This window comes from Pseudomonas fluorescens, from assembly GCF_018614655.1.
Taxonomy (GTDB): domain Bacteria; phylum Pseudomonadota; class Gammaproteobacteria; order Pseudomonadales; family Pseudomonadaceae; genus Aquipseudomonas; species Aquipseudomonas fluorescens_BX.
Window position 1 is genome coordinate 394,432 of the sequence record NZ_JAGGOG010000004.1, and the last position, 112,407, is coordinate 506,838.

Annotated in this window: 110 protein-coding genes and 1 other RNA gene (1 of these 111 only partly in view); 67 read left to right on the forward strand and 44 right to left on the reverse strand. The window is 60.0% G+C overall.

All coding sequences use genetic code 11. The annotated features are described in order from the left end of the window. On the reverse strand, positions 1-970 hold a 970-nt coding region (locus tag J7E41_RS06670; RefSeq protein WP_214991057.1), incomplete at its 3' end, for an NADPH:quinone oxidoreductase family protein. A gap of 149 nt (positions 971-1,119) precedes the next feature. Here J7E41_RS06670 and J7E41_RS06675 point away from each other — a divergent pair. After that, a complete protein-coding gene (locus tag J7E41_RS06675) occupies positions 1,120-1,527 on the forward strand; it encodes a flagellar basal body-associated protein FliL (RefSeq protein WP_214991059.1) in 408 nt (135 codons plus the stop codon). Positions 1,528-1,558: 31 nt separating this feature from the next. On the opposite strand, the gene J7E41_RS06680 is transcribed toward J7E41_RS06675, so the two are convergent. Continuing rightward, entirely contained in the window at positions 1,559-2,008 is a 450-nt protein-coding gene (locus J7E41_RS06680; protein WP_214991061.1) for an EVE domain-containing protein, read from the reverse strand. A 21-nt stretch (positions 2,009-2,029) separates the two neighbouring features. On the opposite strand from J7E41_RS06680, the gene J7E41_RS06685 reads away from it, so the two are divergent. Beyond that, positions 2,030-2,353, forward strand: a complete 324-nt coding sequence (locus tag J7E41_RS06685; protein ID WP_214991408.1) for a hypothetical protein — start codon at positions 2,030-2,032, stop codon at positions 2,351-2,353. Positions 2,354-2,370: 17 nt separating this feature from the next. Here the strand turns inward: J7E41_RS06685 and J7E41_RS06690 are convergent, their stop codons facing one another. The 4 genes from J7E41_RS06690 to J7E41_RS06705 form a co-directional block, all read right to left on the reverse strand. Continuing rightward, positions 2,371-2,991, reverse strand: coding sequence for a 5-formyltetrahydrofolate cyclo-ligase (locus tag J7E41_RS06690; protein WP_214991063.1), 621 nt, complete (start codon positions 2,989-2,991; stop codon positions 2,371-2,373). Positions 2,992-3,047: 56 nt separating this feature from the next. Beyond that, positions 3,048-3,226: non-coding RNA, 6S RNA (gene ssrS / locus J7E41_RS06695), on the reverse strand. A 30-nt stretch (positions 3,227-3,256) separates the two neighbouring features. Further along, the gene (locus J7E41_RS06700; protein ID WP_003213956.1) at positions 3,257-3,574 is read right to left on the reverse strand and encodes a cell division protein ZapA; all 318 of its coding nucleotides are present in this window, start codon (positions 3,572-3,574) and stop codon (positions 3,257-3,259) included. Continuing rightward, positions 3,571-3,780 carry a TIGR02449 family protein gene (locus J7E41_RS06705; RefSeq protein WP_003213954.1) on the reverse strand — a complete coding sequence of 70 codons (210 nt, stop codon included), beginning with the start codon at positions 3,778-3,780 and terminating at the stop codon, positions 3,571-3,573. The genes J7E41_RS06700 and J7E41_RS06705 overlap by 4 nt, the downstream gene beginning before the upstream one ends. 138 nt (positions 3,781-3,918) lie before the next feature. Between J7E41_RS06705 and J7E41_RS06710 the strand changes: the two genes are divergently transcribed. From J7E41_RS06710 to gcvH, 8 genes are all read left to right on the forward strand, one after another. Beyond that, entirely contained in the window at positions 3,919-4,476 is a 558-nt protein-coding gene (locus J7E41_RS06710) for a YecA family protein (protein WP_034129010.1), read from the forward strand. A 37-nt stretch (positions 4,477-4,513) separates the two neighbouring features. Further along, positions 4,514-5,836: a Xaa-Pro aminopeptidase gene (pepP, locus tag J7E41_RS06715; RefSeq protein WP_214991065.1), complete on the forward strand. Its 1,323-nt coding sequence runs from the start codon at positions 4,514-4,516 to the stop codon at positions 5,834-5,836. Then, positions 5,833-7,020 (forward strand): 2-octaprenyl-6-methoxyphenyl hydroxylase, encoded by a 1,188-nt coding sequence (ubiH, locus tag J7E41_RS06720; RefSeq protein ID WP_214991067.1) that lies wholly within the window; start codon positions 5,833-5,835, stop codon positions 7,018-7,020. The genes pepP and ubiH overlap by 4 nt, the downstream gene beginning before the upstream one ends. A 73-nt stretch (positions 7,021-7,093) precedes the next feature. After that, on the forward strand, positions 7,094-8,311 hold the full coding sequence (locus J7E41_RS06725; RefSeq protein ID WP_214991386.1) for a 2-octaprenyl-3-methyl-6-methoxy-1,4-benzoquinol hydroxylase: 1,218 nt from the start codon (positions 7,094-7,096) through the stop codon (positions 8,309-8,311). Between the two features lie 104 nt (positions 8,312-8,415). Beyond that, entirely contained in the window at positions 8,416-9,420 is a 1,005-nt protein-coding gene (locus tag J7E41_RS06730) for an extracellular solute-binding protein (RefSeq protein WP_214991069.1), read from the forward strand. A 62-nt stretch (positions 9,421-9,482) separates the two neighbouring features. Next, entirely contained in the window at positions 9,483-11,099 is a 1,617-nt protein-coding gene (locus J7E41_RS06735) for an ABC transporter permease (RefSeq protein ID WP_214991071.1), read from the forward strand. A gap of 156 nt (positions 11,100-11,255) precedes the next feature. Next, the gene (gene gcvT / locus J7E41_RS06740; RefSeq protein ID WP_214991073.1) at positions 11,256-12,338 is read left to right on the forward strand and encodes a glycine cleavage system aminomethyltransferase GcvT; all 1,083 of its coding nucleotides are present in this window, start codon (positions 11,256-11,258) and stop codon (positions 12,336-12,338) included. Positions 12,339-12,389: 51 nt separating this feature from the next. After that, positions 12,390-12,773: a glycine cleavage system protein GcvH gene (gcvH, locus tag J7E41_RS06745; protein WP_214991075.1), complete on the forward strand. Its 384-nt coding sequence runs from the start codon at positions 12,390-12,392 to the stop codon at positions 12,771-12,773. A gap of 42 nt (positions 12,774-12,815) precedes the next feature. Here gcvH and J7E41_RS06750 read toward each other — a convergent pair whose 3' ends face one another. From J7E41_RS06750 to J7E41_RS06775, 6 genes are all read right to left on the reverse strand, one after another. Beyond that, on the reverse strand, positions 12,816-13,955 hold the full coding sequence (locus J7E41_RS06750; RefSeq protein ID WP_214991077.1) for a DegT/DnrJ/EryC1/StrS family aminotransferase: 1,140 nt from the start codon (positions 13,953-13,955) through the stop codon (positions 12,816-12,818). Between the two features lie 165 nt (positions 13,956-14,120). After that, the gene (locus tag J7E41_RS06755; RefSeq protein ID WP_041161049.1) at positions 14,121-14,438 is read right to left on the reverse strand and encodes a DUF2388 domain-containing protein; all 318 of its coding nucleotides are present in this window, start codon (positions 14,436-14,438) and stop codon (positions 14,121-14,123) included. A gap of 69 nt (positions 14,439-14,507) precedes the next feature. Continuing rightward, complete coding sequence (locus J7E41_RS06760; protein ID WP_214991079.1) at positions 14,508-14,954, reverse strand: NfeD family protein; 447 nt, start codon at positions 14,952-14,954, stop codon at positions 14,508-14,510. Positions 14,955-14,964: 10 nt separating this feature from the next. Further along, on the reverse strand, positions 14,965-15,885 hold the full coding sequence (locus J7E41_RS06765) for an SPFH domain-containing protein (protein ID WP_214991081.1): 921 nt from the start codon (positions 15,883-15,885) through the stop codon (positions 14,965-14,967). 215 nt (positions 15,886-16,100) lie between these two features. Further along, positions 16,101-17,840, reverse strand: a complete 1,740-nt coding sequence (locus J7E41_RS06770; protein ID WP_214991083.1) for a GspE/PulE family protein — start codon at positions 17,838-17,840, stop codon at positions 16,101-16,103. A gap of 85 nt (positions 17,841-17,925) precedes the next feature. Next, positions 17,926-18,264 carry a hypothetical protein gene (locus J7E41_RS06775; protein ID WP_214991085.1) on the reverse strand — a complete coding sequence of 113 codons (339 nt, stop codon included), beginning with the start codon at positions 18,262-18,264 and terminating at the stop codon, positions 17,926-17,928. A gap of 127 nt (positions 18,265-18,391) precedes the next feature. On the opposite strand from J7E41_RS06775, the gene J7E41_RS06780 reads away from it, so the two are divergent. Next, a complete protein-coding gene (locus J7E41_RS06780) occupies positions 18,392-18,856 on the forward strand; it encodes an Lrp/AsnC family transcriptional regulator (RefSeq protein WP_214991087.1) in 465 nt (154 codons plus the stop codon). A 111-nt stretch (positions 18,857-18,967) separates the two neighbouring features. On the opposite strand, the gene J7E41_RS06785 is transcribed toward J7E41_RS06780, so the two are convergent. After that, complete coding sequence (locus tag J7E41_RS06785; RefSeq protein WP_214991089.1) at positions 18,968-20,335, reverse strand: inorganic triphosphatase; 1,368 nt, start codon at positions 20,333-20,335, stop codon at positions 18,968-18,970. 159 nt (positions 20,336-20,494) lie between these two features. Here J7E41_RS06785 and argE point away from each other — a divergent pair, with 159 nt between their 5' ends. Together argE and argA are read left to right on the forward strand one after the other, a co-directional pair. After that, positions 20,495-21,643: an acetylornithine deacetylase gene (gene argE, locus J7E41_RS06790; RefSeq protein WP_214991091.1), complete on the forward strand. Its 1,149-nt coding sequence runs from the start codon at positions 20,495-20,497 to the stop codon at positions 21,641-21,643. Between the two features lie 134 nt (positions 21,644-21,777). After that, a complete protein-coding gene (gene argA, locus J7E41_RS06795; RefSeq protein ID WP_214991093.1) occupies positions 21,778-23,076 on the forward strand; it encodes an amino-acid N-acetyltransferase in 1,299 nt (432 codons plus the stop codon). Between the two features lie 36 nt (positions 23,077-23,112). Here the strand turns inward: argA and tauA are convergent, their stop codons facing one another. Continuing rightward, on the reverse strand, positions 23,113-24,099 hold the full coding sequence (gene tauA / locus J7E41_RS06800) for a taurine ABC transporter substrate-binding protein (protein ID WP_214991095.1): 987 nt from the start codon (positions 24,097-24,099) through the stop codon (positions 23,113-23,115). A 369-nt stretch (positions 24,100-24,468) separates the two neighbouring features. Here tauA and J7E41_RS06805 point away from each other — a divergent pair, with 369 nt between their 5' ends. The 8 genes from J7E41_RS06805 (at position 24,469) to J7E41_RS06840 (ending at position 31,737) form a co-directional block, all read left to right on the forward strand. Beyond that, the gene (locus J7E41_RS06805) at positions 24,469-25,812 is read left to right on the forward strand and encodes an OprD family porin (RefSeq protein ID WP_214991097.1); all 1,344 of its coding nucleotides are present in this window, start codon (positions 24,469-24,471) and stop codon (positions 25,810-25,812) included. A gap of 277 nt (positions 25,813-26,089) precedes the next feature. Beyond that, positions 26,090-26,728: a peroxiredoxin gene (locus tag J7E41_RS06810; protein WP_155583640.1), complete on the forward strand. Its 639-nt coding sequence runs from the start codon at positions 26,090-26,092 to the stop codon at positions 26,726-26,728. Positions 26,729-27,063: 335 nt separating this feature from the next. Beyond that, entirely contained in the window at positions 27,064-27,657 is a 594-nt protein-coding gene (gene ssuE / locus J7E41_RS06815) for an NADPH-dependent FMN reductase (protein WP_214991099.1), read from the forward strand. A gap of 92 nt (positions 27,658-27,749) precedes the next feature. Continuing rightward, positions 27,750-28,718 (forward strand): sulfonate ABC transporter substrate-binding protein, encoded by a 969-nt coding sequence (locus tag J7E41_RS06820; RefSeq protein WP_214991101.1) that lies wholly within the window; start codon positions 27,750-27,752, stop codon positions 28,716-28,718. Positions 28,719-28,743: 25 nt separating this feature from the next. Beyond that, positions 28,744-29,892, forward strand: coding sequence for an FMNH2-dependent alkanesulfonate monooxygenase (gene ssuD, locus J7E41_RS06825; protein WP_214991103.1), 1,149 nt, complete (start codon positions 28,744-28,746; stop codon positions 29,890-29,892). Between the two features lie 9 nt (positions 29,893-29,901). Beyond that, the gene (gene ssuC / locus J7E41_RS06830; RefSeq protein ID WP_214991105.1) at positions 29,902-30,690 is read left to right on the forward strand and encodes an aliphatic sulfonate ABC transporter permease SsuC; all 789 of its coding nucleotides are present in this window, start codon (positions 29,902-29,904) and stop codon (positions 30,688-30,690) included. Continuing rightward, positions 30,687-31,493 carry an aliphatic sulfonates ABC transporter ATP-binding protein gene (ssuB, locus tag J7E41_RS06835; RefSeq protein WP_214991107.1) on the forward strand — a complete coding sequence of 269 codons (807 nt, stop codon included), beginning with the start codon at positions 30,687-30,689 and terminating at the stop codon, positions 31,491-31,493. The genes ssuC and ssuB overlap by 4 nt, the downstream gene beginning before the upstream one ends. Positions 31,494-31,521: 28 nt before the next feature. After that, positions 31,522-31,737: a TOBE domain-containing protein gene (locus J7E41_RS06840; protein WP_003213899.1), complete on the forward strand. Its 216-nt coding sequence runs from the start codon at positions 31,522-31,524 to the stop codon at positions 31,735-31,737. 163 nt (positions 31,738-31,900) lie between these two features. Here the strand turns inward: J7E41_RS06840 and J7E41_RS06845 are convergent, their stop codons facing one another. Both J7E41_RS06845 and J7E41_RS06850 read right to left on the reverse strand, forming a co-directional pair. Next, on the reverse strand, positions 31,901-32,542 hold the full coding sequence (locus J7E41_RS06845) for a TetR/AcrR family transcriptional regulator (RefSeq protein WP_214991109.1): 642 nt from the start codon (positions 32,540-32,542) through the stop codon (positions 31,901-31,903). Between the two features lie 240 nt (positions 32,543-32,782). After that, positions 32,783-34,159, reverse strand: a complete 1,377-nt coding sequence (locus tag J7E41_RS06850; RefSeq protein ID WP_003213894.1) for a glutamine synthetase family protein — start codon at positions 34,157-34,159, stop codon at positions 32,783-32,785. Positions 34,160-34,437: 278 nt separating this feature from the next. Between J7E41_RS06850 and J7E41_RS06855 the strand changes: the two genes are divergently transcribed. The 8 genes from J7E41_RS06855 (at position 34,438) to J7E41_RS06890 (ending at position 43,690) form a co-directional block, all read left to right on the forward strand. After that, positions 34,438-35,217 carry a gamma-glutamyl-gamma-aminobutyrate hydrolase family protein gene (locus J7E41_RS06855; RefSeq protein ID WP_214991110.1) on the forward strand — a complete coding sequence of 260 codons (780 nt, stop codon included), beginning with the start codon at positions 34,438-34,440 and terminating at the stop codon, positions 35,215-35,217. Between the two features lie 39 nt (positions 35,218-35,256). Further along, complete coding sequence (locus J7E41_RS06860) at positions 35,257-36,615, forward strand: glutamine synthetase family protein (RefSeq protein ID WP_214991112.1); 1,359 nt, start codon at positions 35,257-35,259, stop codon at positions 36,613-36,615. Between the two features lie 57 nt (positions 36,616-36,672). Next, positions 36,673-38,037 carry an aspartate aminotransferase family protein gene (locus J7E41_RS06865; RefSeq protein ID WP_214991114.1) on the forward strand — a complete coding sequence of 455 codons (1,365 nt, stop codon included), beginning with the start codon at positions 36,673-36,675 and terminating at the stop codon, positions 38,035-38,037. Positions 38,038-38,245: 208 nt separating this feature from the next. After that, complete coding sequence (locus J7E41_RS06870; protein WP_214991388.1) at positions 38,246-39,340, forward strand: polyamine ABC transporter substrate-binding protein; 1,095 nt, start codon at positions 38,246-38,248, stop codon at positions 39,338-39,340. A 241-nt stretch (positions 39,341-39,581) separates the two neighbouring features. After that, positions 39,582-40,676, forward strand: a complete 1,095-nt coding sequence (locus J7E41_RS06875) for a polyamine ABC transporter substrate-binding protein (RefSeq protein WP_214991116.1) — start codon at positions 39,582-39,584, stop codon at positions 40,674-40,676. Between the two features lie 73 nt (positions 40,677-40,749). Then, positions 40,750-41,892 (forward strand): ABC transporter ATP-binding protein, encoded by a 1,143-nt coding sequence (locus J7E41_RS06880; protein WP_214991118.1) that lies wholly within the window; start codon positions 40,750-40,752, stop codon positions 41,890-41,892. Beyond that, positions 41,889-42,809, forward strand: a complete 921-nt coding sequence (locus tag J7E41_RS06885) for an ABC transporter permease subunit (RefSeq protein WP_169356887.1) — start codon at positions 41,889-41,891, stop codon at positions 42,807-42,809. Before J7E41_RS06880 ends, J7E41_RS06885 begins: the two co-directional genes overlap by 4 nt. Continuing rightward, positions 42,806-43,690 carry an ABC transporter permease subunit gene (locus J7E41_RS06890; RefSeq protein WP_214991120.1) on the forward strand — a complete coding sequence of 295 codons (885 nt, stop codon included), beginning with the start codon at positions 42,806-42,808 and terminating at the stop codon, positions 43,688-43,690. Before J7E41_RS06885 ends, J7E41_RS06890 begins: the two co-directional genes overlap by 4 nt. A 79-nt stretch (positions 43,691-43,769) precedes the next feature. Here J7E41_RS06890 and J7E41_RS06895 read toward each other — a convergent pair whose 3' ends face one another. Continuing rightward, positions 43,770-44,411, reverse strand: coding sequence for an HD domain-containing protein (locus J7E41_RS06895; protein WP_214991122.1), 642 nt, complete (start codon positions 44,409-44,411; stop codon positions 43,770-43,772). A gap of 290 nt (positions 44,412-44,701) precedes the next feature. Between J7E41_RS06895 and J7E41_RS06900 the strand changes: the two genes are divergently transcribed. Then, positions 44,702-45,667, forward strand: coding sequence for a GlxA family transcriptional regulator (locus tag J7E41_RS06900; protein ID WP_214991124.1), 966 nt, complete (start codon positions 44,702-44,704; stop codon positions 45,665-45,667). Between the two features lie 128 nt (positions 45,668-45,795). Here J7E41_RS06900 and J7E41_RS06905 read toward each other — a convergent pair whose 3' ends face one another. Together J7E41_RS06905 and J7E41_RS06910 are read right to left on the reverse strand one after the other, a co-directional pair. Beyond that, positions 45,796-48,159 (reverse strand): penicillin acylase family protein, encoded by a 2,364-nt coding sequence (locus tag J7E41_RS06905; RefSeq protein ID WP_214991126.1) that lies wholly within the window; start codon positions 48,157-48,159, stop codon positions 45,796-45,798. A 31-nt stretch (positions 48,160-48,190) separates the two neighbouring features. Next, entirely contained in the window at positions 48,191-48,766 is a 576-nt protein-coding gene (locus J7E41_RS06910; protein WP_214991128.1) for a DUF6436 domain-containing protein, read from the reverse strand. A gap of 109 nt (positions 48,767-48,875) precedes the next feature. Between J7E41_RS06910 and J7E41_RS06915 the strand changes: the two genes are divergently transcribed. Then, positions 48,876-49,817 carry an alpha/beta hydrolase gene (locus J7E41_RS06915; RefSeq protein WP_214991130.1) on the forward strand — a complete coding sequence of 314 codons (942 nt, stop codon included), beginning with the start codon at positions 48,876-48,878 and terminating at the stop codon, positions 49,815-49,817. Positions 49,818-49,963: 146 nt separating this feature from the next. Here the strand turns inward: J7E41_RS06915 and J7E41_RS06920 are convergent, their stop codons facing one another. Next, the gene (locus J7E41_RS06920; protein ID WP_169356880.1) at positions 49,964-50,716 is read right to left on the reverse strand and encodes a DUF2059 domain-containing protein; all 753 of its coding nucleotides are present in this window, start codon (positions 50,714-50,716) and stop codon (positions 49,964-49,966) included. A gap of 131 nt (positions 50,717-50,847) precedes the next feature. On the opposite strand from J7E41_RS06920, the gene J7E41_RS06925 reads away from it, so the two are divergent. Together J7E41_RS06925 and J7E41_RS06930 are read left to right on the forward strand one after the other, a co-directional pair. After that, complete coding sequence (locus J7E41_RS06925; protein WP_214991390.1) at positions 50,848-51,480, forward strand: 2OG-Fe(II) oxygenase; 633 nt, start codon at positions 50,848-50,850, stop codon at positions 51,478-51,480. A gap of 2 nt (positions 51,481-51,482) precedes the next feature. Next, positions 51,483-51,983, forward strand: a complete 501-nt coding sequence (locus J7E41_RS06930; protein WP_214991392.1) for a DUF523 domain-containing protein — start codon at positions 51,483-51,485, stop codon at positions 51,981-51,983. A 174-nt stretch (positions 51,984-52,157) separates the two neighbouring features. On the opposite strand, the gene J7E41_RS06935 is transcribed toward J7E41_RS06930, so the two are convergent. Further along, a complete protein-coding gene (locus J7E41_RS06935; protein WP_214991132.1) occupies positions 52,158-52,937 on the reverse strand; it encodes a transporter substrate-binding domain-containing protein in 780 nt (259 codons plus the stop codon). Positions 52,938-53,071: 134 nt separating this feature from the next. Here J7E41_RS06935 and J7E41_RS06940 point away from each other — a divergent pair, with 134 nt between their 5' ends. After that, positions 53,072-53,527, forward strand: coding sequence for a DUF4399 domain-containing protein (locus tag J7E41_RS06940; protein ID WP_214991134.1), 456 nt, complete (start codon positions 53,072-53,074; stop codon positions 53,525-53,527). A gap of 142 nt (positions 53,528-53,669) precedes the next feature. On the opposite strand, the gene serA is transcribed toward J7E41_RS06940, so the two are convergent. Next, positions 53,670-54,899: a phosphoglycerate dehydrogenase gene (gene serA / locus J7E41_RS06945; protein WP_155583663.1), complete on the reverse strand. Its 1,230-nt coding sequence runs from the start codon at positions 54,897-54,899 to the stop codon at positions 53,670-53,672. A gap of 225 nt (positions 54,900-55,124) precedes the next feature. On the opposite strand from serA, the gene J7E41_RS06950 reads away from it, so the two are divergent. From J7E41_RS06950 to J7E41_RS06965, 4 genes are all read left to right on the forward strand, one after another. Then, a complete protein-coding gene (locus tag J7E41_RS06950) occupies positions 55,125-56,519 on the forward strand; it encodes an FAD-binding oxidoreductase (RefSeq protein ID WP_214991136.1) in 1,395 nt (464 codons plus the stop codon). 24 nt (positions 56,520-56,543) lie between these two features. Continuing rightward, positions 56,544-57,209 (forward strand): fumarylacetoacetate hydrolase family protein, encoded by a 666-nt coding sequence (locus J7E41_RS06955; RefSeq protein ID WP_214991138.1) that lies wholly within the window; start codon positions 56,544-56,546, stop codon positions 57,207-57,209. A gap of 251 nt (positions 57,210-57,460) precedes the next feature. Beyond that, a complete protein-coding gene (locus J7E41_RS06960; RefSeq protein WP_214991140.1) occupies positions 57,461-58,387 on the forward strand; it encodes an SdiA-regulated domain-containing protein in 927 nt (308 codons plus the stop codon). Between the two features lie 121 nt (positions 58,388-58,508). Then, entirely contained in the window at positions 58,509-59,417 is a 909-nt protein-coding gene (locus tag J7E41_RS06965; RefSeq protein ID WP_214991142.1) for an SdiA-regulated domain-containing protein, read from the forward strand. Between the two features lie 52 nt (positions 59,418-59,469). Here J7E41_RS06965 and rpiA read toward each other — a convergent pair whose 3' ends face one another. Beyond that, on the reverse strand, positions 59,470-60,141 hold the full coding sequence (gene rpiA / locus J7E41_RS06970; RefSeq protein ID WP_133100903.1) for a ribose-5-phosphate isomerase RpiA: 672 nt from the start codon (positions 60,139-60,141) through the stop codon (positions 59,470-59,472). Positions 60,142-60,277: 136 nt separating this feature from the next. Here rpiA and ilvA point away from each other — a divergent pair, with 136 nt between their 5' ends. Continuing rightward, positions 60,278-61,792: a threonine ammonia-lyase, biosynthetic gene (gene ilvA, locus J7E41_RS06975; RefSeq protein WP_214991144.1), complete on the forward strand. Its 1,515-nt coding sequence runs from the start codon at positions 60,278-60,280 to the stop codon at positions 61,790-61,792. Between the two features lie 40 nt (positions 61,793-61,832). Further along, complete coding sequence (locus J7E41_RS06980) at positions 61,833-62,246, forward strand: DUF2269 family protein (RefSeq protein ID WP_214991146.1); 414 nt, start codon at positions 61,833-61,835, stop codon at positions 62,244-62,246. 152 nt (positions 62,247-62,398) lie between these two features. On the opposite strand, the gene J7E41_RS06985 is transcribed toward J7E41_RS06980, so the two are convergent. Next, positions 62,399-63,055: an HAD family hydrolase gene (locus J7E41_RS06985; RefSeq protein ID WP_214991148.1), complete on the reverse strand. Its 657-nt coding sequence runs from the start codon at positions 63,053-63,055 to the stop codon at positions 62,399-62,401. Between the two features lie 143 nt (positions 63,056-63,198). On the opposite strand from J7E41_RS06985, the gene J7E41_RS06990 reads away from it, so the two are divergent. Both J7E41_RS06990 and ptsP read left to right on the forward strand, forming a co-directional pair. Then, positions 63,199-63,678, forward strand: a complete 480-nt coding sequence (locus J7E41_RS06990; RefSeq protein ID WP_053128161.1) for an RNA pyrophosphohydrolase — start codon at positions 63,199-63,201, stop codon at positions 63,676-63,678. A 22-nt stretch (positions 63,679-63,700) separates the two neighbouring features. Beyond that, positions 63,701-65,980 (forward strand): phosphoenolpyruvate--protein phosphotransferase, encoded by a 2,280-nt coding sequence (gene ptsP, locus J7E41_RS06995; protein ID WP_214991150.1) that lies wholly within the window; start codon positions 63,701-63,703, stop codon positions 65,978-65,980. A 218-nt stretch (positions 65,981-66,198) separates the two neighbouring features. Here ptsP and J7E41_RS07000 read toward each other — a convergent pair whose 3' ends face one another. Next, positions 66,199-66,945 carry an NRDE family protein gene (locus tag J7E41_RS07000; RefSeq protein WP_214991152.1) on the reverse strand — a complete coding sequence of 249 codons (747 nt, stop codon included), beginning with the start codon at positions 66,943-66,945 and terminating at the stop codon, positions 66,199-66,201. Positions 66,946-67,192: 247 nt separating this feature from the next. Here J7E41_RS07000 and lgt point away from each other — a divergent pair, with 247 nt between their 5' ends. Beyond that, positions 67,193-68,005 carry a prolipoprotein diacylglyceryl transferase gene (gene lgt / locus J7E41_RS07005; RefSeq protein WP_214991154.1) on the forward strand — a complete coding sequence of 271 codons (813 nt, stop codon included), beginning with the start codon at positions 67,193-67,195 and terminating at the stop codon, positions 68,003-68,005. Positions 68,006-68,056: 51 nt separating this feature from the next. After that, a complete protein-coding gene (locus J7E41_RS07010) occupies positions 68,057-69,028 on the forward strand; it encodes a thymidylate synthase (protein WP_169356863.1) in 972 nt (323 codons plus the stop codon). Between the two features lie 156 nt (positions 69,029-69,184). On the opposite strand, the gene cadR is transcribed toward J7E41_RS07010, so the two are convergent. Then, positions 69,185-69,634 carry a Cd(II)/Pb(II)-responsive transcriptional regulator gene (gene cadR / locus J7E41_RS07015; RefSeq protein ID WP_155583679.1) on the reverse strand — a complete coding sequence of 150 codons (450 nt, stop codon included), beginning with the start codon at positions 69,632-69,634 and terminating at the stop codon, positions 69,185-69,187. Between the two features lie 84 nt (positions 69,635-69,718). On the opposite strand from cadR, the gene J7E41_RS07020 reads away from it, so the two are divergent. From J7E41_RS07020 to J7E41_RS07050, 7 genes are all read left to right on the forward strand, one after another. After that, entirely contained in the window at positions 69,719-72,037 is a 2,319-nt protein-coding gene (locus J7E41_RS07020; protein WP_214991156.1) for a heavy metal translocating P-type ATPase, read from the forward strand. Between the two features lie 16 nt (positions 72,038-72,053). Further along, positions 72,054-72,917 carry a LysR family transcriptional regulator gene (locus J7E41_RS07025; RefSeq protein ID WP_214991158.1) on the forward strand — a complete coding sequence of 288 codons (864 nt, stop codon included), beginning with the start codon at positions 72,054-72,056 and terminating at the stop codon, positions 72,915-72,917. A 241-nt stretch (positions 72,918-73,158) separates the two neighbouring features. Beyond that, positions 73,159-74,223, forward strand: coding sequence for a putative 2-aminoethylphosphonate ABC transporter ATP-binding protein (locus J7E41_RS07030; RefSeq protein WP_214991160.1), 1,065 nt, complete (start codon positions 73,159-73,161; stop codon positions 74,221-74,223). Position 74,224: 1 nt separating this feature from the next. Beyond that, on the forward strand, positions 74,225-75,949 hold the full coding sequence (locus J7E41_RS07035) for a putative 2-aminoethylphosphonate ABC transporter permease subunit (protein WP_214991162.1): 1,725 nt from the start codon (positions 74,225-74,227) through the stop codon (positions 75,947-75,949). Between the two features lie 23 nt (positions 75,950-75,972). Continuing rightward, a complete protein-coding gene (locus J7E41_RS07040; protein ID WP_214991165.1) occupies positions 75,973-76,998 on the forward strand; it encodes a putative 2-aminoethylphosphonate ABC transporter substrate-binding protein in 1,026 nt (341 codons plus the stop codon). Between the two features lie 127 nt (positions 76,999-77,125). Continuing rightward, on the forward strand, positions 77,126-78,250 hold the full coding sequence (locus J7E41_RS07045) for a TIGR03364 family FAD-dependent oxidoreductase (RefSeq protein WP_214991166.1): 1,125 nt from the start codon (positions 77,126-77,128) through the stop codon (positions 78,248-78,250). Then, positions 78,250-78,804 (forward strand): phosphonate degradation HD-domain oxygenase, encoded by a 555-nt coding sequence (locus tag J7E41_RS07050; RefSeq protein ID WP_214991168.1) that lies wholly within the window; start codon positions 78,250-78,252, stop codon positions 78,802-78,804. Before J7E41_RS07045 ends, J7E41_RS07050 begins: the two co-directional genes overlap by 1 nt. Here the strand turns inward: J7E41_RS07050 and J7E41_RS07055 are convergent. Next, complete coding sequence (locus J7E41_RS07055; protein ID WP_214991170.1) at positions 78,801-80,174, reverse strand: DUF3482 domain-containing protein; 1,374 nt, start codon at positions 80,172-80,174, stop codon at positions 78,801-78,803. The genes J7E41_RS07050 and J7E41_RS07055 overlap by 4 nt on opposite strands. Beyond that, complete coding sequence (locus J7E41_RS07060; RefSeq protein ID WP_214991172.1) at positions 80,167-81,546, reverse strand: DUF2868 domain-containing protein; 1,380 nt, start codon at positions 81,544-81,546, stop codon at positions 80,167-80,169. Before J7E41_RS07060 ends, J7E41_RS07055 begins: the two co-directional genes overlap by 8 nt. A 90-nt stretch (positions 81,547-81,636) precedes the next feature. Here J7E41_RS07060 and J7E41_RS07065 point away from each other — a divergent pair, with 90 nt between their 5' ends. From J7E41_RS07065 to J7E41_RS07075, 3 genes are all read left to right on the forward strand, one after another. Continuing rightward, on the forward strand, positions 81,637-82,149 hold the full coding sequence (locus J7E41_RS07065) for a dihydrofolate reductase (protein WP_214991394.1): 513 nt from the start codon (positions 81,637-81,639) through the stop codon (positions 82,147-82,149). Between the two features lie 83 nt (positions 82,150-82,232). Next, positions 82,233-82,472: a type II toxin-antitoxin system RelB/DinJ family antitoxin gene (locus J7E41_RS07070; protein ID WP_155583689.1), complete on the forward strand. Its 240-nt coding sequence runs from the start codon at positions 82,233-82,235 to the stop codon at positions 82,470-82,472. Next, positions 82,462-82,749, forward strand: a complete 288-nt coding sequence (locus tag J7E41_RS07075) for a type II toxin-antitoxin system RelE family toxin (RefSeq protein WP_214991174.1) — start codon at positions 82,462-82,464, stop codon at positions 82,747-82,749. The genes J7E41_RS07070 and J7E41_RS07075 overlap by 11 nt, the downstream gene beginning before the upstream one ends. A gap of 35 nt (positions 82,750-82,784) precedes the next feature. On the opposite strand, the gene J7E41_RS07080 is transcribed toward J7E41_RS07075, so the two are convergent. After that, positions 82,785-84,176: an L-cystine transporter gene (locus tag J7E41_RS07080; protein WP_214991176.1), complete on the reverse strand. Its 1,392-nt coding sequence runs from the start codon at positions 84,174-84,176 to the stop codon at positions 82,785-82,787. 239 nt (positions 84,177-84,415) lie between these two features. Between J7E41_RS07080 and J7E41_RS07085 the strand changes: the two genes are divergently transcribed. After that, positions 84,416-85,474: a haloacid dehalogenase-like hydrolase gene (locus J7E41_RS07085; protein WP_251029355.1), complete on the forward strand. Its 1,059-nt coding sequence runs from the start codon at positions 84,416-84,418 to the stop codon at positions 85,472-85,474. 241 nt (positions 85,475-85,715) lie between these two features. On the opposite strand, the gene ilvD is transcribed toward J7E41_RS07085, so the two are convergent. From ilvD to J7E41_RS07100, 3 genes are all read right to left on the reverse strand, one after another. Then, positions 85,716-87,557: a dihydroxy-acid dehydratase gene (gene ilvD, locus J7E41_RS07090; RefSeq protein WP_214991178.1), complete on the reverse strand. Its 1,842-nt coding sequence runs from the start codon at positions 87,555-87,557 to the stop codon at positions 85,716-85,718. 350 nt (positions 87,558-87,907) lie between these two features. After that, the gene (locus tag J7E41_RS07095; RefSeq protein WP_214991180.1) at positions 87,908-89,104 is read right to left on the reverse strand and encodes an MFS transporter; all 1,197 of its coding nucleotides are present in this window, start codon (positions 89,102-89,104) and stop codon (positions 87,908-87,910) included. A 144-nt stretch (positions 89,105-89,248) separates the two neighbouring features. Beyond that, positions 89,249-90,445 (reverse strand): class I SAM-dependent rRNA methyltransferase, encoded by a 1,197-nt coding sequence (locus J7E41_RS07100; RefSeq protein WP_214991182.1) that lies wholly within the window; start codon positions 90,443-90,445, stop codon positions 89,249-89,251. A 373-nt stretch (positions 90,446-90,818) separates the two neighbouring features. Here J7E41_RS07100 and J7E41_RS07105 point away from each other — a divergent pair, with 373 nt between their 5' ends. Then, positions 90,819-91,631, forward strand: coding sequence for an HDOD domain-containing protein (locus J7E41_RS07105; RefSeq protein WP_214991398.1), 813 nt, complete (start codon positions 90,819-90,821; stop codon positions 91,629-91,631). Between the two features lie 21 nt (positions 91,632-91,652). Further along, positions 91,653-92,465: a bifunctional DNA-formamidopyrimidine glycosylase/DNA-(apurinic or apyrimidinic site) lyase gene (mutM, locus tag J7E41_RS07110; RefSeq protein WP_214991184.1), complete on the forward strand. Its 813-nt coding sequence runs from the start codon at positions 91,653-91,655 to the stop codon at positions 92,463-92,465. A gap of 115 nt (positions 92,466-92,580) precedes the next feature. On the opposite strand, the gene J7E41_RS07115 is transcribed toward mutM, so the two are convergent. The 5 genes from J7E41_RS07115 to J7E41_RS07135 form a co-directional block, all read right to left on the reverse strand. Beyond that, positions 92,581-92,832: a YfhL family 4Fe-4S dicluster ferredoxin gene (locus J7E41_RS07115; protein WP_214991186.1), complete on the reverse strand. Its 252-nt coding sequence runs from the start codon at positions 92,830-92,832 to the stop codon at positions 92,581-92,583. Positions 92,833-93,079: 247 nt separating this feature from the next. Then, the gene (gene coaD, locus J7E41_RS07120) at positions 93,080-93,559 is read right to left on the reverse strand and encodes a pantetheine-phosphate adenylyltransferase (protein WP_049711086.1); all 480 of its coding nucleotides are present in this window, start codon (positions 93,557-93,559) and stop codon (positions 93,080-93,082) included. Positions 93,560-93,673: 114 nt separating this feature from the next. Continuing rightward, positions 93,674-95,269: a GMC family oxidoreductase gene (locus J7E41_RS07125; RefSeq protein WP_214991188.1), complete on the reverse strand. Its 1,596-nt coding sequence runs from the start codon at positions 95,267-95,269 to the stop codon at positions 93,674-93,676. 33 nt (positions 95,270-95,302) lie between these two features. Then, entirely contained in the window at positions 95,303-95,848 is a 546-nt protein-coding gene (locus J7E41_RS07130; protein ID WP_214991190.1) for a twin-arginine translocation pathway signal protein, read from the reverse strand. A 26-nt stretch (positions 95,849-95,874) separates the two neighbouring features. After that, positions 95,875-97,302 carry a coniferyl aldehyde dehydrogenase gene (locus J7E41_RS07135; RefSeq protein WP_214991192.1) on the reverse strand — a complete coding sequence of 476 codons (1,428 nt, stop codon included), beginning with the start codon at positions 97,300-97,302 and terminating at the stop codon, positions 95,875-95,877. Positions 97,303-97,451: 149 nt separating this feature from the next. On the opposite strand from J7E41_RS07135, the gene J7E41_RS07140 reads away from it, so the two are divergent. Both J7E41_RS07140 and J7E41_RS07145 read left to right on the forward strand, forming a co-directional pair. After that, positions 97,452-98,123, forward strand: a complete 672-nt coding sequence (locus J7E41_RS07140) for a TetR/AcrR family transcriptional regulator (protein ID WP_214991194.1) — start codon at positions 97,452-97,454, stop codon at positions 98,121-98,123. A gap of 33 nt (positions 98,124-98,156) precedes the next feature. After that, positions 98,157-99,011, forward strand: coding sequence for a sulfurtransferase (locus J7E41_RS07145; protein ID WP_214991196.1), 855 nt, complete (start codon positions 98,157-98,159; stop codon positions 99,009-99,011). A 135-nt stretch (positions 99,012-99,146) separates the two neighbouring features. Here the strand turns inward: J7E41_RS07145 and J7E41_RS07150 are convergent, their stop codons facing one another. From J7E41_RS07150 to J7E41_RS07165, 4 genes are all read right to left on the reverse strand, one after another. Continuing rightward, positions 99,147-100,142, reverse strand: a complete 996-nt coding sequence (locus J7E41_RS07150) for a hydrolase (protein WP_214991198.1) — start codon at positions 100,140-100,142, stop codon at positions 99,147-99,149. A 176-nt stretch (positions 100,143-100,318) separates the two neighbouring features. Beyond that, positions 100,319-100,936, reverse strand: a complete 618-nt coding sequence (rsmD, locus tag J7E41_RS07155; RefSeq protein ID WP_214991200.1) for a 16S rRNA (guanine(966)-N(2))-methyltransferase RsmD — start codon at positions 100,934-100,936, stop codon at positions 100,319-100,321. Then, entirely contained in the window at positions 100,936-102,426 is a 1,491-nt protein-coding gene (locus J7E41_RS07160) for a M16 family metallopeptidase (protein ID WP_214991202.1), read from the reverse strand. Before J7E41_RS07160 ends, rsmD begins: the two co-directional genes overlap by 1 nt. Then, positions 102,419-103,774 (reverse strand): M16 family metallopeptidase, encoded by a 1,356-nt coding sequence (locus tag J7E41_RS07165; RefSeq protein ID WP_214991204.1) that lies wholly within the window; start codon positions 103,772-103,774, stop codon positions 102,419-102,421. The genes J7E41_RS07160 and J7E41_RS07165 overlap by 8 nt, the downstream gene beginning before the upstream one ends. A gap of 354 nt (positions 103,775-104,128) precedes the next feature. Here J7E41_RS07165 and ftsY point away from each other — a divergent pair, with 354 nt between their 5' ends. The 4 genes from ftsY (at position 104,129) to rpoH (ending at position 108,224) form a co-directional block, all read left to right on the forward strand. Then, positions 104,129-105,550, forward strand: coding sequence for a signal recognition particle-docking protein FtsY (gene ftsY / locus J7E41_RS07170; protein WP_214991206.1), 1,422 nt, complete (start codon positions 104,129-104,131; stop codon positions 105,548-105,550). After that, on the forward strand, positions 105,547-106,218 hold the full coding sequence (ftsE, locus tag J7E41_RS07175; RefSeq protein ID WP_155583708.1) for a cell division ATP-binding protein FtsE: 672 nt from the start codon (positions 105,547-105,549) through the stop codon (positions 106,216-106,218). Before ftsY ends, ftsE begins: the two co-directional genes overlap by 4 nt. Next, positions 106,215-107,237, forward strand: coding sequence for a permease-like cell division protein FtsX (ftsX, locus tag J7E41_RS07180; protein WP_214991208.1), 1,023 nt, complete (start codon positions 106,215-106,217; stop codon positions 107,235-107,237). The genes ftsE and ftsX overlap by 4 nt, the downstream gene beginning before the upstream one ends. A 132-nt stretch (positions 107,238-107,369) precedes the next feature. Then, positions 107,370-108,224: an RNA polymerase sigma factor RpoH gene (rpoH, locus tag J7E41_RS07185; protein WP_003176698.1), complete on the forward strand. Its 855-nt coding sequence runs from the start codon at positions 107,370-107,372 to the stop codon at positions 108,222-108,224. Positions 108,225-108,441: 217 nt separating this feature from the next. On the opposite strand, the gene mtgA is transcribed toward rpoH, so the two are convergent. Further along, positions 108,442-109,164 (reverse strand): monofunctional biosynthetic peptidoglycan transglycosylase, encoded by a 723-nt coding sequence (gene mtgA / locus J7E41_RS07190; protein WP_214991209.1) that lies wholly within the window; start codon positions 109,162-109,164, stop codon positions 108,442-108,444. 74 nt (positions 109,165-109,238) lie between these two features. Between mtgA and J7E41_RS07195 the strand changes: the two genes are divergently transcribed. The 4 genes from J7E41_RS07195 to trmB all read left to right on the forward strand — a co-directional run bounded on the left by J7E41_RS07195 (position 109,239) and on the right by trmB (position 111,483). Then, on the forward strand, positions 109,239-109,616 hold the full coding sequence (locus J7E41_RS07195; RefSeq protein WP_214991211.1) for a DUF423 domain-containing protein: 378 nt from the start codon (positions 109,239-109,241) through the stop codon (positions 109,614-109,616). Between the two features lie 71 nt (positions 109,617-109,687). Beyond that, a complete protein-coding gene (gene thiS, locus J7E41_RS07200) occupies positions 109,688-109,888 on the forward strand; it encodes a sulfur carrier protein ThiS (RefSeq protein ID WP_010167710.1) in 201 nt (66 codons plus the stop codon). Positions 109,889-109,953: 65 nt separating this feature from the next. Beyond that, positions 109,954-110,748, forward strand: coding sequence for a thiazole synthase (locus J7E41_RS07205; protein WP_020797366.1), 795 nt, complete (start codon positions 109,954-109,956; stop codon positions 110,746-110,748). 9 nt (positions 110,749-110,757) lie between these two features. Then, positions 110,758-111,483, forward strand: a complete 726-nt coding sequence (gene trmB / locus J7E41_RS07210) for a tRNA (guanosine(46)-N7)-methyltransferase TrmB (RefSeq protein ID WP_214991213.1) — start codon at positions 110,758-110,760, stop codon at positions 111,481-111,483. Between the two features lie 139 nt (positions 111,484-111,622). On the opposite strand, the gene J7E41_RS07215 is transcribed toward trmB, so the two are convergent. Then, positions 111,623-111,946 carry a DUF3392 domain-containing protein gene (locus J7E41_RS07215; protein WP_034116244.1) on the reverse strand — a complete coding sequence of 108 codons (324 nt, stop codon included), beginning with the start codon at positions 111,944-111,946 and terminating at the stop codon, positions 111,623-111,625. A 19-nt stretch (positions 111,947-111,965) separates the two neighbouring features. Then, on the reverse strand, positions 111,966-112,407 hold the 3' end of the coding sequence (gene hemW / locus J7E41_RS07220; protein WP_251029357.1) for a radical SAM family heme chaperone HemW. The gene runs 761 nt beyond the window's last position; only the last 442 of its 1,203 coding nucleotides appear in the window; its start codon lies beyond the right edge, outside the window; its stop codon occupies positions 111,966-111,968.

The following is a 112,407-nucleotide window of genomic DNA, read 5'->3' on the forward strand; positions in this document are numbered from 1 at the left end:
CTTGAACGACCACCTTGCCCACTGCCTTGCGCTGGCCAAGGTCATTGATCGCCTGAGCGGCGTTGTCGAGCGGGTACATCTGCGATACCAGCGGCTTCAATTTGCCTTCGGCATACCAGCCGAACAGTTGCTGGAAGTTGGCAGCGTTATCCTGAGGCTGACGCTGGGCAAACGAGCCCCAGAACACCCCAACCACCGCCGCGCCCTTGAGCAGCGCCAGGTTCACCGGCAACTCCGGAATCCGCCCACTGGCAAAGCCCACCACCAGCAACCGGCCATTCCAGGCGATGGCGCGGATGGCTTGGTCAAACAGGTCGCCGCCCACCGGGTCGTAGATCACGTCGGCGCCATTGCCATCGGTCAGGCGTTTGATTTCGTCCTTGAGACTGGTTTCGCTGTAGTTGATCAGTTCATCGGCACCGGCCGTCTTGGCCACTGCGAGTTTTTCCGCACTGCTGGCGGCAGCAATGACGCGGGCGCCTATGGCCTTGCCGATTTCCACGGCGGCCAGTCCCACACCACCCGAAGCTCCCAGTACCAGCAGGGTTTCGCCCGGCTGCAGGTTGGCCCGTTGTTTCAGGGCGTGCATCGAGGTGCCATAAGTCATGCTGAACGCCGCAGCGGTGTTGAAATCCATGCTCGGCGGGATGGGCAGCACGTTATAGCCCGGCACCGCCACCTGCTCGGCAAAGCTGCCCCAACCGGTCAACGCCATGACCCGGTCACCCACCTTGAGATGGCTGACCTTTTCCCCGACTTCGCTGACCACGCCTGCCGCCTCGCCGCCCGGCGAGAACGGGAAGGGCGGCTTGAACTGATATTTACCCTCGATGATCAGCGTGTCCGGGAAGTTGACCCCAGCGGCGTGCACGTCCAGCAGGATTTCGTTCTTCTTGATCGCCGGGCTTTCGACGTCTTCCAGCACCAGGGTTTCGGCGGGGCCGAAGGCTTTGCACAGCACAGCTTTCATCGGACTATTCCTTTTGGCGTAGTGGCCGATAAGTGTAGGTGGGTGAGGCGGCGGGTCAACGAGCATGGCCCGGCCTGATAAGTCGCCATAAGCTTGTGCTCAGGCCTGCTAGCGTTATGCTACTGGGCAATCGATTTGAGGAATGAACTGTGAAAGCGTGGATCCTGTTGATGCTGGCCCTGACACTGCCGCTGGCTGCCCAGGCCGAAGAGGCCAAGGAAGGCGAAGCACCGAAGGTCAGCTATCTGAGCCTGACTCCGCCGTTCGTGGGTAACTACGGCCTGGATGGCAGCGCGAAACTGCGGGTGTACAAGGCCGATGTCGCTTTGCGGGTGACCGGTCCGGAAGCCGCCAAGGCGGTCAAGGACAACGAGCCGTTGATACGCAATCAACTGGTGGCGCTGTTTACCCAGCAGACTGCCGAAGCCATGAGCAGCGTAGATGGCAAGGAAAAACTACGCCAGGAAGCCTTGAAGCAGACCCAGCAAGTGATGAACGACGAGACCGGCAAGCCAGTGGTTGAGGATTTGCTGTTTAACAACCTGATCATTCAGTAAGCCGGCACTACCAGTTCCCGTTGTTGCTGAATCAGCGCAAGGCCTTCACAACAGCCCACTGTTCAGCGGTAACGGGCATCACCGAGAGTCGGCTGCCTTTTTGCACCAGTGGCATTTCGTCGAGGGCGCTCTGTTGTTTCAGATAGCCCAGCCCCAGCACTTTGGGGAAGGTCTCGACGTGGGCCACATTGATTGCGGTCCAGGGATTTTTCTCGGGGTTGGCCTTGGCATCGAAATAATGGCTGTCAGGCTCGAGTGCCGTCGGGTCCGGATAGGCCGCCTCGACAATTTTACCGATCCCGGCAATCCCCGGCTCCGGACAGCTGGAGTGATAAAAGAAGAATTCGTCACCCACCGCCATCGCCCTCAGGAAATTGCGTGCCTGATAATTGCGCACGCCATCCCAGCGCGTCTCGCCGAGCTTTTCCAGGTCCGTGATGGACAATTCATCGGGCTCGGATTTCATCAGCCAATAGGCCATGTTTGGGCTCCTGAAAGCGGATTGGGCAAGTTGTTCGGCAATTACATGACAAACCGACAGTCGGTTGACGTCAAGGTTTGCGTGTTGGTTCACGTTACCGCAGAATGCCGGGATTTTAAGCTTGACGCAGCTACAACGGACTACTTATGGAACGTTGCTGTCATCGTGTGTGAGATGCCTGAAGGGGGGCAATCGATGCAACGCAAACCGGATTTACTATGGATATTGGTTATTTTGTTTGGTCTGGGCGTTGTGACTACCGGCTACGCGCAAAGCTTGTGGTCGAACAAGACAGATGCTCCCGTTGAGCTTGCACAGCAACAACCACAACTCTTCAAGCGTTGAAGCGACTCCGGCGCCGTCTATTCTGACGGCGTCTCCTCTGCTACATACCAATGCCTATCGGTGACCGTGCCTACAAGCGGTACATCCCAGCTTGCCTGTGCCAGTCGTTCGACTTTCTGGCACTCATGGGCCAGGCCCACGAGTGTTGGCTTGCGCCAGGATTTTCGGCGGGCCAGGTACGCGAGGCTACGGTCATAAAAGCCGCCGCCCATCCCCAGTCGCCCGCCCACATCATCGAACCCCACCAACGGTAACAGCACCAGATCCAGCGTCCAGACCTTGCGTTGCCGGGCGGCGTTGACCTGTGGCTCAAGGATGCGAAAACGGTTGGGCGAGAGCTTTTCCCCGGGGCGCACCCGCTGGAACACCATTTTGGTTCGCGGCCAGGCGCTGAGCACCGGCAGGTAGGTGGCCTTGCCCCGGCGCTGGGCGGCACGCAGCAGCAGGCGCGGATCGATTTCGCCATCCGTCGGTAGATACAAAGAGATATGTTTGGCCCGGCGAAACAGCGGGTGCTGTGCCAGTTGCCGGTACAGGCCGTGGGCGGCCTGGCGCTGCTCGCTCGGCGTCAGGGCGCGACGGGCCTTGCGCAACATGCGTCGAAGTTGCGGACGAGAAAGCGGCGCAGGTTGGGTCATGGTGTTCGGCTCATAAAACAATGCCAGTCATAAGACTGGCATTGAGTTTGGGAATCAGGCTCCCCGACAGAACCGCTGTCGACTTAGCCCTTGAACCCGAAAGTTCAAGGTGGAAGAAGCAGTAGGCTTTAAGGCTTTCCGTCTAGCGGACATGCACACCAGCCCAACGTGCAACTTCCAGGGTAGTGCGAATCGGCTCAGGGACATCGCCGACTGGCAAGCACGCCAGGGAGTGGGGCGAGTATACCCGAAACCGACGCCGCAATCAGCCCTTGGGTGGCTCTGGGTCGGTAGAAAGTACCAGATCAACCCGCTCCAGCAGGTCACGCACCTGCTCGCGCGTCGAGCCGCTGGCCTGCACGTCAGGACGTTCCTGCTTATGCAATAAATCATGGGTGATATTCAGGGCGGCCATCACAGCGATGCGATCGGCGCCGATCACTTTGCCGCTGCTACGGATCTCGCGCATTTTGCCATCCAGGTAGCGCGCGGCGCTCACCAGGTTGCTGCGTTCTTCCTGGGGGCAGATGATCGAATATTCTTTGTCGAGAATCTGCACGGTGACGCTATTGCTTGAACTCATGAGTCTTGCTCCAGGGCCTTCAGGCGCGAAATCATCGATTCGACCTTACGCCGGGCGATTTCGTTTTTTTCAATGAGGTGCGCGCGTTCCTCGCGCCAGGTCTTTTCCTGAGCTAATAGGAGTCCATTTTGGCTCTTAAGTTGCTCGACCCGGTTAATTAGCAATTCGAGTCTGGCCATCAGCGCTTGCAGGTCGGTGTCTTCCATTGGGTTCCACTGGATTTGTCTGATGAATGGCAACTGCAGGATAAACGATCTGACGCCCTCGATAGTCTTGGTGCGTCTGCCGGTGCTAGGATACAGCGCTCCATTCTAGACATTGCGCCGTCTGGCGCCTAGCTCACCATGCCCATTCAGAATTCCCCGTACGACGCTTTCTCCAAACTGCTGAGCACCAGCGGTCACCCATGCTCGCCTGCCGAGCTTCACGGCGTGTTGCTGGGCCGCAGTTGCACCGGTGTCGGCTTCGATGCCGACAACTGGCTGGCCGACGTGGCCGAGCTGCTGGAAACCGAACCCACCGAGAACGTGCGCAACGCGTTGATCGGCCTGCAAGAGATGGTCAAGGGCGAGCTGACCGGTGATGACGTCACTGTGGTCCTGCTGCTGCCGACCGACGACGCGCCGCTCACCGAGCGCGCTGCTGCCCTGGGCCAATGGTGCCAGGGTTTCCTCCACGGTTTCGGCGTGAACGCCGGCGGCCTGGAACTGAGCACCGACGCCAAGGAAGTGCTGCAGGACCTGGCGGCCATCTCCCAGGTGCAAGATGCCCTGGAAGAATCCGAAGACGGCGAAGGTGACTATATGGAAGTCATGGAATACCTGCGCGTCGCGCCGTTGCTGTTGTTCACCGAGACCCGAAAGTCCGCTGAACCGGTCGCTGCTAAGCCGTCGTTGCACTAAGGCCGTCGTTGCACTAAGAAAGGAAGCCCATCTGCCCATGATCCATATCCCCAAAGCGGAATACACCCGTCGCCGCAAGGCGCTCATGGCGCAGATGGAACCCAACAGCATCGCGATCCTGCCGGCCGCCGCCGTGGCGATTCGCAACCGTGATGTCGAGCACGTTTACCGCCAGGACAGCGATTTCCAGTACCTGAGTGGTTTCCCGGAAACCGAAGCGGTGATCGTGCTGATGCCTGGTCGCCAGCATGGCGAGTACGTGCTGTTCTGCCGCGAACGTAATGCCGAACGCGAATTGTGGGACGGTTTGCGCGCCGGCACTGAAGGCGCCATCCGTGACTTCGGCGCCGACGATGCCTTCCCCATCACCGACATCGACGACATCCTTCCCGGCCTGATCGAAGGTCGCGACCGGGTGTATTCGGCCATGGGCAGCAATGCCGAATTCGACCGACATGTGATGGAGTGGATCAACGTGATCCGTTCTAAAGCACACCTGGGTGCCCAGCCACCGAACGAGTTTGTTGCCCTGGATCATCTGCTGCACGACATGCGCCTGTATAAATCGGCAGCAGAAGTGAAGGTGATGCGCGAAGCGGCGCGGATTTCTTGCGCGGCTCATGTGCGGGCGATGCAAGCCAGTCGTGCCGGGCTGCATGAGTTCAGCCTGGAAGCGGAGCTCGATTACGAGTTTCGCAAGGGCGGGGCGAAGATGCCGGCCTACGGCTCCATCGTGGCCTCGGGGCGCAACAGCTGCATCCTGCACTACCAGCAGAATGACGCGGTGCTCAAGGACGGCGACCTGGTGTTGATCGACGCGGGTTGCGAGATCGACTGCTACGCCAGTGACATCACTCGCACCTGGCCGGTCAATGGCAAGTTTTCACCCGAACAGAAAGCGATCTATGAAGTGGTGCTGGCCTCACAGGAAGCCGCCTTTGCCGAGATCGCGCCGAACAAGCACTGGAATCAGGCCCACGAAGCGACGGTGCGTGTCATCACCGCCGGGCTGGTAAAACTGGGGCTGTTGAAGGGTGACGTGGACGAACTGATAGCCAGTGAAGCCTATAAAGCTTTTTACATGCACCGCGCCGGCCACTGGCTGGGGATGGATGTGCATGATGTGGGCGAGTACAAGGTGGGCGGTGAATGGCGCGTGCTGGAAGTCGGCATGACCCTGACCGTGGAGCCGGGTATCTACATTTCCCCGGACAACCAGAACGTTGCGAAGAAATGGCGTGGCATTGGCGTGCGCATCGAGGACGACGTGGTAGTGACCAAGCAAGGCTGTGAAATTCTCACCGGCGGCGTGCCCAAGACCGTTGCCGAGATCGAAGCCCTGATGGCGGGCGCCCGATGAGTCGGGTCAATCTGGCGATTATCGGTGGTGGCCTGGTGGGCGCCAGCCTGGCGTTGGCGTTGCAGGCCGGAGCCAAGGCTCGCGGCTGGAAGATCGTACTGATCGAGCCCTTTGCGCCCGGCGACACTTATCAGCCGAGCTACGATGCCCGCTCGTCAGCGCTGTCATTCGGTGCCCGGCAGATTTATCAGCGCCTGGGCGTGTGGCAGGACATCTCCCGTCGTGCCGAGCCGATCAAGCAGATTCATGTGTCGGACCGAGGGCGCTTCTCCACCGCGCGGCTATCGGCCATGGAGGAGGGCGTTCCTGCCCTTGGCTACGTGGTGGAAAACGCCTGGCTGGGCCAATGCCTGTGGCAAGGCCTGGACAAGGACGTGATCAGTTGGCGCTGCCCGGCCGAAGTGACGCGTATGGAGCCTCTGGCAGACGGCTATCGCCTGACCCTCAATGACGAAACCCTCCTCGAATGTGATCTTGCGGTACTGGCCGATGGCGGCCGCTCCGGTTTGCGCGAGCAGTTGGGTATCGGTGTCAAACAGCGGCCCTACAACCAGAGCGCGCTGATCGCCAACATCACCCCCAGCGAATCCCATAACGGTGAGGCCTTCGAGCGCTTTACCGATGACGGGCCGATGGCGCTGTTGCCACTGCCGGATAACCGTTGTGCACTGGTGTGGACCCGCGTCGGCATGGATGCTCAGCGTCTGGCGAGCCTGGATGAGCGCAGTTTCCTCAGTGAGCTGCAGGGTGTATTCGGCTATCGCCTCGGCACCCTGAAGCAAGTGGGCGCTCGTCACTTGTACCCGTTGACCCTGGTGGAAGCCGAGGAGCAGGTACGCTCCCATCTGGTGGTATTGGGCAACGCTGCCCATAGCCTGCACCCGATTGCCGGTCAGGGTTTCAACTTGTCCCTGCGGGATGCCTATGCCCTGGCCGAATCGCTATTGGCCGGGCCAGCTGTGCCGGGAGACCTGGCGACCTTGCAGGCCTACCGTGAACGTCAGCGTCTGGATCAGAAACTGACCGTAGGCTTCTCCGATCAGGTGACGCGTCTGTTTGGCAGCGGCCAGCCGTTGGTAGCCATGGGTCGCAACATGGGTTTGCTGGGCCTGGACCTGCTGCCACCGGCCAAGCGTTGGTTCGCCCGTCAAGCCATGGGCCTGGGCACGCGTCCCGATGTCTGAGCGGCCCGTAACACTTACTTATTCCTTTACCTGCGGCACACGCCGCACGCGAGACAAGGCTTAAAGCATGGACATGCGCGCAGATCTGCTGATTGTCGGGGCCGGAATGGTCGGAAGCGCCCTGGCGCTGGCATTGCAAGGCAGTGGCCTGCAGGTGTTGCTGCTCGACGGCAGCCCATTGAGCGTCAAGCCGTTCGACACGCACGCGCCGTTCGAGCCGCGGGTGAGCGCCTTGTCGGCGGCTAGCCAGCGCATCCTCGAACGCCTCGGTGTGTGGGACGGTATCGTGGGCCGCCGCGCCAGCCCCTATGGCGAGATGCAAGTGTGGGATGGCAGCGGTACTGGGCAGATCCACTTCTCGGCGGCCAGCGTGCATGCCGAGGTGTTGGGGCATATTGTCGAGAACCGCGTGGTCCAGGACGCCTTGCTCGATCGCCTGCATGACTGCGACCTGGGGCTGTTGGCCAATGCGCGCCTGGAGCAGATGCGCCGCTCCGGTGATGACTGGCTGCTGACCCTGGCCGATGGCCGCACCTTGCGCGCGCCATTGGTGATCGCCGCCGACGGTGCCAACTCAGCGGTGCGCCGCCTGACCGGCACAGTGACCCGCGAGTGGGATTATTTGCATAACGCCATCGTCACCAGCGTGCGCTGCAGCCAGCCGCATCAGAAGACCGCCTGGCAGCGGTTTACCGATCATGGGCCATTGGCATTTTTGCCACTGGAACGAGACGGGCAGCAGGATTGGTGTTCGATTGTCTGGTCGACTACGCCCAGCGAGTCCGAACGCCTGATGGCGCTCGCTGATGAAAGCTTCTGCCGTGAACTGGAGCGTGCCTTTGAAGGCCGCCTGGGCAGCGTGCTAAGCGCCGACCCACGGCTGTGCGTGCCCTTGCGCCAACGTCATGCCAAACGTTATGTGGCCGAAGGCCTGGCGTTGATCGGCGACGCAGCCCACGTCATCCACCCGCTGGCGGGGCAAGGTGTGAACCTGGGCTTCCTCGATGCTGCGGTGCTGGCCGAGGTGCTGTTGCGGGCCTCGGAGCGAGGCGAGCGTTTGGCGGATGTGAAGGTGCTCAGTCGCTACGAGCGTCGACGCATGCCCCACAACCTGGGACTGATGGCGGCGATGGAAGGGTTCGAGCGGTTGTTCCAGGCCGATCAGCTGCCTTTGCGCTGGTTGCGTAATGCCGGGTTGAAGAGGGTGGATCAAATGCCCGAAGTCAAAGCGCTGTTTGTACGGCAAGCGTTGGGTTTGACCGGGGATTTGCCGGAGCTGGCCAAGGCCTGAGCCGGCAGTGCAACATCTCGTAACTTCTGCGCCAAGTGTTCGGTTGAGAAGGTAAATGTGAGTCCTTATCATTTGCGCTCACTTCGCTACGAGAGACCGCACCCATGTTGGCACCCAAGCGCCTCCTGACTGCCCTGGCACTCACCCTCATCGGCACCACCACCGTACAGGCGGCCGACGAAGTCGTGGTCTACTCCTCGCGCATCGACGAACTGATCAAACCGGTGTTTGACGCCTACACCAAGAAGACCGGCGTGCAGGTGAAGTTCATTACCGACAAGGAAGCGCCGTTGATGCAGCGCATCAAGGCCGAAGGCGAAAACGCCACCGCCGACCTGCTGCTCACCGTCGATGCTGGCAACCTCTGGCAAGCCGAGCAAATGGGCATTCTGCAACCGTTTACCTCCAAGGTGATTGACGCCAATATCCCTCTGCAATATCGCTCATCGGCCCATGCCTGGACCGGTTTGAGCCTGCGGGCGCGGACCATCGCCTATTCCACCGACCGCGTAAAACCGGGCGACCTGACCACCTACGAAGCCCTGGCTGACAAGCAATGGGAAGGCCGTCTGTGCCTGCGTACTGCGAAGAAGGTCTACAACCAGTCGCTGACCGCCACCCTGATCGAAACCCACGGTGCGGCCAAGACTGAAGAAATCGTCAAGGGCTGGGTCAACAACCTGTCCACCGACGTATTCTCCGATGACATCGCGGTACTGGAAGCGATCAACGCCGGGCAGTGCGACGTCGGCATCGTCAATACCTACTACTACGGCCGCCTGCACAAGCAGAAGCCGGATCTGGCGGTGAAACTGTTCTGGCCGAACCAGGGCGATCGTGGCGTGCACGTCAACCTGTCGGGCATTGGCCTGACCAAACATGCGCCGCACCCGGAAGCGGCCAAGGCCTTGGTGGAGTGGATGACCACACCTGAGGCGCAGAAGATCTTTGCCGACGTGAACCAGGAATTCCCCGCCAACCCGGCTGTACCGCCATCGGCTGAAGTGGCTACCTGGGGCAAGTTTGTTGCCGACACCTTGCCGGTGGAAGTGGCGGGCAAGCGTCAGGCCGAGGCTATTCGCCTGATGGATCGGGCTGGCTGGAACTAAACCCGCCGCTCCCACATTGGTTAACGGCGACATCAAGATATTCATCCACTGAGAATTAGCCTTTGGCCCATCCCGCTCAACGCCGCTGGTACGTGCCGGTCTTCACCGCCGCCGCCCTGGTGCTGCTGCCGCTGAGCGTCCTGTTGTTGTCATGGCAGACCATCGACCAGCAGATTTGGTCCCATCTGTGGGACACCCAGATGCCGCGCCTGCTGGGCAACACCCTGACTCTGGTGTTGGGCGTCGGCGTGGGCGTTACCGTGCTGGGCGTCAGCCTGGCCTGGCTGACCAGCCTCTGCGAGTTCCCCGGCCGACGCTGGCTGGACTGGGCGTTGATGCTGCCTTTCGCCATTCCGGCGTATGTTCTGGCGTTCGTCTTCGTTGGCTTGTTGGACTTCTCGGGGCCGGTGCAAACCCTGATGCGTGAATGGTTTGGCAGCGGGCTGCGTTTGCCCCGTGTGCGGTCCACCAGCGGCGTGATCATCGTTTTGGTGCTGGTGTTCTACCCCTACGTCTACCTGCTGGCGCGCACGGCGTTCCTGGCCCAGGGCAAGGGCCTGATGGAAGCGGCTCGGGTGTTGGGGCAATCGCCGTGGCAAGCGTTCTGGCGCGTGGCCTTGCCCATGGCGCGTCCGGCCATCGGTGCCGGCGTGGCGTTGGCGCTGATGGAGACTTTGGCGGACTTTGGTGCGGTCTCGGTGTTCAATTTCGACACCTTCACCACGGCCATCTACAAGACCTGGTACGGTTTTTTCAGTCTCTCCAGCGCAGCGCAGCTGGCGAGCCTGTTGCTGCTGGTGGTGATGTTGGTGCTCTACGGGGAGCGTCGTGCCCGGGGCGCGAGCCGGCCCGGCAATGAGCGGCCGCGTGGCAAGGCGTTGTACCACCTGCACGGGTTCAAGGCGGCTGCGGCCAGTGGCTGGTGCGGGTTGGTGTTTGCCTGCGCCTTTGTGATTCCGATGCTGCAATTGATTGCCTGGTTCTGGCAGCGTGGGCGGTTAGACCTTGACGAGCGCTACGCCGGCTTGATCGTCCACACCTTGTACCTGGGCGCCATGGCGGCCTTGATCACCGTCAGCGTGGCCATGCTGCTGGCATTTGCCCATCGACTGTCGCCTACCCGGGCCATTCGCTCCGGGATCAGCCTGGCCAATGTCGGTTATGCCTTGCCGGGTTCGGTGTTGGCGGTGTCGATCATGCTGGCGTTCAGTTACCTGGATCGCGAGCTGGTGATTCCGCTGTCGGGCTGGTTGGGTGGTGCTGGCAAGCCGTTGCTGCTGGGCAGTCTGTCGGCGCTGCTGCTGGCTTATCTGGTGCGGTTTATGGCGGTGGCCTACGGCCCGCTGGAAAACAGCTTGGCGCGCATCCGGGCCTCCCTGCCGGAAGCGGCCCGTAGTCTGGGAGTCAGCGGCCCGCGACTGTTTTTCAAAGTGTATCTGCCACTCTTGTTGCCCGGGACCTTGAGTGCAGCGCTGCTGGTATTTGTCGATGTGCTCAAGGAAATGCCTGCCACCCTGCTGATGCGCCCGTTCGGCTGGGACACGCTGGCGGTTCGGATTTTTGAAATGACCAGCGAAGGGGAGTGGGCACGGGCCTCCTTGCCGGCGCTGACCTTGGTGTTGGTGGGGTTATTGCCCGTCATCGGACTGATCCGACGCTCGGCTCGACGCATCGGTTAGGTGTCAGTCCTACGGCTTGCGGCTACAATGCGCGGCATTCGGTGCGGTCGATCTTTCAGATTCGGTGACTGAGCGTGGTCGCAGGCCTTGTATTTCAAGGTGTGTAGCCCGAACGGCAACCGTCCGCACCTTCGCCACGCCCGGAAGGAGAAACCCATGGGACAGCGTACGCCTCTGTATGACCTGCATCTCGCCCTCGGCGCGAAAATGGTCGATTTTGGCGGTTGGGATATGCCTTTGCACTACGGCTCGCAAGTTGAAGAGCACCATCAGGTGCGACGTGACTGCGGCGTGTTCGATGTATCTCACATGACCGTGATCGATGTCACAGGCCCCCAGGCCAAGGAATGGCTCCAGCATTTGCTGGCCAATGATGTTGACCGTCTGCATGGCTGCGGCCGTGCGTTGTACAGCGCCATGCTGAACGAGCAGGGCGGCGTGGTGGACGACATGATTGTCTATCGCACCGAGGACGGTTATCGGCTGGTGGTCAACGCCGCCACCCGCGACCAGGACATGGCCTGGATGCAGGCTCAGCTCGATGGCTATCAGGTGCAACTGCACGAGCGGCCCGAACTGGCCATGCTCGCTATTCAAGGCCCTCACGCCCGGCAAAAGATCGCCGAACTGGTGACCCAGTCTCGCGGCACCTTGATCCACCAACTCAAGCCCTTTGAAGGCCAGGCCGACGGTGACTGGTTTATTGCCCGTACCGGCTACACCGGCGAGGATGGCCTGGAAATTGTCTTGCCGGCAGATCAGGCCCCGGCATTTTTCAACGATCTGGTCGGGGCAGGTATCTCACCCATCGGTCTTGGTGCCCGCGATACCTTGCGCCTTGAGGCTGGTATGAACCTCTATGGCCAGGATATTCATCAGGACGTATCGCCCCTGGCAGCCAACATGGCCTGGAGTATTGCCTGGGCGCCTGCCAGCCGCACCTTCATCGGCCGTGCCGCCCTGGAAGCCGAGCGGGCTGCGGGTGTGAAGCTCAAGCTGGTGGGGCTGGTGCTGGAAGAGCGCGGGGTTTTACGCGCTCATCAGGTGGTTCGTATCGCCAATGTTGGCGAAGGAGAGATCACCAGTGGTAGTTTCTCTCCTACGCTAAGCAAATCCATTGCCCTGGCGCGTGTACCGATGGCGACTGCCGATCGGGCCGAAGTGGAAATCCGCGGCAAGTGGTACCCGGTTCGAGTGGTCAAGCCGACCTTCGTGCGCCATGGCAAAACCTTGATCTAACTTTTCCGGCGGGCCAATGGCCGCTGACATTTCTTCTTGAGGACACAGATTATGAGCGATATCCCTGCCGACCTGCGTTTTGCCGAAAGTCACGAATGGGCACGTTTGGAAGCCGATGGCACTGTTACCGTCGGGATTTCGGACCATGCCCAGGAGGCTTTGGGTGATGTGGTGTTTGTTGAGTTGACCGAAGTCGGCAAAGTGTTTGGTGCGGGCGATCAGGCTGGGGTAGTTGAGTCGGTTAAAGCGGCTTCGGACATCTACTCACCGGTTGCCGGTGAGGTCATTGCGGTCAATGAAGCGCTGAGTGGCGAGCCTGAGCTGCTGAACACCGAGCCATACGGCGCATGGATCTTCAAGCTCAAGCCAAGCAACCCGGCTGACCTGGAAAAACTGCTGGACGCTGCCGGTTACAAGACTGCCATCGGCGAGTGATCCTGATGCGGGAGCCGGCAACCGGCTCCCGCAAAAGTTTGATCAGCGCTTCAATACCGCTTTTACTGCAGCTACCGCACGCCCCACGTCCTCCTTGGTCATCGCCGTAAACATCGGCAACGACACGATCAAACGCCCGACCTTTTCCGCCACCGGGAACATGCCTTCCTTGAACCCCTGTGCCCGATAAAGGCTCAGCAGGTGGATCGGCGGGTAGTGATAGCCAACGCCTACACCGTGGGCCTGCATCTGCTCCATGAACGTGGCACGGGCTGGCAAGCCATCCTGACGTTCAGGCAACACCAGTTGGAACAGGTGCCAGTTGCTGTTTTCGAAGTCAGCCGGTGGCAGTTGCGCACCGTACTTCTCTTCAAAATCGCTGCCGAAGCACTCGAAGTAGTGCCGAGCCAGTTCCTGGCGATGGGCGGTGATGTGCTCGATATGAGCAAACTGGCCCAGCCCAATGGCTGCCGCAATATCCGTCATGTTGAACTTGCCGCCCAGGACGTCCACGTCCAGGCCGTCGAAACCGGTGCGGGTGACGCCTTGCAGGCGATACTTCTCCGCCAGGCGCGCCTCTTCAGCGTTGTTCAACACCAGGCAGCCGCCTTCGGAGGACGTGATGTTCTTGTTGGCCTGAAAGCTGAACGACACGAAGTCGCCGGTAGCACCAATGCGCTCGCCATCCCAGGTGGATCCCAGGGCCTGAGCGGCATCTTCGATGATGCGCAGGCCATGTTTGTTGGCCAATGCGTAGAGCATCGGCATGTCCAGGGGCAGGCCCGCCAGGAACACTGGAATGATTGCCTTGGTGCGCGGGGTGATGGCCGCTTCCACCTGGGCCAGGTCGATATTGCGGGTCACCGGATCGATATCGGCAAACACCGGCGTGGCGCCTACTTCGAGAATCACGTTAGCCGTGGCAACCCAGGAAATCGGTGTGGTAATGACTTCATCACCCGGCCCGACACCTGCGATACGTAAGGCAATCTCCATAGTGCAGGTGCCGGAGTTGAAGGTGCGTACCGGCCGGCCGCCAAAATATTCAGACAACTGCGCTTCGAACGCCTGCACTTTCGGCCCGCTGGTGATCCAGCCGGAACGCAGCACATCACCAACCGCGGAGATGGTGGCTTCATCAATGGTGGGTTTGGAGAACGGCAGAAAAGGCAGTTGGCTCATGACGATGTGGGCATCCGTTTCAGATAGACGATGAGTAAAAAAGCATATCAATGCTGGGCATGGTTGCACGGCTCGACTGAATATAGCCTGTCGCCCGTGAACGAATCGTCACCTTGCGGGCAAAAAAATGCCGCTTCTGAAAGCGGCATTTTTTATAGGGCGGTTTTATTCGGAAGCAATGGCGTTTTTCGCCAGGATCGCGTTGGCCAGCTCCATGTCCGTGGCTTTGAGGCCAGGGTTATCGGCGCGGACTTTTTGCATCGCAGCTTCCAGGTATGGGCCACGGATGCCGCCGTCGCTGGCAACGAAGCTGCCAGCGTCGTCTTGGGCGGCGACCACCAATTTGTGGTCCTTGAAGGTCAGGTACGTCGAGCCAGTGGTGGCGCCCGACGAGATGACATTCCGCCAGAAGCTGTCGGCCATGGCTGAACCGACAGGAAGGGAAAGCACAGCGAGGGTTGCGACAGCATATTTGAGACGCATGATGGGTGACTCCGACTGGGTTATCTGAACGGTTTGATTATAGATAGCCCAGCCTAGTTCCATGCCCGATTAAACAGTTTCGACTTGCAATATCACGCCGTTCTGGGCAGTGACCCGGACTTGAGCCCCGACAGGGGCATCAGGACCTGTAACGATCCACACGCCATCGCCGACTTTGATCTTGCCTCGACCTTCGATGATCGCCTGATGCACCATAAAGGTGCGACCGATCAGCTCCGAACCGCGCATGTTCAGTCCTGGCTGGTCGCTGACCTTGGCGCTGCTACGCTGGCGTTTCCACCAGTACACGGCGGTCAGGATCGACAGCACGGCGAACAGCAACAGCTGCCACTCCAGCCCAAGCCCCGGAATCACGAACTTGAGTACACCCACGGCGGCTGCCGCGATGCCCATCCACAACAGGTAGCCACCGGCGCCGAATATTTCAAGGATGAGCAGCACCGTGCCTAATGCCAGCCAATCCCAGAACGACAGGTGCTGCAGGAATTCCCACATGGCGCGAGCCTCAGGCTTTCTTGTGGTCGAAGGTCGCCTTGACGATCTCGCCAATACCGCCGACAGCCCCGATCACCTGGCTGGCTTCCAGCGGCATCAGGATTACTTTGCTGTTGTTGGCCGAGGCCAGCTTGCCGAGTGCGTCGATGTATTTCTGTGCGACGAAGTAGTTGATGGCCTGCACGTTACCAGTGGCAATAGCCTGCGACACCACCTGGGTGGCACGGGCTTCTGCTTCGGCCTGACGCTCACGGGCTTCTGATTCCAGGAAGGCGGCCTGACGACCACCCTCGGCTTCAAGAATCTGCGCCTGCTTCTTGCCTTCAGCCGTCAGGATGGCCGAAGCCCGCAGGCCTTCGGCTTCCAGGATCTGCGCACGCTTGATCCGCTCGGCCTTCATCTGGCCGGACATGGCGGCCATCAGGTCGGCGGGCGGGCTGATGTCCTTGATCTCGATCCGGGTGATCTTGATGCCCCACGGCGCGGTCGCTTCGTCGACAGTGCGCAGCAGTTTTTCGTTGATACCGTCACGTTGGCTGAGCATCGCATCCAGTTCCATGGAGCCGAGCACAGTACGGATGTTGGTTTGCAGCAGGTTGCGGATGGCGTGTTCGAGATTATTCACCTCGTAAGCGGCCTGGGCGGTGTTAACCACCTGGAAGAAGCACACGGCATCGATTTGCACGGTGGCGTTGTCGGCGGTGATGACTTCCTGGGGGGGAATATCCAACACGCTTTCCATCACGTTGATCTTGCGACCGATACGGTCCATGACCGGAATGATGATGTTCAAGCCCGGCTTGAGGGTGTTGGTGTAGCGACCGAAGCGCTCCACCGTCCACTGGTAGCCCTGTGGAACTACCTTGAAACCCATGAAGAGGATGGCCGCGGCCAAGCCTACGAAAAGCAGCAGTACGGTTCCGATCTGCATAACGATTCCTTGTTTGATGAGTCGCGATAATACGGAGTTTGGATGATTGTAACGGGCTTGCCAGTGATAAGAACGGTTTACTCAGGACACAAACAAGGGAGGGGGTTACATCTGACGCCCTGGTATGTCTTCAGCGCACGCCGACCCTCTCTAAGTCGCGTATCCACTGAGCGTTTGGCCTTCCTGCCATTTACGTGTGCTGATGTTGCTGCTACTCATTGCGCCTGGCTTTGTGGCGTTACGCGCAGTACTTCTTCCATCGTGGTCAGACCTTGCGCGACCTTGAAGGCGCCTGATAACCGCAAACTGTGCATACCGTCCTGGATTGCCTCACGCCTCACGGCCTGGACATCGGTAGCCGGGTTAATCAGAGCGTTGATGCCATCGCCAACCACCATGATTTCGTAAACCCCGATCCGTCCGTGATAACCGCTTTCCCGGCACTGCGGGCAGCCATTGGCCTGACAGATTTGCTCGGGTCGTGGAATGGGCCAGGGCTGCGTCAGTACCTGCCACTCCTCATCCGTCGGTGCGGCGTTTTTTTTGCAGTGAGGGCACAGCAAGCGCACCAGCCGCTGGGCCATGACCCCCAGCAACGTAGCCTTGATCAGGTAGTGAGGAATACCCAGTTCCAGCAGTCGACTGATGGCGCTTGGCGCGTCGTTGGTATGCAGGGTCGAGATCACCAGATGCCCGGTAAGCGCTGCCTGGATCGCCATCTCGGCTGTCTCCTGATCACGGATCTCGCCGATCATGATGATGTCCGGGTCCTGGCGCATCAGCGCGCGGATGCCGCTGGCGAAGGTCAGGCCGATGTTGTGCTGGACCTGCATCTGGTTGAAAGCGGGCTCTACCATTTCGATCGGATCCTCCACTGTGCACAGGTTGATCTCTCGGGTCGCCAGCTGTTTCAAGGTGGTGTAGAGGGTGCTGGTCTTGCCCGAGCCGGTAGGACCAGTAACCAGAATGATACCGTTGGCCTGGCGGGTCATTGTTTGCCAGCGCTCTACGTCGTTGCTGGAAAACCCCAGTTGCTGAAAGTCCTTGTGTAGCACCTGAGGGTCGAAAATCCGCATCACCAGTTTTTCGCCAAACGCCGTGGGCAGGGTCGAGAGCCGCAGCTCCACTTCGCCGCCAGCGGGGCTTTTGGTCTTCACACGGCCGTCCTGGGGTTTGCGTTTTTCGGCCACGTTCATACGCCCCAGGCTTTTCAGGCGGCTGACCACTGCCATCGTCACTTGGGTTGGGAATTGATAGACATCGTGGAGCAGGCCATCGATGCGAAAACGCACGCGGCCCTGATCGCGACAAGGCTCGATATGAATATCACTGGCGCGCTGGTCGAACGCATATTGCAGCAGCCAGTCGACGATATTGACGATGTGCGCGTCGTTGGCGTCGGGCTCCTGGTCGCTGGCGCCGAGGTTGAGTAACTGTTCGATCGTGGAAGAAGGACTGGGTTGATCCGCGCTGGAGGCGCCGCTGACCGATTTTGCCAGCCGGTAAAACTCCACGGTGCAGCGTGCAATGACTTGGGGATTGGCCACCACTCGCCTGATCGAACGTCTCAAGACGTGGGCCAACCCCGCCTCCCAACTATTTACATGGGGTTGGGCGCTGGCGACGGTGACGGTATCGGCATCCACCGCTACTGCGAGAATCCCGTGGCGCTGGGCAAAGGCGTAGGACATCAACGGCACCACCGCCGCCACGTCGATCTTCAAGGGGTCGATGCGCAGGTAGGGCTGGCCAACATGGCGGGCGAGCCATTCGGTCAGGGTTTCCAGGGATAACCCCGGGCAGACGATACATTCCAGGGGATGCAGCGCACTGTTCGCTGCCGTGCTCGATAAGCGTTGCGCCACATCGGCGGGTACCAGGCCGTGATCGACCAGGGCCGGTAATAGTTGAGCAAGTTCCAGCGGGTGATCCTGAGGGTTTGGCGCAACGGACATGGCGACTTTCCTGGGCAACGTTTAGGCGTAGCCCCCAGCCTAGTCACGCCTTGAGCCTAGTCCCCCAAGGGTTTATTGCAGGCTTTTACTGACCGGCCGCTTGCACCGCCAGAGGCCGCGCCGAGTCAGCCGGTCGCAGTTCCAGCGAGCAGACGCTGATCAGGTTACGAAGTTTTTCACCTATCACCTGGGCCCGGTGCCAACTCAGGCCGTCTATCACGATATCGATTGCCAGCAGGTCATCTTCGCGCAGCACATTCACCTCCCGTGGGACGAGGAACTGCAGGGCGAAATAGTTGAGCACCCGGCACAACACGTCAGGTTCTGCCTCCGCGAGAATCTGATAGTGGGCCTGGCAATGAGCGCTATTGACGGCCCAGGCGTCGACGCGAGGGGCAGGGTTACTGGCTTCGACGGCGTGCATGAAGATTCTCCGGATTCGATTGGAGAAATTTTTACATTCTCGTCGGGAGATTTCTTATCTAAGATGGACGAAATCGGTCTATGAACGAAATAATTAATTCGCAGATATCATGGTTATAGGTATTTTTATGCACAGTGAGCTGGACGTGTACGACCGACGCATCCTGGCGTTGTTGCAGGAAGACGCTTCCCTTTCCAGCGCGCAGATTGCTGAACAGGTGGGTCTGTCGCAGTCGCCGTGTTGGCGGAGGATTCAGCGGCTCAAGGAAGAAGGGGTGATCCGTGGGCAGGTGACGTTGCTGGATCGCAAGAAAATTGGCCTGAATACGCAGATTTTTGCCGAGGTCAAACTCAACGCCCACGGGCGTTCCAACTTCACCGAGTTCACCGAGGCGATTCGGGGTTTTCCGCAAGTGCTGGAGTGTTATGTGCTGATGGGAGCGGTGGATTTCTTGTTGCGGATTGTCACGTCGGACATTGAGGCGTACGAGCGGTTTTTCTTCGAGAAGCTATCGATGGTGCCGGGGATTCAGGAGGTCAACTCCATCGTGGCGCTGTCGGAGATCAAGTCGACGACCAGTTTGCCGGTGTAGCCGCTGAATGACCTGTAGCCGCTGCCGGAGGCTGCGATCGACTCGCAGAGTCAGCATCGCTGAAGGCCTCCGGCCTTATCGCAGCCTTCGGCAGCGGCTACAGAGTCTTGATTACAGACGCAGCAACGTTTTCCACGCCCGGTTCTGATACACCGCAATCGCCTGATGCATACGGGCATCCAACGACTCATCGGTAATCGGCTGATTGGCCAACAGCGCCAATTTATTCAACTCGCCATACAGGCGATCCAGTTCTGGAATGTCCACCACCTGGCGCGCATGGTGCAGCCAGGCCTGGATGCGTTCGATACGCGGCAGTTGCTCAGCCAAGTCTTCCGGCTGTTGCTGGTAACGCGGCAATTGCAGGGCGACAGCATCTTCGGCCAACAGGCGAGGCAACCAGTTGGTGATTTGTGCGGCGCCCTGACGGTTGCCGCGCACGTTGCGGTTGGCGGTCCAGGTGCGGGCCTGCAACCAGCGCGAGATGTTCAGGGAGAACAGGCCCCAGCGCACATCTTCCAGTTCTTCGGCGAACTGTTCCGGCGCGGCTTTGCGTATGTCTTCGTCTTCGTCACCGGCCTGAACCAGCGGACGCCAGTCTTCCAGCAGGGCATCCAACGCGGCGCGCAGTTCACTGGTGGACTGACGCGGGGCGGCCTGGCCGAGGCTGCCGATCAGGGCGCGCAGTTCACCGAGGTTTTCCACCCAGTCCTGCAACAGGCGCCAGTGGCCATTGAAACGGTACTGTTCGGCCAGACGCTGGCTGCTGCCCAGCAAGTGCCAGGTCAGTGCCGCGAAGGCGTCGTCCAGCGGCATTTCGGCATGCAGCACCGGCGCTGGCAGGCTCAGGGAATAGCTGTTGGCGTCGAACAGGCGGTAGCCGCGCTCAGCCTTGCTGATATCGCAGGGCATCAGCGCCAGGGTTGCAGCCAGTTCAGCGGCAAGTTCCAGCAGCGCGGCGGGGTCGCCTTCGCGCAGTTCCAGTTCCAGCTCGCAGATTTCTTCTTTCTGCTTGCCGGCGATCACATGGCCCGAGTCCAGAGCGGCTTCAATCACCACTTTGGCCTTGCCACGGCCCCAGGCAATTTCGGCGCGCTCGCGAACGAAATCGGTGGTGAAGATTGGCTTGAGGGTCTTCTTGTCCAGCTCGGCCAGTTGCTCGGGCCAGCATTCGCCGTCGAGTTTCTTCACGTCGAGCTTGGCTTTGGGCAGTTTCCAGTCGTATTCATTACGTTCCGACAAGCCGGCGATGCTATGGCCACGGGTCTTGAGGGTCTGGATCACTTCATCGCCGTCTTTGCGCAGGCGCAGGGCCACTTTGGCCTGGGCCAGGTCGCGCTCGGGGGTGTCGAAGTACTGGTTCATCAACTCACGGCGTTCCCAGCCACTTTTGTTGCGTTTTTTCAGTAACGGGTGCTCACGCAGCGCGGCGAGGGTTTCGCGGCTGACGCGGAGCTTGATTTCGGTTTCTTTCTGCATGGCCGGAAAATCCAGGATCGGGAGCGCAGCCGGGGAAATGTGTGGCTGCCAAGGTCGTGCAGTGTACAGGACTGAGCCGTGCAACGTGCCGCAACGGTTTATTGTGCGGCGCAGATAGCTCTATGATGGGTTTCATCTGTGGAAGTTGAGAGACCGCGCATGCCGTTACCGTCCATGAAAGATCAGTTCGCCGCGCTGATTGCCGCGCCTTCGGTCAGTTGCACCCAAGCGTCTCTCGATCAATCCAACCGCCCGGTGATCGATTTGCTCGCCACATGGCTGGGGGATCTGGGCTTTGCCTGCGATATCCAACAAGTCAGCCCTGGCAAATTCAACCTGCTCGCCAGCTTCGGCACCGGCCCTGGTGGCCTGGTGCTCGCCGGGCATAGCGATACCGTGCCTTACGACGGCGCGCTGTGGCAGACCGATCCGCTCAAGCTGACGGAAGTGGACGGCCGCTGGGTAGGTTTGGGCAGCTGCGACATGAAGGGCTTTTTCGCCTTGGTGATCGAAGCCGTCCAACCGTTGCTGGACCAACCGTTCAAGCAGCCGCTGTTGATCCTCGCCACCTGCGACGAAGAAAGCTCCATGGCCGGCGCCCGAGCGCTGGCCGAGGCCGGTCGTCCTTTGGGCCGTGCGGCGGTGATCGGTGAACCCACCGGCCTCAAGCCGATTCGCCTGCATAAGGGCGTGATGATGGAGCGCATTCATATCCTCGGGCAAAGCGGCCATTCGTCGGACCCGAGCCTGGGCCACAGCGCCCTAGAAGCCATGCACGATGCCATCGGCGAACTGCGTGGCCTGCGCCTGGCCTGGCAGCGGGAATATCGCAACCCGCAATTCAGTGTGCCCCAACCGACCATGAACTTCGGCTGTATCCATGGTGGCGACAACCCCAATCGTATCTGCGGCCAGTGCTCCCTGGAATTCGACCTGCGGCCCTTGCCCGGCATGGATCCCCAGGTGCTGCGCGCAGCGATCCGGCAGAAGCTCGAACCCTTGGCCGAGCGTCATCAGGTGAAAATCGATTACGCGCCGCTGTTCCCGGAAGTGCCGCCGTTCGAGCAGGCTGAAGACGCAGAATTAGTGCGGGTAGCGGAACGACTCACCGGCCATCGTGCCGAAGCAGTAGCGTTTGGCACCGAAGCGCCTTATCTTCAGCGCCTTGGTTGCGAAACCCTGGTGCTCGGCCCTGGCGATATCGCCTGCGCCCACCAGCCTGGCGAGTACCTCGAAATGTCACGCTTGACGCCTACAGTGCGTCTATTGCGGGAACTGATTGAGCATTACTGCCTGAAACCTGCATAAATTAACCACGGCCCATCCGTACATAAAGGAGAGCGAGCGTGTCGCCAAGCCTGTTCCGACGATAACCATCAGCCCGCTGTGCGTTTTCACGATTCATCCTCTATCGGCTGCTTTTTATTACAGGCCCAGGTTCTATGCCCGAATACGTCAATTGGCTTCGCCACGCTTCGCCCTACATCAACGCCCACCGCGACTGCACCTTTGTGGTCATGCTGCCGGGTGACGGTGTGGATCATCCGAACTTCGGCAATATCGTCCATGACCTGGTGCTGCTCCACAGCCTTGGCGTACGCCTGGTACTGGTCCATGGTTCGCGCCCGCAAATCGAAACCCGCCTTGCCGCCCGCGGCCTGACCCCGCATTACCACGAAGGCCTGCGCATCACTGATGCTGCGACCCTGGAGTGTGTGATCGACGCGGTTGGCCATCTGCGCATTGCCATTGAAGCGCGCTTGTCCATGGACATGGCGTCGTCGCCGATGCAGGGCTCGCGCCTGCGGGTGGCCAGTGGCAACCTGGTGACCGCGCGTCCCATCGGCGTGTTGGACGGTGTCGACTATCACCACACCGGCGAAGTGCGTCGGGTTGACCGCAAGGGCATCAATCGCCTGTTGGACGAGCGCTCCATCGTGCTGCTGTCGCCGTTGGGTTACTCACCCACCGGTGAAATCTTCAACCTGGCCTGCGAAGACGTCGCTACCCGCGCCGCCATCGACCTGGGCGCCGACAAGCTGCTGTTGTTTGGCGCGGATCTTGGCCTGATCGACGAGAACGGCCGTCTGGTGCGTGAGCTGCGCCCGCAGCAAGTGCCGGCGCACCTGCAGCGCTTGGGCAATAACTATCAGGCGGAACTGCTCGATGCAGCAGCCCAAGCGTGCCGTGGCGGAGTAGGGCGCAGCCATATCGTCAGCTATGTCGAAGATGGCGCACTGCTCACCGAGCTGTTCACCCGTGACGGTGGCGGTACGCTGGTGGCCCAGGAACAGTTTGAGCTGGTGCGTGAAGCCGCGATTGAAGACGTTGGTGGTTTGCTGGATTTGATCAGCCCGCTGGAAGAGCAGGGCATTCTGGTGCGCCGCTCACGGGAAGTGCTGGAGCGGGAAATCGAGCAGTTCAGCGTGGTTGAGCGTGAAGGGATGATCATCGCTTGTGCGGCGCTGTATCAGATTGCCGATTCGGACGCGGGTGAGCTGGCCTGCCTGGCGGTCAACCCGGAGTACCGTCATGGTGGTCGTGGCGATGAATTGCTGGAGCGCATCGAAACCCGCGCCCGGGCGCAGGGTTTGAAGACGTTGTTCGTCCTCACCACCCGTACCGCCCACTGGTTTCGCGAGCGGGGCTTTGTGCCCAGCAGCGTAGACCGGCTGCCATCGGCTCGGGCCTCGCTGTACAACTTTCAGCGTAATTCGAAGATCTTCGAGAAGGCCCTTTAGGTTCTTGCGGGAGGGATAAGCCCCTCCCGCAACGCTTCATGGCTGCACAAATTTCCCCGTCACATACGCCGAATAGTCCGGCAGTACCGTCTCGACTTTCCCTTGTTCCTTCAAAAACTTCGCTGTTTCCCCGATCGCCTTCGCCGTGCCGCCGTTGAGCAAGGTATCGGTTTGTTGCGCCTGGGCATCCGGAAAGTTAGAGCCGGCCAGCAGTTCAGGAACGTCTGTCGCGTTGGCACCTGTCAGTTTGGCGATTTTTTGCACAGGGACTGAATCTGCCGTCCAGCTGGATTTATGGGCCGCATAGTCGGCAAAGGAATCCAGGGTGACCTTGGCAAACTTGGCCACTACGTCAGGATGTTTTTCGGCGAAGTCCTTGCGTGCGACCCACACCTCAAATGTCGGCGCGCCCCACTGACCCACTTGGGCCGCATCTGTCAGGGTTTTTCCGGTCTTGCGGATCTCTCCCAGGGCAGGCGACCACACAAAGGCTCCGTCGATATCCCCGCGTTTCCAGGCGGCGGCAATTTCTGCCGGTTGCAGGTTCACTACTTTGACTTTTGAAGTGTCCAGGCCCCAATGCTTCAAGGCGCCGAGCAGGCTGTAATGAGAGGTCGAGACAAACGGCGTGGCGATGGTTTTGCCGATCAGGTCCTCGGGTTTGTCGATGCCACTGCCATTACGCACTACCAGCGCTTCAGAAGCATTGATCTGTGCCGATACGATAAACGCCACGATTGGTAAGTGACGTGAGGCCGCCGCTGCGAGAGGGCTGGAGCCCAGGTTGCCGATCTGTACATCGCCGGAGGCAATGGCCGTCACGACTTCCGGGCCGCTGTTGAAACGGCGCCAGTCGATCTTTTGGCCTATGGTTTTTTCGTACAGGCCGTCTGCCTGGGGCACCTTGCTGGGGTCGATGCCGGTTTGATAGCCAATGGTGAGGTTGGCCGCCTGGACGCTGAAAGAAAGCGCTAGCGATACAAAAACTGTAACAAATTGACGTGAGGATATGCGTTTAGCCATGATGGCGTCGCCTTTTTGATCGTGAGTGACGTATGAGCTGTTATGTCAACACTAAACGATCTAAAAACAGGCCAATAAATACCCTTTAGGAATTAGCTTATGGAGCGGCACCTCCTTTCCCGGACTGCCCGCCCCATGGAAGGTGATATTCCTGGATCGTATGAAAAAGGATGAAATAATTCTTTTTGGGTGTATGAAAAACTCATTACCCTGCAGGGACCAAATCACTGCGATTAGACGAAGGTAGTAGACACACAAGGTTACGATTGACTTGTCAGTCACGATCTGGCGCTAATCGCGCATCTGTGGATCAAGGGCGTCAGACCCGAGACCAAGAAATACAAAAATTAGAAATGAGAGGAGCGGTACATGAAGAAGTCCACATTGGCGTTGGCTGTGGCTGTAGGGGCAATCGCCCAACAGGCAGGCGCCGCTGGTTTTATCGAAGACAGCAAGGCCACTCTGGGTCTGCGTAACTTCTACATCAACACTGACAACCGTACCGGTCCAGGTGCCAACAAGAACGAAGAATGGGGCCAAGGCTTCGATCTGCGTTTCATCTCCGGTTATACCCAAGGCACAGTCGGCTTCGGCGTTGACGCAATCGGCCTGTTGGGCGTGCGTCTGGATTCGGGCGGTGGTACTAACGGCGCCACTGCGACTTCCTATGGCGGCACCGTTTTCCCTAGCAAGTCCAACGGCGAAGCCGTTGATAACTTCTCCAGCCTGGGTCTGACTGCCAAAGCCAAGATCTCCCAGACCGAACTGAAGCTGGGTACCTTGCAACCGAAGCTGCCCGTTATTGTTACGAACGATGGTCGTTTGCTGCCACAGACCTTCCAGGGTGGCCAGATCACGACGAATGACATTAAAGACCTGACACTGGTTGGTGGTCAGATCGAAAAAGCCAAGGGCCGTAACTCCAGCAACAACGAAGACCTTTCGTTGGCGGGCGCAAACAGCCGTGGTGCTACCTGGCGAGACAGCAACAAATTCATCTACGCCGGTGGTGATTACAAGATCACCAAGGACCTGACGGCCCAGTACTACTATGGCAACCTGGAAGACTTCTACAAGCAACACTTCCTGGGTCTGACCCATAACTGGTCGATCGGCCCGGGCGTGCTGAAGTCGGATCTGCGTTATTTCAACAGCTCCGATGACGGCTCCAACGGTAACGACAGCGCTTACTACACCAACGGCAACTACAACGGTTTCCGCGGTGGCAAGGGCAAGGTTGACAACAACCTGTACAGTGGCCTGTTCCTGTACACCGTTGCGGGTCACACCTTCGGTGGCGGTTATCAGGTCAGCAATGGCAGCAGCGACTTCCCTTGGTTGAACCAAGGCGACGGTTCGTCGGCTTACCTGACGACGGACATGCAGATCCAGAAATTCGCACGTGCCGGCGAGCGTACGTGGCAAGCACGTTACGCTTTTGACTTCGCCAAGGTCGGCGTGCCTGGCTTGACTGCCGGTGTGATCTATCTGAAGGGTACCGACATCGATACTGTGGGCACCAACGCTGCTCGCACTGAGACTACCGGTCAATCTGAGTGGGAACGTGACATCACCGTGGCCTACGTGATCCCGGAAGGTCCGCTGAAAAATCTTGGTGTCGCCTGGAAGAACGCTATGTGGCGTACTGATATTGCGACCCGCGATCAGGACGAAAACCGCCTGATCGTCAGCTACTCGATCCCGCTGTTGTAAGACCTGCTGTATAACCTTGCCCGGCGCAACGCCGGGCAAGGTGTCTTGCTTTCAAGTCAGGCTCAACCCCCGCGAGCCCTTCCTGAACCCCTCTTTTTACAGCGTCTCAAGGCCTTCTCGAACCTTGAAACGAATGTTGACCCTCGCCTGTTCCCAGGTCCAGTGAACACATTTTTAATATTCCTTTATCGTCTAAATAAATCGATATTTATTCTTTTTAAATAATTCGGTATGCAGGCACAGTGGGCTCCATAAGCACCCACCAGGAGCCACACCCATGAGCCTAAGACTGGGCGACATCGCCCCCGACTTTGAACAGGATTCCAGCGCCGGCAAGATTCGTTTCCACGAATGGCTGGGCGATAGCTGGGGTGTGCTGTTTTCCCACCCGGCGGACTTCACTCCGGTGTGCACCACAGAGCTTGGCTTCACCGCCAAACTCAAGGACGAATTCGCCAAGCGCGGCGTCAAGGCCATCGCCCTCTCGGTGGACCCGGTGGATTCGCACCACAAGTGGATTGAAGACATCAACGAGACCCAGAACACCGTGGTCAACTTCCCGATCCTGGCCGATGCCGATCGCAAGGTCTCTGATCTGTACGACCTGATCCACCCGAACGCCAACGACACCCTCACCGTGCGTTCCCTGTTCGTGATCGATCCGAACAAGAAGGTGCGCCTGACCATCACCTACCCGGCCAGCACCGGCCGCAATTTCCACGAAATCTTGCGGGTCATTGACTCATTGCAGCTGACCGACAACTACAAAGTCGCCACCCCGGCCAATTGGCAGGACGGTGATGAAGTAGTGATCGTGCCGTCGCTCAAGGATGAGGAAGAGATCAAGAAGCGCTTTCCGAAGGGGTATCGGGCCGTGAAGCCGTATCTGCGGCTGACGCCTCAACCCAATCGTTAACACACATCCAACTGTTGGAACCGGATCAATGTGGGAGCGGGCTTGCTCGCGAAGGCGGCAGGTCAGTCAACATCTGCATCGACTGACATGCCGCCTTCGCGAGCAAGCCCGCTCCCACAAGTTGAGCGCATTTAGCGCATACAAAGCAGGGGTTTTCAGGCCGTTTCGACGGCCTTTTTTTTCGCCTGGTGATTACAGATCTGTATATTCACTTAAGGAATAAACAAATGAATAAATAAGATTTATAGATATATAAATCTGCTGATATGGTCTGTTCCATCTTGGCGCCATCGCCACATAGCGAACCGCCGACACTTGCTCAAGGAATTTCCTACATGCTGGTCGTAACACTTGGTGGCAGTCCCAGCCAACGTTCCCGCTCCGGGGTCTTGCTGGAGCATTCCCGGCGCTGGTTGCAGCAGCAGGGCGTGGAGGTGGTGAGTTATCAGATACGGGACTTCCCGGCTGAAGACTTGCTACATGCACGTTTCGACAGCCCGAAAGTCATCGACCTGCTGCAACAAGTGGCCAACGCCGACGGCCTGGTGATCGCCACGCCGGTGTACAAGGCTTCGTTTTCCGGTGCCCTGAAAACCCTGCTCGACCTGCTGCCCGAGCGTGCCCTGGCCCACAAAGTGGTATTGCCCATGGCCACCGGCGGCAGCATCGCCCACATGCTGGCGGTGGACTACGCCTTGAAGCCGGTGCTCTCGGCGCTGAAAGCCCAGGAATTGCTGCACGGGATTTTCGCTGAAGACAGCCAGATCGCTTATGGCGAAGGCAGCGTCCAGGCGCAACTGGTGCCGATCCTCGAGCAACGCCTGAGCGAGGCCCTGGAGCAGCTCTACAGCGCCATGGCCCGCCGGCCGAAACCTCTTGATCCGCATGTGTTGAATGAACGTTTGTTGAGCGCTCGTTGGAGCATCTGAGCTTCGCCCTGATTTAGAAACACTCACCTTACTCAGCCGCCAACGGCCAAGCAGGTGCAGCCAATACCCTAATCGCATATTTGGAGAGCGCCATGCGCACTGTCATCTTGCGTCGTGGTCTGGTCGCACTGTTTGCTGCGGCTGTGTCCTTCGGCGCCATTGTTCAAGCTCAAGCGGCCGAAACCCTGCGTATCGGCTATCAGAAATACGGCACCCTGGTGCTGCTCAAGGCCAAGGGCTCGCTGGAAAAGCGCCTGGCCGAGCAGGGCGTGCAAGTGCAGTGGACCGAGTTTCCCGGTGGCCCGCAGTTGCTGGAAGGGCTGAACGTCGGCTCCATCGACTTCGGCGTGACCGGCGAAACCCCGCCGGTATTCGCGCAAGCGGCTGGCGCCGATTTGCTCTACGTCGCCTACGAACCGCCAGCACCCACCAGTGAGGCGATCCTGGTGCCCAAGGATTCGCCGATCAAATCGGTACAGGACCTCAAGGGCAAAAAAATCGTCCTCAACAAAGGTTCCAACGTTCACTACTTGCTGGTGCGCGCCCTGGAAGACGCGGGCCTGAAATATACCGACGTGCAGACCGTATTCCTGCCGCCCGCCGATGCTCGCGCTGCGTTCGAGCGTGGCAGTGTCGACGCCTGGGTGATCTGGGACCCGTACCAGGCGGCCGCCGAGAAACAACTGCAAGCCCGTACCCTGCGTGACGGCACCGGCATCGCTGACAACCATCAGTTCTATCTGGCCACCAAGCCTTACGCCGAAAAACATCCTGAAGTGATCAAGGCCCTGGTGGAAGAGGTGCGTGCCGTAGGTGAATGGTCCAAGGCCAACCCGGAAGAAGTCACCGCCCAAGTCGCACCGCTGCTCGGCCTGCCGGCTGACATCACGCTGACCTCAGTGAAACGCCAAGGCTACGGCGCGTTGTTCCTGACCCCGGAAGTGGTGGCCGCGCAACAGAAAATCGCCGACAGCTTCTACCAACTCAAATTGATCCCGAAACCCTTGAGCATCAAGGACGTGATCTGGACCCCGCCCGCCGCCGTTGCCAACGCGCCGTAATCCGACTTCTTCAGGAGACAACTCCATGAGCCTCAATATTTTCTGGTTTCTGCCTACTCACGGTGACGGCCATTACCTTGGCACCGCCGAAGGCGCTCGCGCTGTCGATCACGGTTATTTGCAGCAAGTGGCCCAGGCGGCGGATCGTCTGGGTTTCGGTGGGGTGCTGATTCCCACCGGGCGCTCTTGCGAAGATTCGTGGCTGGTGGCGGCGTCGCTGATTCCAGTGACCCAGCGGCTGAAATTCCTTGTCGCGCTGCGCCCCGGGATCATTTCCCCGACGGTGGCGGCGCGTCAGGCGGCAACGCTGGATCGCCTGTCGGGCGGCCGCGCGTTGTTCAATCTGGTCACCGGTGGTGATCCGGAAGAATTGGCTGGCGACGGTTTGTTCTTGAGCCATGAAGAGCGTTATCAGGCCTCGGTGGAATTCACCCGCATCTGGCGCCGCGTGCTGGAAGGCGAAACCGTCGACTACGACGGCCAGCACATCAGCGTCAAAGGCGCCAAATTGCTTTACCCGCCGATCCAGCAACCACGTCCGCCGCTGTATTTCGGTGGCTCCTCCGAAGCGGCCCAGGACCTGGCAGCCGAACAGGTGGAAATGGTCCTGACCTGGGGCGAACCGCCGGCTGCCGTGGCGGAAAAGATCGAACAGGTTCGTGCCAAGGCCGCCAAGTTCGGGCGCACTGTGCGTTTCGGCATTCGCCTGCATGTGATCGTGCGTGAGACCAACGCCGAAGCCTGGCAAGCCGCCGACAAACTGATCTCCCATGTGGACGATGAAACCATCGCCCGCGCCCAGGCCTCCCTGGCGCGTTTTGACTCGGTAGGCCAGCAGCGCATGGCCGCCTTGCATGGTGGTAGCCGCGATAACCTGGAAGTCAGCCCCAACCTGTGGGCGGGCGTAGGTCTGGTACGTGGCGGTGCCGGTACGGCGCTGGTGGGCGATGGTCCGACCGTGGCCGCGCGAGTCAAGGAATACGCGGACCTGGGCATCGACACCTTTATCTTCTCCGGTTATCCACACCTGGAAGAGTCATATCGGGTGGCCGAGTTACTGTTTCCGCACCTGGACATCGAACGTCCGGAGCTTCCAAAAAGCGCCGGCTATGTGAGCCCGTTCGGCGAGATGGTGGCCAACGATATCCTTCCCAAAGCTGCGTCCCAGAGCTGAGGCGCCGCCATGAACCTTGAAAAGCTAAGCCATCGACTGGCGCCTTGGGCGCTGCCGGTCCTGTTGCTGGCGGTGTGGCAGTTGTCGGTGTCGGCCGGCTGGTTGTCGACACGCATTCTGCCCGCCCCCAGCGCGGTGATCGAAGCGGGCGTCAACCTGGTCCGCAGCGGTGAAATCTGGACCCACCTGGCGATCAGCGGTTGGCGTGCCGGCCTGGGATTTGTGATCGGTGGCGGTATCGGCCTGGCACTGGGCTTTATCACCGGCCTGTCGACCTGGGGCGAGCGCCTGCTGGACAGTTCAGTGCAGATGATCCGTAACGTGCCACACCTGGCGCTGATTCCGCTGGTGATCCTGTGGTTCGGCATCGACGAAACGGCGAAGATTTTCCTGGTCGCCCTCGGCACGCTGTTCCCGATTTACCTCAACACCTATCACGGCATCCGCAACGTCGATCCGGCACTGGTGGAAATGGCTCGCAGTTATGGCTTGTCCGGTTTCAGCCTGTTTCGCCAGGTGATCCTGCCGGGCGCTTTGCCTTCGATCCTGGTGGGCGTGCGCTTTGCCTTGGGCTTCATGTGGCTGACGTTGATCGTTGCGGAAACCATCTCGGCCAGTTCCGGCATCGGTTATTTGGCGATGAATGCCCGTGAGTTCCTGCAAACCGACGTTGTAGTGCTGGCGATTGTGCTGTACGCCGTACTCGGCAAGCTGGCGGACCTCGCGGCTCGCGGCTTGGAACGAGTCTGGCTGCGTTGGCACCCGGCCTATCAAGTGAGTAAAGGAGGTGCGGCATGACCGCTCAACAACCTCCACGCCTGCTGCAGGGTATTCCGCTGGCGGTGCGCAAGTTGCGCAAGTCTTTTGGCGCTCGTGAAGTGCTGAAGGACATTGATCTGCATATTCCGGCGGGCCAATTCGTTGCGGTCGTCGGCCGTAGTGGCTGTGGCAAAAGCACGTTGCTGCGCCTGCTGGCCGGTCTGGATAAAGCCAGCGGCGGTGAATTGCTCGCCGGCTCTGCGCCGCTGAGCGAGGCCATTGAAGACACGCGGCTGATGTTCCAGGAAGCGCGCCTGCTGCCGTGGAAAAAGATCATCGACAACGTCGGCCTGGGGCTCAAGGGCAACTGGCGTCCCCAGGCTTTGGAAGCGCTGGAAGCGGTCGGTCTGGCCGAACGTGCCGATGAGTGGCCGGCGGCGTTGTCCGGTGGCCAGAAACAGCGCGTTGCCCTGGCGCGCGCCTTGATTCACCAACCGCGCTTATTGCTGTTGGACGAACCGCTGGGAGCGCTGGACGCCCTGACCCGGATCGAGATGCAGCAACTGATCGAGAACCTCTGGCGCAAGCACGGCTTCACGGTGCTGTTGGTGACCCACGATGTCAGCGAAGCCGTGGCCATTGCTGATCGGGTGATTCTGATCGAAGACGGCGAAATCGGCCTCGATCTGCACGTCGAACTGCCACGCCCGCGAGTCCGTGGCTCCCATCGCCTGGCGGCTCTGGAAACCGAAGTGCTTAACCGTGTGCTGTTGCTGCCTGGCACCCCGCCGGAACCCGAACCTGTTTCACCACTGCCTACGCAATTGCGTTGGGCTCAATAACTCACCTGCCCCCTGAAGGAAGAAGACCATGACTATTAAAGCCATCAACGTGCGTAACCAGTTCAAAGGCACCATCAAGGAAATCGTCGAAGGCGACGTGCTGTCGGAAATCGACGTGCAGACGGCGTCCGGCATCGTGACGTCGGTCATTACCACGCGCTCGGTGAAAGAGTTGGAGCTGGTGATCGGCAGTGAAGTGATCGCCTTCGTGAAATCCACCGAAGTGTCGATCGCCAAGTTGTGATCGGTGTGTTGCGCAAAACCCCGATGGTGAAAGCCTGCCGGGGTTTTTGTTGTTCTTGAGATCGCTTTCGCGAGCAAGCCCGCTCCCACATTTGAATGTATTCGCAAGTCAAAATGTGGGAGCGGGCTTGCTCGCGAAGAGGCCAGAACAGGCAACACATCACTCAGAGCGCCGCCACCCGCTTAGGCAAAAACGCCGGCAAATAAAGTCCCACATATGCATCAAACACCCGCATTCCTTCCTCTGCCATGCGCGGGATGATCTGCCCATGCTGATGAACCGAACGTGCATAGACACGGTCGCTCAGCTCCAGGGCCAAGGCGAAGACGTCGACGTCGGTGGGCAAGGTCGGCACTTCGAAGTGCTGGTTGAACACCTCAAACATCAGGTTGCCTAGTTCCAGATCATGCTGGCGGTCGGCCTGTGTCACTTCGGTCAGGCCGTGCTGGGCAAGGATCAACTGGCGAGCGGCGGCGTCCTTGCTGTAAATGCCGAGCATGCGCTGCTCTACAACGCGAGACAGATCACGCCAGTGGTTGAGTGTTGCGTGGTCGATAGGGGCTTGCAAGGCGGCGCGGAACGCGGCGTGGACGTCAGCGGTCAGCGCTTGCAGCAACGCCGGCACGCTGGCGAAGAAGTGGTACACCGACGACGGCGGAATCTGCGCCCGTTCAGCCACGCTGTAGATCGACAGACTGGCCACGCCTTCGGCGGCTAGCAAGGTGCGGGCGGCGTCGAGGATCGCGTCGATCCGGGCCTGGCTACGGGCGCGGGGTTTGCGAGGGGCGGCGGGGCGGGTTGTCATGGATGTCTCCTACAAGGCAGCGGGCATTGTACGCAGAGCTTGGGGATGGTCCATACCGGGGTGAGGGGCTTTTGTGGCGAGCGGACTTGCCCGCGTTGGGCTGCGTAGCAGCCCTCGGGGTATAGCCGTAATCTTGATGGGGGTCAGCTCAAAGGAGTTGGGGCCGCTTCGCGGCCCAACGCGGGCAAGCCCGCTCGCCACAGCTAAAGCCTGCGGCGTTCCTTTTATTGCCGAAACCGTTTACACGGTATGCAGGTACCAGTTGTACTCAAGGTCGGAGATGGAGTGTTCAAACTCTTCCAGCTCACTTTCCTTACAGGCGACGAAGATATCGATGTACTTAGGATCGATGTACTTGGCCATCACCTCACTGTCGTCCAACTCGCGCAGGGCATCGCGCAGGTTGTTCGGCAGGCTTTGCTCGTTCTGTTCGTAGCTGTTGCCTTCCACCGGAGCACCCGGTTCGATCTTGTTGGTCAGGCCGTGGTGCACGCCCGCCAGGACCGAAGCCATCAGCAGGTAAGGGTTGGCATCGGCGCCGGCCACACGGTGTTCGATACGTACGGCGTCGGACGAGCCGGTCGGTACGCGAATCGCCACGGTACGGTTATCCAGCCCCCAGCACGGCGAGTTCGGCACGTAGAACTGTGCGCCGAAACGACGGTAGGAGTTGACGTTAGGGCACAGGAACGCCATTTGGGCGGGTAGGGTCTCCAGCACACCGCCGATCGCGTGACGCAATGCGGCGTTCTGCTCGGGATCCTCGCTGGCAAAGATGTTCTTGCCGTCCTTGTCCAGGATCGAAATGTGTACGTGCAAACCGTTGCCTGCCTGGCCTGGGTAAGGCTTGGCCATGAAGGTGGTGTCCATCTCATGGTCGTAGGCGATGTTCTTGATCAGACGCTTGAGCAGTACCGCGTAGTCGCAGGCCTTTATAGGGTCGGCAACGTGGTGCAGGTTCACTTCGAACTGCGCCGGGGCACTTTCCTTGACGATGGCGTCGGCAGGGATGCCTTGCTCTTTTGCACCTTCCAGAATGTCCTGGAGGCAGTCGACGTATTCGTCGAGGTCGTCGATCAGGTAGACCTGTGTCGAGTGCGGGCGTTTGCCGGAGATCGGCGAGCGGGGCGGTTGTGGCCGGCCATTCACGTTCTCCTGGTCAATCAGGTAGAACTCCAGCTCGAATGCGGCGCAGATGGTCAGACCGAGGTCGTCAAATTTGCTTACAACTTGGCGGAGCACTTCGCGAGGATCGGCGAAGAAAGGTTCACCTTCGAGTTCGTGCATGGTCATCAGCAATTGCGCGGTTGGGCGCTTTTGCCAAGGTTCATTGCACAGGGTGTCAGGGATTGGATAGCAGATTCGGTCAGCATCACCGATATCCAGACCCAGACCGGTGCTTTCCACCGTCGAGCCATTGATATCCAGGGCAAATAGAGAGGCAGGCAGGTTGATGCCTTTCTCGTAAACCTTGTGGAGGCTGGTGCGTTCGATGCGCTTACCGCGCACCACACCATTCATATCCGCAATTAGAAGGTCTACGTACAGAACCTCAGGATGATCCTTAAGGAACGCGTTCGCTTCATTAAGCTGAACGGCACGCGGGGGTACCGACATGATGCAACACCTTTGTTGTTAAAAATATCAATCATTGATCTCTTCGGGTTTCAGTCAACCCGAACGGCATGCCGAAGTCAAGCGAGGCCTTTTTTGCCCTAAAAAAGCACCCTGAGGGCATTTTTGAGGCTTTTTGGGGCGTTTTTTTGTGTTTGAGGGACTTGGACCCTGCACGCTTGAGCGGGCCGTGTTGTATTTTTTACGGGGGTGTTGTGTAAAAAAATGAACAAGGCTAAGCTCGATTCAAACCCATAACAGCAATAATACCGGGGTGCTTCATGTCTCGCCTGCCGTTAATCGGCGTCACCGCCTGCTCCAAACAGGTCGGTCTGCATGCTTATCACATCAGTGGCGACAAATACGTCCGTGCAGTGGCCACCGCTGCCAAGGGCTTGCCATTGATTATTCCGTCTTTGGCGGACTTGCTCGACCCGGCCAATATTCTTGACGGGCTGGACGGCATTCTCTTTACCGGCTCTCCTTCCAATATCGAACCTTTTCATTACGACGGTCCGGCCAGTGCGCCCGGGACTGCTCATGATCCTGCACGGGACCAAACCACCTTGCCGTTGATCCGCGCCGCCCTGTTGGCAGGCGTTCCGGTGCTGGGGATTTGCCGTGGTTTCCAGGAGATGAACGTGGCTTTCGGCGGCAGCCTGTACCAGAAGGTTCACGAAGTGCCGGGCATGATGGATCACCGTGAAGACGACACCCAGCCGGTGGAAATCCAGTACGGCCCGGCGCACCCGGTGACGATCTCCCCGAATGGGGTATTGGCAAGCCTGGGTTTGCCGGACACGATCCAGGTCAATTCGATTCATGGGCAGGGTGTTGATCGCCTGGCACCTGGCCTGCAAGTGGAAGCCACGGCGCCCGACGGGTTGATCGAGGCGTTTTCCGTCACTCAAGGCAAGGCTTTTGCTTTAGGAGTGCAATGGCACCCCGAATGGCAGGTAAGCTCTAACCCGCACTACCTCGCGATCTTCCAGGCATTTGGCAATGCCTGTCGAAAGCGGGCGATGCAACGCGACGCGGATACTGCGTCAACTAACGCCTGACCTTTAATGGACGTCAGGAAACACAGCCCAGAGGCATTTATGAGTAACAACCTCGACCAGCTCACCGATTGGTTGAAAGACCACAAGATCACAGAAGTCGAATGCATGATTGGCGACCTCACCGGTATCACCCGGGGCAAGATCTCGCCGACCAACAAGTTCATCGCCGAAAAAGGCATGCGCCTGCCCGAGAGCGTTCTGTTGCAGACCGTGACCGGCGACTATGTCGAAGACGACATCTATTACGAACTGCTCGACCCGGCTGACATCGACATGATCTGCCGCCCGGACGAGAACGCCGTATTCCTGGTGCCCTGGGCCATCGAGCCTACGGCCCAGGTGATCCACGACACCTACGACAAGCAAGGCAACCCGATCGAGCTGTCGCCGCGCAACGTGCTCAAGAAAGTTCTCAAGCTCTATGCCGACAAAGGTTGGCAGCCCATCGTGGCGCCGGAGATGGAGTTCTACCTGACCAAGCGTTGTGAAGACCCGGACTTCCCGCTGCAGCCGCCGATCGGCCGTTCCGGGCGCCCGGAAACCGGTCGCCAGTCCTTCTCTATAGAAGCAGCCAACGAATTTGACCCGTTGTTTGAAGACGTTTACGACTGGTGCGAACTGCAGGAGCTGGACCTCGACACGCTGATCCACGAGGACGGCACGGCGCAGATGGAAATCAACTTCCGTCACGGCGATGCGCTGTCCCTGGCCGACCAGATCCTGGTGTTCAAGCGCACCATGCGTGAAGCGGCGCTCAAGCACAACGTGGCGGCCACTTTCATGGCCAAGCCCATGACCGGCGAGCCCGGCAGCGCCATGCACCTGCACCAGAGCATCATCGACATCGCCACTGGCAAGAACGTCTTCTCTAATGAAGACGGTTCCAAGAGCGAACTGTTCCTGCACCACATCGGCGGCCTGCAAAAGTTTATCCCCGAGCTGTTGCCGCTGTTCGCGCCCAACGTCAACTCGTTCCGCCGCTTCCTGCCGGACACTTCGGCACCGGTGAACGTGGAGTGGGGCGAAGAAAACCGTACCGTCGGCCTGCGGGTACCGGATGCGGGCCCGCAAAACCGCCGGGTGGAAAACCGCCTGCCGGGTGCTGACGCCAACCCGTACCTGGCGATTGCCGCCAGCCTGTTGTGCGGCTACATCGGCATGGTCGAAGCCATCAACCCAAGCGCGCCGGTAGTCGGTCGTGGTTACGAGCGACGCAACCTGCGCCTGCCGTTGACCATCGAAGACGCCCTGGAACGCATGGAAAACAGCAAGACCATCGAGAAATACCTGGGTCAAAAATTCATCACAGGCTACGTCGCGGTCAAGCGGGCCGAGCATGAGAACTTCAAGCGCGTGATCAGTTCGTGGGAGCGGGAATTCCTGCTCTTTGCCGTCTGATGCGCCGGGTGCGGCCGTCAGACGCCGCACCTTCACCTGCTACTTTTGGAGATTGGTATGACTAGCAACAACCCGCAAACCCGTGAATGGCAAGCCTTGAGCAATGATCACCACCTGGCGCCGTTCAGCGACTTCAAGCAATTGAAAGAGAAAGGCCCGCGCATCATTACCAAAGCCCACGGTGTTTACCTGTGGGACAGCGAAGGCAACAAGATCCTCGACGGCATGGCCGGCCTGTGGTGCGTGGCGATCGGTTACGGTCGCGATGAACTGGCTGATGCCGCCGCCAAGCAGATGAAAGAGCTGCCTTACTACAACCTGTTCTTCCAGACCGCCCACCCGCCGGTATTGGAACTGGCCAAAGCCATTTCCGACATCGCCCCGGCAGGCATGAACCATGTGTTTTTCACCGGTTCCGGTTCTGAAGGCAACGACACCATGCTGCGTATGGTCCGCCACTATTGGGCGATCAAAGGCCAGCCGAACAAGAAAACCATCATCAGCCGCAAGAATGGCTACCACGGCTCAACCGTGGCCGGCGCCAGCCTGGGCGGCATGACGTATATGCATGAACAGGGCGACTTGCCGATCCCGGGCATCGTCCACATCGCTCAGCCTTACTGGTTCGGCGAAGGCGGCGACATGAGCCCGGAAGCGTTCGGGATCTGGGCTGCCAACCAGCTGGAAGAGAAGATTCTGGAACTGGGCGTGGACAACGTCGGTGCGTTTATTGCCGAGCCGATCCAGGGCGCCGGCGGCGTGATCGTGCCGCCAGACAGCTACTGGCCGCGCATCAAGGAAATCCTCGCCAAGTACGACATCCTGTTCGTCGCCGATGAAGTGATCTGTGGTTTTGGCCGTACCGGTGAGTGGTTCGGCAGCGATTTCTACGACCTCAAGCCTGACATGATGACCATCGCCAAAGGCCTGACCTCGGGCTATATCCCGATGGGTGGCCTGATCGTGCGTGACGAAGTGGTTGCGGTCCTGAATGAAGGCGGTGATTTCAACCACGGCTTCACCTATTCCGGTCACCCGGTGGCCGCTGCGGTCGCCCTGGAAAACATCCGCATCATGCGCGATGAAAAAATCGTCAGCCGCGTTCACGACGAAACGGCACCCTATTTGCAGAAGCGTCTACGCGAGCTTGCCGATCACCCGCTGGTGGGTGAAGTGCGCGGTGTTGGCATGCTGGGGGCGATTGAGCTGGTGCAGGACAAGGCAACGCGCAAGCGTTATGAAGGCCGTGGCGTTGGCATGATTTGCCGCACGTTCTGCTTCGATAACGGCCTGATCATGCGCGCCGTTGGCGACACCATGATCATTTCGCCGCCGCTGGTGATCACCAAGGCCGAGATTGACGAGTTGGTGACCAAGGCGCGCCACTGCCTTGATCTGACTTTGGCGGCATTGCAGGGCTAAGTGCTAGGCTCAGACCGGAGCCGCCGTTGGGCGCTCCGTCTGGGGCGTTATAAAAGTGGAGCTTTGGTTGAAAGCCGGCCCAGGAACTTGCCAGACTGTCGCCCTGTTTTGTTGCCCTTCGACGGGCCACTGAACACTGCAGCTGTATAGATAAAGAACGTGGCCCAAAAAAGAAAAATTGGAGCATGACCGAATGAAGGCATTAGGTTTGAAGAACGCTGGCAAGACCCTGCTGGCCTTGTCCCTGATGGGGGCGATGGCGGGCGCGGCACAGGCCGACGGCAAAGTGCTGCACGTCTATAACTGGTCCGACTACATCGCACCGGACACCATCGCGAACTTTGAAAAAGAGTCCGGGATCAAGGTGGTCTACGACGTGTTCGACAGCAACGAGACCCTGGAAGCCAAGTTGCTGGCCGGCAAATCCGGTTATGACATCGTCGTACCGTCGAACAACTTCCTGGCCAAGCAGATCAAGGCTGGCGTTTACCAGGAGCTGGACAAGTCCAAGTTGCCTAACTACGACAACCTGAACAAATCGCTGCTTAAAGCCGTGTCCATCAGCGACCCGGACAACAAGCACGCCTTCCCTTACATGTGGGGCTCCATCGGCATCGGCTACAACCCGGAGAAGGTCAAGGCTGCACTGGGCGTCGACAAGATCGATTCCTGGGATGTACTGCTCAAGCCAGAAAACATCGCCAAGCTCAAGAGCTGCGGTGTGAGCTTCCTCGATTCGCCAACCGAAATGCTGCCGGTGGCGCTGCATTACCTGGGCCTGCCGACCGACACCCAGAAGAAAGAAGACCTCAAGCAAGCCGAGGCACTGTTCCTCAAACTGCGTCCTTCGATCGGCTACTTCCACTCGTCCAAGTACATCTCCGACCTGGCCAACGGCAACATCTGCGTAGCCGTCGGTTACTCGGGTGACATCCAGCAGGCCAAATCCCGTGCTGCCGAAGCCGGTGGCAAGGTCAAGGTTGCCTACGATATTCCCAAAGAAGGTGCTGGCAGCTTCTACGACATGGTCGCCATCCCTAAAGATGCCGAAAACGTCGACGCCGCCTATGCATTCATGAACTACCTGCTCCAGCCGGAGGTCATGGCCAAGATTACCGACAGCGTGCGCTTCCCGAACGGTAACGAGAAGGCAACCCCGCTGGTGGACAAGAGCATTACCAGCGACCCGGGCATCTACCCGCCGGCTGATGTGCAAGCCAAGCTGTACGCCATTGCTGACTTGCCCGCTGCAACTCAGCGTGAAATGACGCGCAGCTGGACCAAGATCAAATCGGGCAAATAACACCTCTGTAGCCGCTGCCGCCAGGCTGCGATGGGCCCGAAGGGTCCCGGCAATCTTAAGGGCCGCGTCGGCTTCGCCGCCGATCGCAGCCTTCGGCAGCGGCTACAGGGAATTTGAATTACATAAAAGTTTTGCCGGATTGGTTTATCGAGGGTAAGTTGCGCGCCGGTTTAAAAGTCGAGCGGCTTTACTACCGTGCGACCCGGGCAACTTGGGCCCAACTATTCAAGAGGACATCCACTTGCCAATTTCTTTATTTCGCAAAGCCTTGCTGGTGGGTGCAGGTATCACGCTGGCTGTCAGCGTGCAGGCCGCGCCGACCGTGCATGTTTATAACTGGTCGGACTATATCGGCCCCGACACCCTGGCCAACTTTGAAAAGGCCACCGGCATCAAGCCCGTCTATGACGTGTTCGATTCCAACGAAACCCTGGAAGGCAAACTCCTGGCCGGCCGTACCGGTTATGACGTGGTGGTGCCGTCCAACCATTTCCTCGGCAAGCAGATCAAGGCCGGGGCGTTCCAGAAGATCGACAAGTCGCTGCTGACTAATTATTCCAACCTTGACCCGGCGTTGCTCAAGCGCCTGGAAAAGAACGACCCGGGCAACCAGTACGCCGTTCCCTATCTGTGGGGCACCAACGGCATTGGTTACAACGTCGATAAGGTCAAAGAAGTGCTGGGTGTCGACAAGATCGATTCCTGGGCCGTGCTGTTCGAGCCGGAAAACATGAAGAAGCTGGCCAGTTGCGGCGTGTCCTTTATGGACTCGGCGGATGAAATGCTGCCGGCGGTCCTCAACTACATGGGCTTGAACCCCAACAGCGAAAACCCGGACGACTACAAAAAGGCTGAAGAGAAACTGCTGACCGTGCGTCCTTACGTGACCTACTTCCATTCTTCCAAATACATCTCTGACCTGGCCAACGGCAACATCTGCGTGGCTGCCGGTTTCTCCGGGGATGTATTCCAGGCCAAGGCTCGCGCAAGCGATGCAGGTAAAGGCGTGAACATCGCCTACGCGATTCCCAAAGAAGGCGGCAACCTCTGGTTCGACGTGCTGGCTATCCCGGCGGACTCCACCAACGTCAAAGAGGCCCACGCCTTCATCAACTATTTACTGCAACCTGAAGTGATCGCTCAGGTCAGTGATTACGTCGGTTACGCCAACCCTAATCCAGGGGCGGACAAACTGATGGAGCAATCGATACGCACCGACGAAGCGGTTTACCCACCGCAGGCGGTTCTCGACCGGACTTTTGTCAACTTCGAGTTACCCCCGAAAGTGCAACGTTTGATGACCCGTAGCTGGACCAAGGTCAAGACGGGCATGTAAGGCTTAAAGCTCAAACTATCCAAGGTTTGCCCGTATTGGGCGAGCTGCACTCTTTTTTTTGGGAGTTTCGTAAATGGCAGTTGCCTCCGGCGCCTATAAGAAAGCCCTCGAGGGCGACCAGACACCGAAAAAGGTGTTGGTCAAAATCGACCGGGTCACGAAAAAATTCGACGAGACGATCGCCGTGGACGATGTGTCCCTGGAAATCAAGAAAGGCGAGATCTTCGCCTTGCTCGGCGGGTCAGGTTCGGGCAAATCCACCTTGCTGCGCATGCTCGCAGGCTTCGAGCGCCCAACGGAAGGACGCATTTACCTCGACGGTGTGGACATCACCGACATGCCGCCCTACGAGCGGCCGATCAACATGATGTTCCAATCCTACGCCTTGTTCCCCCACATGACCGTGGCCCAGAACATCGCGTTTGGCTTGCAGCAGGACAAGATTCCCAAGTCTGAGGTCGACGCCCGTGTGGCCGAGATGCTCAAGCTGGTGCAGATGAGCCAGTACGCCAAGCGCAAGCCGCACCAACTGTCTGGCGGTCAACGCCAGCGGGTAGCACTGGCGCGTTCCCTGGCCAAGCGTCCGAAGCTGTTGCTGCTGGATGAGCCGATGGGCGCACTGGACAAGAAGCTGCGTTCGCAGATGCAGCTTGAACTGGTCGAAATCATCGAGCGCGTCGGCGTGACCTGCGTGATGGTGACCCACGACCAGGAAGAGGCCATGACCATGGCCGAGCGTATCGCGATCATGCACCTGGGCTGGATCGCCCAGATCGGCAGCCCGATCGATATCTATGAAACCCCTACCAGTCGCCTGGTGTGCGAGTTCATCGGTAACGTCAACATCTTCGAAGGTGAAGTGATCGATGATGCCGAAGGTCACGCGACCATCACCTGCAAGGACCTGGACCGCAATATCTACGTGGGCCACGGCATCAGCACCTCGGTGCAGGACAAATCGGTGACCTACGCGATCCGTCCGGAAAAACTGCTGGTGACCGCCGACATGCCGACCTGCGAATACAACTGGTCCAGCGGCAAGGTCCACGACATCGCCTACTTGGGCGGGCATTCGGTGTTCTACGTTGAACTGCCGAGCGGCAAGCTGGTGCAATCCTTTGTCGCCAACGCCGAACGTCGTGGCGCACGGCCTACTTGGGGCGACCAGGTCTACGTGTGGTGGGAAGACGACAGCGGCGTGGTACTGCGCTCATGAACATGAAGAAGCTCAAGCGCCAGTTGCAACGAATAACCCCCGGTGGCCGGCATGTGGTCATCGGGATCCCTTTCCTCTGGTTGTTCCTGTTCTTCATGCTGCCGTTCTTCATCGTCTTGAAGATCAGCTTTGCCGAAGCCGACGTAGCGATCCCGCCTTACACCGAGATCTATACCTTCGTTGAGCAGAAACTGCAGTTGGTGCTCAACCTGGCCAACTACGCGATGCTGGGCGATGACGAGTTGTACATCGCTGCGTACCTGGGCTCGCTGAAGATGGCGTTTTTCAGCACGGTGTTGTGCCTGCTGATCGGCTACCCGATGGCCTACGCCATCGCCAGTGCCCGCAAGGAAATGCAGACCGTGCTGGTGCTGCTGATCATGATGCCGACCTGGACGGCGATCCTGATCCGCGTCTATGCGTGGATGGGCATCCTCAGCAACAACGGCTTGCTCAACGGCTTCCTGATGTCCATGGGGCTGATCAACGAGCCGTTGCAGATCCTCAACACCAATATCGCGGTGTATATCGGCGTGGTGTATTCCTACCTGCCGTTCATGATCCTGCCGCTGTACGCCAACCTGGTCAAACATGACCAGAGCCTGCTGGAAGCCGCATCGGACTTGGGGTCGAGCACCTTCAACAGCTTCTGGAAAATCACCGTGCCGCTGTCCAAGAACGGCATCATTGCCGGCTGCATGCTGGTGTTTATCCCGGTGGTGGGCGAGTTCGTGATCCCGGAACTGCTGGGCGGTCCGGAAACCCTGATGATCGGTAAAGTGTTGTGGCAAGAATTCTTCAACAACCGTGACTGGCCGGTGGCGTCTGCCCTGGCGGTGGTGATGCTGGCGATCCTGATCGTGCCGATCATCCTGTTCAACCGCAGCCAAGCCAAAGAGATGGAGGGCAAGATATGAAGCGCGTCAGTTTCTCAAGCTTCATGCTGGTGGCGGGGTTGTTGTTCATCTACCTGCCGATGCTGATCCTGGTGATCTACTCGTTCAACGAATCCAAACTGGTGACGGTGTGGGGCGGCTGGTCGATCAAGTGGTACGTGGGCCTGCTGGACAACAGCCAATTGATGGGCTCGGTGGCCCGCTCCCTGGAAATCGCCTGCTACACGGCGGTGGCGGCGGTGGCGTTGGGTACCCTGGCGGCGTTTGTGCTGACGCGCATCAGCCACTTCAAGGGCCGTACGCTGTTTGGCGGCCTGGTGACTGCGCCGCTGGTAATGCCTGAAGTGATCACCGGTCTGTCGCTGTTGCTGCTGTTTGTGGCCATGGCGCAGATGATCGGTTGGCCCCAGGAGCGTGGCATCGTCACCATCTGGATTGCCCACACGACGTTCTGTGCGGCGTATGTGGCGGTGGTGGTGTCGGCGCGCTTGCGTGAGCTGGACCTGTCGATTGAAGAAGCGGCGATGGACTTGGGTGCGCGGCCGTGGAAGGTGTTCTTCCTGATCACCATTCCGATGATCGCGCCGTCCCTGGCAGCGGGTGGGATGATGTCCTTCGCACTGTCCCTGGATGACCTGGTATTGGCCAGCTTTGTGTCTGGGCCGGGTTCCACGACCTTGCCGATGGAAGTGTTCTCGGCGGTGCGTCTGGGGGTTAAACCGGAGATCAACGCCGTGGCCAGCTTGATTCTGCTGGCGGTGTCGTTGGTGACCTTCTGCGTATGGTTCTTCAGCCGTCGTGCCGAAGAGCTGCGCAAGAAAGCGATCCAGCAAGCGATCGAAGAAGCGGCGGCTGATAGCTGGAAACAGCCGGATGCGCGTCGGGCGCAAGCCCCGGTCTAAACAGGTCTGCCTGAAGAAACCGGATCAAAATGTGGGAGCGGGCTTGCTCGCTCCCACATTTGATTGCATTCCAAGCGGGTTAAGCTACCCAAGGCGACTTACGAATCACCTCGACAAAGTTCATCGGCTTGAACCCCGGCTCCTGATCCACCAGCACATCGGTCTTCACGTTGCCAAACGTGGTCTGCGGGCGATGGCGCAAGCCGTCGGCAAACGCGCAGATGATGCACTCCTTGAACCCTTCACCGCGTGGATGCGCATGCACCACGGCTTCGCGCTGCACCTGAGTAAAGGCCGCGTACTCCATGCCCAGCACGTCCATTTCCACGCCAGCCGTCAGCAAGGCCACGGTCGGGCGCAGATGCTTGGGCACGCCCGGGGTTGTGTGCAGGGCGATGGACAACCAGACCTGCTCGATATCGTCATCGCTCAACCCGTAAGGCTTGAGGAAGTCAGCAGCGGCGTTGGCGCCATCCACTTCAAAGCGCTCGTCATCACTGCGGTGACCTTCCACCAAGCCGAGGTCATGGAACATCGCGCCGACGTACAGCAACTCCGGGTTGTAGCTCAGTTGCTGGCGCTCACCGCTCAAGGCACCGAACAGAAATACCCGGCGGGAGTGGTGGTACAGCAGGTCGGATTCGATGTCGCGGATGTATTCTGTGGTGGCTTTGGCCAAGGCGCTGTCCGGGATCTTGATGCCGGCAATGGTGGTGCTCATGGTCGTTATCCTCAAGAAAGCGCCGGGTTGGCGCTGATGAGTCCAGTCTGCTCGCGTGCCCGCGAGGGGGCCATCGCGGCGAGGGTGCGATCCCGGCCAATGTGCCGCGATATCGTGCCATGTGCGGTCTAGTGTGGGAGCTGGCTTGTCGGATCGCCGCACCGCTACGATAGCATCACCTCGGTATACCTGATGTACCGAGTCGTTTGCATCGCAGCGGTGCGGCGATCCGACAAGCCAGCTCTCACAGAGGTTTGTGTTTATTCAGTTAGAAAAAGGTGTCTCTACTCATGGGCAAAACCGTCGCCATCCTGATCTTCCCCGGCGTCCAGTCGTTGGACGTGACCGGCCCCATGGATGTGTTCTGCGAGGCCAACCGTTTTCTGCCGCCAGAGGATCACTACCAGTTGGAGGTGCTTGGCCTGGATCACGGCAGCATGGCCTGTTCCAACGGGTTGTCCTTGCAGGCCCATCGGCATTTCAGCGAAGCCCTGCAGCCGTATGACTTGCTGTTGATGGCCGGCGGGCCACAACTGCCATTCCTGGATTTCGGCCGGGTGTTCGATGAGTGGTTGCGCGAAGCCAGCGCCAGGGCCAAGCGTTTTGGCTCGATCTGCAACGGTGCCTTCATGCTCGCCCGCGCCGGTTTGCTGGACGGCCGCACCGTCACCACCCATTGGGGTGATGCCGCCGCCCTGACGAGTTTGTGCCCGTTGGCTCGAGTGGAAGCCGACCGGCTCTACGTGCAGGACGGTAACCTCTACACCTCCGCCGGGGTGACGGCGGGCATCGATCTGTCACTGTATTTGCTGGCCCAGGATCACGGCCCGGAAGTGGCCCTCAGCGTGGCCAAGCGCCTGGTGGTGTTCACCCAGCGTTCGGGCGGGCAATCGCAGTTCAGTCCCTTCCTGACTCCGCATGCCGAATCGACCTCGGCGGTGGCCCTGGTGCAGTTGTATGTGTTGGCGAACCTGACGGGGGATTTGACCATCGCCGACCTGGCCAGCGCGGCGAACATGAGCGCGCGCAATTTCTCCCGGGTGTTTGCCCGAGAAGCACAGATTACCCCGGCGGAGTTTGTCGAGCGGGCGCGGGTGGATGCGGCGCGGGTGCTGCTGGAAAGCGGCAGCGCACCGCTGAAAACGGTGGCCTATCAATGCGGGTTCCGTGATGCCCAACACATGCGCAGCGTGTTCAACCGCCGGCTGGGAGTGACGCCGCAACAGTTCAGGCTGAATTTCGCGACGCCGACCTGAAGTAAGCACAGGTCAAAATGTGGGAGCGGGCTTGCTCGCGAATGCGGAGTGTCAGTCACTGGAGATATCGACTGATACATCCGATTCGCGAGCAAGCCCGCTCCCACATAGGGTCCCTGTTTCTTCAGTTACTGCGGCGTTCGGGCCGGCAAAAGCTTGAGCGTACCGCGCGTATTCGCTGTCACTTCCTCATCATTGAAATGCGCCTGTTCATACCCGCCCTCGATATAGGTTTCGGCCTGGTCGGAGTAGTGCTTGTCGAACGGCACGCCGCTTTGTCCCACTGGGTTGATGGTCAGCGCGTGAGCGGCATCGGCGAAGTCGATCAGGCGTCGGGTGGAAGGGCCGTAGTTGACCGGCCACGGCGCCGGGCCGATCTTGGCGGACAGGTTGTTCGGCACCTCGTGGGTGCCTGGCGCGGCAAACGGGCCGACGTTGACGATGAGGTCCAATGGCTTTTGCGAACCCAACGGATGAGCGTGAGTCAGGGTATGCGCCTTGCCCCATTGCCACTGCGCCGGATCATCACCCAAGGTTGCCTTGAGGTGTTTGAGGCTGTTGTCCCAGGCGAGCTTGACGGTATCGGCGCGGCTTGTCTTCCACCACGGTGAATCCGGCGACGCCGCCAGGCGTGGCAGGGCAGCATCGATGACGCGGGTGGTGATCAGGGTTTCAAAAAGGTTGTCGCCCAGCTTGTCATGCATCGCCGCATACGCCAGGTCATAGAGGAACTGGTTGAACAGCGTGGCACTGGTGGAATCCAGCGGATAGTCACCCTTCCACGTCGCCAGTTGCTCCACCAGCTTCATCTCGGCCGGATCCTTGACCACATCGCGCAACACCGGCAGCAGCGGAGCCATGAACCGTGGTCCGTAGGCGTTGGTGGTGCCCAGTTGCAAGGCCTGGCTATTGTCCTGGTCCCACTTCACGCTGTTGTCGCTTAACTGCGCGTTCAACTGCTGGCCGCGGTCCGCCAGGTTGTAGTAGCCGGGGATCTCCATGCCGGTGGGCGATGCGGGTTGGGCATTGGCTGAGACGATGTAACCCCGTGCCGGGTTTTCTTCCTGTGGGTTGGCGCTGAACGGGTAGAAACCCAGCTTGTCGGCCTGGGCCGTGCTGCCGTCGAGGATAAACCCGGGACTGACCCCGGCCGGGCGGATCGGCAATTGCGCGGCGGCCCACCAGCCGATATCCCCCTTGGCATTGGCCCAGACGATATTCAAGCCTGGTGCCTGGACCTTGGACGCAGCACTACGGGCCTTGACGAGCGTGTCGGCACGATTGAGTTGGTAAAAACCCTCGAGGATCGGGTTGTCGGTTTCCAGGAAGGCCCACCACATGGCGATGGGCGTCTTGCCGGCATTCTCGCCAAGCACGTCATTGATGATCGGGCCGTGGGGCGATTGGCGCAGGGTGAGCGTCACCGGAGCCTGGCCCTTGACGGCGATCTGTTGCTCACTGCTGGTCATGTCGACCCATTGGCCGTGGTACCAGACCTGATTGGGGTTGTTTGGGTTGACCTTCTCGGCGATCAGATCCACGTCATCGTTCTGGAACATGGTCAGGCTCCAGCCGAAATCCTTGTTGTGCCCCAGGAACGCCACGGGCACCAGGGCGTTGTGATAGCCGTAGAGCTCAAAGCCCGGCGCTGACAGCTGCGCTTCGTACCACACCGACGGCACCGAGAAGCGGATATGCGGGTCACCTGCGAGCAACGGCTTGCCACTTTTGGTCCGGGAGCCGCTGATGGCCCAAGCGTTGCTGCCTTCGTATTGCGGCAGGCCGTTGTCGGCCAAGGCGTGTTCGCTCAATTGGGCGAGAGCGCCCAAGTCTTTCCAATCGCCAGCGGCCAGGTTCAACGCGCCCTTGGGTTGCCAGTCGAGGTCGAAGATCTTCAGGTAATCGCCGCCCAACTGATCGCGTACGTAGGTCAACAGCGGCTCGGTACGAAACGCGGCGGCAAAGCTATAGGCGAGGTAGCCTGCGACGCTGATGGTGTCCTCGGCGGTAAATGGGCGCTTGGGGATGCCCAGTACGTCGAACTCCATGGGTTTGGCGTGGCTGTCCTGATACTGGTTGATACCGTCCAGGTAGGCTTGCAGGGCCTTCCAGGAGGCTGACTCACGATCCATGTGGGTTACATAGGTGGTGGCGCGTTCCCGAATGCGCAGGCTACGAAACATCTTGTCGGTTTCCAGCAGCTTCGGCCCCAGCACTTCGGCCAGTTCGCCGCGGGAAAGACGGCGCATGATTTCCATCTGAAACAAGCGGTCTTGGGCATGTACAAAGCCCAGGGCGCGGTACAGGTCGGCCTCGTTCTCGGCGCGGATATGCGGTACACCACAGTCGTCGTAGCGCACGGTGACAGAGCCTTGCAGGTGGGCAAGTTCCACCGTGCCCTGGCGGGTTGGTTGCTTGCTGTACACATACCAGCCGGCGCCGAGGGCGATCAGCACTACCAGAACCGCGAGTACCTGCAAGACGCGCTTCATTAATATTCCTTATTAAAAGTTGGGCCGCGATCTACAAACCTTCCGGCCACGAACAATAGCAGCCCACTGCCAGGGTGTGGGTTGCATTGACCTCACGGCCGTTTTCGAGGGCCTGCAGGATCGGTTCGATAAAGCTGTTGCTGGAATTACAGGTCAGCCCTTCACTGTACGGCCCGAAATACGCCAGCTTGCCCGTGCGATCCCAGATGCCCACGGCGGGACTGGCAGGCACCTGTTCGGCACCGGGCAGGGCGTTGATGACTTTCATTGTGCCGAGGGTGGCGGGTAACTGGCCGTGGCTGCCGGATTTTTGCAGGGAATAAAACTCCACTCCCTGAGGCGCGTACTGTTCGATCAGTTCGCTGAGATGCTGTTGGTTACCGACATTGCACGGGCAGGCCGGGTCCCAGAAGTGCACCAGGCGAATGGGCCCGGGGCCGGCGAGGTCGGCAGGCAGCTTCAGCAGGTCTCCGGAGAACACCGCCGTGTGCTCGCTGAAGGCTCGCAGGTAACGCCCCTGGAACCAGTCATACGCGGCCCATAGCACGCCGGCGCAGATGAGTGCGATCAGGCTGGCGAACAAGGTTGTACGGTAGGGCTGTCGCATTCGGATCAATCCTCGCAGGACGCGTAGCTTGCCATGCTTGCCCTGACAGATGAATATCGCAGGTCGATAAAACCTGTTCAGTGCAATGAGCCTCAGTCTGGAACCTCTTATGCCCGTTACTTTTGACCCTGATCATCTACGCGAAAGCTTGCGGCCTCTGGTGGATGCGCAGCCGCTTTCGGTCGAAGCCCGGGTCTACCAGCGCTTCTACGGCCTGGACCTGCCGGGGCACAAGGTGCCGGTGGTCAGCCGTCTGGGGCGTTTCGACGTGGAGGGGTTTGAGGTGGTCGCTCAGGTCTGGTGGCCGCAGCAACCGGTGGCCACGATGTTTATGTACCACGGCTTCTACGACCACATGGGGTTGTACCGGCATGTGGTGGAGTGGGCGTTGGACCAGGGTTTCGTGGTGATTGCCTGCGATCTGCCAGGCCATGGCTTGTCCAGTGGCGAACGGGCAAGCATCGATGATTTCGCGGTGTATCAGCAGGTGGTGCAGGCACTGTTTGAGCAGGCCAGGGCGCTGCAACTGCCGCAACCCTGGCACCTGTTCGGGCAAAGTACCGGCGGGGCTATTGTGGTGGATCATCTGCTCAGCGACGGCGTGGACAGTCCGGCACAGGGCAAGACATTCCTGTTGTCACCCCTGGTTCGCCCGCGTGCCTGGGGCTGGTCGCAGCTCAGCTATTACCTGCTCAGGCCTTTTGTCAAAGGCATCGCCCGACGTTTCAGCGATAACACCAACGACCCGCAGTTCAAGCCGTTCCTGGAGGCCGACCCCTTGCAGCCACGCCAACTGCCCACCGCCTGGGTAGGAGCGCTGGCACGTTGGATCAAACGCATCGAAGCCGCACCCCGCAGCACGCGCCGGCCGGTGATTGTGCAGGGTGAGGAAGACATGACGGTGGATTGGCAGCACAACTTGCAGGTGCTGCGAGGGAAGTTCGATCAGCCGGAGATCCTGATGCTGCCTCGGGGCAGGCATCATTTGGCCAATGAGCTTCCGGAGATCCGGCAGGAGTACTTCAAGTACCTCACCGACCATTTGAACTAATCGATCCCTGTAGCCGCTGCCGAGGTACGAGGCTGCGATGGGTTTGGTGCGGCATTCCGACGAAGCGGCCCTTGGGGCGGTCCTGCGGACACGCATCGCAGCCTCGTTCCTCGGCAGCGGCTACAGGTGATCGGGTGATCAGGTGATCAAGGCGCCAGGCTTGAAGTGCTTTGCCCGACTGCCAGGCCGGCGCGGATCGCCGCCAGCGCCGCCTGGTAATACGCCTTACCCTCCGGCGACTCGGCGAACGTAGCGAACTCTTCCAGCTCAGGGTCGGACAGATCCCGATAGACATACAGCAGCGTGTTGTTCAGGTCATTGCCGATCTGCTGCATCAATCGCTCGCGCTGACCATTCAACATGCCTTGTGCCTGACCGCCACCGAGCAGGCCGGGGATCATCTGGCTCAAGCTGTCGGCCGCCACACCGGCAATCGCCAGGCTGACTTCCGCACCGGCTTCACGGGCGGGCAGGGCCTGGGCCAGGTGGCCGATGATCAGGCTGCGGGTAGCGTCTGCTTTCATCTGCGGCAGGCCCTGGGCATTTTTCGCCAATTGATCACGACGGGTCGCCAGCAGCTCGGCGGCGACAATCTTGCGACCCAGGGGCGTTTGGAAAAACGCCAGGGCCGGCGCAGGATCCGCCAGGTTCTTGCGTAACTGGGCTTCGGCTCGCTGATCCATGGCCTTGGGCGCGAAGCGTTTACTGCTGTTATCCACCAGCGCCTGGTACACGGCGGGCGGCAAGCTGTTGCGGTAGCGTTGCTGGGCCGCACTCAAGGCGTCATTGAAATGCGCGCGTTGTTCTGGCCAGCCGGCGACCGTGTACAACTGGTCATGGCTGTCTGCCCAGGCGGGCAAAACACAGAACATCAGCAAGGAAAAAAACAAACGACGCATATGGACTCCTGTCAGTCGGCCACTATTGTCCGTGTCGGGCGTAGGATTTGTCGAGAAGTCCTATCAGTCACCTGACTAAAGTGTATTCAGACGCTCGGCGGCTCTGTCGGATTCAAAGGCGTATGGATACTATGCGCGCCATGCAAATACCCTACGATCACCCGCTGCTGCTGAGCATTGTCGACGACCTGGCCGTGAAAGGCTGGTCGCAGCAGAACATCTTTCTGCCCGAGGTTCTGACCCTCGAACTGGCGGCTGAGTGCCATAAACGTGCCGCCGAAGGGGAATTGGCACCAGCGGCTGTCGGGCGCGGGCCGTTCCAGGAGATTCGCGAGGGGATTCGGGGTGACCATATTCAGTGGCTGGAGCCCGGCCAGGCGGCGATTTGTGACACGTATCTCAACCTGATGGACAGCCTGCGACTGGCGATGAACCGTGGCTTGTTTCTGGGCCTGGAGGATTTCGAAAGCCATTTCGCGATGTACCCGCCGGGGGCGTTTTACCTCAAGCATGTCGACCGCTTTCGTGATGACGACCGCCGCATGGTCTCGGCAGTGGTCTATCTGAACGACGCCTGGTTGCCTGAGCACGGCGGCCAGTTGCGTATGTACCTCAATGACAACGTTGAATACGATGTGGTGCCCACGGGTGGTTGCCTGGTGGTGTTCCTGTCGGGGGAAGTGCCCCACGAAGTCCTGCCCGCCGTCCGCGAACGCCTGTCCTTGACGGGCTGGTTTCGCCGGCGGGGCAACGAGCCATTTTAATGATGGAAAAAATTCTGATCAGCCGCTGCCTGCTCGGGCACCGGGTACGTTACGACGGCGGGGCCAGTGGGCCATTCGATCAACTGGCAGCCTGGCAGGCCGAAGGTCGAGTAGTCGCGGTGTGCCCGGAAGTGGCCGGTGGCTTGCCGACGCCACGACCGTCTGCCGAGATTCCGGGCGGGCAGGGGATCGATGTCTGGGAAGGCCGCGCACAGGTGCTGACGGCTGACGGTGAAGATTTCAGCGAAGCCTTTCTCAACGGTGCCCGTCAGGCGTTGGCATTGGTGCAGCGCCACAGCATCCGTATCGCCGTGCTCAAGGCCAACAGTCCGTCGTGTGGCAACCTGTTGACCTATGACGGCACGTTCACCGGGGTAAAGGTAAGCGGCGAAGGGGTGACGGCGGCGCTGCTCAAGCGCTATGGGGTGATGGTGTTCAGTGAGCTGGAGCTGCCCGAGGCGGCGCAGGCTTTGGTGCAATTCTCGAACTTGCCACTGACCTGATATGCGCTTGCGAATGCGTCTGTAGCCGCTGCCGAGGTACGAGGCTGCGATGGGTTTGGTGCGGCATTCCGACGAAGCGGCCCCGGGGCGGTCCTGCGGACACGCATCGCAGCCTCGTACCTCGGCAGCGGCTACAACCGTTATCGCAGGCAAACCACACATTGACCGAATCGCTTATTGGGCCTTCGCCACCGGTTTGCTTGCATCCATCCCAAACCACTTCTCCGACAGCGCCGTCAGCCGGCCATCGGCTTTCACGCGCTGCAACGCCTTGTCCAGGCTGGCCTTGAACGCTGGATTACCCTTCTGGAATGGGATCGCCAGGCTCAACGTCGGCCCGACTGCCGCCCCTTCTTTCACCGGCAACTGACTGTCGCGAATCGCGTAGGGAATCAGCAAACGATCACTGATGGCCGCATCAATCTGCTGGTCAGCGACGTCTTTGATCGGCTGTTTGGCATCAGGATAGCTGCGCAGGTCCACACCTTCAGCGGTGCGCGCCTGCTCGACAAACTGACTGCCTTGGGCCACGCCCAATGCCTTGCCCTTGAGTGCCTCGAAGCTGCTCAGCGGACGCTTTTCCTGCTTGCGCACAATCAACTGCGCGTTGGAGTAGCTGTAGGGCTCACTGAAATCGAACCGATCTTGCAGTTCAGGAGTCATAGCGATGTGGTTGATCGCCACGTCGTACCTGCCGCTTTCCACGCCGGGCAGCAAGTCGGTGTCATCGGCGGTGATGAAGGAGGCGCGTACGTCCATCTCGTGGGCCAGCAACTCACCCAGTTCCACTTCAAAGCCTGTGAGTTTATCTCCCTCCTTGAAGTTGAACGGCGGCGTGTTGGCTTCAAGGGCAATACGCAATTCACCGCGATCAAACACATCGTCGATCAATTCGGCGTGAGCCAAGGGGCTCATAAGGGGAAACAAAAGTAACAGGCCAGGCAGAAACCGCATGGTCACTCCTAAAGAATTCTAATGAGCGAGGTGCCGTTCAGGCTCGCTTTGCTATGGTGTTGAGTGCCTTGGACAGCAATTTGTCGCGAAGTTGTCATAACCCTACAGATTTCACCGAAAAACTGGAGAAGCGAATGAACGCCTTTTTGTCCCGTGCAAATGTATCTCGTATAACGCTGGCCAGCCTGCTACTGGGTGCTTCGATGCTGGCAACCGCCGCCGACGGTATCCCACGCAGTGCGCCACCGGAAGGTGCCAAAGTGTTTATCGTCTCGCCGAAAGATGGCGCCACGGTCGATAAAACCTTCACCGTGAAGTTCGGCATGGAAGGCTTGAAGCTGGCGCCTGCCACCGACCAGACCCCAGGCACTGGCCACCACCACCTGCTGGTAGATCAGAAAGCACTGCCAGACGCCAGCGTGCCTATCCCGGCTACCGACACCGTGATTCACTACGGCAAGGCCCAGACCGAAACCGAATTGACCCTCACCCCAGGCAAGCACACTTTGCAACTGGTGGCCGGAGACAAGCTGCACATGCAGTTCAACCCGACGGTAGAGTCGAAAGTCATCACGGTTAATGTGAAATAAAAGAACGGGAGCCCCTTGCGGGGCTCCCGTTCTTTTATTTGTAGGAGCGAGCTTGCTCGCGAAAAACCTGAGGGCGCTGCGTGCATCCAGGATGCACGCGTTTTCGTTAACGTTTTTCGCGGGCAAGCCCGCTCCTACAAGATTAGAACAACACGCGGCTACGGATAGTGCCGTTGATGTGCTGCAGCTTCTCTTGCGCCAGGTCCGAGTACTCGGCGTCTACGTCGATAACCACGTAGCCGACTTTCTCGTTGGTCTGCAGGAACTGACCGGAAATGTTGATGCCGTTTTCCGCGAAGACCTTGTTGATCTCCATCATCACACCCGGAATGTTCTGGTGGATGTGCAGCAGACGGTGCTTGCCAGGGTGAGCCGGCAGCGCCACTTCCGGGAAGTTGACCGAGGACACCGACGTACCATTGTCGCTGTACTTGACCAGCTTCTCCGACACTTCCAGGCCGATGTTGGCTTGGGCTTCAGCGGTAGAACCGCCGATGTGCGGGGTCAGGATCACGTTGTCCAGGCCACGCAGCGGGCTTTCGAAGATGTCGTCGTTGGAGCGAGGCTCTACCGGGAACACATCGATGGCGGCGCCGATCAGGTGCTTGTCCTTGATCGCGTTGGCCAGGGCATCCAGCTCGACCACGGTACCGCGAGCGGCGTTGATCAGGATCCCGCCTTTCTTGATAGCGCGGATTTCTTTCTCGCCGATCATCCACTGGGTTTCAGCGGTTTCAGGAACGTGCAGGGTGACGATATCCGACATGCCCAGCAATTCGGTCAGGCTGGCCACTTGAGTGGCGTTGCCCAGCGGCAGCTTGGTCAGGGTGTCGTAGAAGAACACCTGCATGCCCAGGCCTTCAGCCAATACCGACAATTGCGTGCCGATCGAGCCGTAACCCACGATACCCAGCTTCTTGCCGCGGATTTCGAAGGAATTGGCTGCGCTCTTGATCCAGCCGCCACGGTGGCAGGAAGCGTTCTTCTCAGGGATGCCGCGCAACAGCAGGATCGCTTCAGCCAGCACCAGCTCCGCGACGGAACGGGTGTTGGAGTACGGTGCGTTGAACACCGCGATGCCGCGCTCGCGCGCTGCATTGAGGTCGACCTGGTTGGTGCCGATGCAGAAACAACCTACAGCGACAAGCTTCTTGGCGTGATCGAAGATTTCTTCGGTCAGCTGAGTGCGGGAGCGAATGCCGATAAAGTGTGCATCGGCGATCTTTTCCTTGAGCTGGGCTTCCGGCAGAGAACTGGTGATGTACTCAATGCTGGTGTACCCGGCGGCCTTCAGGACGTCGACGGCCGATGGGTGGACGCCTTCCAGAAGAAGGAACTTGATCTTGCTCTTATCGAGAGAAGTCTTGCTCATCTGCGTAAACCTGTATCCCGGAGAAAAATGGCAGGGAATCGAGCAGTTAGTGCCCTGAATCAGTGCACAAGAGCTGACCCGGACGGCAGGAAAGCCGTCATCGCAGAACGCCCTTGGGCTCTGTCCTGCGGGGGCGGTATGCTAGCATACGTCCCCCGCTAAACACCCATTCCTGCGACGTGAAGCGTTCTCAGGATGACCATGAATTGTTCGAGAGTTCTGTCGATGACCCATCCTGCCCTGATTGATGAGCTAAAGACCCTGGTTGAGCCAGGCAAGGTCCTGACCGATGCCGACTCCCTGAATGCTTACGGCAAGGATTGGACCAAGCATTTCGCCCCGGCCCCCGTCGCCATCGTCTTCCCCAAGACCACCGAACAGGTGCAGGCCATTGTCCGCTGGGCCAATGAACACAAGATGGCGCTGGTGCCATCCGGTGGTCGTACCGGTTTGTCAGCGGCCGCAGTTGCTGCCAATGGCGAAGTGGTGGTGTCGTTCGACTACATGAACCAGATCCTCGATGTGAACCTCACCGACCGCACCGCCGTGTGCCAGCCGGGCGTGGTCACCAAGCAATTGCAGAACCTGGCCGAAGAAAAAGGCCTGTACTACCCGGTGGACTTCGCCTCGTCCGGGTCCAGCCAGATCGGCGGCAACATTGGCACCAATGCCGGTGGGATCAAGGTGATTCGCTACGGCATGACCCGCAACTGGGTGGCCGGCATGAAAGTGGTCACCGGCAAGGGCGACCTGCTGGAACTGAACAAAGACTTGATCAAGAACGCCACCGGCTACGACCTGCGCCAACTGTTTATCGGTGCCGAAGGCACCCTGGGCTTTGTGGTCGAAGCGACCATGCGCCTGGACCGCGCGCCGAAAAACCTCACGGCGATGGTCCTCGGCACCGCCGACTTCGACTCGATCATGCCCGTGCTGCACGCCTTCCAGAGCAAACTGGATCTGACCGCCTTCGAGTTCTTCTCCGACAAGGCCCTGGCCAAGGTCCTCGCCCGTGGCGACGTGCCGGCGCCGTTTGAATCCGAATGCCCGTTCTACGCGCTGCTGGAATTTGAAGCGACCACCGAAGAAGTGGCCAACCACGCCCTGGAAACCTTTGAACACTGCGTCGAGCAAGGCTGGGTGCTGGATGGTGTGATGAGCCAGAGCGAAACCCAGCTGCACAACCTGTGGAAGCTGCGCGAATACATCTCTGAGACCATTTCCCACTGGACGCCGTACAAGAACGACATCTCGGTTACTGTGTCGAAAGTGCCGGCTTTCCTGAAGGAAATCGACGCGATCGTCGGCGAATACTACCCGGACTTCGAAATCGTCTGGTTCGGCCACATCGGCGACGGCAACCTGCATTTGAACATCCTCAAGCCGGATAACCTGTCCAAGGACGAGTTCTTCGCCAAATGCGCCACCGTCAACAAGTGGGTGTTCGAAACCGTCGAGAAGTACAACGGTTCGATCTCCGCCGAACACGGCGTGGGCATGACCAAACGCGATTACCTGACTTACAGCCGTTCCCCGGTTGAAATTGAATACATGAAGGCAGTGAAGGCGGTGTTCGACCCCAACGGGATCATGAACCCGGGCAAGATCTTCGCTGTTTAACGGTCACGCCAGAGGAGTCGGTCAATGAGCTATCAGCACAAGTATGTCGACGGGACCAACATCCACTTTCCCTTGGGAAAAGTGGTGTGTATTGGGCGCAACTACGCCGAACACGCCAAGGAGCTGGACAATCCGGTGCCCACCGAACCCCTGCTATTCATCAAGCCGGGCAGCTGCGTGGTGGCGCTGGAAGGTGGTTTCACCATTCCTACCGAACGCGGTTCGGTGCATTACGAAGCGGAAATCGCGGTGTTGATCGGCAAGCCGCTGTCCACCCAACCAAGCCGTGAAGAAGTGCTGGATGCTATCTCCGGTTTCGCCCCTGCCCTGGATTTGACCCTGCGTGACAAGCAGGCCGAGCTCAAGGCCAAGGGCCTGCCGTGGGAAATCGCCAAGTCCTTCGACGGTGCGGCAGTGATTGCCCCCTTCGTGGTGGGCAGTACCTTCCCGGACCTGACCGACATTGGCATTCGCCTGACCATCAATGGCGAAGTGCGCCAGGACGGTAATAGCGCGATCATGCTCAACCCGATCATCCCGATGATCCAACACATGGCCGGGTGCTTCTCGCTGCAGGCCGGTGATGTGATCCTGACCGGCACGCCGGTGGGCGTTGGCCCATTGAATGTGGGTGATGAGCTGGTGCTGGAATTGCCGGGCGTGAGTCGCTTCGAAAGCAGCGTTCGCTAACCCGACGCGGTCAATGTGGGAGCGGGCTTGCTCGCGAAAGCGGTGGATCAGTTGATGCATGTTTGACTGACACTCCGCATTCGCGAGCAAGTCGAATCGTCGCACCGCCGCTCCCACATTGTTTTGCGTGTGCCTGTAGAGACCCTTTTGCATTTTTTTCACACGCCACCGGGATAATTGTCGGCCTTCTGCGCGCAGGCTTGTTGATCCTGTGCTATCCCCTATAGCTGACTTTCTGGAAAGCTCTCCCAATGGCCGTGCCCGTTCCCACCTCAAAGCCCGCTCGTCGTTCACGTTTCTTCATGCGCTGGTACTCTTGGTTGTTGCTCGTCGGGGTGATCACCTATGGTGTTTCCTGGTTGATGCATTGGGACGATCGTGGCGTGTTGTGGGTGGAGGAGCATTTCGAAACACCGACGGAGCGCCAGGAAAGTATCTGGCTCCCGGACTACCATGCGGTGATCGATGCCAAGCTGCTGCCCGGTATGGAGAAGGACGAAGCCTCGGACCTGACCTACAACCCCCAGACCAAGACCTTATTTTCGGTAATGGGAAAAAATCCGTTCCTCGTGGAACTGACCCTGCAAGGCGATGTGCTGCGCAAAATGCCGCTGGTGGGCTGGAACAACCCGGAAGGCGTGACAGTGATGGAAAATGGCGTCATGGCCATTGTCGATGAGCGCATGCACACCCTGACCCTGATCAAGGTCGACGCCAACACCCAGCAACTGACCTTCGCGGACTTCCCGACTTACGACCTGGGTCCGTCCAAGAACCAGAACAAAGCCTTTGAGGCCGTCACCTGGGACAAGCGCAACCAGCAGTTGGTGTTGGGCGAAGAGCGTCCGCCGGCTTTGTTCACCTGGAAAAGCGACGGCAGCCAGACGCTGATCGGCGACAAGCAGAAGCAGTCCAGCGACGAATTGGACATGCGCAACCTCTCTGCCTTGAGCATCGATCCGCGCACTGGCCATATGCTGGCGTTGTCAGCCGACTCTCATCTGCTACTGGAGCTGGATGAAAAAGGCGAGCAGGTCAGCTTCATGGTCCTGCTTGGCGGTTTCAACGGGCTGAAAGACACCATTCCCCGTGCGGAGGGAGTGACCATGGACGAAAACGGCACGTTGTACATGGTTAGCGAGCCAAACCTGTTCTATCGTTTCGAGAAACAGAAATAACAGACTGATTGCGTCGGACCTTTCTCTATCTGCGCCATTCAGCAGGCATGAGGGTGTGTTTAAGTTTAAATTCAGAAGAGTGTGATATTCATTCGCCAGTTTTTGCCTTGAGCCCGCCCTGATGCGTCGATTTACCCGCCCCAAACCAGCTTTTTTCATTCTTGTGCTGATCGCCCTGGTTGCCTCTGGGGTGGTCGCGCAGCAATTCCGTTTATTCGAACGCGCCTGGTTCAACTGGCAGGTCTGGCGCCACCCGGCCGACGAACGCTCCATTGGCCTGGCGGATTATCGCGTGGTGCTGGAAGCGCAGGCCATCGATGGCCTGGACGATGATGTCTCGGCCCTGACCTACGACCCGGTGCGCAACAGCCTGTTTACCGTGACCAATAAGGATGCCGAGCTGATCGAGCTGTCCCTGGATGGCAAGCTCCTGCGGCGTATCCCGCTGATCGGGTTTGGCGATGCCGAGGCGGTAGAGTTCATCAGCGAGGACACCTATGTCATCAGTGATGAGCGTGAGCAGCGGCTGATCAAGATCCATCTGGAAGAGGGCACGCAGTTTCTCGATATCGCCGATGCCGAACAAATGACCCTCGGCGTTCACCTGAGCGGCAACAAAGGCTTTGAAGGCCTGGCCTATGATTCGGTGGGCAAGCGCCTGTTTGTCGCCAAGGAACGGGACCCGATGCTGATCTACGAAGTGCACGGTTTTCCTCACTTCAAGCCAGAAAAAACCTACTCGGTGCACGTCGTCAACAACCCCAAACGTGATGCCGGGTTGTTTGTCCGCGACCTGTCCAGCCTGCAATACGATGAGCGCAGCGGCCATTTACTGGCGCTGTCCGATGAGTCGTTCCTGGTGCTGGAACTGGATATCGACGGTCGTCCCTTGAGCAGTTTGTCCCTGCTCAAGGGGCGCCATGGCCTGAGCAAGCGTGTGCCTCAGGCCGAAGGGATTGCGATGGACAACGATGGCACGCTGTATATGGTCAGTGAGCCGAACCTGTTCTATATCTTCAAGAAACCCTGATCAGAACATCCACTGCGCGCCCAGCGAATAGCCGGTCTGGCTGCACCTGCAATCAAGCCTTGAGGGTTTTCACGCCTTCCGAGGTGCCCAGCAGCAACACATCCGCAGGACGCGCGGCAAACAAACCATTGGTGACCACGCCCACGATGGCATTGATCTGACGCTCCAGCTCCACCGGGTTGGTGATCTGCATGTTGAACACATCGATAATGATGTTGCCGTTGTCGGTCAGCACGCCTTCGCGGTACACCGGGTCGCCGCCCAGTTTCACCAGCTCGCGAGCCACGTGGCTGCGGGCCATCGGGATCACTTCCACCGGCAGTGGGAATGCGCCGAGCACTGGCACCAGCTTGCTGGCGTCAGCGATGCAGATAAAGGTCTTGGCCACGGCCGCGACGATCTTCTCGCGGGTCAGGGCTGCGCCGCCGCCCTTGATCAGGTTCAGGTGCTCGTCGCTTTCATCGGCGCCGTCGACGTAGAACTCCAGGTCGCTCACGGTGTTTAGCTCATACACCGGAATGCCATGGCCCTTGAGCCGTGCGGCAGTGGCTTCGGAACTGGCAACCGCGCCGTCGAACGCGCCCTTGTGCAGGGCCAGCGCATCGATAAAGCAGTTGGCGGTGGAGCCGGTGCCGACACCGACGATGCTTTTATCGTCGAGTTTAGGAAGGATTAAATCGACGGCGGCCTGGGCCACTGCCTGTTTGAGTTGATCCTGGGTCATGCGGGCTCCGGAACGGGCGGGGAGTAAAGAGGGGCGCGAGTATAACCCAACAAAACCTCTGGATTCGTGTGGTCGCCCGGCCAAACGCTGGGTTAGACTCCTTGGCCCTGCCCAACCCGCTCAGTGATGCTTTCCGATGCTCGAACAGTACGTCAAGAAGATCCTCACCTCGCGCGTTTATGACGTTGCCGTAGAAACCCCATTGCAGACCGCTCGCCAGCTCTCCGAGCGGCTGGGCAACAAGGTCTGGCTCAAGCGCGAAGACTTGCAGCCGGTGTTCTCCTTCAAGATTCGTGGCGCTTATAACAAGCTGACCCAACTGACGGCCGAAGAGCGCGCGCGCGGCGTGGTCACCGCCTCGGCGGGCAACCATGCTCAGGGCCTTGCCCTGGCGGCCAAGGTGCTGGGGGTCAAGGCCACCATCGTGATGCCCAAGACCACGCCGGAGATCAAGGTCGAAGGCGTGCGTTCCCGTGGTGGCAAAGTAGTGCTGCACGGCGACTCTTTCCCCGAAGCGTTGGCGTATTCGCTGAAGTTGGTCGACGAAAAAGGCTACGTCTACATTCACCCTTACGATGATCCGCACACTATTGCCGGGCAGGGCACCGTGGCGATGGAGATTCTGCGCCAGCATCCAGGGCCGCTGGACGCTATTTTTGTTCCGGTCGGTGGCGGTGGCCTGATCGCCGGTATCGCAGCCTACGTGAAGTACCTGCGCCCAGAGATCAAGATCATCGGCGTCGAACCGGACGACTCCAATTGCCTGCAAGCCGCCATGGCCGCCGGTGAGCGGGTGGTATTGCCGACCGTGGGTATCTTCGCCGACGGCGTGGCGGTGGCGCAGATCGGCCAGCACACCTTCGACATCTGTAAGGACTATGTGGATGAAGTGATTACCGTCAGCACCGATGAAATCTGTGCGGCGATCAAGGACATCTACGACGATACCCGCTCCATCACCGAACCGGCGGGCGCCCTCGGCGTGGCCGGGATCAAGAAGTACGTGGAAACCCGTGGCGTCACCGGGCAGACCCTGGTGGCCATCGACTCTGGCGCCAACGTCAACTTCGACCGCTTGCGGCATGTGGCCGAGCGCGCCGAGCTGGGTGAAGGCCGCGAAGCCATCATCGCCGTGACCATCCCTGAGCAGCCAGGCAGCTTCAAGGCCTTCTGCGAGGCGGTGGGCAAGCGCCAGATCACCGAGTTCAACTACCGTTATCACTCGGGGCGCGAAGCGCACATTTTCGTCGGCGTGCAGACCCACCCGGAAAACGATCCGCGCAGCGCATTGATCGCCAGCCTCACCAGCCAAGGTTTCCCGGTGCTGGATTTGACGGAAAATGAACTGGCCAAGCTGCACATCCGTCATATGGTCGGCGGCCATGCGGCGCGGGTCAGTGATGAAGTGGTGTTTCGCTTCGAGTTTCCGGAGCGTCCCGGTGCGCTGTTCAACTTTCTCCATAAGTTGGGCGGGCGCTGGAACATCTCGATGTTCCACTACCGCAACCACGGCGCGGCTGACGGTCGCGTGGTGGCCGGGCTGCAAGTGCCGGCCGACGAGCGTCATCTGGTACCCGCGGCGCTGGCAGAAATCGGCTACCCGTATTGGGATGAAAGCGATAACCCGGCCTATCAACTCTTCCTCGGTTGAGCGACTACGCTGACTGGGCGGCCTTTAAGGAATCGAGAACATGGAAACGCTGACAACCCTCAAAGTGATCCACATTGCTGCCACGGTCTTGCTGCTGCTCAGTGGCCTGGCGCTCGCCGTGCTGGCCTGGCGCAAACGCAGCGCAGGCCCTGCCTACACCGTGCAACGCCCGTGGGCGTTTGTCTGGCTGTTGATGGGGATCTGCGTGGTGAGCATGCCGTTCACCGGCTGGTGGCTGGTGCATTTGATCGGCTGGCCGCTGGGGCAGACCTGGATCCTGGGCTCCAGCCTGATCTACACCGTGGCAGCGCTGAGCTGGTTCTGGTTGGTGGCGCGGTTGAATCGCCTGCGGTTGGGCGGTTCGGGGAGTCTGAACTTCACCTTGGCACTGGCGGTAGTCAGCCTGGTGGGGTTTGTGGCGATAGCGGGATTGATGGGTGCCAAGCCGGTTTAAAGGTTTTGGACCCTGTGGCGAGCGGGCTTGCCCGCGTTGGGCTGCGAAGCAGCCCCAAATCCAGCCGCCTCATTCTGTCTGGGAGAGCTCAGTGCCCTTGATTGGGGCTGCTATGCAGCCCAACGCGGGCAAGCCCGCTCGCCACAGGGTTATCAGCCGCGCAGGCTAATCACCGGCCAGCCACGCTTCTGGGCCTCAGCCCGCAAATTCGGATCCGGATCCACCGCCACCGGGTGTGTCACCTGCTCCAGCAGCGGCAAATCATTCATCGAGTCACTGTAGAAATAGCTGCCTTCCAGGCTATACCCGGTCTCTTCCAGCCAGCGATTCAGCCGCGTCACCTTGCCTTCGCGAAAGCACGGAATGTCAGTGCTGCGGCCGGTGTAACGGCCATCGGCCATCTCGCATTCCGTCGCGATCAAGGTTTCAACTCCCAAACGCTCGGCAATCGGCGCGGTGACGAAGCGGTTGGTGGCGGTGATGATTACTAGCTTGTCACCGGCATCCCGGTGCTTGGCCAGTAACTCAGCGGCCTGGGGCAACATGATCGGCTCGATGCAATCGCGCATGTAGTCGTTGTGCCATTCGTCCAACTGAGCCATCTCGGTACGGCCGAGGATTTCCAGGCAGAAGTTCAGATAAGCCGCGTTATCCAGCTTGCCCGCCAGATAGTCCTGGTAGAACTCGTCGTTACGGGCTTTGTAGGCCACCGCGTCGAGAATCCCGCGGTCACACAGGTAATCGCCCCAAGCGTGGTCGCTGTCGCCGCCCAAGAGTGTGTTGTCCAAGTCGAATAAAGCCAGACGCATTGCAGTTACTCGCTGAAAAGTCTGTAAAAAGGCGTCCAGAATACGGTCTTTTCACAAGAGTGCACATAAGGTAAGCAGCCTCGTTGCCGCTGGAACAACCTTTGTGGAACAATGCGGCGACATGCGTTTGCGAGGTTGTTGCCGTGATCGACCCCGATGGTTTCCGTCCTAATGTCGGGATTATTCTTACGAATGATGCCGGACAGGTGCTATGGGCTCGCCGTATCAACCAAGATGCCTGGCAGTTTCCTCAAGGTGGAATCAACCCCGACGAAACCCCTGAAGATGCCTTGTACCGCGAGTTGAACGAAGAAGTAGGCCTTGAACGCGAAGATGTGCAAATTCTCGCCTGCACCCGAGGCTGGTTGCGCTATCGTTTGCCGCAACGTCTGGTGCGTACCCACAGCCAACCGCTGTGCATCGGCCAGAAACAGAAATGGTTTCTCCTGCGCCTGATCTCCAATGAGCAGCGGGTGCGGATGGATTTGACCGGTAAACCGGAATTTGATGGCTGGCGCTGGGTCAGTTATTGGTATCCGTTGGGCCAGGTGGTGACATTCAAGCGCGAAGTTTATCGTCGCGCTCTTAAAGAGCTTGCCCCGCGCCTTTTATCGCGCGACTGATGACGGAGTTCGACCCCGAGCCATGCTCAATACGCTGCGCAAGATCGTCCAGGAAGTTAACTCCGCCAAGGATCTCAAGGCGGCGTTGGGGATTATTGTGTTGCGCGTCAAGGAAGCCATGGGCAGCCAGGTCTGCTCGGTTTACCTGCTGGACCCCGAGACCAACCGTTTTGTGCTGATGGCGACGGAGGGCTTGAACAAGCGCTCCATCGGCAAGGTCAGCATGGCGCCCAATGAAGGTCTGGTGGGCCTGGTGGGGACGCGTGAAGAACCCCTGAACCTCGAAAACGCCGCGGATCACCCGCGTTATCGCTACTTTGCCGAAACCGGCGAAGAGCGCTACGCCTCGTTCCTCGGTGCACCGATCATTCACCACCGCCGCGTTGTCGGTGTGTTGGTCATCCAGCAGAAAGAGCGCCGCCAGTTCGACGAAGGTGAAGAAGCCTTTCTCGTGACGATGAGCGCGCAATTAGCCGGGGTTATCGCCCACGCCGAAGCAACGGGCTCGATTCGCGGCCTGGGGCGCCAGGGCAAGGGCATCCAGGAAGCCAAATTTGTCGGCGTGCCCGGCTCGCCCGGTGCTGCCGTCGGTACGGCGGTGGTCATGCTGCCGGCGGCCGATCTCGATGTGGTGCCGGACAAGACCATCACCGACATCGACGCCGAAATCAAACTGTTCAAGACCGCCCTCGAAGGCGTGCGCAACGATATGCGTACGCTGTCGACCAAGCTGGCCACCCAGCTGCGTCCCGAAGAGCGTGCGTTGTTCGATGTTTACCTGATGATGCTCGACGACGCGTCCCTGGGCAGCGAAGTCAAGGACGTGATCAAGACCGGCCAGTGGGCGCAGGGCGCGTTGCGCCAGGTGGTCACCGATCACGTCAACCGTTTCGAACTGATGGACGACGCCTACCTGCGTGAGCGTGCCTCGGACGTGAAAGACCTCGGTCGCCGTCTGCTGGCTTACCTGCAGGAAGAGCGCTCCACCACACTGGTCTACCCCGACAACACCATCCTGATCAGTGAAGAACTGACCGCCACCATGCTCGGCGAAGTGCCGGAAGGCAAACTGGTGGGCTTGGTTTCGGTATTGGGTTCCGGCAACTCCCACGTCGCGATCCTGGCCCGGGCCATGGGCATTCCGACGGTGATGGGCCTGGTGGACCTGCCGTACTCCAAGGTCGACGGCATCGAAATGATCGTCGACGGCTACCACGGCGAGGTCTACACCAACCCCAGCGAAGTGCTGCGCAAGCAGTACGCCGAAGTGGTGGAAGAGGAGCGCCAGCTGTCCCAGGGCCTCGACGCCCTGCGCGAGTTGCCGTGTGTGACCCTTGATGGCCACCGTGTACCGCTGCTGGTCAACACTGGGCTGCTGGCGGATGTGGCCCGTGCGCAACAGCGCGGCGCGGAAGGAGTGGGGCTGTACCGCACCGAAGTGCCGTTCATGATCAACCAGCGCTTTCCGAGTGAGAAGGAGCAGCTGGCGATTTATCGCGAGCAACTGTCCGCCTTCCATCCGTTACCGGTGACGATGCGCAGCCTGGACATTGGCGGCGACAAGTCACTGTCGTATTTCCCTATCAAGGAAGACAACCCCTTCCTCGGCTGGCGCGGTATTCGCGTTACCCTCGACCATCCTGAAATTTTCCTCGTTCAGACCCGCGCCATGCTCAAGGCCAGCGAAGGCCTGAACAACTTGCGCATCCTGTTGCCGATGATCTCCGGCACCCACGAGCTGGAAGAGGCCCTGCACCTGATCCACCGGGCCTGGGGCGAAGTGCGCGACGAAGGCGCCGATGTGCCGATGCCGCCGATTGGCGTGATGATCGAAATCCCGGCGGCGGTGTACCAGGCCAAGGAGCTGGCACGGCAGGTGGACTTCCTCTCCGTTGGCTCCAACGACCTGACCCAGTACCTGCTGGCGGTGGACCGTAATAACCCACGGGTGGCCGACCTTTACGACTACCTGCACCCTGCGGTGCTGCAAGCCTTGCAGAACGTGGTGCGCGACGCCCATGCCGAAGGCAAGCCGGTGAGTATCTGCGGGGAAATGGCCGGTGACCCGGCAGCGGCGGTGCTGTTGATGGCGATGGGCTTTGACAGCCTGTCGATGAACGCCACCAACCTGCCGAAAGTGAAATGGATGCTGCGTCAGATCAATCTGAGCCGGGCCAAGGAAATGCTGGCGGAGCTGATGACCATCGACAACCCGCAAGTTATCCACAGCTCGCTGCAACTGGCACTGAAAAACCTTGGGTTGGCGCGGATGATCAATCCGGCTTCGGCGAAGACCCTCTAACCGGATTTTAGGGTCTGTCCCCAATCAAAATGTGGGAGCGGGCTTGCTCGCGAAGACTGTAGCCGCTGCCGAAGAATGAGGCTGCGATGGGTTTGGTGCGGCATTCCGACGCAGTGGCCCCAAGGGCGGTCCTGCTGACACGCATCGCAGCCTCGTGCCTCGGCAGCGGCTACAGTCTTCGCGAGCAAGCCCGCTCCCACATTTGATTTGTGGGATGCTCAGATATTGAGTTCGACTTCGCCCAACTGCCCACCATACGGCCCAAAACTGCGCTCAACGATATGCCGTGTTCCATCGGCATTCACAATCAACGCCGTACTCGCCCGCGTCCCATAACTGGGGCTGGCAATAAACACGCTCGACAGCAGGCTCTCGGTCGCCAAGCCCACGCCGGTATCCGGCAAGTCGGCAAAAGACGCGGTCTGCGGGTCGTTCAAGATGCCCAGCAAGGCTTCAGGTTGCGGATCATCCAGCACTTCGATCAACGCCGCCTTGGCCTTGAGCAGCTTCGGCCACGGCGTATCAAGCCCGGCATTGGATAGCCCATAAATGCCCGCGACTAATTGAGTGGGCGCCGACTCATTGGCGTTGTAATGCCACAACTCATCCCGTGTCCCGATCAACAGGTTGAACCCGGCATATTCAATCGATCTACCGTTAACGTCGGCCAAATAGTCGTCAACCGGCAGCGAACCGCTGAGAAATCGCGCCACCAACTCCCCTCGGGATTTGCGTGCCGGCGGCTGGTGCGGATCACGAATATTGGTCAGCGCCGCAAAGCGTCCATCTGCGCCAACCCCCAGCCAGGTTCCACCCGCCTCTTGGTCCCGTCCGGCATAAACGTGGGGTGTGTCCGGCCATTGGGCCAGCGGCAGGCTGGGCCGAGCATAGAATTCATCACGGTTGGCCGCGACGATCAGCGGTTGGGCGTGACCCGGCCGCCAGGCAAAAACAATCAGGCACATAAGGTGATCCCTTTGTGTTTTTCACCACTCTACCCACAGAACCGTCGGCTATCCATCGTATCCAGTTGGGCCGCATGCCTTCCTTCCGTTAACATGCCCGTCTGATTTTGCGAGCAGCCATTGTTCGACGGCTTGTTGTTTTGCGTGGGTTTGAACTTCTTGTTGTAAAAAAGTGGCTGTAACGAAGGCTTAATCGCGCACCGGCATGGTCCGGGCGCAATAACGAATGATTTAACGAGGAGTCGCAATGCTGCCTTACCCGCAGATCGACCCGGTGGCCCTGGCCATCGGTCCGCTGAAAATCCACTGGTACGGGTTGATGTACCTGATCGGTATCGGCGGTGCCTGGCTGCTGGCTTCCCGGCGCCTGAACCGTTTCGACCCGACCTGGACCAAGGAGAAACTCTCCGACATGGTGTTCTGGATGTCGATGGGGGTCATCGTCGGCGGACGACTGGGGTATGTGCTGTTCTACGACCTGAGTGCCTACATCGCCAACCCGACCCTGATTTTCGAGGTGTGGAAGGGCGGCATGGCATTCCACGGTGGGTTTATCGGCGTGATGATCGCGGCCTGGTGGTTTGGCCGGCGTAACGGCAAGTCGTTCTTCCAGCTGATGGACTTTGTCGCGCCAATGGTGCCGATCGGCCTGGGCGCCGGGCGCATTGGCAACTTCATCAACGCTGAGTTGTGGGGCAAGCCGACTGACGTGCCGTGGGCCATGGTGTTTCCACCGTTCAGCGACCCGGCGCAACTGCCGCGCCACCCGTCGCAGCTGTACCAGTTCGCCCTGGAAGGCGTGGCACTGTTCCTGATCCTTTACATCTTCTCGCGCAAACCACGCCCTACCATGGCGGTATCGGGCATGTTCGCGTTGTTCTACGGGATCTTCCGATTTATCGTCGAGTTCGTACGGGTACCGGATGCGCAGTTGGGCTACCTGGCGTTTGGTTGGCTGACCATGGGTCAGGTTCTCAGCTTGCCGATGATTCTGTCCGGCCTGGGCATGCTGTGGTGGGCTTACAATCGCCCGCAACCGATCAAGAACACCGCGCTTTAAACTCGAACGCCGAGGCTCAAGGGCCTCGGCTTCAACGATACAGGTACTGTCATGAAGCAATATCTCGACCTGGTTTCCCACGTCATCAAGAACGGCACCAAACAGGCCAACCGTACTGGCGTGAACACCATCAGCTTTCCCGGTGCGATGTTGCGCTTTGACCTGCAGGAAGGTTTCCCTGCGATCACCACCCGCAAGATGGCCTTCAAGTCGGCTATCGGCGAGATGTGCGGTTTTCTGCGTGGGGTGAACAACGCCGCCGAATTCCGCGCCCTGGGCTGCAAGGTCTGGGACCAGAATGCCAACGAAAACGCCCAGTGGTTGGCCAACCCGTTCCGCCAGGGCGACGACGACCTTGGCGAGATCTACGGTGTGCAATGGCGCAAATGGCCGGCGTACAAGCAGATCCCGCTGAGCAATCAGGCGGCGATCGAGCAAACACTGGCTCAGGGTTACCGTCAAATCGCTGAAGGCGAAGAAAACGGCCAGGCCTATGTGGTGCTGTACAAGGCCATCGACCAGATTCGCCAGTGCGTTGACACCATCATCAAGGACCCGGGCAGCCGCCGTATCCTGTTTCATGGCTGGAACTGCGCCCAGCTCGATGAAATGGCCCTGCCGCCGTGCCACTTGTTGTACCAGTTCCATCCGAATGTCGAAACCCGGGAAATTTCCCTGACGCTCTACATCCGTTCCAACGACCTGGGTCTGGGCACGCCGTTCAACCTGACCGAAGGCGCTGCGTTGCTGAGCCTGATCGGCCGCCTGACCGGCTACACGCCGCGCTGGTTCACCTATTTCATCGGTGATGCCCACGTCTACGAGAATCACCTGGACATGCTCAACGAACAGCTCAAGCGCGAGCCGTTTGCTGCGCCGAAGCTGGTGATCAGTGATCGCGTGCCGGAGTTTGCCAAGACCGGTGTGTACCAGCCTGAGTGGCTGGAGTTGATCGAGCCGAGCGATTTCTCGCTGGAAGGTTACGAGCACCATGCGCCGATGACGGCACCGATGGCGGTCTGACAAGCAAGTCGATCTCTGTGGCGAGCGGGCTTGCCCGCGTTGGGGCGCGAAGCGGCCCTAAGTCAGCCGCCGCGATCAGTCAGTAAATCCGCAGTGGCCTTTATGGGGCTGCTGCGCAGCCCAACGCGGGCAAGCCCGCTCGCCACAGGGGCGTTTTTAATGCCCGTGGCTTCTGCCTACATGGGAATGCTCCGCTTCACTCGCCGTCACCCCTCCGCTGACTTCCAGGCGCTGCAAAATCCCGCATTGATCGGCCTCTGGCCCTGCGCCACAGCGTTGGCGCAGGACCAGCAGTTGCTCCTGCAACGCCATCAGCCCATCAATCCGCGCCTTGACGTGGTGGATGTGTTCGTCGATCAACGCGTTGACGCTTTCGCACTGGTCCTGGGGGCTGTCGCGTAAACCCAGCAGGCTGCGGATTTCTTCCAGGGTCATGTCCAGGCTGCGGCAGTTGCGGATGAAGGTCAGCCGTTCGGTGTGGGCCTGGGTGTACAGGCGATAATTGCCGTCACTGCGCGCAGGCGGTGGCAGCAGGCCTTCTTTCTCGTAATAACGGATGGTTTCCACCTGGCAATCCGTCAGTTTTGCCAATTCGCCGATCTTCATCGCAGCAATCTCCAAAAGGGTGCTTGACCCTATAGTGGCTACAGGGTCTTTACTTGGCAACAGGCACCTTTACGGACGCGACCAATGAGCGATTCCATTCACACCCCGAACAAGGCCCATGCTGGCCACGACCACGACCACGACCACGACCACGACCACGACCACGACCATGGTCATAGCCATGATCACGGCGCAAAGCTCAAGCCTGTGCAAAAGGAAAAGCACGACCATGTCAGCCACGGCGGTTCCTGCTGCTCCAGCAACGCTGCGCCTGCGCTGGTAAAGCTGAGCGAAGCCCCGACTGCGGGCTCGCGGTTGAGCACCTTCCGTATCGAAGCCATGGATTGCCCCACCGAGCAAACCCTGATCCAGAACAAACTGGGCAAGCTCGCCGGTGTGCAGCAACTGGAATTCAACCTGATCAACCGTATCCTCGGTGTGACCCATGATCTGCCGAGCACTACGCCGATCATCGAGGCCATCAAATCCATCGGCATGCAGGCCGACCCTATCGAAGAGGGTGTGGCCCCGGCCGCGCCGCCTGCGAAGAAGCACTGGTGGCCGCTGGCCTTGTCCGGCATCGGTGCCCTGGGGGCCGAAGTGCTGCACTTCACCAACGCCGCCCCTACGTGGGTGATTGCCTTGGTGGCGCTGGTGTCGATCTTCAGCGGTGGCCTCACCACGTACAAGAAGGGCTGGATTGCCCTGAAAAACCTTAACCTGAACATCAATGCCCTGATGAGCATCGCCGTGACTGGCGCGATCCTCATCGGCCAGTGGCCCGAAGCGGCGATGGTGATGTTCCTGTTTACCGTGGCTGAGCTGATCGAGGCCAAGTCCCTCGACCGTGCACGCAACGCCATCAGTGGCCTGATGCAGATGACGCCGGAGCAAGCCACGGTGCGCCAGGCTGACGGAAGCTGGGCTGAGCAGGAAGCCAAAACCATCGAACTGGGTGCCATCGTGCGGGTTCGTCCCGGCGAGCGCATTGGCCTGGACGGTGAAGTCACCTCCGGCCAGTCCACCATCGACCAGGCGCCAATTACCGGTGAAAGCCTGCCGATCGAAAAGACCGTGGGCGACAAAGTCTTCGCCGGCACCATCAACCAGGCCGGCTCTCTGGAGTACAAGGTCACGGCGGCAGCCAACAACTCCACCCTGGCGCGGATCATCCACGCCGTGGAGCAGGCTCAGGGTTCGCGAGCGCCGACCCAGCGGTTTGTCGACAGCTTCTCCAAAATCTACACCCCGGCGGTGTTTCTCTTCGCCTTGGGCGTGGCGCTGATCCCGCCGCTGTTCATGGCGGGCGCCTGGTTCGACTGGATCTATCGCGCGCTGGTACTGCTGGTGGTCGCGTGCCCGTGTGCGCTGGTGATTTCCACGCCGGTGACCATCGTCAGCGGCCTGGCCGCCGCCGCTCGCAAAGGCATCCTGATCAAGGGCGGTGTGTACCTGGAGGGCGGTTACAAACTCGACTACCTGGCCTTGGACAAGACCGGCACCATCACCCATGGCAAACCGGTGCAAACCGATTACCTGGCGCTGTTCCCCAACATTGAAGGCACGGCACCGGCCCTGGCTGCGAGCCTGGCGGCGCGTTCCGATCACCCGGTGTCCCTGGCTATCGCTAATGCGGCTGTGGATAAGAAGCTGCCGGTGCACGCTGTGGATAACTTCGAGGCCCTGACCGGTCGCGGTGTGCGTGGCGACATCAATGGCGAAACCTACTACCTGGGCAACCACCGTCTGGTGGAAGACCTGAACCTGTGTTCGCAAGCCCTGGAAGAAAAACTCTTCGCCCTGGAAAAACAAGGCAAGTCTGTGGTCCTGCTGTTGGACAAGTCTGGCCCGATGGCGCTGTTCGCCGTGGCTGACACCGTCAAGGACAGCAGCCGCGAAGCGATCCAGCAACTGCATGACCTGGGCATCAAAACCCTGATGCTCACTGGCGACAACACCCACACCGCCCAGGCGATTGCGGCTCAGGTCGGCATCGATCAGGCCCAGGGCGACCTGTTGCCTACCGACAAGCTGCAAGCCATCGAAACCCTCTACGGCAAGGGGCACCGTGTTGGCATGGTTGGCGACGGTATCAACGACGCGCCGGCCCTGGCCCGTGCCGAGATCGGTTTTGCCATGGCAGCGGCCGGTACCGACACCGCCATCGAGACTGCCGATGTGGCGCTGATGGACGATGACTTGCGCAAGATTCCGGCATTCATTCGGCTGTCGCGGCAAACGTCGAGTATCCTCAAGCAGAACATCGCCCTGGCGCTGGTGATCAAGGCGATCTTCCTTGCCGTCACCTTCCTGGGCATGGCCACCATGTGGATGGCGGTGTTTGCCGACATGGGCGTGAGCCTGCTGGTGGTATTCAATGGTCTGCGCCTATTGCGCAAATAGTCGATGAGAGGGTGGTGTGCTGAGTGCCGAGCTGAAGGCGTTTTACATGGTCGCCCGCCTGGGCAGCATTACCCAGGCGGCGAAAAAGCTCGGCCTGAGCCAACCTACGGTGACCACCCAGATTCGTCATCTGGAAAGCCAATACTCGGTTGAACTGTTCTACCGAGGCGGCCGTCGCCTCACCGTCAGCGACGAAGGCGCGCGGCTGCTGCCGATGGTCAAGGCGCTGTTGCAGCAGGAAAGCGATATCGAGTTTTTCCTGCGCAACAGCGGCCAGGTCCAGGGCGCGTTAAGAATTGCGGCGACGGCACCGTATTACATCCTCGACTTGGTAAAGACCTTCCGTGAACGGCTGCCCCATGTCGAAGTGTCGGTGGAAATCGGCAACTCCCAGCAGGTGCTGGAAGCGTTGGATGAATACCGGGTCGACGTCGCGGCCTCGTCGCAACTGCTCGAAGACCCGCGGCTGATTCGCCGTGTGTTGGGCATGGACCCGCTGGTACTGGCGGTGCATCGCAACCATCCGTTGGCGGCGCTCGACCATGTGTCGTTGAGCGCCCTCGTCGGACACACCTTGCTGATGCGCGAGCCTGGCTCCACCACACGCCGGCTGACCGAAGAAATGTTGCAGGGCGCAGGCGTGAGCTACGGGCCACTGCTGGAGATTGGCAGTCGGGAGTCGATCCGGGAGGCGGTGTTGCGCAACATTGGCATCAGCATCATTGCCCGTCAGGAAGTGCCTCATGATCCGCAGTTGCGGGTGCTGAGCATCGAAAATGCGCCGCAGATTCCTGAGTATCTCTACTGCCTAAAAGAGCGCAAAGGCGCGCGGTTGCCGGCGGCGTTTCTGGGGTTGGCGCAGGAAATGTCGCCGCTCTGAAGGCCATTCGCGAGCAAGTCGAATCGTCGCACCGCCGCTCCCACACTTGACCGAGTTCGACCTTTGGAATGCGGTCAAATGTGGGAGCGGGCTTGCTCGCGAAAGCGGTAGACCTATCACCATCCCCCTCCAGTCCTACACAAAACTACCAATACCACTATCGCCCAGTTTTACCTCCTTGCCACACAAGGTACGCATTCACTCCCTAGGATGACCTTCATCAGTTCGATGAGGTGCCTCCATGAACACAGCCCTGACCAACCCCGGCGCGCCAATGAAGGTGCGCGGTGTGCAGAAACGCTTCGGCGCGTTTACCGCCCTGGACAACGTATCCCTCGACGTCGCGGCCGGCGAGCTGGTGTGCCTGCTGGGCCCGTCCGGTTGCGGCAAGACCACCTTGCTGCGTTGCATCGCCGGCCTGGAGCGCCAGGACAGTGGCGAGTTGTACCTGGGTGATCGCGACGTTTCTCTGCTGGCACCTCAGGCACGGGACTACGGCATTTTGTTCCAGTCCTACGCCTTGTTTCCCAACCTCACGGTAGAAGCCAACATTGGCTACGGCCTGGCCGGCAGCGGCCGCGATGAAGTGCGCAAGCGTGTCGGGCAGATGCTGGAGCTGGTAGGCCTGCTCGGCAGCGAAAAGAAATACCCCGGCCAACTGTCCGGCGGCCAACAACAACGGGTCGCCCTGGCCCGTGCCTTGGCGCCGGCGCCTTCGTTGTTGCTGCTGGACGAGCCCATGTCCGCCCTCGACGCCCGCGTCCGCGAGCACCTGTGCACCGAGCTGCGCCAATTGCAGCGACGTCTGGGCATCACCACCCTGATGGTCACCCACAATCAGGACGAGGCCATGCTGATGGCCGACCGTATTGCCGTGATGAACAACGGCAAGGTCGAGCAGTACGCCACGCCCCAGGAAATCTACGACCGCCCGGCCACGCCGTTTGTGGCCGAGTTTGTCGGCCAGGGCAACTGGCTGCCGTTCAGCCGCAACAGTGACAGCCACGCTCAGGTTGGCGGGATGAACATGCGTCTGGCCGACAATGCCAACAAGGTCGCCTCGGGCCGGCTGTTCTGCCGCCCGGAGGCCATCAGCGTCAACCCGGTGGTGCATGAAGAAAACCTGTTCCCGGCCAAGGTCCGCGAGATCACCTTCCTCGGCAACCGCTGCCGCATGAGTTTTGAGCTGGACCAATTGCCCGGCCATCCACTGTTGGCGGAGCTGGCACCAGAAGCCATGCCGCGCCTGGGCGCCCAGGACATTTGGGTCGCGCTGCCACCCCGCAGCCTGCAGGTGTTTGCCTGAGATGCCTGCCGATATGACTCTGCCGATACCCGATAACGTGGCTCGCCAGGTTTCCCGTGCCGAACTCGGCGACCGTATTTTCGTGGTGGGCGGCAAGTTGATATGGCTGCTTCTGCTGGGCATCGCCGTATTGCTGCCGCTGCTGGCGATCTTCTGGCGCGGCTTCAGCAGCGAAGACGGGCAGGGCGGTGGCTTGGTCGCTGCAAAAGAACTGGTGACCAGCGACAACTTCCACTGGTTGTTGGGCAATAGCCTGAAGGTTTCCCTCAGTGTTGCCGCCATCGTCGTACCGCTGGCCTACCTGTTTGCCTACGCCCTGCAACGCACGCTGATTCCCGGCAAGGCGATTTGGCGCGGCATGTCGTTGCTGCCGTTGATGGCGCCTTCGATGCTGCCGGGGATCGCGCTGGTCTATCTGTTCGGCAACCAGGGCCTGCTGCGTGGCTTGCTGTCAGACAACATCTACGGCTTCTGGGGCATTGTCCTCGGTGAAGTGATCTACACCTTTCCCCATGCGCTGATGATCCTGCTGTCGGCGTTGTCCCTGGCGGATGCGCGGTTGTTCGATGCGGCGTCGAGCATGGGCGCAAGCCCCGCCCGGGCGTTTCGCAGCATCACCTGGCCGGCGACTCGCCAGGCAGTATTCGCCGCGTTTTGCCTGGTGTTCACCCTGACCATCACCGACTTCGGCGTGCCCGTAGTGGTGGGTGGCGATTACCAGGTGCTGGCCCTGGAAGCCTACAAGGCGGTGGTCGGCCAACAACAATTCGGCCGAGGCGCCTTGATCGGCATGGTTCTGCTGTTGCCGGCGTTGTTCAGTTTCGGCGTGGATGCCTGGCTGCGCCGTCGTCACGGCGACTCCATGAGCGGCCGCGCCCAAGTCTTCCAACCCACGCCGTCGCGGCTGAGGGATGGTTGCTACCTGGCCATTGTCCTGCTGATCTGCGCAGTACTGTTGCTGGTGTTTGGCATGGCCGTGTACTCGTCGGTGGTGAAGTTCTGGCCTTACAACCTGTCGCTGTCGCTGAACCACTATCAGTTCAACGACACGGCGGGCGGCGGCTGGCTGGCCTACCGCAACAGCCTGACCATGGCGTTGTGCACGGCGTTGATCGGCAGCGTACTGATCTTCACCGGCGCCTACCTGATGGAAAAAACCAAAGGCCAGCGCGGCCTGAACCTGGCGCTGCGCATGCTCAGCTTCGTACCGATGGCTGTGCCGGGACTGGTGCTGGGCCTGGGCTACGTGTTCTTTTTCAACCTCAACGGCAACCCGCTGCATGTGTTGTACGGGACCATGACGCTGCTGGTGGTGTGCACCATTGCGCACTATTTGACCACCGCGCAGATGACCGCCACCACGGCTCTGCGCCAACTGGACGCTGAGTTCGAAGCTGCTGCGCTGTCTCTCAAGGCGCCGCTGTACCGCCACTACCTGCGGGTCACCGTGCCGATCTGCCTGCCGGCGTTGCTGGACATCGTGCGCTACCTGTTTGTCTCGGCGATGACCACCGTTTCGGCGGCGATCTTCCTCTACAGCCCCGACACCATCCTGGCTGCCGTTGCCGTGCTGAACATGGACGATGCCGGCAATGTAGGCGGCGCGGCGGCCATGTCCACGCTCATTCTGTTCACCTCGGCGGGCGTTTCCTTGCTGCTGGCGTGGGCTTCACGCGGTTTATTGCGCCGCTCCCAGGCCTGGCGCCATACCGCGCCCGGTCAATAAATCACCCATAAAGGAACCGCACCATGTTCAAGCCCCTGGCGTTAGCCGCTGCTGTGCTCACTGCGTTTAGCCTGAATGCCTATGCCGCGAAAACCGAGTTGACCGTGTACACGGCCCTCGAAGCCGAGCAGTTGAAGACTTACAAGCAAGCCTTCGAAAAGGCTAACCCGGACGTGGAAATCAAATGGGTGCGCGACTCCACCGGGATCATCACCGCCAAGCTGCTGGCCGAGAAAGCCCGCCCGCAAGCGGATGCTGTCTGGGGCCTGGCCGCTTCCAGCCTGGCGATCCTCGATCAGCAAGGCATGCTGCAAAGCTACGCGCCAAAAGACCTGGACAAGATCGGCGCGAACTACCGTGACGTTGCCAATCCGCCAGCCTGGGTCGGCATGGACGTGTGGGCGGCGACCATCTGCTTCAACACCGTCGAGGCCGAAAAGCAGGGCCTGAGTAAACCGGGGAGCTGGCAAGACCTGACCAAACCCGAGTACAAGGGCAAGATCGTCATGCCGAACCCCGCGTCGTCCGGCACCGGCTTCCTCGACGTCAGCGCCTGGTTGCAGACCTTCGGCGAGAAGCAGGGCTGGCAGTACATGGACGAGCTGCACCAGAACATCGGCCAGTACGTTCACTCCGGTTCCAAGCCGTGCAAGCTGGCGGCGTCGGGTGAGTTCCCGATCGGTATTTCCTTTGAATACCCGGCGGTACAGCTCAAACGCCAGGGCGCGCCGCTGGACATTGTGTTGCCGAAAGAGGGCCTGGGCTGGGAAATCGAAGCCACCGCCGTCATCAAGGGCACCGCCCACGAAGAAGCGGCGAAGAAACTGGCTGACTTCTCCGCCAGTCCTGCCGCGATGGAACTCTACAAGGAAAACTTTGCGGTCCTGGCACAGCCGGGCATTGCCAAGCCGCAGACCGAGTTGCCGGCTGACTATGAGCAACGGCTGATCAAGAACGACTTCGCCTGGGCCTCGAAAAACCGCGACAGCATCCTGACGGAATGGCGCAAGCGCTATGACGGCAAGTCGGAGAAGGTAGCCGGCCAGTAATATTTTCGTTTGGGCTGATGGCCTCATCGCGAGCAAGCCCACACATTCGACCGAGTTCTACCTTTGAAATGAGGTCAAGTGTGTGGGCTTGCTCGCGATAGCGGTCTCGAATTCAGGACATCACTTCATGACACAACTGCTGATCATCGGCGCCGGCATCCTCGGCCTGTCACATGCCTACGCCGCCGCCAAGCGTGGCCTCAAGGTCAAGGTGTTCGAACGCAGCGCCACACCGTTGGGTGCCTCGGTGCGTAACTTCGGCCAGGCGCTGGTCACTGGCCAGCCGCCCGGAACCATGCTCGATTTGGCCCGTGAAAGCCGAGATATCTGGGGCCAATGGGCACAGCGTGCGGGGTTGCAGCTCAAGCGCAATGGCTCTTATCTGTTCGCCCGCAACGAAGCGGAAGAGCACCTGCTGGAAGCCTTTTGTGCGGGACGTGCGCAGGAGCACGACTATCGCGTCGAGCTGCTCCAGGGCACGGCAATGAACGACCTGTACGGCGGCCAATTCCGCCATCACCGTGCTGCGCTCCACGGCCTGGACGATCAACAAGTGTATTCCCGCGAGGCCATCCCCGCGCTGATCAACTACCTGTGTCGCGAACTCAAGGTGGAGTTTCACTTCTCCACGCTGGTACGTGACATCGAACCCGGTCAGTTGTACAGCACCGCCGGGACCTTTCGCGGCGAGCAGATCATTGTCTGCTCCGGCCACGACTACCAGACGCTGCTGGCCGAGCAGATCGCCGAGCTCAATCCGCAGATCTGCCGGCTGCAAATGCTGCGCGCCAGGCCGCAGGTGGACTTGAACCTGCAACACGCGCTGCTGACCGGCCTCAGTTGTGTGCATTACGGCGCCTTTGCCGACTTGCCGGAAGCGGCGCCGGTACAGGCGCAAATCCTGCGGGACGCCCCGCACCTGCATGAAAATGGCATCCACCTGCTGATCAGCCCCACACCTTATGGCGAGTTGATCATTGGCGATTCCCACCATTACGGCAGCGATCCCTCACCGTTCAACGCAGAGCAAGTGGACGACTGGATGATTGAGTTGGCCGAGCAGACGTTGGGTTGCAAGATACACGTCACGGAGCGTTGGCAGGGCGTCTACGGTTCCCGTGGGCCGGGGCCGTTTTCCTTCCTGCGGGCAGCGCCGGGGGTGAGTGTCGCGTTGATGCACACTGGCGTGGGCATGAGCGTCGGGCCGGCGATGGCCGAGAGCAATATCGCGCAACTGCTGGGGGAGAAGTGATGAGCACCGAACAGGTGATCGCCGAGGTGTTCGGCCTGTACGAGCAACATGGCGCCGCCGATTACATCGGCGAACCGGTGTCGCAGATCGAGCACATGTCCCAGGCCGCACAGTTGGCCATGGCTGAAGGTTTCGATGATGAAGTGGTGTTGGCGGCGTTCTTCCACGACATCGGGCATATCTGCAGCCAGGGCGGCGAGAACATGGGTGGCTACGGTGTGATCAGCCATGAGCGGCTAGGGGCTGACTATCTACGTCGGGCCGGTTTCAGCGAGCGGATGGCAAAGCTGGTGGAATACCACGTCCAGGCCAAGCGCTACCTAACTTTCAGCCAGCCGGATTACTACGCTCGATTGAGTGAGGCCAGTCGTCGCACTCTGGGTTATCAGGGCGGGGTGATGAGCGCAGAAGAGGCGCGGGCATTCGAGCAGGATCCGCTGTGTGCCGTCAGTTTGCGCATGCGTCATTGGGATGAGCAGGCCAAGGAAATGCATGTGCCGGTGCTCGACCTTGATGTCTTGAAGGCCAAGGCCCGGCAGTTATTGGCGGCTTAGGTTTCGTCCAGGCGTTGGGCCAGGGCTTCGATCTGTTCCTGGCGTTCGGCCTGGCTCAGTTTCGGGTGCGGATTAAGGGACGACCATTGCGGATGGGCGCGGGCCTTGTTCAGCGCTTCCGGCAACTTGCCTTCGCGCCAGGTCTTGTCCTGAGGTGTGTCGACCTTGATGCTGTGCATGGCCGCGTGGCCGCGCAGGTTCAGGGCCTTGAGCAATTGCCGTTGGCGCAAGGCCAGCAGGCGTAACACGCTGTCGTCGACGGTCAGCTCGCGCTGGCCTTTGATCTTGCCCAACAAACGGCTGCCGTAGCTACGGGCGGTTTGCAGGGCACCACCGGCGATGGCGCCGGCCAGGGCCGCGGCGCCTAAGGTCAGGCCGCCCACCAATAAATCGACACCGGCACCTGCCGCCGCGCCCGCCGCGATCCCGCTACCCACCCGCACGCCCAATTGCTTGAGGGTTTCCGGGTTGAACAAGTCATCGCCCCAGCGGCCGTCCAGCAGTGGCAAATCGCTGGCGGCAGCGTCTTGCGGGCGAAAGCCGAATAGCTTGAGCAAGGCTTCGACACAGCGTTGTTCACGCTGGCGCACGGCTTTGCGCAGTTCGCTGATGGCTTGTTGTTCGATCTCAGCCTCGCTGACCACACTGCGTCGGCAAGCGGCGCAATCCACCAGCAGCTCAGCGATCAGGCGCGCGGCGCTTTGCTGGCGGGCCTGGCGCTGGGCTTCCTGGTCGAGGATCAACCGTTCCAGTTGCCCACGGGAGTTTTCCAGCAGCAGCGCGAGGCTTTCATAGAGCCGACGCTCGCCATCTTCCGGTGGCGCCACGCTGTCGAAACGCACCAGGGCATGCAGGCCGAGGCGGGCCAGGGCTTCGCGCCAGTCCGGCTCGCGGTGGTCGCTGCTGCTGACAAAGTTGAGCACCGGCAGCAGCGGTTTCCCGCAACTGGCCAGCACTTGTAACTCGTCGCGGTACTTGGCCAGCACCGGTTCACGGGCATCGATGACATAGAGGCCAGCGTCGCAGGCCAGCAGTTGGCGCAGGACTTTGGCTTCCTGCTCGAAACGCTGCCGGGCTTCGCTGCCTTCCAGAAACCGCGCCAGCCGTGCCGGACCGTCGAGGCGCTCGCCGGGGCGATCCAGGCGTTCGAGGTAGTCGAGCAGGGCGATGGCGTCTTCCAGGCCGGGCGTGTCGTATAGCTCCAGCAGTGCTTCGCCGTCCACCGACAGGCGCGCGCCTTCGACATGCCGTGTGGTGCTGGGACGATGGGAGACTTCGCCAAAGCCCACGTCCCGGGTCAGGGTGCGTAGCAGCGAGGTCTTGCCGACGTTGGTGTGGCCGACTACGGCGAGTTTCAGCGGTTTAGTCATGGCCCGTCTCCAACCAGTTCAGCGGCGCGCAATCGGCGAACGGCAGTTCAAGCTGTTGCAGCGCGGTGTGCCAGTCGCCCAGGCGTTCAGCGTCGAGGGCCTGGCCAGTGGGCGCTTGCAGCAGCCAGACGCGCGTGGCCGTAGCGCCGCGGGCCAGTTCGGCAATCAGCGCCAGGCTGCCGCGATCCGGCGAGCGGCGCGGGTCGCAGGCGATGGCCAGGCGTGCGGGTGGAAAGCGGGTCAGTTGTTCCAGCAGCTTGTTGCGTGATTCGCGGCTGTCGAGGATGCCGGCGTCTTTGATGGAAGCCGGTAGCTGCGGTGGCCAGGGACGTTGGTCGTCCAGTTCGATGGCTACCAGCAAGGCCCCTTTGCTTTCCAGTTCGCTGGCGCCGCCTTCGACGTGATGCAGTTGCTCAGGTGCAGCGTCGTTGACCCCAAGCCGTTCACTGCTGGGCATCAACCGTTCACGCAGTGCGCTGTAGCCGGGCAAGTTAAGGTCCAGCTGCAAGCCGGCGCGCCCGCGTTTCCAGCGCCACAGGCACAGCAGGGCGAGGATCAGCCGAGGCAGGATGCCGTAGACCAGCAGCACGCCGGCGAGCCAGGCAGCCCAGGCCTGGCGAGCGCTTTCGATATTCAGGGCCGAGTCGCCGCTGGCGCGGATCATCTCGACGGTGGGCACGTTAAAGCCCAACAGCGCGGGCAGGGTGCCAAGGGTTTGGGTCACGCTGACAAAGGTGTCGGCTCCCAGGATGGTGGTTTCCCAGACAAAACCGTAGCGCCGGGTGGCCAGCAGCGTCAGCAGGATCACCATCGCGCTGAGCAGGGCCAGCAGCCATAGGCTGTTGACCAGCACACCGACGGCCCAGCGATTGAGTTTCTGGCGTTGCAGCAATAACAGCAGCGCCGGCGCCAGTTGTGCGGCCTTGGCGTCGCGGGCGAGTTTTTCACTGAGCCACAACCACAGGCGACCAAGGCTGGCGCTGTGTTCGCCGGCAAACACCAGGCCCAAGGCCCAGCTCAACAACAGGATCAGGTTCAAGCCCAGCAGACTGCCCAGGGCCCAGAACACATTCACTGGCGTCAGCCCGTTGCCCAGCGCCGCAAAGGCCAGGCCGGCACCACTGACGATGGCGACCACCGCCAGCAGGATCAACGCCAGCCGCGCGCCTTGCAGCCAACGGCCGAGGGCGGCGCTCAGGCCATCGCGCTCGGCCAGCCACAGGGCGCGGTTTTGAATACGCGTTGGCAGGTCGCCGCCAGTGCTGCGGGCCTGGCGATTGGCTTCCTGATCTTCGAGCGGGCCTGCGTGTTCTTCGCGCAGGCGCACGGTTTCTGTCAGCCAGAGTTTTTGCAGGGGGTTCAGTGCAGTCACGCGCCGTCCTGTTGAGCAAGTGAGGTTGGAGCATAACCGCTGGAGCGCCGGTTGGGGTATGCCGCCCGCGCCTCTGGTATTCTCGTCGCCATGAAAAAAACTCTCCCTTTAAGCCTGATCGCAGCCCTCGGTGAAAACCGCGTGATCGGCGTCGACAACAGCATGCCCTGGCACTTGCCGGGGGATTTCAAGTATTTCAAGGCCACCACACTGGGCAAGCCGATCATCATGGGGCGCAAGACCTGGGATTCTCTCGGTCGACCGTTGCCGGGTCGCTTGAATATTGTGGTCAGCCGTCAGACCGATCTGACGCTCGAAGGTGCGGAAGTTTTTCCGTCCCTTGATGCGGCGGTGGAGCGTGCGGAGGAATGGGCAAAGGCCCAGGGCGCTGATGAGCTGATGCTGATCGGCGGCGCGCAGTTGTATGCGCAAGGCTTGGCGCAGGCTGATCGCCTGTATTTGACGCGGGTGACGTTAAGCCCGGAGGGGGATGCGTGGTTTCCCGAATTTGATTTGAACCAGTGGAAACTGGTGTCGAATGTGGCGAATCCGGCGGAGGGAGAAAAGCCTGCGTACAGCTTTGAGGTTTGGGAAAAAGCCTGAAGCATCGTCGACAAATCCGGCTTGCAAAAGAGGGCCTCCTGCGCCACTGTAATGACTAATGTCATTACAGTGAGGGCTGCCCAATGGCCTCTATCAATGTTCGTATCGACGACGATCTTAAAGCCCGCGCTTATCATGAGCTGGAAAAACTCGGCGTAACCCCTTCTGAATTGATGCGCCAAGCCTTGCAGTACGTGGCTGAGCGCGGCCAATTGCCTTTTAAACCTGTCCTGATGACTGAGGAAGATGAAGCCTTGTTTGCCACAGTTCGGGAACGGCTGGCAGCTCCTCAGCGGGTGAAGGTCTCACTGGATGACCTATAACCTTGAGTTTGATGCACGGGCTTTAAAGGAGTGGCACAAACTTGGGGATACTGTTCGTCAACAGTTCAAGAAGAAGCTGGTTGAGATCCTGATCCAGCCACGCATTGAGGCGAACCGTCTCCATGGCTTACCTGATTGTTATAAAACCAAGCTTCGCAGCAGTGGTTATCGGTTGGTCTATCAAGTGATTGATCAGGAGGTCACGGTGTTTGTTGTGGCTGTCGATAAGCGTGAACGTGACGAGGTGTATCGTAAAGCTACCGATCGCTTGAGTTAGCAGGGAGCAAGCTCCCTGCCACAGGGCAGGCTTAGTTAAACCTGCGCCAACTCCGCATGTTCATCGGCATTGAGCAGCTCTTTATCCGTCTGCTGCATGATCTGGCTGGTAATCGCCCCGGCCGTCATCGAACCATTCACGTTCAACGCCGTGCGGCCCATGTCGATCAGCGGCTCCACCGAAATCAGCAACGCCACCAGTGACACCGGCAAGCCCATGGCCGGCAGCACGATCAGTGCGGCAAACGTCGCACCGCCACCTACTCCCGCCACACCGGCCGAACTCAAGGTCACAATCGCTACCAGCGTTGCGATCCACAGCGGATCCAGTGGGTTGATACCAACCGTTGGTGCAACCATCACCGCCAACATCGCCGGGTACAGGCCTGCGCAACCGTTCTGGCCAATCGTCGCGCCAAACGAAGCGGCAAAGCCGGCGATGGACTGCGGAATGCCCAGACGACGGGTCTGGGCTTCAATGCTCAGCGGGATGCTCGCCGCGCTGGAGCGGCTGGTGAAGGCAAACGTCAGTACCGGCCACACCTTGCGGAAAAACCGCAGCGGGTTGATCCCGGACAGGGACAGCAATAGGCCGTGGACTACAAACATCAGCCCCAGGGCCAGGTAGGACACCACCACAAAACTGCCGAGCTTGATGATGTCTTGCAGGTTGGAGCTGGCAACCACTTTGGTCATCAACGCCAGCACGCCGTACGGAGTGAGCTTCATCACCAGGCGCACCAGGCGCATCACCCAGGCTTGCAGGGTGTCGATGGCGTTGAGCACTTTCTGACCTTTCTCCACGTCATCCTTGAGCAGTTGCAGCGCGGCAACCCCGAGGAAGGCGGCGAAGATCACCACGCTGATGATCGACGTCGGCTTGGCGCGGGCCAGGTCGGCGAACGGGTTCTGCGGGATGAACGACAGCAGCAACTGCGGCACATTCAGGTCGGCGACTTTGCCTGCGTAATCGTTCTGGATCACTTGCAGGCGGGCCATTTCCTGGGTTCCTGCCACCAAGCCTTCGGCAGTGAGGCCGAACAGGTTGGTCAGGCCGATACCGATCAGCGCCGCAATCGCCGTGGTGAACAGCAGCGTGCCGATGGTCAGGAAGCTGATCTTGCCCAGGGACGAGGCGTTATGCAGGCGGGCCACGGCGCTGAGGATCGAAGCGAACACCAGCGGGATCACGATCATCTGCAGCAACTGCACATACCCATTGCCCACCAGGTCGAACCAACCAATGGAGGCCTTGAGCACCGGGTTGCCGGCACCGTAGATGGCGTGCAGGACCACACCGAAAATCACGCCGAGTACCAGAGCAAACAAGACCTTCTTGGCCAGGCTCCAGTTGGTACGGCGAGTCTGTGCCAGGCCCAGCAACAGGGCTACGAACACCAGCAAATTGAGAATCAGGGGCAGATTCATTGAAACTCCAAGGATGGCTGCCAATCGCTTTAACCTGCGATTGCGAACCGGAAAGCCTAACAGCATGAAATATAATGATTTAATACCGTTATGGAATGGTGACTGTCGTTTTTGGAATAAGAGAATGACGCGCAGGCATATGGCGCTGGCGGAATCAGAACGAAAGCGGTCGTGCTCGGACGATAACTGTCACAGAGATTTGTTAGCGTCGATGTCTTTCACTCAGGAAGAAAACGCATATGAAGCTCGCACCGAGATTGTTTGCCGCCGCGCTGTGCCTGGGCCTTGCCGGTCAGGTCCTGGCCGCCACCGAGTTGAAACACTGGCCGGCGCCCGCCGCCAAACAACTGGATGCGATGATCGCCGCCAACGCCAACAAAGGTAACTTTGCGGTGTTCGACATGGACAACACCAGTTACCGCTACGACCTTGAAGAGTCCTTGCTGCCTTACCTGGAAAACAAGGGCCTGATCACCCGCGACACGATGGACCCTTCCCTGAAGCTGATCCCGTTCAAGGACACCGCCGACCACAAGGAAAGCCTGTTCAGCTACTACTATCGCCTCTGCGAAGTCGACGACATGGTCTGCTACCCATGGGTCGCGCAGATTTTCTCCGGCTTCACCCTCAAGGAACTCAAGGGCTACGTCGATGAGCTGATGGCGTCAGGCAAGCCGGTGCCCGTCACCTACTACGAAGGCGACGTGGTGAAGACCATGGAGGTCCAGCCGCCGAAAGTCTTCACCGGCCAGGCTGAGCTGTTCAACAAGCTGATGGAAAACGGCATCGAGGTCTATGTGATGACCGCCGCTTCCGAGGAGCTGGTGCGCATGGTCGCTGCCGATCCGAAATACGGCTATAACGTCAAACCCGAGAACGTCATTGGCGTGAGCACCTTACTCAAGGACCGCAAGACCGGCGAACTGACCACTGCCCGCAAGCAAATTACCGCCGGCAAGTATGACGAGAAAGCCAACCTCGGCCTGGAACTGACCCCATACCTGTGGACCCCGGCGACCTGGATGGCCGGCAAGCATGCGGCAATCCTCACCTACATCGACGAATGGAAAAAGCCGGTGATCGTGGGTGGCGACACCCCGACCAGCGACGGCTACATGCTGTTCCACGATGTCGACGTGGCCAAGGGCGGTATCCACTTGTGGATCAACCGCAAGGACAAGTACATGACCCAGCTAAACGGCATGATGGCCAAGCACGCCGCAGCCCAGGCCAAGGAAGGGTTGCCGGTGACGGCGGATAAAAACTGGGTGATCGTCAAGCCGGAGGAGATCCAGTAAGACCGAGTCGCCTGCTTCGCGAGCAAGCCCGCTCCCACACTTGACCGAGTTCCAGCATGAGCATGCGGTTGAATGTGTGCTGGCTTGCCTGCGATAGCAGTGTGTCAGGCATACATGTGTTGACTGGCCCACCGCTATCGCAGGCAAGCCAGCTCCCACAGTTTTGATCTTCAATGTTATTGAGGTTTTCTCCAGACAAAAAAATGCCCCGCACTTGGCGGGGCATTTTTATGGGCAAGGCTTACAGCCCGTCCAGCATCGCCTTGTTACGTACCGCACCCTTGTCGGCACTGGTGGCCAACAGGGCGTAAGCCTTCAGCGCGGTGGTGACTTTGCGCGGACGCTTCTCTACCGGCTTCCAACCTTTCTTGTCTTGCTCGACCCGGCGCGCGGCCAGTTCTTCATCGCTGATCAACAGGTTGATCGAGCGATTCGGAATGTCGATCAGTACCTTGTCACCATCCTGCACCAGGCCGATTGCGCCACCGGCAGCGGCTTCTGGCGAAGCGTGGCCGATGGACAGGCCGGAAGTACCACCGGAGAAGCGGCCGTCGGTCAGCAGGGCGCAGGCTTTGCCCAGGCCCTTGGATTTCAGGTACGACGTCGGGTAGAGCATTTCCTGCATGCCCGGGCCGCCTTTCGGGCCTTCGTAGCGGATGATGACGATGTCGCCTTCTTTGACTTCGTCGGCGAGGATGCCGCGTACCGAGCTGTCCTGGCTTTCATAGATCTTGGCGCGACCTTCGAAGACGTGGATCGACTCGTCCACGCCAGCGGTTTTCACTACGCAGCCGTCGAGGGCGATGTTGCCGTACAGCACAGCCAGGCCACCTTCTTGGGAGTAGGCGTGCTCGACGCTGCGGATGCAGCCGTTTTCACGGTCGTCGTCCAGGGTTTCCCAGCGGGTCGACTGACTGAACGCGGTTTGCGTCGGGATGCCGGCCGGGCCTGCCTTGAAGAAGGTGTGCACGGCTTCGTCGTCAGTCTGGGTGATGTCCCATTTAGCGATGCCTTCGGCCAGGGATTTGCTGTGCACGGTCGGCAGGTCGGTGTGCAACAGGCCGCCACGGGCCAGGGAGCCGAGGATCGAGAAAATCCCGCCGGCGCGGTGCACGTCTTCCATGTGGTACTTCTGGATGTTCGGCGCGACCTTGCACAGTTGCGGCACGTGACGGGACAGACGGTCGATGTCGCGCAGGTCGAAGTCGATCTCGGCTTCCTGGGCAGCGGCCAGCAAGTGCAGGATGGTGTTGGTGGAACCGCCCATGGCGATGTCCAGGGTCATGGCGTTTTCGAACGCCTTGAAGTTGGCGATGTTGCGCGGCAACACCGACTCATCGTTATCGCCGTAGTAACGCTTGCACAGCTCGACGATGGTGCGGCCGGCCTGCAGGAACAACTGCTCGCGGTCGCTGTGGGTGGCCAGCGTCGAGCCGTTACCCGGCAACGCCAGGCCCAGGGCTTCCACCAGGCAGTTCATCGAGTTGGCGGTGAACATGCCAGAGCACGAACCGCAGGTAGGGCAGGCGCTGCGCTCGTATTCCGCGACCTTCTCGTCGGACGCGCTGGAATCGGCGGCGATGACCATGGCGTCCACCAGGTCGAGGCCGTGGGAGGCGAGTTTGGTCTTGCCGGCTTCCATCGGGCCGCCGGAGACGAAGATCACTGGAATGTTCAGGCGCAGGGAGGCCATCAGCATGCCCGGGGTGATCTTGTCGCAGTTGGAGATGCACACGATGGCGTCGGCGCAGTGGGCGTTGACCATGTATTCCACGGAGTCGGCGATGATCTCGCGGCTCGGCAGGGAATACAGCATGCCGTCATGGCCCATGGCGATGCCGTCGTCCACGGCGATGGTGTTGAATTCTTTGGCTACGCCGCCAGCGCGTTCGATCTCGCGAGCGACCAGTTGGCCCAGGTCCTTGAGGTGGACGTGGCCGGGTACGAACTGAGTGAACGAGTTGGCAATCGCGATGATCGGCTTCTTGAAGTCGTCATCTTTCATCCCCGTGGCGCGCCACAGTGCGCGGGCGCCGGCCATGTTGCGGCCGTGGGTGGATGTTTTCGAGCGGTAATCTGGCATGGAGCACTCCGGGCGGCTAATCAGGTACTACTAATCAGGTACTAAGGGGAGAGAGCTTCTACTGACGTCTGGAACACTCAGAAATGGCCGTGTGTCCGGAAGTTGCCACTCGCGTCGCGGGATCGCCGCACGCTCGGGCCTCGAGCTCATAAACCCGCCGGGGGATGACTGGCGATGAATAACGTCGATTCTACACCGCTGGCGGCGGGAGGGAATGGCCGTCTACCAAGGCGCGAGCTTGTGTGGGAGCGGGCTTGCTCGCGAAGACGGTACTTCAGTCGACATCTGCTGTGTTGATACACCCCTTTCGCGAGCAAGCCCGCTCCCACACAAGCTCGCTCCTACAGTGATTAGCGTCCGACCCTGGCATTCGTCACCATGCCCCAAATGCTGAAGACGATGAAGCTGATGGCAATAGTCATCAGCAAATGACTGCCGGCTTGCGCGAGTGCCGCGCTGCTGACGGCGGCGGTGATGAACATGATGCTGTTGCCGGCCGAGGCGGCGGTGCCGGCACTGCTGGAGAACAGCAGCATGGCCGCGGAAATCGCGGCAGGGCGAACCAGCGTCACGGCCAGGGCGCTGATCAGCATCGGGATCAGCAGGCTGATGGTAGTCATAGCCTCATAGCGGATGATCAGCGCCAGCAGCACGCCGGCGATGCCCAGCAGGATCAGCCCGATATTGATTTGCCGCGTGAGGGAGATATGTTTTTGCAGGGCGGTCGCTGCGACGCCACCCAGCAGATAGGCGATGCCATACACCATCAGCACCATCGCGTACTGGTATTCAGACAGCTTCAACTCATCCATGAAAATCAGCGGCGTCACGCTGATCAAGGCGAAGTAACAGGCGAATACCAACGCGGCGATCCACCAATAGCGGATGAAGTCCCGGTTCCCTGCGATGGATTTCAGCGTGGCAATGATCGAGACGGGCGCTCGTTCAGGGCTGGCAGCCTTGGACGGCAGTATCCGGTAGGCGTGGATAAACATGCCCAGCGCCATCACCGCAAACCCGTAGAAACTGCCCTGCCAATCAAACGTGGTTTGCAGCCAGGAGCCCAGCAGTGGAGAGAGCGCAACAAACGATCCGCTCAAGGTCATGTAATAGATGCGGATGCGGGCGCGATCCTGTTCTTCGAACAAGTCTTCAACCAGCGCATGGCCGAGCACAAAAAAGCCACAGCCGATGGCCTGCACGGCGCGAAACAGCAGGAAGCTTGGGTAGTTCGCTGCGAGTGCGCAGCCGATCGAGCCGAGGGTGGAAACAACGATGCATCCCAGAAGCACTTCCTTGCGCCCAAATTTGTCTGAAAGCGGGCCGGCGATGAGTTGAGAAATCGCAAATACCAGGGTGAACAGGCTGATAGATAACGCAACCTCAGCGGTTGAGGTGTTGAAATTCGCGGCGAGGGCCGGGAAGGATGGGAGGAGGATATTGAGCGGGAAAAAGCTGATCAGGGAGATGCAGGTGATGAGGATGAAGCGCGAGAGCTGTTGGCGTTTTACGTCACCATTGGGCGGCGAATAAGAGAACTCAGACATTGTTGTTATTTTCCGGAGTAAAACCAGAAACCGATACTAGTCTGCGAAACGGGGAATTCAATCAAAGTGTTGTGGGATGCTTCCCATGATGATGTGTGTTGCCGCTGTAGGAGCGAGCAAGCCCGCTCCTACAGTTAATCTGGCTTAGCTATTCGGCAACAACCGGCAAGTAATGTTCTTGATATACCGAGTCTCGGCAATCGCCGGGTGCACCGGATGATCCGGGCCCTGGCCGCCGCGTTCCAGCATCTGGATATTGCGATCCAGGTGACGGGCGCTGGTCAGCAGGATGTTCTGCAGATCATCTTCCGGCAGGTGCATGGAGCACGAAGCGCTGACCAGGATGCCGTCCTTGCTGAGCAAGCGCATGGCTTGCTCGTTCAGGCGGCGGTAGGCGCCTTCGCCGTTTTTCATGTCTTTCTTGCGTTTGATGAAGGCCGGCGGGTCGGCGACGATTACGTCGAAGCGCTCTTCGCTGGCTTTCAGTTCTTTCAGGGCTTCGAAGACGTCGCCTTCGATGCAGGTCATTTTCTCGGCCACACCGTTCAGCGCGGCGTTTCGCTCGACGCCGTCGAGGGCGAAGGCGGAAGCGTCGACGCAGAACACTTCACTGGCGCCGAAGGCCGCAGCTTGCACGCCCCAGCCGCCGATGTAGCTGTACAGGTCGAGGACGCGCTTGCCTTTGGCGTATGGGGCCAGGCGGGCGCGGTTCATGCGGTGGTCGTAGAACCAGCCGGTTTTCTGGCCCTGGATCACCGGCGCTTCGAACTTCACGCCGTTTTCTTCCAGGGCAACCCATTCCGGCACCAGGCCGAACACGGTTTCGACGTAGCGGTTGAGGCCTTCGGCGTCACGGGCGGCGGAGTCGTTCTTGAACAGGATGCCGCTGGGCTTGAGCACTTGGGTCAGGGCGGCGATCACGTCTTCTTTATGGGCTTCCATGGTCGCCGAAGCGATCTGTACCACCAGGATGTCGCCGAAACGGTCGACTACCAGGCCTGGCAACAGGTCGGAGTCGCCGTAGACCAGGCGGTAGAACGGCTTGTCGAACAGGCGATCACGCAGGGACAGGGCCACGTTGATGCGGTGCACCAGCAGCGACTTGTCCAGCGGCAATTTGATGTCGCGCGACAGTAGGCGTGCGCAGATCAGGTTGTTCGGGCTCATGGCCACGATGCCCAGGGTCTTGCCGCCGGCTGCTTCCAGGATAGCCTGGTCGCCTGCCTGGAAGCCGTGAAGTGGGGTGGCGGCCACGTCGATTTCGTTGCTGTAGACCCACAGGTGGCCGTTGCGCAAACGACGATCGGCGTTGGCTTTGAGACGCAGGCTTGGCAGGGACATGACGTCGCTCCGGAAAAAAGAGCGGGAGTATACCGCGTTGCGTAGGAATTGGCCGCGCCGCCGGACATGTGGGAGCCGCGTTTGCTGTAGCCGCTGCCGAGGCACGAGGCTGCGATGGGTTTGGTGTGGCATACCGACGCAACGGCCCTCTGGGCGGTCCTGAGGACACGCATCGCAGCCTCGTGCCTCGGCAGCGGCTACAATCGCTTTCGCGAGCAAGCCCGCTCCCACATTTAATCGGGTTTCAGTTCGGGTCTTTGAGGTGTCGGCCACTCCGGCATAAGGGTTAGAATCGCCGCCTAGTCCAGAGTGTGTCCTTATGTCCCCAGAGCTTTCTCCCGAACAGATCCAGCAAGCCTTGCAAGGGATCAGCGTGCCGCCTCAACCGCAAATCATGGTGGATTTGCAGATGGAGCAGTACATGCCCGACCCGGACCTGGAAGTAATCGCTCGGTTGATCTCTCAGGACCCGGGCCTGTCCGGCTCGCTGCTGAAAATCGTCAACTCGCCGTATTACGGCTTGAGCAACAAGATCGCCTCGATCCAGCGCGCCGTTAACCTGCTGGGCAGCCGATCGATCATCAACCTGATCAACGCCCAGTCGATCAAGGGCGAGATGAGCGACGACACCATCGTCACCCTCAACCGCTTCTGGGACACCGCCCAGGACGTGGCGATGACCTGCCTGACCCTGGCCAAGCGCACCGGCTCCCAAGCGGTAGATGAAGCTTATGCTTTGGGGTTGTTTCACGATTGCGGCGTGCCGCTGATGCTCAAGCGCTTCCCCGACTACATGGCGGTGCTGGAGGAGGCGTACGCTTGTGCCGGCCTTGAATGTCGGGTGGTCGACACCGAGAACCGGGTGTTCAATACCAACCACGCGGTGGTGGGCTACTACACGGCCAAGTCCTGGCGCCTGCCGGAGCACGTGACCGACGCCATCGCCAACCACCACAACGCCCTGGCGATTTTCAGTGATGAATCGACCCGCAACCCGCAAGTGAAAAACCTGCTGGCGATTCTGAAAATGGCCGAGCACATTTGCGCGTCGTATCGGGTGCTGGGTAATCAGGTGGATGATCACGAATGGAACAGCATCGGCCATCTGGTGCTGGATCACGTCGGCCTGTCGGATTACGACTTCGAGAATCTGAAGTTGTCGATTCGCGAGCTGGGCGCGCACTAAACCTTCACGAGCGAGGCCAACATGCCTGAGTTACCCGAAGTCGAAACCACCCGGCGCGGTATTGCGCCGCATCTGGAAGGCCAGCGGGTCAGCCGTGTGGTGGTGCGCGAGCGACGCCTGCGCTGGCCGATCCCGGAGGACCTCGATGTGCGCCTGTCCGGGCAACGCATCGTGCTGGTGGAGCGGCGAGCCAAGTACCTGCTGATCAATGCTGAAGTGGGCACCTTGATCAGCCATTTGGGTATGTCCGGCAACCTGCGGCTGGTGGAAGTCGGCATGCCGGCGGCCAAGCATGAGCATGTGGACATCGAGCTGGAATCGGGCTTGGCCCTGCGTTACACCGACCCTCGGCGTTTTGGCGCGATGCTCTGGAGCCTCGATCCGCACAACCATGAACTGCTGATTCGCCTGGGGCCGGAGCCGTTGACCGACCTGTTTGACGGCGAGCGGTTGTTCCAGCTGTCCCGTGGGCGTTCGATGGCGGTCAAGCCGTTCATCATGGACAACGCAGTGGTGGTGGGCGTGGGTAATATCTACGCGACCGAAGCGTTGTTCGCTGCGGGGATTGATCCGCGCCGGGAAGCCAAGGGCATTTCCCGTGGGCGTTATTTGAAGCTGGCCATCGAGATCAAGCGCATTCTTGCGGCCGCCATTGAGCGCGGCGGCACCACGTTGCGCGACTTCATCGGTGGCGACGGGCAGCCGGGGTATTTCCAGCAGGAGTTGTTCGTCTATGGCCGGGGAGGCGAGGCGTGCAAGGTCTGTGGGACCGAGTTGCGCAGCGTGACGCTAGGGCAGCGGGCGAGTGTGTTTTGCCCGCGGTGCCAGAGCTGAAGGTATGGGGTGTTGCTGATGGCCCCTTCGCGAGCAAGCCCGCTCCCAGCTTTGGAATGCATTCCCCTGTGGGAGCGGGCTTGCTCGCGAAGGGGCCGGTGAGAGCCCGAACGTCTCAAGCCTTCCCGGTAATCAACCGGTACTTCTCCATCAACTGCTCTGGCGTCTCCGGATGGGCCTCATCCAGCGGAATGCAATCCACCGGGCAAACCTGCTGGCACTGGGGTTCGTCGTAGTGGCCGACACACTGGGTGCACAGGTTGGGGTCGATCACATAGATCTCTTCGCCCTGGGAAATGGCGGCGTTCGGGCACTCGGGTTCGCAGACGTCGCAGTTGATGCAATCGTCGGTGATGATCAGGGACATGGAAACTCCTGCCAGGGCACTCAGCCAAGGCATCTGAAAAACTAATGCGCGCAATTGTGCCGCATTGGCGTCCGCAGTGCGAGCGGACATGACCTGTGGTGAGCGGGCTTGCCCGCGCTGGGCTGCGTAGCAGCCCTAATGAAAGCGTCGTGTTATTTCCGCTGGAAGTCGGTTGCCTGGTTTTGGGGCTGCTTCGCAAGCCCAACGCGGGCAAGCCCGCTCGCCACAACAAGCCCCCTCTGCACAATTACTTCTTGAAGCGAAGTGTCAGCGCATCGGCCACGGCCGGGTGCACGAACTTGGTGATATCACCGCCCAGCGCGGCAATTTCCCGGACCAGCGTCGAGGAAATGAACGAATAACGCTCCGACGGCGTGAGGAACAGGCTTTCGACGTCCGGCGCCAGTTGGCGGTTCATGTTGGCCAGCTGGAATTCGTATTCGAAGTCCGACACCGCTCGCAGGCCGCGCAGGAACACATTGGCGTTCTGTTCCTTGGCGAAATGCGCCAGCAGCGTGGCGAAGCCAACGACTTCGACGTTGGGCAAATGCTTGGTGACCTCACGGGCCAGCTCCACGCGCTGTTCCAGGGGAAACAGCGGGTTTTTCTTGGGGCTGGCTGCGACCGCAATGATGACGTGGTCGAACAAGCGCGAGGCGCGTTCGACCAGATCGCCATGGCCCTTGGTAATCGGGTCGAAGGTACCTGGGTACAACACTCGGTTCATCGCGTCGTCCTGGCGGAGTCCGTTGGGGAACCGGATGGTATCGCAGCCTTCCCGGTCGGCCAAGTCAACTTATGCAGAAGAAAGCACTATAGACATGGCAAATTCCCTATTTTTTCACGCTGTTTTCAGACGTTCAGCCAGCGCCGTCGCCAGTTGCGCCGTCAGTCCGTACACCGAAAGCTGTGGGTTGGCACCAATGCTGGTGGGGAACAACGAGCCGTCGTGGATCGATAGATTACGCAGTTGGTGATGGCGGCCAAGGCTGTCCGCCACAGCGTTTTTCGGTTCTTCACCCATGGCACAACCGCCCATCACATGGGCGCTGCCCAGGCGTGTACGGTGTAATTCCAGGTTCAAACCGTCAATCATGCTGCGCGCCTGGGCCAAGGTGTTCACGTAGCGCGCATCGCCGTGCAACGGCATGACGGACTTGGCGCCACCGGCAAACTGAATCTCCGCCATGCTGTGGAACGCCCGGCGCAGGCCGTCCCAGGCGTAGGGCGAGACCTGATAGTCGAGCACCGGTGTCCCGTCGCCGCGCAACTCGACGCTGCCGCCTGGGCTGTCTGGGTGAAAACCGTCCCGTAGCAGCGCGAGCATGGCGTGAGTCTTGGGCAGTTGGCCCATGTCCAGGGCGTTTTGCGTGCCGTAGCCGCCCAGTAACGTACTGGCCAGCCCGGGGTGCAGCGGCGGGACTTCAAGCTTGTAGGACATTTTGCCAGTGGTGCCGTCCTGCCATTGGAAGTGATCGGAGTAGATTGACTGCGGCGCGCCGTAAAACGGGTTGATCACTTCATCGAACAAGGCCGCGGAAAAATTCACAAGGTGCAGGAACGTCCGTTTACCCAGCCGTGAGTGAGGATCGGGCGCGTCCGAGCGCATCAGCAGCGCCGGGCTGTTGATGCCGCCGCCAGCCAGCACGTAATGTTTGGCCTTGACCGTGATCTTGCGGCCGGTAGGCGATACGCAGCGCTGATCCATGGCCACGCATTCCAGGCTGGTGATGGTATCGCCGCTGAACTTCAAACGTTCGGCGCGGGCGAGATACAACAGCTCGCCACCTTTTTCCAGGGTCGATGGAATAGTGGTCACCAGCATCGATTGCTTGGCGTTGACCGGGCAACCCATGCCGCAATAACCCAGGTTGAAACAGCCGCGTACATTGCGCGGGATCACGTGCCAGCTGTAACCGAGCTTTTCGCAGCCTTTGCGGATCACATCATTATTGGCATTGGGCGGCATTGCCCAGGGCGCGATGCCCAGACGCTGTTCCATTTTCTCGAACCAGGGCGCCATCTCGGCACTGCTGTGGCCCTTGACCGCGTATTCGCTGGCCCAGTGGGCGAGGGTTGGGTCTGGCGTGCGGAAACTGGAGGTCCAGTTAATCAACGTTGTGCCGCCTACGGCGCGGCCCTGAAGGATGGTGATGGCGCCGTCCTTGCTCATGCGGCCGATGCCTTCCTGGTACAGGCTGGCGTAGGCCTCGTCCTCCAGCAGCTTGAAGTCGCTGCTGGTCTTGAGCGGGCCTTCCTCGATCAACAGCACCTTGTAGCCGGCAGCACTGAGGATCTCGGCGGTGGTGCCGCCGCCCGCGCCGCTGCCGATGATCGCGACATCGGCTTCCAGGGTCAGGTCTTGGTCGAGCGCGGCGCCATTGTAGGTTTTCCAGCCGCGGGCCAGGCCGTCGCGGAACAGATCGGGTACGGGCATCAGGATCGTCTCTTGTTTTTATGAAGGTGCAGATCAGATTTTAGGTGGTCCGGGATAGCCACAATGGGCCCACGACTCGGGTCGGAAGTACCAGGCCATGATGACCAGCTTGAGCAATGACTCCTGGCCCATGCGCAGCAGGTTCAGGTAGCTGTTCTCCCAGCGCTGCAGGAAGTTGCGGATCTGATCGCTGCTGGCGTTTTCCCAACTGCCCCACACGCCCGTCAACGGCCCGCGGGTGACGGCCATGCCCAGCACGTCGAACAACTGCTGCGTCAGCTTGAACATCTCCGGTGACAGGTGTTGCAGGCTGTAGTCGAGCTTTTTCAGGGTGTCATCAATACTGGCTGCAACCACTTCGGCCGTGGCGGTGCCTTCCAGCAGCACCGGGATCACCGCTCGAAGGAAGGGCAGGTCACTGCTACGCAACATGGCAAAGCCACTGGCCGGCGTGCTGCTGGAGCAACCGCTGAGGCTGGCGCCCAGGCCCGCAGTGGCCAGGAAGGCGCTGGCACACAAGCCGATTTTCAGGACGCCGCGCCGCGACAGCCCAGGTGTTTCAGTCAGGCTAGGGTTCATTCTTATTGTTATCCCGGTGTAGGTTGTTAGCGGACAAACAGCTTCTGGATCAGCTTCTGGATCGACTTTCCATAAGGCGGGTAAATCAGCTTCGCCGCGTTCAAGCGCTGTTTGACCAACACGCCCTTGGCCTTGCTGAACGTCAGGAAACCTTCGTGACCGTGGTAATGACCCATGCCCGACGGGCCGATACCGCCGAAGGGCATGTCGTCCTGGGCTACGTGGAGCAAGGTGTCGTTCAGGCACACGCCGCCGGAATGGGTTTCGTGGAGCACGCGGTTCTGTTCGGCCTTGTTGTAGCCGAAGTAATACAGGGCCAGTGGGCGAGGGCGCTGGTTGATGTAGGCAAAGGCTTGGTCGAGGCCGCGATACGGCACGATGGGCAATACCGGACCGAAGATCTCGTCCTGCATCACGATCATCTCGTCGCTGACATTCAGCAGCAGGCTATGGGCCATGCGTCGTGCCTGGCCTTGGTCATACAGCGGGACCAGGGTGGCGCCCTTGTCGGTGGCGTCCTTGATGTAGCCGTTGAGCCGGGCCAATTGCCGTTCGTTGATGATGGCGGTGTAGTCCGGGTTGTCGGTCAGGGTCGGATAGAAGCCGCGAATCGCCTTGCTGTAGGCCTCGACGAAATCGTCGACACGGTCTTCCGGCACCAGCACGTAGTCCGGGGCGACACAGGTTTGCCCGGCGTTCAGTGCCTTGCCAAAGGCGATACGTTCGGCAGCATCTTTGAGCGGTACATCGGCGGAAACAATGACTGGCGACTTGCCGCCCAGTTCCAGGGTCACGGGGGTCAGGTTTTCGGCTGCGGCGCGCATCACATGCTTGCCGATACTGGTTGCGCCAGTGAACAGCAGGTGATCGAAGCGCAGTTTGGAAAACGCCATGCCCACTTCGGCTTCGCCGAGCACCACGCAGACCAGGTCCTCGGGAAAAATTTTCGCCAGCAGGGTCTTGAGCAACTGCCCTGTGGCCGGGGTGGACTCGCTGAGCTTGAGCATCACCCGATTACCCGCCGCCAAAGCGCCTACCAGCGGACCAATGGCCAAATACAGCGGGTAGTTCCAGGGCACGATGACCCCGACCACGCCCAAAGGCTGGTAGATGACCTTGGCCGATGCGGGCTGGAAGGCGATGCCCACCGCGCGGCGGGAAGGTTTCATCCAGCCCTTGAGGTGTTTGCTGGCGTAGTGAATGCCGTGCAGGCTGGGCATCAGTTCGGCGAATAGGGTTTCATCAGCGCTGCGGTGGCTGAAATCGCTACTGATGGCGTCGATCAGCGCTTGGCGCTCATCGCTGAGCAAATCTCGCAGGGCCTTGAGCCACTGCTGGCGCTGCGCAGCCTGTGGCATCGGGTTAGCCGCGTAGGCGCGGCGTTGAGCATCGAACAGGTTCTGGAGCTGGTCCAGCGCCTGGGAATCTTGCAGGTAGGCTACATTGGTAGACATGGCGCAGGTCCCGCTTGTTATTGGAATGCATCAGTGTTTAGAGTTATTGCTCTAAATTGTCAAATAACATTGCAGCAACACTTGGATTTATCCAGACATGGATACGCCGTAAGATGCCTGCATCACTGGTAATCGAAGCTGATCCCCCTATGGCACCACGAGTAAAGACCAGCGAACGCATCGTGCACGCCAGCCTGGAGTTGTTTAACCAGCAGGGCGAGCGCAGTGTCAGCACCAACCATATTGCTGCCCATATGGAGATTTCCCCGGGCAACCTGTACTACCACTTCCCCAACAAGCAGGCGATTATCGCTGTGCTGTTTCGTGAGTACGAAGCCTTGGTGGACAGCTTTCTGCGCCCGCCCCAGGGCCGTGCAGTGACTGTGGAAGACAAGCGTTTCTACCTGCAGGCGGTGCTGGCCGGCATGTGGCGCTACCGCTTTCTGCACCGCGACCTTGAGCACCTGCTGGAGAGCGACCCGGAGCTGGCCACCGGTTATCGGCGTTTCTCTCAGCGTTGCCTGATCCAGGGTGGCGCCATCTACCAGGGATTTGTCGACGCCGGGATCCTGAACATGGACCCGGTGCAAACCGAGGCCCTGACCCTCAATGCCTGGATCATCCTCACCTCTTGGGTGCGCTTTCTGTGCACCACCAACGAAAAATCCACCCATTTGAGCGCCGAAGCGATCAAGCGCGGGGTGTATCAGGTGTTGGTGCTGGAGGCGGGGTTTATCACCCCGCAGGCAAAAGAGGCGGTGGACGCGCTGTTCAAAGAGTTTTACGTGCCGTTGAACCAGGCGCTGGAAGAAGTGAGTTAGGATTTTCCCCTGAAGTTTTCATAGGAGTCCGTTATGCCGCTTGCCCAACTGATCAGCCCCCAGCAACTGGCCGAACGCCAGAAGCGTGGCGGGCTGGTGATCCTTGATTGCCGCTTTGCCCTGGAAGACCCGGATTACGGCCTTCGCAGCTATGCCGAAGGGCATATCGAAGGTGCGCAGTATGCTGACCTGGAGCGTCACCTCAGCGGGCCAGTCACCAAGGGCGTGACGGGGCGTCACCCGCTGCCGGCACCGGAGTCGTTAATCCGGCAGTTGCGTGCCTGGGGCGTTAATTCCGACAGCGAGATCGTTCTGTATGACGACGGCCCCGGTGCCTATGCCGCGCGGGCGTGGTGGCTGCTGGCCTGGCTGGGCAAGCGTGATTCAGTGTTTATCCTCGATGGTGGCCTGAAGGCTTGGCATACCGCAGGCTTTCCCTTGAGCCTGGACGCGCCGGTGATGGAGCCTGGTACTTTCACTGGCACGCCGGACAACCGTTTGCTGCTGGATGCCGAGCACCTGCAAAAACGCCTAGGCAAAGCGGGCCTGACCTTGATCGACGCCCGTGCCATGCCGCGCTTTCGCGGTGAAGTGGAGCCCATTGATCCGATTGCCGGGCATATCCCCGGCGCGCAATGTGCCGCGTTCAACGAAAACCTGGGCAGCGATGGCCGTTTCTTGCCAGCCGAGCAGCTCAAGCTACGTTTTGCCGCCAAGCTGCAAGACCGTTCGGCGGATGAGCTGGTGGCCTACTGCGGTTCCGGGGTGACGGCGTGCCATAACCTGTTCGCCCTGTGTCTGGCGGGCTATCCGTTGGGCAAGTTGTATGCCGGGTCGTGGAGTGAGTGGATTACCGATCCGCAGCGGGCGATTGCGACAGGCGACTGAGTCAAAAGTAGCGAGTTTCCCGTAGCCGCTGTCGAGGTACGAGGCTGCGATGGGTTGCGAAGCGACCCCCAAGGGCGGTCCTGCGGACACGCATCGCAGCCTCGTTCCTCGTCAGCGGCTACAACCAAGCCCCAATCAACTGTATTTCGCCAACAACCACTGGGGAATCCGCCGTTCCAGGTAGTAGCCGGGCTGTTTTAGCGTGCCATCGACAAACCCTACATGCCCGCCTTTGGTCGTCAGCTCGAACTCGGTGCACGCCGATAACTCGCTGGCGTCCGGTAGGCTGTGGGCAAACACGAAGGGATCATCGGCGGCCTGGATAATCAGGGTCGGTGTGCGAATACCACCGAGGAAATAACGGCTCGACGCCCGGCGATAATAGTCTTCTGCACTCAGGTAGCCATGCAGCGGCGCGGTGACCCGGCCATCGAAATCCCAGAAGGTGCGCATCTTCTCCAGCGAGCCCAGATCCTCCAGGGTTTTGAGCCCCTCTTCACGGCCATCCTTCAGAAACTGACGCTGTTTCACCCGAACGTAGGCGAGCATCTCGCGCATGAAATGCTTCTGGTAAATCCGCGAGACCCCCAGGCCGATACGGTCCGCGCACTGATCCAGCCGAAACGGCACCGACACCGCCACCGCGCCTTGCAGTCCGGACGCTTCGCCGGTTTCACCCAGATGCTTGAGCAGCACATTGCCGCCCAGTGAGTAGCCCACGGCATACAGCGGCGCTAGCGGACGCTTGGCGCGCAGGTGAGCAATGGCGGCGGCCAAGTCTTCACTGGCGCCGGAATGGTAACTGCGGGCCAGTAAGTTGGGTTCGCCGGAGCATCCGCGCCAGTTGAGCGCGGCGCTGGCCCAGCCTTGAGCTGCCAGGGCTTTTTGCAGGCCGGCGACATAAGGTGAATTGGAAGAACCGGTCAGGCCATGCAGCACCAGCACCAGTGGCGCCTGTGCGTCGTGTGGGCCATGCCAATCGAGGTCGAGGAAGTCGCCATCTGCCAGCCACAACCGTTCGCGCTGACGTTCGATGTGCGTGGTTTTGCGCCACAGCGGTCCCCACAGCGTTTGCAGGTGCGGGTTGCCGAGGCCGAAGGCGGGAGTGAAGCGGTCGGGAGAAGGGCTCATGGAATTCTCTGTGGCGAGCGGGCTTGTTGTGGCGAGCGGGCTTGCCCGCGTTGGGCTGCGCAGCAGCCCCATCAAGAACACCGCATTTCTTCAGTCAGAGCTCCATTACTGGTTTTGGGGCCGCAGCGCAGCCCAACGGGGCAAGCCCCCTCGCCACAGGAATAGCGGTCAGTCGATTAGTCGGCGCTCTGTGCCGTACGTTGCCACAACGCGTAATACACCCGTCCGGATTTTTGCTCCCGGTGCAGGCGCCAGGTGCCCGGCAGGCCCAGGGTCGACGGTGCAGTTTCGCTTTCGGTGTAGACCCACGCGTTTTCGGCCAGCCACTGACGTTCTTCCAGCAGTGCGCAGACGGTGGGCAACAGGTTTTGGTTGAACGGCGGGTCGAGGAACACCACGTCGAATTCGCGGGCCTCCTGGGTTTCCAGGTAGCGCAGGGCATCGGCGGTTTGCACCTGGCCGTTGGTGCACCGCAGGGTGCCTAGGTGTTCCTTGAGGCTGGCGACGGCGACGTTGCTGGCGTCCAGCGCCTGGCCCAGGGCTGCGCCACGGGACAAGGCTTCGAGGAACAGCGCGCCGCTGCCGGCAAACGGGTCAAGCACCTTGGCTCCGGCGATGTAAGGCGCGAGCCAGTTGAACAAGGTTTCACGCACGCGGTCCGGCGTTGGGCGCAGGCCCACGACATCGGGGAAGCTCAGCTTACGGCTGCCCCATTCACCACCGATGATGCGCAGTTGGCCCACACCGTTATGGACGTTGTGGACAGGTTTCTTGGGACGGGATGGACTGGCCATTAATGCTCCGGAACCCCGAGCGGCTGCTCGGCGGGTTTATCAGTGGGGGGCGGTAGTGGCTTTTGCGCAATCGTCGGGCCGGCGGTCACGATGACCATTTTGTCGGCGCTCAAATGTTTGTTCAAAGCAGCTTTGACCTGATCAACGGTCAGGGCCTGGGATTGTTTCATGAAATCTTCCAGATAGCTCAGCGGCAGGTTGTAGAAACCCATGGCGCCCAGCTGTCCGACGATATCGGCGTTGCTGGCAGTCGACAGTGGGAAGCTGCCGGCCAGCTCGCGCTTGGCGTCGTCGAGTTCCTTTTGCGTCGGGCCGGTCTTGAGGTAGTCGGCCAACACCTGCTCCACCAAGCGTAGCGTGCCGCCGCTCATTTCGGCGCGCGTTTGCAGGTTGATCATGAACGGGCCACGAACCTGCATTGGCGAGAAACCGGAGTAGACGCCGTAGGTCAGGCCGCGTTTTTCACGGACTTCGCTCATCAGGCGCGTACCGAAACCACCGCCGCCGAGGATCTGGTTGCCCAGGGACAGCGCGGCGTAGTCTGGATCGGCGCGGTCGATGCCCAATTGCGCGAGCAGCAAGTGCGTTTGCTTGGATGGAAATTCGATATGGCTGACACCCGGCTGGGGTTCGACTGGCTGAGCGATCTTCGCCAATGCCGGGCCTTTGGGCAATGAAGCGGAAACCTTGGCTACCATTGCTTCGGCTTCGGCGCGGGACAAGTCGCCCACCACCGCAATCACCGCGTTACCCGCGGCGTAGGCCTTGGCGTGAAACTCCCGTAACTGCGCGAGAGTAATGCCAGGAACGCTTTGGGCCGAGCCTTCACTCGGATGAGCGTAAGGATGATCGCCATACAGGCGCTTGAAGAGCTCGATGCCCGCCAGTTTGCCGGGGTTTTGTTTCTGGTATTCGAAGCCCGCCAGCAGTTGGTTCTTGATCCGTGCCAAGGAGTCGGCGGGGAAGGTCGGCTTGCCAATCACATCATCAAACAGCGCGAGGGCGGCGTCCCGCTTGTCGCTGGCACTCAGGCTGCGCAGGGAAACCACAGCCATGTCGCGATAGGCGCCATTGCCGAAATCAGCTCCGAGACCTTCGAAACCGGCGGCAATCTGGCTGACATCCTTGCCTGGCACGCCCTCATTGAGCATGGCGTTAGTCAGCAGCGCCACGCCGGGGGTGTTGCCGTCCTGGCTGCTGCCGGCGGCGAACAGGATGCGCATGTCGAACATCGGCAGTTCGTGGGCTTCGACGAACAGCACCTTGGCGCCTTCGGCGGTGTTCCAGGTTTGCACGTCGAGCTTGCGGTTGGTCGGGGCCTTGCCGTCGAGTTCGGTCAGGGATTGCAGGGTGTTGGCGGATTTGGCCTGGTCGAGCGCCTGGCTGGCGACGGAGTCGCTCGGGCGCAGGAAATAGACGGCGCAAGCGGCAGCCAGGGTGACAATGATCAGGCCGGGCAGCACCAGGCGGCTGTTTTTACGTTCACTCATGAGCGGTCTCCTCAGGCAGAACATGGGCGACGCTGAGACGTTCGCGGGTGAAATAGGTGCGTGCAGCTTTCTGGATGTCTTCGGCGGTCACGCTTTGCAGCTCGGCCAGTTCCGTGTCCATGAGCTTCCAGGACAGGCCGACGGTCTCCAGAGAGCCGATGGCGGTGGCTTGGCTGGTAATGGAGTCGCGCTCGTAGACCACGCCGGCGATGACTTGGGCGCGGATGCGCTCCAGCTCATCGGCGGTCGGTGGCTTGGCTTTCAACTCATCCAGCAGGCGCCACAGGCCAGCTTCGGCCTGTGCAACGGTTTTCTTCTTCTGCTGGTTCGGTGTGGCAGTCAGAGTGAACAGGCTGTCACCCCGGGTGTAGGCGTCGTAGTCGGATGAAGCGCCGGAGACCAGCTCTTCGCCGCGTTCCAGTTGGGTCGGGATCCGCGCGCTGTAACCGCCGTCCAGCAGCGCCGAAATCAGGCGCAGGGCATTGACCGAACGCTTGTCTTCAGTGGTGGCGAGGCTCGGTACGTTGAAACCGAGAATCACGCTCGGCAGTTGAGTCTGCACGTGCATGGTCAACAGACGCTCGCCGGGCTCGGCCAGCTCCAGGGGAATCTTGGCTGGAGGCACGTCACGCTTGGGGATCGGGCCGAAGTAGCGCTGGGCCAGTGTTTTGACTTCATCCGGAGTGACGTCACCGACCACCACCAGGGTAGCGTTATTCGGCACGTACCAGGACTGGTACCAGTGGCGTAGTTCTTCGACCTTCATGCGGTCCAGGTCGGCCATCCAGCCGATGGTCGGCGTGTGGTAACCGCTGGCCGGGTAAGCCATGGCCTTGAAGCGCTCGTAGGCCTTGGACATCGGGTTGTCGTCGGTGCGCAGGCGGCGTTCTTCCTTGATCACCTCGATCTCGCGGCTGAACTCGTCGGCCGGCAGGCGCAAGCTGGCCATGCGGTCGGCTTCCAGTTCAAAGGCGACGCCCAGGCGGTCACGGGCCAGGACCTGATAATAAGCGGTGTAGTCATCACTGGTGAATGCGTTCTCTTCGGCGCCCAGGTCGCGCAAGATCAGCGAGGCCTGGCCTGGGCCGACCTTGGCGCTACCCTTGAACATCATGTGTTCCAAGGCGTGGGACAAACCGGTCTGGCCCGGGGTTTCATAGCTGGAGCCGACCTTGTACCAGACCTGGGAAACCACCACCGGGGCGCGATGGTCTTCGCGCACGACGACCTTGAGGCCGTTGTCCAGGGTGAATTCGTGGGTGGGTTGTGGGTCGGCAGCCAGGGCTGAAAGGGGCAGACAAACTGTGCTGAGCAGCAGGCCTGCGGCGCGGCGGGCTAGAGCATTCATTCGTTTTTAAACCTGTTGAGCTGCCCGCTTGGTCTTAGCGTCGGCGGGCGAGGAGGTGCTAGGATACTGATCCGATTTACTGGCGGCCACGGCTATAAGACCTTGGGCTGTCATATCGCTTCGGATCCAGTCGTAGGAATGATGGAGTTAGCGGTGGGTTTCCCCGACAATCTTCCATTTTTCGCCGATTTTATCGCTTCAGTCCTATATTGAATCGATTTGTTGAGGCCTTATTTTTCGCCTCACAGAATGTTGCGCATGAACAAGCTGGCTAAAAAACAGTCTGTTCTGCATCGAATTTTATTTACCGAGGCGCCTCCATGGCGCATCGCTACCTTGAGATAGCCGTCCTCCATGTTTGGTTCCAACGACGACAAGAAGACCCCAGCTGCGGCTGGCGAGAAGAAAGGCCTGTTCGGATGGCTGCGCAAAAAGCCGCAGGAAACCGTCGTCGAACAGCCGCAGGTTCAACCTGAACCGATTCCTGAGCCGGTAGCAGAAGCCGAGCCGGTTGCCGAAGCACCGGCCCCGGTGGTGTTGCCGATGGCTGAGCCGGTGTTGCAGCCGGTGGTTGAGCCGGAGCCGGAAGTAGCGCCTGAGCCTGAGTACAAACCGTGGCTGGTCTTGCCGGTGGCGGAAGAACCGGTGGCACTGGTCGAGGATGAGCAGGCCGAGCATGTGACGCCGCCGATTCCGGCCATTGTGGAGCCGGTTCAGGTTGTGGTTGAAGAGCCGCCAGTCATCGAAGCGCCTGCTCCGGTCGTGGTCGAGCCTGTTGTGGCGCCAATTGTTGTCGCTACGCCCGCTGTCGTTGAGGAGCCAGTCGCTCCCACCGAAACCAGCAAAACCGGCTTCTTCGCTCGTCTGAAGCAAGGCCTGAGCAAGACCAGCGCCAGCATTGGCGAAGGCATGGCCAGCCTGTTCCTGGGCAAAAAAACCATCGATGACGAGTTGCTGGAAGATATCGAAACCCGCCTGCTGACCGCAGACGTAGGCGTCGAAGCCACCGCCGTGATCATCCAGAGCCTGACCCAGAAGGTCGCGCGCAAGCAACTGACCGACGCCGATGCGCTCTACAAGTCCCTGCAGGCCGAACTGGCCGCCATGCTCAAGCCGGTGGAAGCACCGTTGGTCTTTGCTTCGCAGAGCAAGCCTTTTGTGATCCTTGTGGTCGGCGTCAACGGCGCCGGCAAGACCACCACCATCGGCAAGCTGGCCAAGAAGCTGCAACTGGAAGGCAAGAAAGTCATGCTCGCCGCCGGTGACACCTTCCGTGCCGCGGCCGTAGAGCAGCTGCAGGTCTGGGGTGAGCGTAACAAGATCCCGGTGATCGCCCAGCACACTGGCGCCGATTCCGCGTCGGTGATCTTTGATGCGGTGCAGGCCGCCAAGGCTCGTAACATTGATGTACTGATCGCCGATACCGCCGGTCGCCTGCACACCAAAGACAACTTGATGGAAGAGTTGAAGAAGGTGCGCCGGGTCATCGGCAAGCTGGACGCCGACGCGCCGCACGAGGTTTTGCTGGTGTTGGACGCCGGTACCGGCCAGAACGCCATCAGTCAGGCCAAACAATTCCACCAGACGGTCCAACTGACCGGCCTGGCATTGACTAAGCTCGACGGCACGGCCAAGGGTGGCGTGATCTTCGCCCTGGCCAAGCAGTTCGGATTGCCGATTCGTTACATCGGCGTCGGTGAAGGCATCGACGATCTGCGCACGTTTGAAGCCGAACCCTTTGTACAGGCACTCTTTGCCGAGCGGGAGCGTTCATGATTCGTTTCGAACAGGTCGGTAAACGCTACGCCAACGGGCATGTCGGCTTGCATGAGCTGAGTTTCCGGGTGCGTCGTGGCGAATTCTTGTTTGTCACCGGCCATTCGGGAGCCGGTAAAAGTACGTTGTTGCGCCTTCTGTTGGCCATGGAGCGACCCTCCACTGGAAAATTGCTGCTGGCTGGGCAAGATCTGTCCACCATCAGTAATGCGCAAATTCCGTTTTTGCGCCGTCAGATTGGCGTGGTGTTCCAGAACCACCAGTTGCTGTTTGATCGCACGGTGTTCAATAACATTGCCTTGCCTTTGCAGATTCTCGGGCTGTCCAAGGCGGAAATCATCAAGCGCGTGGATTCGGCCCTGGAGCGCGTGGCGCTGTCGGACAAAACCGACCTGTACCCCGGCGATCTGTCCACCGGCCAGCAACAGCGCGTCGGTATTGCCCGCGCCATCGTCCACCGTCCGGCCCTGCTGTTGGCGGATGAGCCCACCGGTAACCTTGACCCACGCCTGGCGGCAGAAATCATGGGTGTGTTCGAAGACATCAACCGCCTGGGCACCAGTGTGCTGATCGCCAGTCACGACCTGGCGCTGATTGCTCGCATGCGTCATCGCATGCTGACTCTGCAACGCGGTCGTCTGATTGGTGATGGGGAGGCAGGGGTATGAGTGCTACACGCAGCCCAAAAGTTTCCGAGCGCGTCGCGCCTAAACCGGCCGACCCGCAACCGCAAAAGAAAAAACGCGACGAAGACGACGGCCCGGATTTCGGCACCTTGGTGCACGCCTGGATCGAAAGTCACCGCGCCAGTTTGCTGGACAGCCTGCGCCGTTTGGGCAAGCAGCCAATAGGCAGCTTTTTCACTTGTCTGGTGATGGCTGTGGCCTTGAGCCTGCCGATGGGCTTGTCGCTGCTGCTTAATAATGTGGAGCGCCTTGGCGGTTCCTGGCAGCGAGCAGCGCAGATTTCCCTGTACTTGAACCTGGATGCCAGTTCCAAGGAAGGCGAGGCTCTGGTCGAAGAGATCAAGGGCGTTCCTGGCGTGGCCGATGCTGAATACATCAGTCGTGATCAGGCGCTGGAAGAGTTCCAGCAGCAGTCCGGCCTGGGCGAAGCACTCAAGGAGTTGCCGCAAAACCCGCTGCCCGGCGTAGTGCTGGTGACACCCAATGAAGTCGACAAGCCGACCCTTGAAGCCCTGCGACAAAAACTCGCAGAGATGCCCAAGGTGCAGCAGGCGCAACTTGATCTAGTCTGGGTTGAGCGTCTGGCAGCCATTCTCAAGTTGGGCGACCGGTTTGTCTTCGGTCTGACGGTGCTGCTGGTTTCTGCATTACTTTTGGTGATAGGCAATACCATTCGTCTTCATATTGAAAACCGTCGCACCGAGATAGAAGTGATTAAACTGGTCGGCGGCACGGACAGCTATGTACGTCGTCCATTTCTGTATATGGGCGCGTTGTATGGCTTTGGTGCCGGGATCTTGTCCTGGGGTGTGTTGGCGTTCGGCCTGGATTGGCTGAACGACGCGGTAGTCGGGCTGGCCGGTTTGTACGGCAGTGATTTTGCCTTGGCTGGAGTGCCGGTTGCCGATGGTCTGTCGCTCTTGCTTGGCGCGGTGTTGTTGGGGTATATCGGTGCTTGGATTGCGGTCGCACGGCATTTACGTGAGCTGGCACCGAAGTAGTTAATGTCAGATTAATGTGGGTTCGTTTGTATTGGCCGTGACAGTGGTTTTTAGGGAACTTGTCCTACGGTTCCCGGTCAATTTTTCGCAGTGCTGAAAAGCACGAGTTATGTGAGTCGGAGGTTTTTTCGTATGACCACTTCTTTGCAACCTGCTTATGCACTGGTTCCAGGCGCAAACCTGGAAGCCTATGTGCATACGGTCAACAGCATTCCTTTGCTGACGCCCGAGCAGGAGCGTGAACTGGCCGAGAGTCTCTACTATGAGCAGGATTTGGGGGCGGCTCGGCAGATGGTGCTCGCCCACCTGCGTTTTGTTGTACATATTGCCCGTAGCTATTCCGGCTACGGCCTGGCCCAGGCTGACCTGATTCAGGAAGGCAACGTTGGCCTGATGAAAGCGGTGAAGCGCTTCAACCCGGAAATGGGTGTGCGCCTCGTATCGTTTGCTGTGCACTGGATCAAGGCGGAAATTCACGAGTTCATCTTGCGCAACTGGCGCATTGTGAAAGTCGCGACCACCAAGGCTCAGCGCAAACTGTTCTTTAACCTGCGCAGCCAGAAGAAACGTCTGGCGTGGCTGAACAACGAAGAAGTGCACCGCGTGGCGGAAAGCCTCGGTGTAGAGCCTCGTGAAGTGCGCGAGATGGAAAGTCGCCTGACCGGCCATGATATGGCCTTCGACCCGGCCGCAGAAGCGGACGACGACAGCGCCTTCCAATCGCCGGCCAACTACCTGGAAGACCACCGGTACGACCCGGCGCGTCAACTGGAAGACGCCGACTGGAGCGACAACTCCAACCACAACCTGCACGAAGCACTGGAAGTGCTGGACGACCGAAGCCGTGACATCCTCTACCAGCGCTGGCTGGCAGAAGAAAAAGCCACGCTGCACGACCTGGCGCAGAAGTACAACGTATCGGCCGAGCGGATTCGTCAGCTCGAGAAAAGTGCCATGAACAAGCTGAAATTGTCGATCGCCGCTTAAAAGCAGCGAACGTACAAAAAAATGCCCCGATCACCAGATCGGGGCATTTTTGTATATGCAAGGTTCCGGCCATGAACGTTAACTCGCCGTAGCAGTTGTCGAGCTTTAGCGAGGCTACGTGGGCCGCGCCGCAGTTCTCAATATCGCGTCGCGCCTGACGCAGCCTCGCTAAAGCTCGACAGCTGCTACGAGAGTAACGGGGCCTCCGTGGTGTGGGTCAGTCGGCCCAAGGCGCCTTGCGTGAGTCATTGAGCCCGATCAGATAACTATCCCCACCCAACTGGCTCATCTGCCGCCGAATCCACCCCGCCCGTTGTGACACATAAGACGTCGGATGGCTGGCACTCCACACCCGCGGGTTAGGCAATACCGCCGCCAGATAGCTGGCCTGCTGACGGCTCAGAGCCTTCGCACTCACGCCAAAGTGATGCCGCGCCGCCGCTTCCGCGCCAAACACACCTTCATCCCACTCCACACTGTTGAGATACACCTCGAGAATCCGCTGCTTGGGCCAAAGCACCTCGATCAGCCCGGTAAACCAGGCCTCCAGTCCCTTGCGCAACCAGCTACGGCCAGCCCACAGAAACAGGTTCTTCGACACTTGCTGGCTCAGCGTGCTGGCACCGCGAATCGATCCACCACGTTCGTTATGCAGCAACGCTGCCTGGATCGCACCGAAATCAAAGCCCCAATGTTCGGGAAAGCGTTGGTCCTCACCGGCCATGACCGCCACTTTCAGGTCATCGGAGATTTCATCCCACGGTTTCCAGGTGCGCTGCAGGTCAATGGGTTCACCGTCGATCCAGGATTCGACCTTGCGCTCGACCATCAGCGCCGTCCCCGGCGGTGGCACCACACGAAACAGCAGCACCAGCAAAACGCTGGCGATGGCGAACCATTTCACGGCTTTGAGAAAACGACTGAAGAGGAGACGCAGCATAGAGATGGCTTGGCCGGAGCGTTTGAGCGGGCCATTATACAGACCCTGCCCACCGAGTCTGACTGGAGTTCCTCATGCTGCGTGGCTTTCTGATGCTGGCTGCCTTTTTCGGTTTCACCGGCGTTGCCCTGGGGGCATTCGCCGCCCATGGCCTGAAAAACCGTCTGAGCGCCGACTACCTGGCGATTTTTCATACTGGCGTCACGTATCAACTGGTGCATGCCCTGGCCCTGTTCGGGGTCGCGCTGCTGGCGGCGCACATTCCGGGGCGGCTGGTCACTTGGGCGGGGGTGTCGTTTGCCGTGGGTATCCTGCTGTTCTCCGGCAGCCTTTACTTGCTGACCCTTCTTGGCATCAGCAAACTCGGGATCGTCACCCCGATCGGCGGCCTGGCATTCCTGGTCGGCTGGTTCTGCCTCGGTCTTACGGCCTGGCGCTTGCAGGCTGCCTGACCAAGGGGCTTGGGTCGACAACGGTGATCGGGCTAGAATGCGGGCCCCTAAAAACGATGGCGGCCCGTGGCATGCGCATTCAGTTGAACGGCGAATCCTTTGAACTGCCCGACGGTGAAACCGTTGCGGCCCTGCTGACCCGCCTGGACTTGACCGGACGCCGTGTCGCAGTGGAACTCAATCAGGATATCGTCCCGCGTAGCCAGCACGCCGAGACCGCGCTCACCGAAGGTGATCAGGTCGAAGTGGTCCACGCCATCGGCGGCGGCTAGCCGTCCGGCGCTCAAGCGCGCTCCCCCGCATTCTGCAGAACCTCACCCCATTTCGAGGATTTCCCATGAGCATCGTTCGTAGCGACAAGCCCTTCGTTCTGGCCGGTCGTACTTACCAGTCGCGTTTGCTGGTGGGTACCGGCAAGTACCGTGACATGGAAGAAACCCGTCAGGCCATCGAAGCCTCAGGTGCCGAGATCGTCACCTTCGCCGTGCGCCGCACCAACCTCGGCCAGATCGAAGGCGAGCCGAACCTGCTCGAAGTGCTATCTCCGGATCGCTACACCTTCTTGCCGAACACGGCTGGTTGCTACGACGCCATCGAAGCGGTGCGCACTTGCCGCCTGGCTCGTGAGCTGCTCGACGGTCACAACCTGGTGAAGCTGGAGGTACTGGCCGACCAGAAAACCCTGTTCCCCAACGTGATCGAAACCCTCAAGGCCGCCGAAACCCTGGTCAAGGAAGGTTTTGACGTGATGGTCTACACCAGTGATGACCCGATCATCGCGCGCCAACTGGCTGAAATCGGCTGTATCGCCGTGATGCCGCTGGCCGGTCTGATCGGTTCCGGCCTGGGCATCTGCAACCCGTACAACCTGCAGATCATCCTCGAAGAAGCCAAGATCCCGGTACTGGTGGATGCGGGTGTCGGCACTGCGTCCGATGCCACCATTGCCATGGAGCTGGGGTGTGATGCGGTGCTGATGAACTCGGCCATCGCCCATGCGCAGCAACCGATCATGATGGCCGAAGCCATGAAACACGCAATCGTCGCGGGCCGCCTGGCGTACCTCGCCGGACGCATGCCAAAGAAACTGTATGCCAGCGCCTCCTCGCCGCTGGATGGTCTGATCAAGTAAGAGCCATTGATGACTGAATCAAACGAAACGCCGAACACCGTGGAAGAAGGCGACGAGTCCAAGCACCGCCGGATCAAGAGTTTTGTGATGCGCGCCGGTCGCATGACCGAAGGCCAGCAAAAGGGCCTGGAGCAGGGTACGCCGCTGTTCGTCCTGCCATTGGCCGATGCGCCAGTGGATTATGACCAGGTGTTCGGCCGTTCGGCCCCACGCTCCCTGGAAATCGGTTTCGGCATGGGCCACTCCCTGCTGGAAATGGCAGCGGCTTCGCCGGAGCAGGACTTTATCGGTGTTGAAGTGCACCGTCCGGGTGTCGGCGCGCTGCTCAATGGCGTGCTCACTCAGGGCCTGACTAACCTGCGGGTCTATGATTGCGACGCGATTGAAGTACTCAACCGCTGCATCGCCGACAACAGCCTCGACCGCCTGATGCTGTTTTTCCCGGACCCATGGCACAAGAGCCGTCATCACAAGCGTCGTATCGTCCAGGCTTCCTTCGCAGAACTGGTGCGCAGCAAGCTCAAGGTCGGCGGCATTCTGCACATGGCCACCGACTGGGAACCGTACGCCGAATACATGCTGGAAGTGATGGATGTTGCCCCTGGCTATCGCAACCTGGCGCAGGACGGCAAATGCGTCCCGCGTCCAGCCGAACGGCCGATCACCAAGTTCGAGCGTCGCGGCGAGCGACTGGGGCATGGGGTTTGGGATTTGAAGTTCGAGAAGCTGGACTGACAAGTTCTCAGCTTGGAACGCAATCAAAGTGTGGGAGCTGGCTTGCCTGCGATAGCATCGCCTCAGTATCACTGATACACCGAGGTGTCTGCATCGCAGGCAAGCCAGCTCCCACCTTTATTTTGTGTTGTGTTTCAGGTCAGCGGCGGTCTGCTACTACGCCAATCAACACCAGCACCACCAATAACACCGGCGCCAGGCTGTAGTTATTGAACTGGCTCAACCCGCGAACAATCCACGGTGTGGCGTAGATCAGCGCGGCACCGCTGCCGATCATGCACAGCAGGGCCATCAACGGTACGCGCAAGGCGCCGGCGATGCTGCCCAGGCGCGCTTCGACCCAACCTTTGATATCGGCGCCGAACAGCACCAGCAGGCAGCCGACGAGGGCCAGGGAGATTTCCGACAGGTTGCTGCGGCTCCAGCGGGATACCGTCGCGAGCAGGTCGAGTACCAGATCCATTCGATTTCCTTAAGAGCAATCAGCTCAAAAACTTCTGCAGCAGGTCATTGAGAAAGAGTTGCCCGCGGTCGGTGGCCACGAGGCGTGACGGTTCGACCTGCATTAAGCCACTTTGTTCTGCATCTGTGCGGGCTTTGTCGAGGCTGGCCAGGTCGAGGCCGGTGCGCTCGGCGTACAGCCTGGCTTCGACGCCGTCGGTGAGACGCAGGGCGTTCATCAGGAACTCGAAGGGCAGCTCTTCATTGGTGAGTTCTTTCGCACCGGCCAGGAAGCTTTTGGCCGGGTTGAGGTAGTCCTTTGGCGCCCGAGTCTTCCAGGTGCGCACGATACGCCCGTCCGGGTGACTGAGCTTGCCGTGGGCACCGGCGCCAATGCCGATAAAGTCGCCGAAGCTCCAGTAGTTGAGGTTGTGCCGTGCCGACCGACCCGGTTGGGCGTAGGCCGAGACTTCGTACTGGGCA

Excerpts from the sequence above, each read along its gene's own strand:
- J7E41_RS06680 (WP_214991061.1), bottom strand. The coding sequence starts at position 2,008 with ATGGCCTATTGGCTGATGAAATCCGAGCCCGATGAATTGTCCATCACG.
- J7E41_RS06690 (WP_214991063.1), bottom strand. The coding sequence starts at position 2,991 with ATGACCCAACCTGCGCCGCTTTCTCGTCCGCAACTTCGACGCATGTTG.
- J7E41_RS06700 (WP_003213956.1), bottom strand. The coding sequence starts at position 3,574 with ATGAGTTCAAGCAATAGCGTCACCGTGCAGATTCTCGACAAAGAATAT.
- J7E41_RS06705 (WP_003213954.1), bottom strand. The coding sequence starts at position 3,780 with ATGGAAGACACCGACCTGCAAGCGCTGATGGCCAGACTCGAATTGCTA.
- J7E41_RS06710 (WP_034129010.1), top strand. The coding sequence starts at position 3,919 with ATGCCCATTCAGAATTCCCCGTACGACGCTTTCTCCAAACTGCTGAGC.
- pepP (WP_214991065.1), top strand. The coding sequence starts at position 4,514 with ATGATCCATATCCCCAAAGCGGAATACACCCGTCGCCGCAAGGCGCTC.
- ubiH (WP_214991067.1), top strand. The coding sequence starts at position 5,833 with ATGAGTCGGGTCAATCTGGCGATTATCGGTGGTGGCCTGGTGGGCGCC.
- J7E41_RS06725 (WP_214991386.1), top strand. The coding sequence starts at position 7,094 with ATGCGCGCAGATCTGCTGATTGTCGGGGCCGGAATGGTCGGAAGCGCC.
- J7E41_RS06730 (WP_214991069.1), top strand. The coding sequence starts at position 8,416 with ATGTTGGCACCCAAGCGCCTCCTGACTGCCCTGGCACTCACCCTCATC.
- gcvT (WP_214991073.1), top strand. The coding sequence starts at position 11,256 with ATGGGACAGCGTACGCCTCTGTATGACCTGCATCTCGCCCTCGGCGCG.
- gcvH (WP_214991075.1), top strand. The coding sequence starts at position 12,390 with ATGAGCGATATCCCTGCCGACCTGCGTTTTGCCGAAAGTCACGAATGG.
- J7E41_RS06750 (WP_214991077.1), bottom strand. The coding sequence starts at position 13,955 with ATGAGCCAACTGCCTTTTCTGCCGTTCTCCAAACCCACCATTGATGAA.
- J7E41_RS06755 (WP_041161049.1), bottom strand. The coding sequence starts at position 14,438 with ATGCGTCTCAAATATGCTGTCGCAACCCTCGCTGTGCTTTCCCTTCCT.
- J7E41_RS06760 (WP_214991079.1), bottom strand. The coding sequence starts at position 14,954 with ATGTGGGAATTCCTGCAGCACCTGTCGTTCTGGGATTGGCTGGCATTA.
- J7E41_RS06765 (WP_214991081.1), bottom strand. The coding sequence starts at position 15,885 with ATGCAGATCGGAACCGTACTGCTGCTTTTCGTAGGCTTGGCCGCGGCC.
- J7E41_RS06770 (WP_214991083.1), bottom strand. The coding sequence starts at position 17,840 with ATGTCCGTTGCGCCAAACCCTCAGGATCACCCGCTGGAACTTGCTCAA.
- J7E41_RS06775 (WP_214991085.1), bottom strand. The coding sequence starts at position 18,264 with ATGCACGCCGTCGAAGCCAGTAACCCTGCCCCTCGCGTCGACGCCTGG.
- J7E41_RS06780 (WP_214991087.1), top strand. The coding sequence starts at position 18,392 with ATGCACAGTGAGCTGGACGTGTACGACCGACGCATCCTGGCGTTGTTG.
- J7E41_RS06785 (WP_214991089.1), bottom strand. The coding sequence starts at position 20,335 with ATGCAGAAAGAAACCGAAATCAAGCTCCGCGTCAGCCGCGAAACCCTC.
- argE (WP_214991091.1), top strand. The coding sequence starts at position 20,495 with ATGCCGTTACCGTCCATGAAAGATCAGTTCGCCGCGCTGATTGCCGCG.
- argA (WP_214991093.1), top strand. The coding sequence starts at position 21,778 with ATGCCCGAATACGTCAATTGGCTTCGCCACGCTTCGCCCTACATCAAC.
- tauA (WP_214991095.1), bottom strand. The coding sequence starts at position 24,099 with ATGGCTAAACGCATATCCTCACGTCAATTTGTTACAGTTTTTGTATCG.
- J7E41_RS06805 (WP_214991097.1), top strand. The coding sequence starts at position 24,469 with ATGAAGAAGTCCACATTGGCGTTGGCTGTGGCTGTAGGGGCAATCGCC.
- J7E41_RS06810 (WP_155583640.1), top strand. The coding sequence starts at position 26,090 with ATGAGCCTAAGACTGGGCGACATCGCCCCCGACTTTGAACAGGATTCC.
- ssuE (WP_214991099.1), top strand. The coding sequence starts at position 27,064 with ATGCTGGTCGTAACACTTGGTGGCAGTCCCAGCCAACGTTCCCGCTCC.
- J7E41_RS06820 (WP_214991101.1), top strand. The coding sequence starts at position 27,750 with ATGCGCACTGTCATCTTGCGTCGTGGTCTGGTCGCACTGTTTGCTGCG.
- ssuD (WP_214991103.1), top strand. The coding sequence starts at position 28,744 with ATGAGCCTCAATATTTTCTGGTTTCTGCCTACTCACGGTGACGGCCAT.
- ssuC (WP_214991105.1), top strand. The coding sequence starts at position 29,902 with ATGAACCTTGAAAAGCTAAGCCATCGACTGGCGCCTTGGGCGCTGCCG.
- ssuB (WP_214991107.1), top strand. The coding sequence starts at position 30,687 with ATGACCGCTCAACAACCTCCACGCCTGCTGCAGGGTATTCCGCTGGCG.
- J7E41_RS06840 (WP_003213899.1), top strand. The coding sequence starts at position 31,522 with ATGACTATTAAAGCCATCAACGTGCGTAACCAGTTCAAAGGCACCATC.
- J7E41_RS06845 (WP_214991109.1), bottom strand. The coding sequence starts at position 32,542 with ATGACAACCCGCCCCGCCGCCCCTCGCAAACCCCGCGCCCGTAGCCAG.
- J7E41_RS06850 (WP_003213894.1), bottom strand. The coding sequence starts at position 34,159 with ATGTCGGTACCCCCGCGTGCCGTTCAGCTTAATGAAGCGAACGCGTTC.
- J7E41_RS06855 (WP_214991110.1), top strand. The coding sequence starts at position 34,438 with ATGTCTCGCCTGCCGTTAATCGGCGTCACCGCCTGCTCCAAACAGGTC.
- J7E41_RS06860 (WP_214991112.1), top strand. The coding sequence starts at position 35,257 with ATGAGTAACAACCTCGACCAGCTCACCGATTGGTTGAAAGACCACAAG.
- J7E41_RS06865 (WP_214991114.1), top strand. The coding sequence starts at position 36,673 with ATGACTAGCAACAACCCGCAAACCCGTGAATGGCAAGCCTTGAGCAAT.
- J7E41_RS06880 (WP_214991118.1), top strand. The coding sequence starts at position 40,750 with ATGGCAGTTGCCTCCGGCGCCTATAAGAAAGCCCTCGAGGGCGACCAG.
- J7E41_RS06885 (WP_169356887.1), top strand. The coding sequence starts at position 41,889 with ATGAACATGAAGAAGCTCAAGCGCCAGTTGCAACGAATAACCCCCGGT.
- J7E41_RS06890 (WP_214991120.1), top strand. The coding sequence starts at position 42,806 with ATGAAGCGCGTCAGTTTCTCAAGCTTCATGCTGGTGGCGGGGTTGTTG.
- J7E41_RS06895 (WP_214991122.1), bottom strand. The coding sequence starts at position 44,411 with ATGAGCACCACCATTGCCGGCATCAAGATCCCGGACAGCGCCTTGGCC.
- J7E41_RS06900 (WP_214991124.1), top strand. The coding sequence starts at position 44,702 with ATGGGCAAAACCGTCGCCATCCTGATCTTCCCCGGCGTCCAGTCGTTG.
- J7E41_RS06905 (WP_214991126.1), bottom strand. The coding sequence starts at position 48,159 with ATGAAGCGCGTCTTGCAGGTACTCGCGGTTCTGGTAGTGCTGATCGCC.
- J7E41_RS06910 (WP_214991128.1), bottom strand. The coding sequence starts at position 48,766 with ATGCGACAGCCCTACCGTACAACCTTGTTCGCCAGCCTGATCGCACTC.
- J7E41_RS06915 (WP_214991130.1), top strand. The coding sequence starts at position 48,876 with ATGCCCGTTACTTTTGACCCTGATCATCTACGCGAAAGCTTGCGGCCT.
- J7E41_RS06920 (WP_169356880.1), bottom strand. The coding sequence starts at position 50,716 with ATGCGTCGTTTGTTTTTTTCCTTGCTGATGTTCTGTGTTTTGCCCGCC.
- J7E41_RS06925 (WP_214991390.1), top strand. The coding sequence starts at position 50,848 with ATGCGCGCCATGCAAATACCCTACGATCACCCGCTGCTGCTGAGCATT.
- J7E41_RS06930 (WP_214991392.1), top strand. The coding sequence starts at position 51,483 with ATGGAAAAAATTCTGATCAGCCGCTGCCTGCTCGGGCACCGGGTACGT.
- J7E41_RS06935 (WP_214991132.1), bottom strand. The coding sequence starts at position 52,937 with ATGCGGTTTCTGCCTGGCCTGTTACTTTTGTTTCCCCTTATGAGCCCC.
- J7E41_RS06940 (WP_214991134.1), top strand. The coding sequence starts at position 53,072 with ATGAACGCCTTTTTGTCCCGTGCAAATGTATCTCGTATAACGCTGGCC.
- serA (WP_155583663.1), bottom strand. The coding sequence starts at position 54,899 with ATGAGCAAGACTTCTCTCGATAAGAGCAAGATCAAGTTCCTTCTTCTG.
- J7E41_RS06950 (WP_214991136.1), top strand. The coding sequence starts at position 55,125 with ATGACCCATCCTGCCCTGATTGATGAGCTAAAGACCCTGGTTGAGCCA.
- J7E41_RS06955 (WP_214991138.1), top strand. The coding sequence starts at position 56,544 with ATGAGCTATCAGCACAAGTATGTCGACGGGACCAACATCCACTTTCCC.
- J7E41_RS06960 (WP_214991140.1), top strand. The coding sequence starts at position 57,461 with ATGGCCGTGCCCGTTCCCACCTCAAAGCCCGCTCGTCGTTCACGTTTC.
- J7E41_RS06965 (WP_214991142.1), top strand. The coding sequence starts at position 58,509 with ATGCGTCGATTTACCCGCCCCAAACCAGCTTTTTTCATTCTTGTGCTG.
- rpiA (WP_133100903.1), bottom strand. The coding sequence starts at position 60,141 with ATGACCCAGGATCAACTCAAACAGGCAGTGGCCCAGGCCGCCGTCGAT.
- ilvA (WP_214991144.1), top strand. The coding sequence starts at position 60,278 with ATGCTCGAACAGTACGTCAAGAAGATCCTCACCTCGCGCGTTTATGAC.
- J7E41_RS06980 (WP_214991146.1), top strand. The coding sequence starts at position 61,833 with ATGGAAACGCTGACAACCCTCAAAGTGATCCACATTGCTGCCACGGTC.
- J7E41_RS06985 (WP_214991148.1), bottom strand. The coding sequence starts at position 63,055 with ATGCGTCTGGCTTTATTCGACTTGGACAACACACTCTTGGGCGGCGAC.
- ptsP (WP_214991150.1), top strand. The coding sequence starts at position 63,701 with ATGCTCAATACGCTGCGCAAGATCGTCCAGGAAGTTAACTCCGCCAAG.
- J7E41_RS07000 (WP_214991152.1), bottom strand. The coding sequence starts at position 66,945 with ATGTGCCTGATTGTTTTTGCCTGGCGGCCGGGTCACGCCCAACCGCTG.
- lgt (WP_214991154.1), top strand. The coding sequence starts at position 67,193 with ATGCTGCCTTACCCGCAGATCGACCCGGTGGCCCTGGCCATCGGTCCG.
- J7E41_RS07010 (WP_169356863.1), top strand. The coding sequence starts at position 68,057 with ATGAAGCAATATCTCGACCTGGTTTCCCACGTCATCAAGAACGGCACC.
- cadR (WP_155583679.1), bottom strand. The coding sequence starts at position 69,634 with ATGAAGATCGGCGAATTGGCAAAACTGACGGATTGCCAGGTGGAAACC.
- J7E41_RS07020 (WP_214991156.1), top strand. The coding sequence starts at position 69,719 with ATGAGCGATTCCATTCACACCCCGAACAAGGCCCATGCTGGCCACGAC.
- J7E41_RS07030 (WP_214991160.1), top strand. The coding sequence starts at position 73,159 with ATGAACACAGCCCTGACCAACCCCGGCGCGCCAATGAAGGTGCGCGGT.
- J7E41_RS07035 (WP_214991162.1), top strand. The coding sequence starts at position 74,225 with ATGCCTGCCGATATGACTCTGCCGATACCCGATAACGTGGCTCGCCAG.
- J7E41_RS07040 (WP_214991165.1), top strand. The coding sequence starts at position 75,973 with ATGTTCAAGCCCCTGGCGTTAGCCGCTGCTGTGCTCACTGCGTTTAGC.
- J7E41_RS07045 (WP_214991166.1), top strand. The coding sequence starts at position 77,126 with ATGACACAACTGCTGATCATCGGCGCCGGCATCCTCGGCCTGTCACAT.
- J7E41_RS07050 (WP_214991168.1), top strand. The coding sequence starts at position 78,250 with ATGAGCACCGAACAGGTGATCGCCGAGGTGTTCGGCCTGTACGAGCAA.
- J7E41_RS07055 (WP_214991170.1), bottom strand. The coding sequence starts at position 80,174 with ATGACTAAACCGCTGAAACTCGCCGTAGTCGGCCACACCAACGTCGGC.
- J7E41_RS07065 (WP_214991394.1), top strand. The coding sequence starts at position 81,637 with ATGAAAAAAACTCTCCCTTTAAGCCTGATCGCAGCCCTCGGTGAAAAC.
- J7E41_RS07070 (WP_155583689.1), top strand. The coding sequence starts at position 82,233 with ATGGCCTCTATCAATGTTCGTATCGACGACGATCTTAAAGCCCGCGCT.
- J7E41_RS07075 (WP_214991174.1), top strand. The coding sequence starts at position 82,462 with ATGACCTATAACCTTGAGTTTGATGCACGGGCTTTAAAGGAGTGGCAC.
- J7E41_RS07080 (WP_214991176.1), bottom strand. The coding sequence starts at position 84,176 with ATGAATCTGCCCCTGATTCTCAATTTGCTGGTGTTCGTAGCCCTGTTG.
- J7E41_RS07085 (WP_251029355.1), top strand. The coding sequence starts at position 84,416 with ATGAAGCTCGCACCGAGATTGTTTGCCGCCGCGCTGTGCCTGGGCCTT.
- ilvD (WP_214991178.1), bottom strand. The coding sequence starts at position 87,557 with ATGCCAGATTACCGCTCGAAAACATCCACCCACGGCCGCAACATGGCC.
- J7E41_RS07095 (WP_214991180.1), bottom strand. The coding sequence starts at position 89,104 with ATGTCTGAGTTCTCTTATTCGCCGCCCAATGGTGACGTAAAACGCCAA.
- J7E41_RS07100 (WP_214991182.1), bottom strand. The coding sequence starts at position 90,445 with ATGTCCCTGCCAAGCCTGCGTCTCAAAGCCAACGCCGATCGTCGTTTG.
- mutM (WP_214991184.1), top strand. The coding sequence starts at position 91,653 with ATGCCTGAGTTACCCGAAGTCGAAACCACCCGGCGCGGTATTGCGCCG.
- J7E41_RS07115 (WP_214991186.1), bottom strand. The coding sequence starts at position 92,832 with ATGTCCCTGATCATCACCGACGATTGCATCAACTGCGACGTCTGCGAA.
- coaD (WP_049711086.1), bottom strand. The coding sequence starts at position 93,559 with ATGAACCGAGTGTTGTACCCAGGTACCTTCGACCCGATTACCAAGGGC.
- J7E41_RS07125 (WP_214991188.1), bottom strand. The coding sequence starts at position 95,269 with ATGCCCGTACCCGATCTGTTCCGCGACGGCCTGGCCCGCGGCTGGAAA.
- J7E41_RS07130 (WP_214991190.1), bottom strand. The coding sequence starts at position 95,848 with ATGAACCCTAGCCTGACTGAAACACCTGGGCTGTCGCGGCGCGGCGTC.
- J7E41_RS07135 (WP_214991192.1), bottom strand. The coding sequence starts at position 97,302 with ATGTCTACCAATGTAGCCTACCTGCAAGATTCCCAGGCGCTGGACCAG.
- J7E41_RS07140 (WP_214991194.1), top strand. The coding sequence starts at position 97,452 with ATGGCACCACGAGTAAAGACCAGCGAACGCATCGTGCACGCCAGCCTG.
- J7E41_RS07145 (WP_214991196.1), top strand. The coding sequence starts at position 98,157 with ATGCCGCTTGCCCAACTGATCAGCCCCCAGCAACTGGCCGAACGCCAG.
- J7E41_RS07150 (WP_214991198.1), bottom strand. The coding sequence starts at position 100,142 with ATGAGCCCTTCTCCCGACCGCTTCACTCCCGCCTTCGGCCTCGGCAAC.
- rsmD (WP_214991200.1), bottom strand. The coding sequence starts at position 100,936 with ATGGCCAGTCCATCCCGTCCCAAGAAACCTGTCCACAACGTCCATAAC.
- J7E41_RS07160 (WP_214991202.1), bottom strand. The coding sequence starts at position 102,426 with ATGAGTGAACGTAAAAACAGCCGCCTGGTGCTGCCCGGCCTGATCATT.
- J7E41_RS07165 (WP_214991204.1), bottom strand. The coding sequence starts at position 103,774 with ATGAATGCTCTAGCCCGCCGCGCCGCAGGCCTGCTGCTCAGCACAGTT.
- ftsY (WP_214991206.1), top strand. The coding sequence starts at position 104,129 with ATGTTTGGTTCCAACGACGACAAGAAGACCCCAGCTGCGGCTGGCGAG.
- ftsE (WP_155583708.1), top strand. The coding sequence starts at position 105,547 with ATGATTCGTTTCGAACAGGTCGGTAAACGCTACGCCAACGGGCATGTC.
- ftsX (WP_214991208.1), top strand. The coding sequence starts at position 106,215 with ATGAGTGCTACACGCAGCCCAAAAGTTTCCGAGCGCGTCGCGCCTAAA.
- rpoH (WP_003176698.1), top strand. The coding sequence starts at position 107,370 with ATGACCACTTCTTTGCAACCTGCTTATGCACTGGTTCCAGGCGCAAAC.
- mtgA (WP_214991209.1), bottom strand. The coding sequence starts at position 109,164 with ATGCTGCGTCTCCTCTTCAGTCGTTTTCTCAAAGCCGTGAAATGGTTC.
- J7E41_RS07195 (WP_214991211.1), top strand. The coding sequence starts at position 109,239 with ATGCTGCGTGGCTTTCTGATGCTGGCTGCCTTTTTCGGTTTCACCGGC.
- thiS (WP_010167710.1), top strand. The coding sequence starts at position 109,688 with ATGCGCATTCAGTTGAACGGCGAATCCTTTGAACTGCCCGACGGTGAA.
- J7E41_RS07205 (WP_020797366.1), top strand. The coding sequence starts at position 109,954 with ATGAGCATCGTTCGTAGCGACAAGCCCTTCGTTCTGGCCGGTCGTACT.
- trmB (WP_214991213.1), top strand. The coding sequence starts at position 110,758 with ATGACTGAATCAAACGAAACGCCGAACACCGTGGAAGAAGGCGACGAG.
- J7E41_RS07215 (WP_034116244.1), bottom strand. The coding sequence starts at position 111,946 with ATGGATCTGGTACTCGACCTGCTCGCGACGGTATCCCGCTGGAGCCGC.